The 112,189-nt window shown below is 63.2% G+C and carries 112 protein-coding genes (2 of these 112 running past the window's edge); 65 read left to right on the forward strand and 47 right to left on the reverse strand.

The genetic code is table 11. The features are described from left to right. From JQ629_RS08455 to JQ629_RS08475, 5 genes are all read left to right on the forward strand, one after another. Positions 1-616: the 3' portion of an FAD binding domain-containing protein gene (locus JQ629_RS08455; RefSeq protein WP_212412267.1), read on the forward strand. 254 nt of this gene lie to the left of the window's left edge; the window shows 616 of its 870 coding nt (coding positions 255-870); its start codon lies off the left edge, out of view; it ends in the stop codon at positions 614-616. 5 nt (positions 617-621) lie between these two features. Further along, a complete protein-coding gene (locus tag JQ629_RS08460; protein ID WP_211997762.1) occupies positions 622-1,098 on the forward strand; it encodes a (2Fe-2S)-binding protein in 477 nt (158 codons plus the stop codon). Between the two features lie 17 nt (positions 1,099-1,115). Continuing rightward, the gene (locus tag JQ629_RS08465) at positions 1,116-3,380 is read left to right on the forward strand and encodes a xanthine dehydrogenase family protein molybdopterin-binding subunit (RefSeq protein WP_212412268.1); all 2,265 of its coding nucleotides are present in this window, start codon (positions 1,116-1,118) and stop codon (positions 3,378-3,380) included. A gap of 122 nt (positions 3,381-3,502) precedes the next feature. Beyond that, on the forward strand, positions 3,503-4,027 hold the full coding sequence (locus JQ629_RS08470) for a hypothetical protein (RefSeq protein WP_212412269.1): 525 nt from the start codon (positions 3,503-3,505) through the stop codon (positions 4,025-4,027). A gap of 105 nt (positions 4,028-4,132) precedes the next feature. After that, a complete protein-coding gene (locus tag JQ629_RS08475) occupies positions 4,133-4,918 on the forward strand; it encodes a 2-keto-4-pentenoate hydratase (RefSeq protein WP_212412270.1) in 786 nt (261 codons plus the stop codon). Between the two features lie 132 nt (positions 4,919-5,050). Here JQ629_RS08475 and JQ629_RS08480 read toward each other — a convergent pair whose 3' ends face one another. Continuing rightward, positions 5,051-6,157 (reverse strand): acyltransferase family protein, encoded by a 1,107-nt coding sequence (locus JQ629_RS08480; RefSeq protein WP_212412271.1) that lies wholly within the window; start codon positions 6,155-6,157, stop codon positions 5,051-5,053. A 525-nt stretch (positions 6,158-6,682) separates the two neighbouring features. Between JQ629_RS08480 and JQ629_RS08485 the strand changes: the two genes are divergently transcribed. The 5 genes from JQ629_RS08485 (at position 6,683) to JQ629_RS08505 (ending at position 11,603) form a co-directional block, all read left to right on the forward strand. Then, positions 6,683-7,108 (forward strand): hypothetical protein, encoded by a 426-nt coding sequence (locus JQ629_RS08485; protein WP_212412272.1) that lies wholly within the window; start codon positions 6,683-6,685, stop codon positions 7,106-7,108. 129 nt (positions 7,109-7,237) lie between these two features. Continuing rightward, positions 7,238-7,381 (forward strand): hypothetical protein, encoded by a 144-nt coding sequence (locus tag JQ629_RS08490; RefSeq protein ID WP_212262579.1) that lies wholly within the window; start codon positions 7,238-7,240, stop codon positions 7,379-7,381. Between the two features lie 250 nt (positions 7,382-7,631). Beyond that, the gene (locus JQ629_RS08495; RefSeq protein WP_212412273.1) at positions 7,632-9,047 is read left to right on the forward strand and encodes a UDP-N-acetylmuramate--L-alanine ligase; all 1,416 of its coding nucleotides are present in this window, start codon (positions 7,632-7,634) and stop codon (positions 9,045-9,047) included. Between the two features lie 127 nt (positions 9,048-9,174). Beyond that, positions 9,175-10,776 carry an alkaline phosphatase family protein gene (locus tag JQ629_RS08500; RefSeq protein ID WP_212412274.1) on the forward strand — a complete coding sequence of 534 codons (1,602 nt, stop codon included), beginning with the start codon at positions 9,175-9,177 and terminating at the stop codon, positions 10,774-10,776. An 83-nt stretch (positions 10,777-10,859) separates the two neighbouring features. Next, complete coding sequence (locus JQ629_RS08505; protein ID WP_212412275.1) at positions 10,860-11,603, forward strand: enoyl-CoA hydratase/isomerase family protein; 744 nt, start codon at positions 10,860-10,862, stop codon at positions 11,601-11,603. A 107-nt stretch (positions 11,604-11,710) separates the two neighbouring features. Here the strand turns inward: JQ629_RS08505 and JQ629_RS08510 are convergent, their stop codons facing one another. From JQ629_RS08510 to JQ629_RS08525, 4 genes are all read right to left on the reverse strand, one after another. Continuing rightward, entirely contained in the window at positions 11,711-12,700 is a 990-nt protein-coding gene (locus JQ629_RS08510) for a Bug family tripartite tricarboxylate transporter substrate binding protein (protein WP_212412276.1), read from the reverse strand. A 577-nt stretch (positions 12,701-13,277) separates the two neighbouring features. Then, a complete protein-coding gene (locus tag JQ629_RS08515; RefSeq protein WP_212262565.1) occupies positions 13,278-13,637 on the reverse strand; it encodes a PRC-barrel domain-containing protein in 360 nt (119 codons plus the stop codon). Positions 13,638-13,836: 199 nt separating this feature from the next. After that, positions 13,837-14,214, reverse strand: coding sequence for a VOC family protein (locus JQ629_RS08520; protein WP_192738521.1), 378 nt, complete (start codon positions 14,212-14,214; stop codon positions 13,837-13,839). Between the two features lie 149 nt (positions 14,215-14,363). Beyond that, positions 14,364-14,957 (reverse strand): response regulator, encoded by a 594-nt coding sequence (locus tag JQ629_RS08525; protein WP_212412277.1) that lies wholly within the window; start codon positions 14,955-14,957, stop codon positions 14,364-14,366. A 52-nt stretch (positions 14,958-15,009) separates the two neighbouring features. Between JQ629_RS08525 and JQ629_RS08530 the strand changes: the two genes are divergently transcribed. Together JQ629_RS08530 and JQ629_RS08535 are read left to right on the forward strand one after the other, a co-directional pair. Further along, complete coding sequence (locus JQ629_RS08530; protein WP_212412278.1) at positions 15,010-16,209, forward strand: DJ-1/PfpI family protein; 1,200 nt, start codon at positions 15,010-15,012, stop codon at positions 16,207-16,209. A gap of 82 nt (positions 16,210-16,291) precedes the next feature. Further along, a complete protein-coding gene (locus JQ629_RS08535; protein ID WP_212412279.1) occupies positions 16,292-16,714 on the forward strand; it encodes a hypothetical protein in 423 nt (140 codons plus the stop codon). On the opposite strand, the gene JQ629_RS08540 is transcribed toward JQ629_RS08535, so the two are convergent. The 3 genes from JQ629_RS08540 to JQ629_RS08550 form a co-directional block, all read right to left on the reverse strand. Then, positions 16,711-17,019, reverse strand: coding sequence for a hypothetical protein (locus JQ629_RS08540; protein WP_249134893.1), 309 nt, complete (start codon positions 17,017-17,019; stop codon positions 16,711-16,713). The genes JQ629_RS08535 and JQ629_RS08540 overlap by 4 nt on opposite strands. Positions 17,020-17,137: 118 nt before the next feature. Next, the gene (locus tag JQ629_RS08545; RefSeq protein ID WP_212412280.1) at positions 17,138-17,758 is read right to left on the reverse strand and encodes a hypothetical protein; all 621 of its coding nucleotides are present in this window, start codon (positions 17,756-17,758) and stop codon (positions 17,138-17,140) included. 13 nt (positions 17,759-17,771) lie between these two features. After that, positions 17,772-18,089 carry a hypothetical protein gene (locus JQ629_RS08550; protein WP_212412281.1) on the reverse strand — a complete coding sequence of 106 codons (318 nt, stop codon included), beginning with the start codon at positions 18,087-18,089 and terminating at the stop codon, positions 17,772-17,774. A 267-nt stretch (positions 18,090-18,356) separates the two neighbouring features. On the opposite strand from JQ629_RS08550, the gene JQ629_RS08555 reads away from it, so the two are divergent. Together JQ629_RS08555 and JQ629_RS08560 are read left to right on the forward strand one after the other, a co-directional pair. Further along, positions 18,357-18,812 carry a YidB family protein gene (locus tag JQ629_RS08555; RefSeq protein ID WP_212412282.1) on the forward strand — a complete coding sequence of 152 codons (456 nt, stop codon included), beginning with the start codon at positions 18,357-18,359 and terminating at the stop codon, positions 18,810-18,812. 24 nt (positions 18,813-18,836) lie between these two features. After that, the gene (locus JQ629_RS08560) at positions 18,837-19,097 is read left to right on the forward strand and encodes a GlsB/YeaQ/YmgE family stress response membrane protein (protein ID WP_212412283.1); all 261 of its coding nucleotides are present in this window, start codon (positions 18,837-18,839) and stop codon (positions 19,095-19,097) included. A gap of 945 nt (positions 19,098-20,042) precedes the next feature. Here JQ629_RS08560 and sbmA read toward each other — a convergent pair. Together sbmA and JQ629_RS08570 are read right to left on the reverse strand one after the other, a co-directional pair. Further along, on the reverse strand, positions 20,043-21,263 hold the full coding sequence (gene sbmA / locus JQ629_RS08565) for a peptide antibiotic transporter SbmA (RefSeq protein ID WP_212412284.1): 1,221 nt from the start codon (positions 21,261-21,263) through the stop codon (positions 20,043-20,045). A gap of 161 nt (positions 21,264-21,424) precedes the next feature. Continuing rightward, on the reverse strand, positions 21,425-22,870 hold the full coding sequence (locus JQ629_RS08570; RefSeq protein ID WP_212387595.1) for a helix-turn-helix domain-containing protein: 1,446 nt from the start codon (positions 22,868-22,870) through the stop codon (positions 21,425-21,427). 220 nt (positions 22,871-23,090) lie between these two features. Here JQ629_RS08570 and JQ629_RS08575 point away from each other — a divergent pair, with 220 nt between their 5' ends. From JQ629_RS08575 to JQ629_RS08590, 4 genes are all read left to right on the forward strand, one after another. Then, positions 23,091-24,728 carry an isocitrate lyase gene (locus tag JQ629_RS08575; RefSeq protein ID WP_212412285.1) on the forward strand — a complete coding sequence of 546 codons (1,638 nt, stop codon included), beginning with the start codon at positions 23,091-23,093 and terminating at the stop codon, positions 24,726-24,728. A 23-nt stretch (positions 24,729-24,751) separates the two neighbouring features. Further along, positions 24,752-24,958, forward strand: a complete 207-nt coding sequence (locus tag JQ629_RS08580) for a DUF4170 domain-containing protein (protein ID WP_138834393.1) — start codon at positions 24,752-24,754, stop codon at positions 24,956-24,958. A gap of 214 nt (positions 24,959-25,172) precedes the next feature. After that, positions 25,173-25,724 carry a hypothetical protein gene (locus JQ629_RS08585; RefSeq protein WP_212412286.1) on the forward strand — a complete coding sequence of 184 codons (552 nt, stop codon included), beginning with the start codon at positions 25,173-25,175 and terminating at the stop codon, positions 25,722-25,724. A 22-nt stretch (positions 25,725-25,746) separates the two neighbouring features. After that, positions 25,747-26,472: a glycine-rich domain-containing protein gene (locus JQ629_RS08590; RefSeq protein WP_212412287.1), complete on the forward strand. Its 726-nt coding sequence runs from the start codon at positions 25,747-25,749 to the stop codon at positions 26,470-26,472. 15 nt (positions 26,473-26,487) lie between these two features. Here JQ629_RS08590 and JQ629_RS08595 read toward each other — a convergent pair whose 3' ends face one another. Beyond that, the gene (locus JQ629_RS08595; RefSeq protein ID WP_212412288.1) at positions 26,488-27,375 is read right to left on the reverse strand and encodes a metallophosphoesterase family protein; all 888 of its coding nucleotides are present in this window, start codon (positions 27,373-27,375) and stop codon (positions 26,488-26,490) included. A 103-nt stretch (positions 27,376-27,478) separates the two neighbouring features. Here JQ629_RS08595 and JQ629_RS08600 point away from each other — a divergent pair, with 103 nt between their 5' ends. The 8 genes from JQ629_RS08600 to JQ629_RS08635 all read left to right on the forward strand — a co-directional run bounded on the left by JQ629_RS08600 (position 27,479) and on the right by JQ629_RS08635 (position 38,015). Then, positions 27,479-27,967 (forward strand): NUDIX domain-containing protein, encoded by a 489-nt coding sequence (locus JQ629_RS08600; protein ID WP_349631231.1) that lies wholly within the window; start codon positions 27,479-27,481, stop codon positions 27,965-27,967. 76 nt (positions 27,968-28,043) lie between these two features. After that, positions 28,044-29,234 carry a hypothetical protein gene (locus JQ629_RS08605; RefSeq protein WP_212412289.1) on the forward strand — a complete coding sequence of 397 codons (1,191 nt, stop codon included), beginning with the start codon at positions 28,044-28,046 and terminating at the stop codon, positions 29,232-29,234. Beyond that, positions 29,231-30,166 (forward strand): glycosyltransferase family 2 protein, encoded by a 936-nt coding sequence (locus JQ629_RS08610; RefSeq protein ID WP_212412290.1) that lies wholly within the window; start codon positions 29,231-29,233, stop codon positions 30,164-30,166. The genes JQ629_RS08605 and JQ629_RS08610 overlap by 4 nt, the downstream gene beginning before the upstream one ends. A gap of 68 nt (positions 30,167-30,234) precedes the next feature. Then, complete coding sequence (locus JQ629_RS08615; RefSeq protein WP_212387610.1) at positions 30,235-30,747, forward strand: GNAT family N-acetyltransferase; 513 nt, start codon at positions 30,235-30,237, stop codon at positions 30,745-30,747. A gap of 195 nt (positions 30,748-30,942) precedes the next feature. Beyond that, positions 30,943-31,644 carry a TetR/AcrR family transcriptional regulator gene (locus tag JQ629_RS08620; protein ID WP_212412291.1) on the forward strand — a complete coding sequence of 234 codons (702 nt, stop codon included), beginning with the start codon at positions 30,943-30,945 and terminating at the stop codon, positions 31,642-31,644. 99 nt (positions 31,645-31,743) lie between these two features. Beyond that, positions 31,744-32,958: an ABC transporter substrate-binding protein gene (locus tag JQ629_RS08625; RefSeq protein ID WP_312010942.1), complete on the forward strand. Its 1,215-nt coding sequence runs from the start codon at positions 31,744-31,746 to the stop codon at positions 32,956-32,958. A gap of 82 nt (positions 32,959-33,040) precedes the next feature. Next, entirely contained in the window at positions 33,041-36,385 is a 3,345-nt protein-coding gene (locus tag JQ629_RS08630; protein ID WP_212412292.1) for an acetyl-CoA carboxylase family protein, read from the forward strand. A gap of 70 nt (positions 36,386-36,455) precedes the next feature. Then, entirely contained in the window at positions 36,456-38,015 is a 1,560-nt protein-coding gene (locus JQ629_RS08635; RefSeq protein ID WP_212412293.1) for an AMP-binding protein, read from the forward strand. 82 nt (positions 38,016-38,097) lie between these two features. Here JQ629_RS08635 and JQ629_RS08640 read toward each other — a convergent pair whose 3' ends face one another. Together JQ629_RS08640 and JQ629_RS08645 are read right to left on the reverse strand one after the other, a co-directional pair. After that, complete coding sequence (locus JQ629_RS08640; protein ID WP_212412294.1) at positions 38,098-40,476, reverse strand: TonB-dependent receptor; 2,379 nt, start codon at positions 40,474-40,476, stop codon at positions 38,098-38,100. 107 nt (positions 40,477-40,583) lie between these two features. Beyond that, the gene (locus JQ629_RS08645) at positions 40,584-40,994 is read right to left on the reverse strand and encodes a DUF2946 domain-containing protein (RefSeq protein WP_212412295.1); all 411 of its coding nucleotides are present in this window, start codon (positions 40,992-40,994) and stop codon (positions 40,584-40,586) included. 318 nt (positions 40,995-41,312) lie between these two features. On the opposite strand from JQ629_RS08645, the gene zigA reads away from it, so the two are divergent. Next, positions 41,313-42,521 (forward strand): zinc metallochaperone GTPase ZigA, encoded by a 1,209-nt coding sequence (gene zigA / locus JQ629_RS08650; protein ID WP_212412296.1) that lies wholly within the window; start codon positions 41,313-41,315, stop codon positions 42,519-42,521. 18 nt (positions 42,522-42,539) lie between these two features. On the opposite strand, the gene JQ629_RS08655 is transcribed toward zigA, so the two are convergent. Genes JQ629_RS08655 through JQ629_RS08670 form a run of 4 tightly spaced genes read right to left on the reverse strand, consistent with a single transcriptional unit; the run spans position 42,540 to position 49,363 of the window. Further along, positions 42,540-44,603, reverse strand: a complete 2,064-nt coding sequence (locus JQ629_RS08655) for a hypothetical protein (protein ID WP_212412297.1) — start codon at positions 44,601-44,603, stop codon at positions 42,540-42,542. Positions 44,604-44,607: 4 nt separating this feature from the next. Continuing rightward, positions 44,608-47,418: a DUF4159 domain-containing protein gene (locus JQ629_RS08660; protein WP_212412356.1), complete on the reverse strand. Its 2,811-nt coding sequence runs from the start codon at positions 47,416-47,418 to the stop codon at positions 44,608-44,610. Further along, positions 47,418-48,362: a DUF58 domain-containing protein gene (locus JQ629_RS08665; RefSeq protein WP_212412298.1), complete on the reverse strand. Its 945-nt coding sequence runs from the start codon at positions 48,360-48,362 to the stop codon at positions 47,418-47,420. Before JQ629_RS08665 ends, JQ629_RS08660 begins: the two co-directional genes overlap by 1 nt. Next, on the reverse strand, positions 48,362-49,363 hold the full coding sequence (locus JQ629_RS08670; RefSeq protein ID WP_212412299.1) for an AAA family ATPase: 1,002 nt from the start codon (positions 49,361-49,363) through the stop codon (positions 48,362-48,364). Before JQ629_RS08670 ends, JQ629_RS08665 begins: the two co-directional genes overlap by 1 nt. A 228-nt stretch (positions 49,364-49,591) precedes the next feature. On the opposite strand from JQ629_RS08670, the gene JQ629_RS08675 reads away from it, so the two are divergent. The 5 genes from JQ629_RS08675 to JQ629_RS08695 are packed head-to-tail and all read left to right on the forward strand — an operon-like array spanning position 49,592 to position 53,216. Continuing rightward, positions 49,592-50,221 (forward strand): DUF1285 domain-containing protein, encoded by a 630-nt coding sequence (locus JQ629_RS08675; RefSeq protein WP_212412300.1) that lies wholly within the window; start codon positions 49,592-49,594, stop codon positions 50,219-50,221. 8 nt (positions 50,222-50,229) lie between these two features. Further along, entirely contained in the window at positions 50,230-50,892 is a 663-nt protein-coding gene (locus tag JQ629_RS08680; RefSeq protein ID WP_409363283.1) for a CoA pyrophosphatase, read from the forward strand. After that, positions 50,889-51,167 carry a DUF6111 family protein gene (locus JQ629_RS08685; protein WP_212412301.1) on the forward strand — a complete coding sequence of 93 codons (279 nt, stop codon included), beginning with the start codon at positions 50,889-50,891 and terminating at the stop codon, positions 51,165-51,167. The genes JQ629_RS08680 and JQ629_RS08685 overlap by 4 nt, the downstream gene beginning before the upstream one ends. Then, positions 51,164-52,435 carry a CCA tRNA nucleotidyltransferase gene (locus JQ629_RS08690; protein ID WP_212412302.1) on the forward strand — a complete coding sequence of 424 codons (1,272 nt, stop codon included), beginning with the start codon at positions 51,164-51,166 and terminating at the stop codon, positions 52,433-52,435. The genes JQ629_RS08685 and JQ629_RS08690 overlap by 4 nt, the downstream gene beginning before the upstream one ends. Positions 52,436-52,445: 10 nt before the next feature. After that, positions 52,446-53,216 carry a TSUP family transporter gene (locus JQ629_RS08695; protein ID WP_212412303.1) on the forward strand — a complete coding sequence of 257 codons (771 nt, stop codon included), beginning with the start codon at positions 52,446-52,448 and terminating at the stop codon, positions 53,214-53,216. Positions 53,217-53,299: 83 nt separating this feature from the next. On the opposite strand, the gene JQ629_RS08700 is transcribed toward JQ629_RS08695, so the two are convergent. From JQ629_RS08700 to JQ629_RS08725, 6 genes are all read right to left on the reverse strand, one after another. Further along, positions 53,300-53,575, reverse strand: a complete 276-nt coding sequence (locus JQ629_RS08700; RefSeq protein ID WP_211997797.1) for a YodC family protein — start codon at positions 53,573-53,575, stop codon at positions 53,300-53,302. 111 nt (positions 53,576-53,686) lie between these two features. Continuing rightward, positions 53,687-54,409, reverse strand: a complete 723-nt coding sequence (locus JQ629_RS08705; protein ID WP_212412304.1) for an HAD family hydrolase — start codon at positions 54,407-54,409, stop codon at positions 53,687-53,689. Between the two features lie 19 nt (positions 54,410-54,428). Continuing rightward, the gene (gene hemF, locus JQ629_RS08710; RefSeq protein ID WP_212412305.1) at positions 54,429-55,316 is read right to left on the reverse strand and encodes an oxygen-dependent coproporphyrinogen oxidase; all 888 of its coding nucleotides are present in this window, start codon (positions 55,314-55,316) and stop codon (positions 54,429-54,431) included. A gap of 108 nt (positions 55,317-55,424) precedes the next feature. Further along, complete coding sequence (locus tag JQ629_RS08715) at positions 55,425-55,790, reverse strand: 6-pyruvoyl trahydropterin synthase family protein (protein ID WP_212412306.1); 366 nt, start codon at positions 55,788-55,790, stop codon at positions 55,425-55,427. A gap of 25 nt (positions 55,791-55,815) precedes the next feature. Continuing rightward, complete coding sequence (queE, locus tag JQ629_RS08720) at positions 55,816-56,448, reverse strand: 7-carboxy-7-deazaguanine synthase (RefSeq protein ID WP_212412307.1); 633 nt, start codon at positions 56,446-56,448, stop codon at positions 55,816-55,818. 49 nt (positions 56,449-56,497) lie between these two features. Continuing rightward, the gene (locus tag JQ629_RS08725; RefSeq protein ID WP_212033227.1) at positions 56,498-56,953 is read right to left on the reverse strand and encodes a tRNA (cytidine(34)-2'-O)-methyltransferase; all 456 of its coding nucleotides are present in this window, start codon (positions 56,951-56,953) and stop codon (positions 56,498-56,500) included. A 377-nt stretch (positions 56,954-57,330) separates the two neighbouring features. Here JQ629_RS08725 and petA point away from each other — a divergent pair, with 377 nt between their 5' ends. The 4 genes from petA to JQ629_RS08745 all read left to right on the forward strand — a co-directional run bounded on the left by petA (position 57,331) and on the right by JQ629_RS08745 (position 61,936). Then, positions 57,331-57,861, forward strand: coding sequence for a ubiquinol-cytochrome c reductase iron-sulfur subunit (petA, locus tag JQ629_RS08730; protein WP_192738556.1), 531 nt, complete (start codon positions 57,331-57,333; stop codon positions 57,859-57,861). A gap of 63 nt (positions 57,862-57,924) precedes the next feature. Then, positions 57,925-59,988, forward strand: a complete 2,064-nt coding sequence (locus JQ629_RS08735; RefSeq protein WP_212412308.1) for a cytochrome c1 — start codon at positions 57,925-57,927, stop codon at positions 59,986-59,988. Positions 59,989-60,195: 207 nt separating this feature from the next. Continuing rightward, positions 60,196-60,870, forward strand: a complete 675-nt coding sequence (locus tag JQ629_RS08740) for a dienelactone hydrolase family protein (protein ID WP_212412309.1) — start codon at positions 60,196-60,198, stop codon at positions 60,868-60,870. 169 nt (positions 60,871-61,039) lie between these two features. Continuing rightward, a complete protein-coding gene (locus tag JQ629_RS08745; RefSeq protein WP_212412310.1) occupies positions 61,040-61,936 on the forward strand; it encodes an NAD-dependent epimerase/dehydratase family protein in 897 nt (298 codons plus the stop codon). A gap of 142 nt (positions 61,937-62,078) precedes the next feature. Here the strand turns inward: JQ629_RS08745 and JQ629_RS08750 are convergent, their stop codons facing one another. Beyond that, positions 62,079-63,074 carry a VOC family protein gene (locus JQ629_RS08750; protein ID WP_212387653.1) on the reverse strand — a complete coding sequence of 332 codons (996 nt, stop codon included), beginning with the start codon at positions 63,072-63,074 and terminating at the stop codon, positions 62,079-62,081. A 356-nt stretch (positions 63,075-63,430) separates the two neighbouring features. Between JQ629_RS08750 and JQ629_RS08755 the strand changes: the two genes are divergently transcribed. Together JQ629_RS08755 and JQ629_RS08760 are read left to right on the forward strand one after the other, a co-directional pair. Then, complete coding sequence (locus tag JQ629_RS08755) at positions 63,431-65,593, forward strand: anthranilate synthase component I (RefSeq protein WP_212412311.1); 2,163 nt, start codon at positions 63,431-63,433, stop codon at positions 65,591-65,593. Between the two features lie 110 nt (positions 65,594-65,703). After that, positions 65,704-66,243: an adenine phosphoribosyltransferase gene (locus JQ629_RS08760; RefSeq protein ID WP_212269509.1), complete on the forward strand. Its 540-nt coding sequence runs from the start codon at positions 65,704-65,706 to the stop codon at positions 66,241-66,243. 171 nt (positions 66,244-66,414) lie between these two features. On the opposite strand, the gene JQ629_RS08765 is transcribed toward JQ629_RS08760, so the two are convergent. From JQ629_RS08765 to JQ629_RS08805, 9 genes are all read right to left on the reverse strand, one after another. After that, positions 66,415-66,747, reverse strand: a complete 333-nt coding sequence (locus JQ629_RS08765) for a GIY-YIG nuclease family protein (RefSeq protein ID WP_212412312.1) — start codon at positions 66,745-66,747, stop codon at positions 66,415-66,417. A 93-nt stretch (positions 66,748-66,840) separates the two neighbouring features. After that, positions 66,841-67,509, reverse strand: coding sequence for a P-loop NTPase family protein (locus JQ629_RS08770; RefSeq protein WP_212412313.1), 669 nt, complete (start codon positions 67,507-67,509; stop codon positions 66,841-66,843). 59 nt (positions 67,510-67,568) lie between these two features. Next, positions 67,569-68,327, reverse strand: coding sequence for a P-loop NTPase family protein (locus JQ629_RS08775; RefSeq protein WP_212412314.1), 759 nt, complete (start codon positions 68,325-68,327; stop codon positions 67,569-67,571). Positions 68,328-68,485: 158 nt separating this feature from the next. Next, positions 68,486-69,697: a M48 family metallopeptidase gene (locus JQ629_RS08780; protein ID WP_212412315.1), complete on the reverse strand. Its 1,212-nt coding sequence runs from the start codon at positions 69,695-69,697 to the stop codon at positions 68,486-68,488. Positions 69,698-69,730: 33 nt separating this feature from the next. Beyond that, positions 69,731-70,291, reverse strand: a complete 561-nt coding sequence (locus JQ629_RS08785) for a LemA family protein (protein WP_212412316.1) — start codon at positions 70,289-70,291, stop codon at positions 69,731-69,733. A 212-nt stretch (positions 70,292-70,503) separates the two neighbouring features. After that, positions 70,504-71,508, reverse strand: a complete 1,005-nt coding sequence (locus JQ629_RS08790) for a small ribosomal subunit Rsm22 family protein (protein WP_212412317.1) — start codon at positions 71,506-71,508, stop codon at positions 70,504-70,506. Between the two features lie 125 nt (positions 71,509-71,633). Next, complete coding sequence (locus tag JQ629_RS08795) at positions 71,634-75,098, reverse strand: chromosome segregation SMC family protein (RefSeq protein WP_212412318.1); 3,465 nt, start codon at positions 75,096-75,098, stop codon at positions 71,634-71,636. 287 nt (positions 75,099-75,385) lie between these two features. Continuing rightward, on the reverse strand, positions 75,386-76,042 hold the full coding sequence (locus tag JQ629_RS08800; protein WP_212412319.1) for a DsbA family protein: 657 nt from the start codon (positions 76,040-76,042) through the stop codon (positions 75,386-75,388). A gap of 132 nt (positions 76,043-76,174) precedes the next feature. Continuing rightward, positions 76,175-76,654, reverse strand: coding sequence for a DUF721 domain-containing protein (locus JQ629_RS08805; RefSeq protein WP_192738571.1), 480 nt, complete (start codon positions 76,652-76,654; stop codon positions 76,175-76,177). Between the two features lie 117 nt (positions 76,655-76,771). Between JQ629_RS08805 and JQ629_RS08810 the strand changes: the two genes are divergently transcribed. The 3 genes from JQ629_RS08810 (at position 76,772) to JQ629_RS08820 (ending at position 79,119) form a co-directional block, all read left to right on the forward strand. Beyond that, complete coding sequence (locus tag JQ629_RS08810; protein ID WP_249134913.1) at positions 76,772-77,878, forward strand: A/G-specific adenine glycosylase; 1,107 nt, start codon at positions 76,772-76,774, stop codon at positions 77,876-77,878. Positions 77,879-77,933: 55 nt separating this feature from the next. Then, positions 77,934-78,611, forward strand: a complete 678-nt coding sequence (locus JQ629_RS08815; protein ID WP_212412321.1) for a Rossmann-fold NAD(P)-binding domain-containing protein — start codon at positions 77,934-77,936, stop codon at positions 78,609-78,611. An 88-nt stretch (positions 78,612-78,699) separates the two neighbouring features. After that, complete coding sequence (locus JQ629_RS08820; protein ID WP_212387682.1) at positions 78,700-79,119, forward strand: PaaI family thioesterase; 420 nt, start codon at positions 78,700-78,702, stop codon at positions 79,117-79,119. A gap of 129 nt (positions 79,120-79,248) precedes the next feature. Here JQ629_RS08820 and JQ629_RS08825 read toward each other — a convergent pair whose 3' ends face one another. Together JQ629_RS08825 and JQ629_RS08830 are read right to left on the reverse strand one after the other, a co-directional pair. Continuing rightward, entirely contained in the window at positions 79,249-80,517 is a 1,269-nt protein-coding gene (locus JQ629_RS08825; RefSeq protein ID WP_212412322.1) for a flavin-dependent oxidoreductase, read from the reverse strand. A 90-nt stretch (positions 80,518-80,607) separates the two neighbouring features. After that, the gene (locus tag JQ629_RS08830) at positions 80,608-80,982 is read right to left on the reverse strand and encodes a Cif family virulence factor (protein ID WP_212412323.1); all 375 of its coding nucleotides are present in this window, start codon (positions 80,980-80,982) and stop codon (positions 80,608-80,610) included. Between the two features lie 110 nt (positions 80,983-81,092). On the opposite strand from JQ629_RS08830, the gene JQ629_RS08835 reads away from it, so the two are divergent. The 3 genes from JQ629_RS08835 (at position 81,093) to JQ629_RS08845 (ending at position 83,112) form a co-directional block, all read left to right on the forward strand. Further along, complete coding sequence (locus JQ629_RS08835; RefSeq protein ID WP_212412324.1) at positions 81,093-81,917, forward strand: helix-turn-helix domain-containing protein; 825 nt, start codon at positions 81,093-81,095, stop codon at positions 81,915-81,917. 20 nt (positions 81,918-81,937) lie between these two features. Then, the gene (locus JQ629_RS08840; RefSeq protein ID WP_212412325.1) at positions 81,938-82,414 is read left to right on the forward strand and encodes a nuclear transport factor 2 family protein; all 477 of its coding nucleotides are present in this window, start codon (positions 81,938-81,940) and stop codon (positions 82,412-82,414) included. A 77-nt stretch (positions 82,415-82,491) separates the two neighbouring features. Continuing rightward, positions 82,492-83,112 carry a glutathione S-transferase family protein gene (locus JQ629_RS08845; RefSeq protein ID WP_212412326.1) on the forward strand — a complete coding sequence of 207 codons (621 nt, stop codon included), beginning with the start codon at positions 82,492-82,494 and terminating at the stop codon, positions 83,110-83,112. 136 nt (positions 83,113-83,248) lie between these two features. Here the strand turns inward: JQ629_RS08845 and JQ629_RS08850 are convergent, their stop codons facing one another. Continuing rightward, entirely contained in the window at positions 83,249-84,172 is a 924-nt protein-coding gene (locus JQ629_RS08850; protein WP_212412327.1) for a LysR family transcriptional regulator, read from the reverse strand. Positions 84,173-84,263: 91 nt separating this feature from the next. Here JQ629_RS08850 and JQ629_RS08855 point away from each other — a divergent pair, with 91 nt between their 5' ends. The 3 genes from JQ629_RS08855 to JQ629_RS08865 are packed head-to-tail and all read left to right on the forward strand — an operon-like array spanning position 84,264 to position 85,341. Next, on the forward strand, positions 84,264-84,698 hold the full coding sequence (locus JQ629_RS08855; protein ID WP_212412328.1) for a nuclear transport factor 2 family protein: 435 nt from the start codon (positions 84,264-84,266) through the stop codon (positions 84,696-84,698). Positions 84,699-84,738: 40 nt separating this feature from the next. After that, entirely contained in the window at positions 84,739-84,924 is a 186-nt protein-coding gene (locus JQ629_RS08860; RefSeq protein WP_212412329.1) for a DUF1127 domain-containing protein, read from the forward strand. Positions 84,925-84,939: 15 nt separating this feature from the next. Then, positions 84,940-85,341, forward strand: a complete 402-nt coding sequence (locus JQ629_RS08865; RefSeq protein ID WP_212412330.1) for a RidA family protein — start codon at positions 84,940-84,942, stop codon at positions 85,339-85,341. Between the two features lie 108 nt (positions 85,342-85,449). Here JQ629_RS08865 and JQ629_RS08870 read toward each other — a convergent pair whose 3' ends face one another. From JQ629_RS08870 to JQ629_RS08880, 3 genes are all read right to left on the reverse strand, one after another. Further along, positions 85,450-86,142 (reverse strand): glutathione S-transferase family protein, encoded by a 693-nt coding sequence (locus JQ629_RS08870; protein WP_212412331.1) that lies wholly within the window; start codon positions 86,140-86,142, stop codon positions 85,450-85,452. Between the two features lie 180 nt (positions 86,143-86,322). Beyond that, positions 86,323-86,649, reverse strand: a complete 327-nt coding sequence (locus tag JQ629_RS08875) for a hypothetical protein (RefSeq protein WP_212412332.1) — start codon at positions 86,647-86,649, stop codon at positions 86,323-86,325. A gap of 179 nt (positions 86,650-86,828) precedes the next feature. After that, complete coding sequence (locus JQ629_RS08880; RefSeq protein WP_212269488.1) at positions 86,829-87,962, reverse strand: site-specific DNA-methyltransferase; 1,134 nt, start codon at positions 87,960-87,962, stop codon at positions 86,829-86,831. 378 nt (positions 87,963-88,340) lie between these two features. On the opposite strand from JQ629_RS08880, the gene ypfJ reads away from it, so the two are divergent. Together ypfJ and moaB are read left to right on the forward strand one after the other, a co-directional pair. Continuing rightward, positions 88,341-89,273: a KPN_02809 family neutral zinc metallopeptidase gene (gene ypfJ / locus JQ629_RS08885; protein ID WP_212269487.1), complete on the forward strand. Its 933-nt coding sequence runs from the start codon at positions 88,341-88,343 to the stop codon at positions 89,271-89,273. A 163-nt stretch (positions 89,274-89,436) separates the two neighbouring features. Beyond that, on the forward strand, positions 89,437-90,000 hold the full coding sequence (gene moaB / locus JQ629_RS08890) for a molybdenum cofactor biosynthesis protein B (protein WP_212412333.1): 564 nt from the start codon (positions 89,437-89,439) through the stop codon (positions 89,998-90,000). A gap of 99 nt (positions 90,001-90,099) precedes the next feature. Here the strand turns inward: moaB and JQ629_RS08895 are convergent, their stop codons facing one another. The 3 genes from JQ629_RS08895 to JQ629_RS08905 form a co-directional block, all read right to left on the reverse strand. Further along, positions 90,100-90,252 carry an RSP_7527 family protein gene (locus JQ629_RS08895; protein ID WP_212412334.1) on the reverse strand — a complete coding sequence of 51 codons (153 nt, stop codon included), beginning with the start codon at positions 90,250-90,252 and terminating at the stop codon, positions 90,100-90,102. Then, positions 90,249-91,178 carry a bifunctional helix-turn-helix transcriptional regulator/GNAT family N-acetyltransferase gene (locus JQ629_RS08900; protein WP_212412335.1) on the reverse strand — a complete coding sequence of 310 codons (930 nt, stop codon included), beginning with the start codon at positions 91,176-91,178 and terminating at the stop codon, positions 90,249-90,251. The genes JQ629_RS08895 and JQ629_RS08900 overlap by 4 nt, the downstream gene beginning before the upstream one ends. A 160-nt stretch (positions 91,179-91,338) precedes the next feature. Next, complete coding sequence (locus tag JQ629_RS08905) at positions 91,339-91,911, reverse strand: glycosyltransferase family protein (RefSeq protein ID WP_212412336.1); 573 nt, start codon at positions 91,909-91,911, stop codon at positions 91,339-91,341. Positions 91,912-92,065: 154 nt separating this feature from the next. Between JQ629_RS08905 and JQ629_RS08910 the strand changes: the two genes are divergently transcribed. The 4 genes from JQ629_RS08910 to JQ629_RS08925 all read left to right on the forward strand — a co-directional run bounded on the left by JQ629_RS08910 (position 92,066) and on the right by JQ629_RS08925 (position 96,342). Beyond that, on the forward strand, positions 92,066-93,226 hold the full coding sequence (locus JQ629_RS08910) for a PA0069 family radical SAM protein (RefSeq protein ID WP_212412337.1): 1,161 nt from the start codon (positions 92,066-92,068) through the stop codon (positions 93,224-93,226). A gap of 147 nt (positions 93,227-93,373) precedes the next feature. Continuing rightward, positions 93,374-93,829 (forward strand): VOC family protein, encoded by a 456-nt coding sequence (locus JQ629_RS08915; RefSeq protein ID WP_212412338.1) that lies wholly within the window; start codon positions 93,374-93,376, stop codon positions 93,827-93,829. Positions 93,830-93,917: 88 nt separating this feature from the next. After that, positions 93,918-94,685 (forward strand): ribonuclease HII, encoded by a 768-nt coding sequence (gene rnhB, locus JQ629_RS08920; protein WP_212412339.1) that lies wholly within the window; start codon positions 93,918-93,920, stop codon positions 94,683-94,685. A 148-nt stretch (positions 94,686-94,833) separates the two neighbouring features. Continuing rightward, positions 94,834-96,342 (forward strand): glycosyltransferase family 39 protein, encoded by a 1,509-nt coding sequence (locus JQ629_RS08925; RefSeq protein ID WP_212412340.1) that lies wholly within the window; start codon positions 94,834-94,836, stop codon positions 96,340-96,342. A 120-nt stretch (positions 96,343-96,462) separates the two neighbouring features. Here JQ629_RS08925 and JQ629_RS08930 read toward each other — a convergent pair whose 3' ends face one another. Continuing rightward, positions 96,463-97,290 (reverse strand): uracil-DNA glycosylase, encoded by an 828-nt coding sequence (locus JQ629_RS08930; RefSeq protein ID WP_212412357.1) that lies wholly within the window; start codon positions 97,288-97,290, stop codon positions 96,463-96,465. 236 nt (positions 97,291-97,526) lie between these two features. Here JQ629_RS08930 and JQ629_RS08935 point away from each other — a divergent pair, with 236 nt between their 5' ends. The 3 genes from JQ629_RS08935 to JQ629_RS08945 all read left to right on the forward strand — a co-directional run bounded on the left by JQ629_RS08935 (position 97,527) and on the right by JQ629_RS08945 (position 102,186). Further along, positions 97,527-99,188: an electron transfer flavoprotein-ubiquinone oxidoreductase gene (locus JQ629_RS08935; RefSeq protein WP_212412341.1), complete on the forward strand. Its 1,662-nt coding sequence runs from the start codon at positions 97,527-97,529 to the stop codon at positions 99,186-99,188. 293 nt (positions 99,189-99,481) lie between these two features. Further along, positions 99,482-101,263 carry a tetratricopeptide repeat protein gene (locus tag JQ629_RS08940; protein WP_212412342.1) on the forward strand — a complete coding sequence of 594 codons (1,782 nt, stop codon included), beginning with the start codon at positions 99,482-99,484 and terminating at the stop codon, positions 101,261-101,263. A 38-nt stretch (positions 101,264-101,301) separates the two neighbouring features. After that, positions 101,302-102,186, forward strand: a complete 885-nt coding sequence (locus JQ629_RS08945; RefSeq protein ID WP_212412343.1) for a 4-(cytidine 5'-diphospho)-2-C-methyl-D-erythritol kinase — start codon at positions 101,302-101,304, stop codon at positions 102,184-102,186. Positions 102,187-102,191: 5 nt separating this feature from the next. Here JQ629_RS08945 and JQ629_RS08950 read toward each other — a convergent pair whose 3' ends face one another. Together JQ629_RS08950 and JQ629_RS08955 are read right to left on the reverse strand one after the other, a co-directional pair. Continuing rightward, positions 102,192-102,812 carry a LysE family translocator gene (locus JQ629_RS08950; protein ID WP_212412344.1) on the reverse strand — a complete coding sequence of 207 codons (621 nt, stop codon included), beginning with the start codon at positions 102,810-102,812 and terminating at the stop codon, positions 102,192-102,194. A gap of 148 nt (positions 102,813-102,960) precedes the next feature. Then, the gene (locus tag JQ629_RS08955; protein ID WP_209847770.1) at positions 102,961-103,968 is read right to left on the reverse strand and encodes a polyprenyl synthetase family protein; all 1,008 of its coding nucleotides are present in this window, start codon (positions 103,966-103,968) and stop codon (positions 102,961-102,963) included. Positions 103,969-104,101: 133 nt separating this feature from the next. Between JQ629_RS08955 and JQ629_RS08960 the strand changes: the two genes are divergently transcribed. The 7 genes from JQ629_RS08960 (at position 104,102) to JQ629_RS08990 (ending at position 110,485) form a co-directional block, all read left to right on the forward strand. Next, complete coding sequence (locus JQ629_RS08960; RefSeq protein ID WP_212269476.1) at positions 104,102-104,329, forward strand: putative signal transducing protein; 228 nt, start codon at positions 104,102-104,104, stop codon at positions 104,327-104,329. 37 nt (positions 104,330-104,366) lie between these two features. Further along, positions 104,367-105,146: a tRNA1(Val) (adenine(37)-N6)-methyltransferase gene (locus tag JQ629_RS08965; RefSeq protein WP_349631232.1), complete on the forward strand. Its 780-nt coding sequence runs from the start codon at positions 104,367-104,369 to the stop codon at positions 105,144-105,146. Positions 105,147-105,411: 265 nt separating this feature from the next. Then, positions 105,412-106,323 carry a S49 family peptidase gene (locus tag JQ629_RS08970; RefSeq protein ID WP_212387723.1) on the forward strand — a complete coding sequence of 304 codons (912 nt, stop codon included), beginning with the start codon at positions 105,412-105,414 and terminating at the stop codon, positions 106,321-106,323. 114 nt (positions 106,324-106,437) lie between these two features. Further along, positions 106,438-106,629: a hypothetical protein gene (locus tag JQ629_RS08975; RefSeq protein ID WP_212269514.1), complete on the forward strand. Its 192-nt coding sequence runs from the start codon at positions 106,438-106,440 to the stop codon at positions 106,627-106,629. Between the two features lie 176 nt (positions 106,630-106,805). Continuing rightward, positions 106,806-107,741, forward strand: a complete 936-nt coding sequence (locus tag JQ629_RS08980; protein WP_192735210.1) for a glycine--tRNA ligase subunit alpha — start codon at positions 106,806-106,808, stop codon at positions 107,739-107,741. Further along, positions 107,741-109,879, forward strand: a complete 2,139-nt coding sequence (gene glyS / locus JQ629_RS08985) for a glycine--tRNA ligase subunit beta (RefSeq protein WP_212412345.1) — start codon at positions 107,741-107,743, stop codon at positions 109,877-109,879. The genes JQ629_RS08980 and glyS overlap by 1 nt, the downstream gene beginning before the upstream one ends. Before the next feature lie 3 nt (positions 109,880-109,882). Then, positions 109,883-110,485, forward strand: coding sequence for a class I SAM-dependent methyltransferase (locus JQ629_RS08990; protein ID WP_212412346.1), 603 nt, complete (start codon positions 109,883-109,885; stop codon positions 110,483-110,485). 256 nt (positions 110,486-110,741) lie between these two features. On the opposite strand, the gene JQ629_RS08995 is transcribed toward JQ629_RS08990, so the two are convergent. After that, the gene (locus tag JQ629_RS08995; RefSeq protein WP_212412347.1) at positions 110,742-111,101 is read right to left on the reverse strand and encodes a DUF1236 domain-containing protein; all 360 of its coding nucleotides are present in this window, start codon (positions 111,099-111,101) and stop codon (positions 110,742-110,744) included. A gap of 291 nt (positions 111,102-111,392) precedes the next feature. On the opposite strand from JQ629_RS08995, the gene JQ629_RS09000 reads away from it, so the two are divergent. Continuing rightward, the gene (locus JQ629_RS09000) at positions 111,393-111,548 is read left to right on the forward strand and encodes a DUF3096 domain-containing protein (protein WP_192735205.1); all 156 of its coding nucleotides are present in this window, start codon (positions 111,393-111,395) and stop codon (positions 111,546-111,548) included. On the opposite strand, the gene JQ629_RS37705 is transcribed toward JQ629_RS09000, so the two are convergent. Beyond that, a complete protein-coding gene (locus JQ629_RS37705) occupies positions 111,549-111,899 on the reverse strand; it encodes a hypothetical protein (protein ID WP_349631233.1) in 351 nt (116 codons plus the stop codon). It lies immediately after the preceding gene. Between JQ629_RS37705 and ppdK the strand changes: the two genes are divergently transcribed. Further along, positions 111,892-112,189 carry the 5' end (the start) of a pyruvate, phosphate dikinase gene (ppdK, locus tag JQ629_RS09005; RefSeq protein WP_349631234.1) on the forward strand. Its footprint extends 2,411 nt past the window's final position, so 298 of the gene's 2,709 nt are visible here — the first part of the coding sequence; the start codon lies at positions 111,892-111,894; its stop codon lies beyond the right edge, outside the window. The genes JQ629_RS37705 and ppdK overlap by 8 nt on opposite strands.

Consider the following 112,189-nt stretch of genomic DNA (forward strand, 5'->3'; position numbering starts at 1 on the left):
TTTCGGCAAGGTCTGGCCCGGCGTGCTGGAGGCCGTCAACCTGATCGGCTCCAAACAAGTCCAGGGGCGGGCGTCCGCCGGCGGCAATCTCTGCAACGGCTCGCCGGCCGGCGACAGCGTGCCCGCCATGGTCGCTGCCGGTGCGATCGTCACGGTGCAAGGGCCGGATGGCCGCCGTGAGTTGCCGGTGGAACAGGTGCCGGCGGGTCCCGGCCGCACCAATTTCAAACCCGGCGAAATCCTCGTCAGCTTCACGCTGCCGCCGCGGCCGAAAGGCTCGAGCGACGCGTATCTGCGCATGATCCCGCGCACTGAAATGGACATCGCCGTGGTCGGCCTTGGCGTCAGCCTGACGCTGAAGGACGGCGTCTGCACCGCCGTCCGCGTCGGCCTCGGCGCTGTCGCGCCGACCGTGCTGCTGGTTGAAGCGGCCGCCAAAGCTCTGATCGGCAGCAAGCTCGACGAAGCCGCGCTTAATGCGGCCGCCGCCGCCTGTTCCGCCGCCTGCCGTCCGATCGACGACAAGCGCGGCACGATCGCTTACCGCACCAAAGTGGCCGGTGTGCTGCTCAAGCGCACCACCGCGATTGCCGCCCAACGCGCCAAAGGGAATTAAGCTTCATGGCCAAGGTCCACGTCTCAACCACCATCAACGGCGAACCGTCAGAGTTTCTCTGCGAGCCCAACGACACCATGCTCGATGCGCTGCGCGGGCCGCTCGGGCTCACCGGCTCCAAGGAAGGCTGCGCCTCCGGCGACTGCGGCGCCTGCAGCATCACGGTCGATGACAACCTCATCTGTTCCTGCCTGATGCTCGCGGTCGAATCCGAAGGCCACGAGCTCCGCACCATCGAAGGCATGGCCCAGGGCGAAAAGCTGCATCCGCTGCAGCAGAAGTTTCTGGAAATGGCCGCGCTTCAGTGCGGCATCTGCACCTCGGGCATGCTGGTGGCATCGGACGCGCTGCTGAAGCGGAATCCGAAGCCGAGCGAGGAAGAGGTTCGCTTCTGGCTCGCCGGCAATCTCTGCCGGTGCACCGGTTATGACAAGATCGTTCGCGCTGTCATGGACACCGCGGCCGAAATGCGCGCCCAATAAAAGCCGGAGCCAGCACCATGACCGTCGTTACCAACAACAAGTGGATCGGCCAGCGCACCATTCGTCCAGACGGTATGGACAAGGTGACCGGCCGCGCGCAGTTCGCCGCCGACACCAACATGCCCGGCATGATCTGGGGCAAGGTGTTGCGCAGCCCGCACGCGCATGCGCGCATCAAGTCGATCAACACCGCGAAGGCGGAAGCGCTGCCCGGCGTCAAGGCCGTCGTCACCGCGCGCGACATCGTCGATTTCCCGATCGAGAAGGGCGCCGTCATGCTCGGCATCCAGGACATGCGCTGGATGTGCCGCAACGTGATGGCGCGCGAAAAGGCGCTGTTTCCCGGGCACCCCATTGCAGCCGTTGCCGCTACATCAGAAGCGATTGCAGCCGAAGCCTGCAAGCTGATCGAGGTCGACTACGAAGTGCTGCCTTTCGTGATCGAGATCGAGGACGCGATCAAATCCGACGCGCCGATCCTGCACGAGTTCAACAAGTTCGAGGGCAAGCCCTCCAACATCGCCGGCCGGATCGAGCACAAGAAGGGCGATCTCGCCGAAGGCTTCAAGAAGGCCGACATCGTCATCGAGCGCAGCTTCACGACGCGCCCGGTGCATCAGGGCTATATCGAGCCGCATGCGTGTCTGATCAGCGTCGCGCCCGATGGCAAGACCACGATCTGGAGCTCCAGCCAGGGCCAGTTCATGGTCCGCGCGATGACGGCCCATCTCACCGGCATCCCGCAGAGCGACATCCGCGCCATCCCCGCCGAGATCGGCGGCGGTTTTGGTGGCAAGACCATCGTCTATCTCGAACCGCTGGCGACGCTGCTCGCGAAAAAGTCCGGCCGCCCGGTGAAGATGGTGATGACGCGCGAGGAAGTGATGCGCGCGACCGGGCCCACGTCTGGCTCGAAGAGCACGGTGAAGATCGGCGCCACCAAGGACGGCAAGATCGTCGCCGCGCACGGCACCTTTTATCTGCAGGCAGGCGCCCTCCCGGGCTCGCCGATCCGCGGCGCGGCCGGCTGCAGTTTTACGCCCTACGACATCCCGAACCTGCTGTCGGAAGGCTATGACGTCTGCTCCAACCGCTCGAAAGTGGCGGCCTATCGCGCGCCGGGCGCGCCGATCGGCGCTTACGCGGTGGAATGCGTGCTCGACGAAGTCGCCGAGGCGCTGAAGATGGACCCGCTCGACTTCCGCCTGAAGAATGCCGCCAAGGAAGGAACCAAAGCCGCGCACGGCCCGACCTTCCCGCGCATCGGCTACATCGAGACGGTGGAAGCGGCAAAGGCGTCGGATCACTACAAGGCGCCGCTGGGAAAACTTCAAGGACGCGGCGTCGCATCCGGCTTCTGGTTCAACGCCGGCGGCGAATCCTCCGCGCAGGTCAACATCACCGAGGACGGCAACGTCGTCGTCACCACGGGCCATCCCGATATCGGTGGCTCACGCGCCGGCATTGCCAACATCTGCGCCGAGTTGCTCGGCATCGACTATCGCCGCGTCTCGGTCCTGATCGGCGACACGGCCACCATCGGCTTCTCGAACCTCACCGGCGGCAGCCGCGTGCTGTTCGCCTCCTCGATCGTGGTGACGCAGTCGGCCGAAAAGATCATCCACACCCTGCGCGAGCGCGCGGCCAAGATCTGGGAAATCGATCCTGAAGCCGTGAAGTGGGAAGACGGCGCGGCGCATCCGGTGAGCCCGAATGCCGGCCAATTCCCGCCGCTGACCCTGAAGGATCTCGCGGAGAAGGCGCCCGCGATGGGCGGCCCGATCGGCGCCGGCGTGCAGCTCAACACGCAAGGCGCGGACGGCGGCTTTGGCACGCACATCTGCGACGTCGAGGTCGACGTCGATCTCGGCATCGCGCGCGTGATCCGCTACACCGCCGTGCAGGATGTCGGCCGCGCCATCCACCCCGGCTATGTCGAGGGCCAGCTGCAGGGCGGCGTCGCGCAAGGCATCGGCTGGGCGCTGAATGAGGAATACATCTATACGAAGGAGGGCAAGGTCGATAATCCCGGCTTCCTCGACTATCGCATGCCGGTGTGTTCGGACCTGCCGATGATCGACTGCATCATGGTCGAGGTGCCGAACCCGAAACACCCGCAAGGCGTCAAGGGCGTCGGCGAAGTGCCGCTGGTCCCCGTGATGGCCGCGGTGGCGAATGCGATCTACAACGCGCTCGGCAAACGCTTCTACGCCTTGCCGATGTCGCCGCCGAAGGTGCTGGAAGTGATCGACGCGCCGGAGACACGGCAGGCGGCGGAGTGAATAATTGATTGCGTAGGGTGGGTGGAGCGCAGCGATACCCACCACTTGTCCCGACGAAAGAAAGATGGTGGGTTACGCTTCGCTAACCCACCCTACTTCTTAGCCCGCCATATACACCAATCATGACTGGACAGGCCGCCTCAACCTTCGAAACCCGCCGCCGCGCGCTTGCATTCGTCATCCTGTTGCTCGCGCTTTCGGTATCGAACGGTGCGGACGCCCAGTCCACCGCACCAATTCCACAATCCCGGGATTACCCGGCGGGCGAGCCGTTCCGAGGCCGCGCGGCAAAGGTCGATTTGAAACCACCGGAGAACCGGGAATATCGGACGCGGCTTCGGGAAGCCGCGAGCCAGCCGGCCAATTTCGCCGGCCACTACGTTCTCACCACATGGGGCTGCGGCACCGGCTGCGTGCTCGGCGCCGCGGTGGACCTGAAGTCCGGAAAGGTGATTTTTCTGCCAGGGTCGGTTTGCTGTTGGGCAATAGACGTGCCCCAGAATTTCGAACCGGTCGATTTCCAGTTGCAGAGCCGCCTCATAGCCCTGAACGGGCAGCTCAACGAACAAGGCCCGGCAGGTCCGCATTACTTTGAACTGGCGAACGGTGCATTCAAGGCGGTACCGTCGACGTCAGGCAAACGCTAACATGCGTAGCCCGGATGAGCGGAAGCGACATCCGGGTCTTCTCTGTTTCCCGCATATCGCTCCGCTCATGCGGGCTACGCAAAAAACAAAAAAGGGAGACCAGCCATGGAAGACGTTGCGGCCCGGCGCGCGGCGCAATCGCTACTTGCGGCACACAAGGCCAATTTGCAGTTCACCTCGCTTGCTTCGCCGGACAAGCCCGCCACGATCTCGGACGCCTATGACATCCAGGATCGGTATGTCGCGCTGCTCCGCGGTGAACACGGCGAGGCCGTCGGTTATAAGGTCGGGCTAACGTCCGCAACGATGCAGAAGTTCTGCGGGATCGACCATCCGATCGCCGGTGTGGTGCTCGCAAGCCGCGTGCATCAATCCGGCGCCACCGTGCGCCGCGCGGATTTCGGGCGGCTCGGCCTCGAATTCGAGATCGCGGTTCGCATCAAATCCGACGTGCCGCTCACGGCTGCGCCGGTGACCGCCGAAATGATCGCGCCGCATGTCGGCGGCGTCAGCGCGGCCATCGAACTGGTGGATGACCGCAACGCCGATTACGGCAATCTCGATGTGCTTTCGCTGGTATCGGATAATTCCTGGAACGGCGGCATCGTCCTGTCGGAATTCGCGGCGAAATGGCCCGACCTGGAGCCGGTGATGGGACGTGCCACAAGGGATGACGTTGACATCGGCGAGGGCCATGGCCGCGACATCCTCGGTCATCCCTTCAACTCCGTCGCCTGGCTTGCCACGCAGCTCAATTCGCGGGGGGCGGGACTGAAAGCCGGCCAGGTGGTGATGACCGGCAGCGTCATGAAGACCGTGTTTCCGGATAGCGATGCCAGCTATCGTTTTGTCCTCGATGGGTTCGGCGTCGTCGACGTGCAGGTGCGGTAGCCAGCGTAGCCCGGATGAGCGAAAGCGACATCCGGGTCTTCTCTAACCCCCGCATGTCGCTGCGCTCATGCGGGCTACTTGCGACGGTCGGTCCCGGCAGCGGTAATGTCGTCGCGCGCGACGACCTGCTCGCTACGTCGTCGTGGCGCCAATTGCGGTCTGTGGCACTTGCGCGCCGCCCACTGATGCGGGCTTGGTCGCGGCGTTGCGCTGATGTCCTCCGAGACTGCGGCGATAGCGTTGCAGTGGCCGTTCAACAGCCAGGTAGCTGACCGTAGCCATGGCGATCGAAAAACCGAGGACGATCGGGCCAGTCAGGTACCAGGGAAACAATTCTCTGAAGTAGATGGCTGCCGGATAGTGCCACAGATACATGCCGTAAGAGATGACGCCGATGCCAACCAGCGGCGGTGCGGACAACACCAGACTGACCCTCGATTCTTTTTTCGAGGCCGAGATCAGCAAACCAAACGCGGCGATATGGGCAACATTGGTCATGATCACCAACGACCAGGGCGCGCGCCAAAAGCCGATCGAGAGGCAGACGGTGAGTGCTGCCCACGCGACGACGCCCGCGATATTGGCTGCTCTTTCCGAGATCAGGTCCTTGTGCCGGAGGGCTGTCGCCAGCAGCGCGCCACAAACCAGGCCGTCGATCCGCGTATCAAAGCGATAATACGTCGCGTCCCATCCCAGGGTTTTATATATGTAGATGCGCCATGCGCTGGCGAGCACGTAGAGGCCGAAGAGAACGACCACACGCCCGCGAGGCCCGATGCGCGCCAGCAGCAGAACTGCGAACGGCCAGATCAGATAAAAGTGCTCCTCGACCGAGAGCGACCATGTGTGAATCAGCACTTTCGGATTATGCCAGAAGGCCTGCGAATAGTCGGACAGATAAAATGCCACCAGCGCGGCGTCGCGCACATGCGACATGAGGTCGAGCTGCGGCCAGAGCAGGGGGGCAATCAGCAGATACGCCGCCAGCAACAGAAGCAGGGGCGGGGTGAGACGGAGCAACCGGCGCAGATAGAATCTCCGCAGGTCGATCCGTCCCGTCGCGTCGATTTCGTCCACGAGAAGCCGCGTAATCAGAAAGCCGCTCAGAACGAAAAACAGATCGACGCCAAAATAACCCTGGTCGAGTACAGTAACGTCGCAATGGTCTGCGATGACCAGGAGCACTGCGACCGCCCGCAATCCATCCAATGCTGGATTGTATGGAAACGGCAGTGCCAACAGAGCCCCCTTGCGCGGCGCAGCCGCGACGGTTGTTGTTATTGAACCGCCGCAGCCATGGGTTCTTTCCGGGACCCTGACAGTTCGATATAGGGGAAAATACTGAGGAAAGTTTACGCACTCCTTAATTTCACAACCTAAACTTGTTAACCTCTCAGGTTGGGTCCGTTATGTACTGCGCGCTACAGCGCTATGGCAGGCGGTAAATCCTGCGGTGATGTCGTCACGCGTGACGGTTGTCTTGTCCAGGAAAGGATGCCGCGGCACTTGCGAAAGCTTCTGTTAACTGAAACTCACGTGAACATTTGAAGCGCGCGAAAAGCCATGCGTCGGACCGCGACCGCCGTTCGCGCGCGCATCGGCATGCGCATTCAGTTTGCAAATCAGCTCACGTGTTGGGGCGATTACAATTTTCTCTTCGCGTTTTCTGGATCATTAACTACCGCTCGACGCCTTTGTAGCGGTTCGACGCGCCAACCCTTAGTTGGTGCCGATTGTTAGTTCTCCTCATGCGAGAGTTTCTTCATGCGCAGAGACGGCCAATATGCGGTTTGGTTCAAGACGTCGCGCGGCGAAGGCACCGGCATCGTGCACCTTGCAAATGGCATTATATCGGGCGGCGACAGCTTCTTCACCTATAGCGGCTCCTACCAGGTCGATAACGACCATTTCACCGCGGCGTTGACGACCACGCGGCATGCCGCTGGTCCGCCCACGCTGTTCGGCCTCGACGTGGTTGACGTAGAACTTGCGGGAAGATTCAAGGGCAGGCTGGCGTCGTGCTCGGGAACCGCCAAGCAGGCGCCAGGCCTGCCGTTCGAGGCCACGCTGATCCCGCGCGAAGAACAGTCGCCTGAACCCGATCGAAGCCGAGCAGGAAAATTGCCTGATGGCTTCGATGCCAGGCACCCGGTCCGCAATCGCGTTGTGCGTGGATTATCCAGGGGCTGATCGCCCGAGCAGAATTGGAATTATTTAAGGCGGCTTCCGGGCGCGCGCGGAATTGCGCGCCGCAGAAACGCGCCAATTGCGCATGAGAAGGACATGCCGCAGGGAATTGCACCCAGGGAGGTTTTGCCCATGTCTGAAGTGATCCCGTTCCCACCCAAGCCCCAGCCGAAGTCGATCGCGGACGAAACCGCTGAATTCCTGCAACTGCTGGAGCGGATCAGGTCTTCGTCGGATAAGGTCGAGACAGAGGAATTGCAGACAACAGAGGAATAGGCGGACGGGGCCCTCGTGATATGCGGGGGCCCTTTTTTTGCGTGGCAGCCCCGGGAAGATTGAGCTGCCAGGCCGCGCGAATACGCGTCACGGTCAGCGCTGCGCCGGTTTCATCACCCTCGGCAAGCGGAGCCCCCTTCCCATTGAATCGGAACAGGGCTCCAGATTCTTGATTTGACGCTTTTTCTTGGAGCGAACCGGTATCCACTTCGCTGGAAAACGCTCTAATATCGCCGAATCAGGGGGACAGATGAATTTTTCGAAAGCGCATTTCATTGGCATTGCCGGAAAGGGCATGAGCGCAACCGCGCTGCTGCTCCGGCAGATGGGCGTACAGATCAGCGGCTCCGACGAAGGCTTTTACCCGCCGGTCAGCGACTATCTCAGGAACGAGAAGATCCCGTTTGCCGCGGGATACCGGAAAGAGAACATTCCTGACGATGCCGATGTCATCGTGATCGGCAAGAACGCAAAGCTCCAGCCTGACAGCAATGAAGAAGTTCGCGCGGCGATGGACAGCGGAAAGCTGGTGCGATCGTTTGCGGATTTGCTGCACGACATGACCGTCAATTCCGAGACGATCGTAGCCGCAGGAAGCTACGGCAAATCAACCTGCTCTGCGCTGCTGGCGTGGTGCCTGAAGGTCTCGAACAGGGACCCGAGCTATTTTATCGGTGAGATCACCAATGGGTTCGAGCGCCACGCGCACCGCGGGCAGGGCCCGACGTTCGTTCTCGAAGGCGACGAATACCCGGCCTCGAACTGGGACAACAGATCGAAATTCCTTCGCTACAACGCTAAAAACGTCCTGCTCACCTCGGCGACCCACGACCACATCAACGTCTTTCCGACGCACGCGGATTATCTGGCCCCGTATCAAAGCCTGCTTGGCTCGCTGCCTTCAGACGGACTTCTGGTGGTCTGCAGCAGCGAGCCTCACGCGCGCGCCCTGGCCGGAAGCCTCGCCTGTCCCACGGTTTTTTATGCCTTGGACGACAAGGCGCATTGGCATGCCGCCAACATCGAGCGTGGCGCGGAAACCGGTTTCGACCTGATGCGCGGCAGCGAAAGGATCATTCGGCTCTCGACCCGGATGCTCGGCGATCACAACATCGAAAATATCGTCGGCGTCAGCGCGACGCTGCTGGAGAAGAAGCTGCTGTCGCCCGAGGAGCTGAAGGCCGGCATAAGCACGTTCCTGGGCGTCAAGCGCCGCATGGAATTGCTCTCGCCCGCATCGAAGGTGCCGGTCTACGAAGGTTTTGGATCGTCCTACGAAAAGGCCAGAAGCGCTATTCTCGCCACAAAACTCCATTTCCCCGATCGTCGGCTGATCATCGTGTTCGAGCCGCATACGTTCACCTGGCGAAACCGGGCGGCGATATCAGCCTATGACGACGCATTTGCCGGAGCGTCCAGGATTTTCATCTATCAGCCGGCTTCGCAGGGCGCCGGCACCCATGCCCAATTGACCCAGGATGAAATCGTCGCCCGCGTCAGGGCGGCGAACTACGATGCCGAGGCGATAAGCGACCCGGACGAGGCATTGGCGAGATTGGACGACATGTTGCGGCCGGATGATGTTGTCCTGTTGCTGACGTCAGGCGAGCTTGGCGGGCTGATACGAACCATTCCGCAGCTCGTTGAGGCGAAATATCCGAGCTAAGGCGCCACGGTTTGATGGTGCCAAACGGTTCTTGCCATTCGGCCTGCAAGTCATCGAATTGCAACAGCTTTTGTCTAATCCACGCGCAGCACCAAATCCTGAAAAATGCGCTCAGCGGGGACAATCGATGATGAAGCCTTCCTTCGTGGTTGCAATTGCCGCCGCCATTGCGGCAACCGCGGCCAGCCCGGCAGCGGCCGGCAAAGCGACCCTGAATCTCGTGCTTGTGCTCGACGGCTTGCGGCCCGATTCCATTACCGAGCAGGAAACACCCAATCTTTGGCGGCTGCGCGAGGAGGGCGTGAATTTTCCAAACGGTCACGCGGTATTTCCGACCGTGACCCGTGCCAACGCGGCGGCGATCGGGACCGGCGTCTATCCCGACCGCAACGGCATTTTCGGCAATAGACTCTATGTCCGGCAGGTCGATCCGAACCGGGCATTCAACAATGATAATCACAAGAACCTGCTCCACCTCGATGCCGTCACCGGTGAGCGCATGGTGCTGACCAAGACCTTGGGTGAAATTCTCGCCGAGCGCGGCAAGACCCTTGCCGTCGTCAGTTCGGGCTCGACCGGGAGCGCGCTTTTGGTCAACCCGCGCGCGCCAAAGGGCGTCGGCGTGCTCGTGAATGCCGATTGGGAGCCGGGCGTGCGGGTGGCATTCCCCGACAATGCGAACGAGGCAATCCTGCGCCGCTTTCCGGCCGCGCCGAAAAAGGGCGGTGCCAAGGATCCGTATCTCGATCAGGTCAGCTGGACCGGGCAGGTGCTGCGCGACTACGTGCTGCCCGAGCTCAAGCCCGACGTGATCGTCAACTGGCTCACCGAGCCGGACCACGTCCAGCACGCGGCCGGCGCAGGCTCCACGGAGGCCCGCGCCGCCATCCGTCACGACGACCGCGAGGTCGGCCTCGTGCTCGACCGGTTGCGCGAACTCGGGCTGATCGACAAGACCAATATCATCGTCGTTTCCGACCATGGCTTTGGTCACGGCATCTTCGGCGTCAATGTCGCTGATGAACTGATCAAGGCCGGGCTCAAGCTCGGTCCTGACAGCGATGACGTCGTCCTGGCCAGCAGCGGACAGACCATGTCGCTGCATGTCCGCGATCGAAATCCGGAGCGGATCGGCGCCATTGTTTCCTTCCTGCAGCGGCAGCAATGGGTCGGCGTGCTTTTCACCGCGGGTAAACCCGGCGGCTCGGGCGTGCCGGTGGAGGGGCAGATGCCCGGCACCTTCGCGCTCGAACTGGTTCATCTCGCCAACAGCGAACGCGGTCCCGACATCGTGTTCACCTTTCCCTGGAGTTCGGCCAAGAGCCCCTCGGGCGTGAGCGGATCCGACTACACCGAGGCGGCCACCACGGGGCCGCTCACCGGCACCGCCGGCAACCACGGCAGCATGAGCCCATGGACCGTCCGCAACACGTTCCTGGCCTGGGGCGCCGATTTCAAGCGTGGCGTGACCGTGCGCACGCCCTCGAGCAATGTCGACCTTGCGCCGACCTTGCTGGCACTGATGAATCTCGACAGCGAGGTCGACCTCAGCCGCTTTGATGGACGGCCGCTGCGCGAGGCCTTCACTGGCGGCCCCGACGAGGAGCAGGTGCCGATCCAGGTCAAAACCTATTTCGTCAAAACCGATGACGACAGCTATCGCGCCGCGTTGCAGCTCACTGAACTCGACCGCCAGCGCTACATCGACAAGAGCTGGCGCATGCGCTGAGCGGGCACCGGCGCGCATTCCGGGCGGGTCGCACTGGCGCCCGCCCGATGCTACGCTTCCTGCATCCGGGGAGGAAAACAACCATGCAAAAAGTTCTGGTCGAGAACAATGCCGACGGCACCACGCTGGTCACGATCAACCGGCCGGAGCGCCGCAACGCCATCTGCGCCGAGACGGCGTTGTTGCTGCAGAAAGCCTTTCAGGAATTCGAGCGCTCGCCGACGCAGAAGGCCGCGGTATTGACCGGCGCCGGCAATGAGGCGTTTTCCGGCGGCGCCGACACCGGCAATTTTCCCGAACTGTGGCGCTGCATTCCGACCGTCGGGTTTGAGACGACAAAGCCGATCATATCGGCGGTGGGCGGCTGGTGCGTCGGCGGCGCGCTGGTGCTGTCGATGATGTGTGATCTCACGGTCGCGGCCGAGAACGCCAAATTCTCCTACCCCGAAGCGCGGATGGGATTTACCGGCGGCATGATCGCGGGATTGGCGGCGCGCATCCCGCACAAGATCGCGATGGAGATGATGCTGCTGTGCCGGATCGTCGAGGTGCAGCGCGCCTGGAATATCGGCCTCGTCAACGAGGTGGTGCCGGTCGGGCAGCAGGTCGAGGTCGCGCTGAAGATGGCGCGCGAGATGACCGAGTTCTCGCCGCTGGTGCTGAAAACCCTGAAGCGCTTCGTCACCGAGGGCGTCCTGCCGCACGGACCCTCCGAACAATCCGGCCGCGCCCAGCGCCAGCTTCATGAAGTCAAGGAAAGCGAAGACGCCGTCGAGGCCGCCGCCGCGGTCAAGGAAAAGCGCCGCGCGGTTTATAAGGGAAGGTAGTGTTTCTGTTGCTTCGTAGGGTGGGTTAGGCGAAGCCGTAACCCACCATCTTCGTGGTCACGTCGGCGGTGGGTTTCGCTTCGCTCTACCCACCCTACGGACTGTTCTCAATCCGGCTTCAACCCGCCGGCCTGTACCACCTTGGCCCATTTCTCGGTCTCTTCCGCGATCAACTTGCCGAAATCGGCCGGCGTGCCCGGCAGCGGTTCGCCGCCGATCGCGGCGAGGCGGGCTTTCATGCGGGCGTCGGCGATGGCCGCGTTGATTTCCCTGTTGAGCTTGCCGATGATGTCAGCCGGCGTCCTGGCGGGCGCGCACATGCCATACCATTGGCTGGTCTCGTAGCCCGGCACGAAATCGCCGACCGGCGGCAGCTCCGGCGCCACTTCCGCCCGCGCCGCCGTGGTCACCGCCAGCGCGCGCAGTCTGCCGCTCGCGATGTAATCCGTCGTGCCCGGCGCCGTTGCGAACAGCACCTGCACCTCGCCGCCCAGGAGATCGGTCAGCGCCGGGCCCTGGCCGCGATAGGGCACGTGCACCATGTTGACGCCGGTCATCATCTTGAAAAGCTCGCCCGCCATATGCGGCGCGCTGCCATTGCCCGCGGAGGCCATGTTGACCTTGCCCGGATTGGCCTTGGCATAGGCGATCAATTCAGGGACGGTTTTGACCGGCATCGTTGGATGCAACAGGATGATCATCGGCACGCGGATGATGCCGGCGACCGGGGCGATGTCGCGGATGAAATTGAACTTCAGATTATTGTAGAGCGCGGCGTTGACCGCGTTCGGCACGGTGGCGAGCAGCAGCGTGTAGCCGTCGGGCGCGGCGCCGACCACGGCCTCGGTGCCGATATTGCCGCCGGCGCCGGTGCGGTTTTCGACCACGAAGGATTGCCAGAGCCGCTCGTTGAGCCACTGGCCGATCAGCCGCGCCGTGATGTCGACGCCGCCGCCGGCGGCAAAACCGGCAACGATGCGCACCGGCCGGGACGGGTAATCCTCCGCCACGGCGGAATGTGGAAACGCCGGCGCGGCGAGGCCGGCGGCCGTGAGCTGCAGGAATTGTCGGCGTTGAATTTGACGGTGAATTGTCATGGGCGTGCCCCCCGGGAACGCCAATGCTAGCTCAATTTACAGGGCCGGCCTAATCTTCGCGACCCGAAGTCGTGGACCTTGCGTTTGAGGACTCACGGCTTGAGGACACCAGCGCCGAGGTGGCGAACTTTTCGGCTTCGGCTTCGCGAAGCTCCTTGCGAATTCTTCTCGCATCCCGCAGCGTCCGCTGGATGTTCTTGTCGGCGGACCCGTCGTCAAAGAACAGCATCGTTTCGCAGCTGATGCACTGCCGGGAGTAGCCGCTCTGCAGCCGTCGCGCCTTTTCGCGAAAACACGATTTGCAGCGGTGGCAGCGGATTTGAACCGAATCGTCCATCGTCAGGTCCCTGGGCCGCGGGCCGCCGTTACCCGTCTTGTTTGGAAGGTCGATTACCGGGCAACTGTACCGGAGCTTCCTTAAGAGATCGTCCTCCCATCCAGTGGCCATTTAGCTTTCGGCAATGCGATTCCAGGCCAATCCCTTAAGCTTATGATTAATCGCCCCGAAATTTCGTCTCGCCAAACGAAAAGGCCCGCCTGAGAGCGGGCCTTTGCAGTTCTTGCGCGGCCGCCGTGGCTACATCGCGATGCCGTAATAGTCGTTGACCGTGCGTACGCGCGCAGGGTCGGACCAGTTCCAGGCGTTGTCATTGCCGTATCTCGGCGCGCCTTGCAGCTGCGTCTCGGTAATGCCGGTGCGATAGCCGCCGAGATTGGTGTCGTATTTCAGCGACTGCCAGGGCAGTGGATAATGGTCGTCACCGATCCCGAGAAAGCCGCCAAAGCTCAACACGGCATACGAGACCTTGCCGCTCGTCTTGTCGATCATCACGCGTTCGATCGACCCGATCTTGGTGTCGTCGGCGCCGTACACGGCGGTTCCTTCCACCTTGTCGCTGCCGATCAGGGAACCGGTCTCTCTTGCTTCCGTAACCATGGTTGCTCCTCCATTGTTTGAGAACGAGCAACCGGCGGAATCACGAATTGTTCCTGCGAAGATTCGACGCGCCGCGGTCATGGCAACGCGGCCGAGTGGCAATCGTAGCCCGGATGAGGCAAGCGACATATCCGGGATCTTGGATCTACCCGCATATCGCTCCGCTCATGCGGGCTACATTCGCCTCTCTACATTCGCCTCACGCCACGCGGTGCAGCGCGCAGAGCTTGTTGCCGTCAGGGTCGCGCAGATAGGCGATGTAGAGTTTCACCCCGCTGCCTTCGCGGATGCCGGGCGGATCCTCGCAGGTCTTGCCGCCATGGGCGAGGCCTGCCGCATGAAACGCGTCGGCCTGTTCGGGGGAATTGGCGGTGAAGCCGATGGTGCCGCCATTGGCGTGGCATGCTTCCTTGCCGTCGATCGGCTTCGATACCGAGAAGGTGCCGGTTTTGCTGCGGTAGAAGATGCGGTGGCGGTCGACCCGCCCGGGCGGAATGTCGAGCGTGCCCAGCAAGGCGTCATAAAACACCTTGGCCTTTTCCAGATCGTTGGTCCCGATCATGACGTGCGAAAACATGTTGTCTTTCTCCCCGAAGTTGCGCCGAGCGGCCGGCGACGTTTGCCGTGTTTTTGTGGGGCCGAACGTAACAGCGCAGGCGGGAATAGGGAAGTGATTGACGTCGGGCCCATCGGGCGACGTGAGGTGAGGCTGCGTTCGGCCGTTGCTTACGCGGTTGCCGGGCCGGCATTCAGCAGCTGGGAAACCGCCGTCACGAGTTGCGCCGGCGCGAACGGCTTTTGCAACAGCACGCTGTTGGGCACGCCCCGCGATGACCATTCATCCGCGGCCAAGCCCGTCATGTAGATGACCGGACAATGCGGGTCGACCTCCCTGACCTGTCGCGCCACGTCCCAGCCGCTCATCGTGCCCTTCAGGCTGACATCGGTGACGAGCGCCCGGTAGCTCTTGACCCGGCCCCTGACCAGGGTCAGCGCCTCTTCGCCCGACGACAGAATGTCGGTTGCAAAACCGCCGTCGATCAGCGCGGCTTCGACGACGCCCTGCAACTGGTACTCGTCTTCGACGACGAGAATGAATGGATATTCCGACAACGCTGACCTCTGGCTTGGTCGACCATACTGGGTGCGCGGCGCGCGGGCTCCTGCGCCGTTCAACCAACCGAAGCCCTGTTCAGGCCAGAACGTTGGCAAGATGATGACCTGGCGCGCGAAGGGCACTGGTTCATGAAATCGTGAACGATGATCGCCTTCCAGCGCATGTCCGTTTTTGCGCGATTTACGCCATTTCGGCTCGGTCATGCGCGCAGTAGCTTGCGCGCCAAATCGCAATGGATGTCAGAGCCAAGCAACCATGAACTGGCGACTTGTAAAATGGATCGGCCTGGGCGCCCCGGCACTGTTCGCAATCATCTTTGCGGGCTGGATTTTCACGCTGCCTCCGGCGGCCTCGTTTGCGGCTGCGCCGCAGATCGCGAAAGAGGAGGCTGAGGCCACGATTGCCGCGCTGAAGCCGCCGAAGCGCCAGCGTCCGCTGATCGCGATCATCGGCATCAATGATGCCACCGAGACCACGGACTATCTGATGCCCTATGGCATTTTGCGGCGCGCCGATGTGGCCGATGTGGTGACGCTGGCAACCAATCCGGGGCCGATGTCGCTATTCCCGGTGCTGAAGGTGGAGCCGCAGGCGACCATCGCTGATTTCGACGCGCAGCATCCTGATGGAGCCGACTATGTCATCGTCCCCGCCATGAGCCGTGACGACGATCCGTCCGCGCTGCAATGGATCCGGAGCCAGGCGGCCAAGGGAGCGATCGTTATCGGCGTCTGTGCCGGGGCAAAAGTCGTCGGCGACGCCGGATTGCTCCACGGCAAACGGGCGACGACGCACTGGTATTCGCTGCAGGAGTTGCAGGGCAAGCATCCGTCGATCCGCTATGTCGCGAACCGGCGGCTGGTGGTCGACGGCGCCGTTGCGACGACGACCGGGATCTCAGCGTCGATGCCGATGTCGCTGACCCTGATCGAGGCCATCGCCGGCCGCGCCAAGGCCGAAGCCGTCGGCCGCGACATCGGCCTTGCCGACTGGGACGCGCGTCACGACAGCAACGCCTTTCAGTTCACGCGCCCGTTCGCGCTGACGGCGATGCGCAACGTCATGGCCTTCTGGAATCGCGAGCATCTCGGCATCGAGCTTTCGCCCGGTGTTGACGAAGTGTCGCTGGCCCTCGTCGCGGACGCCTGGTCGCGCACCTACCGCTCACGCGCAGTGATTTTTGCCGCTAGCGCCGGCGCGCTAGCGACCCGCAACGGCATTAGCATTGTGCCCGATGAGGTCGCCGCCACCTGGCCGGCGGAGCGGCGGCTGCCTGATATCGGCGTTTCGCCGCCGGCGAAGGCGCTGGACCAGACGCTTGCCGCAATCGAGGCGCGCTACGGCATGCCGACCGCCGACTTTGTCGCGATGCAGCTGGAATATCCGAGGCATGGTGCGCGCGTTGAGATGGGCAGAGCGGCCGCGCCGTCGTTGGGGCAGAATCGCTTACCTTAGGCCGGGGAGTCGACTCGAATCCGCCGATGGGGCAGTCTGCAAGGCATACTTGCAGCCATTGCGCGCACAAACGGGAGCTTCCATGAGCGCTATCAATCGCATTTCTTACGGACTATCGGCCGTTGCCGCTTGCTTCTTCACCTTCGCCGCGCCCGCCGGCGCACAACAATTGGCGACCAACGGGATCGGCGTCGCGTCTTGCGAAAAGTTGGCCAAGGACATGAAGCCGGAAGAGGGCTTTAACAATGTGACCAACTCCCTGATATTCTATTGGGTGCAGGGTTACATGAGCGCCGCCAACATCGCGTTGCTCGAGGGCGACAGCCAGTATGTCGATCTCTATTTGATGAACGAAAAGAAGATCCTCCCGCTGATCTACGAATTCTGCCAGAAGAACCCGGGCAAGAAGCCGATCAGTGTCATCGATCAACTGATCGAGGATTCCGACAAGGTCGAAGGCAAGTGGAAGAGCGGCACCGTCCCCTGGGCCGCGGACGACGACTAGAGTTCCTCCGCCCTACGAGGGAATGTTGCTTCCGGTTTGCCGATTTGCGCCGCCAGGAGGGGCTGCAGCCGTAGCGCGTTGGCAGCCACATGCTTGCGGTACATGTCGATAACCTCAGCGGAGCTTCCCCCAGCCAACAGAACGGACCCCGCCTGAAACAAGGCATCGACCTTCTCTTGGACCATCAGATGACTTTCGGCCGCCCCTTCGGCCCCGCCCTGGGCTATCTTCCACAATCTCCTGTCGATAACGGTGCCTGCTTCAACGGCAAGCATCATGGCGGAATACCAGGGGAAGAAAAACATGTCCGTTAAAGGCCTATATGTTCGACCGCGAACTGCGTCGATGACTGATCTCTCATCGCTGAGTGTAGATGCTCGGCAAAGAAGCGGCCCGCCGGGGCGGGCCGCCTTGATGCTTTGCTTAGCGAAGTCCGCCGCCGTAGAGCTGCCGCTCCTTGCGGACTTCCTCGGCGCCGTAGGGCTTGCTGGCGGGATCGAACGACTTCCACCCGGTCTTCTGCCAGGCGGCGCTGCGGTCGCGCAGGTTGACGGCAGATTCGTTCAATGCCGCCTCAAAGCGGGAACGATCCGCATCGGCAACGCGTGCTGACACCAGCGTGCCGCCTCGGCGAATGCCCTCGGCGTAGGAGTGAGCATCGGCTTCCGAAACGCCGGCTTGCGTGAGCGCGCCGACGATACCGCCGGTCGCGGCACCTGCGGCCGCGCCAACCGCCGTTGCGGCCAGCCAACCGGCCGCAACAACGGGCCCCAGTCCGGGGATCGCCAGCAAGCCTAGTCCGGCCAGCAGGCCGGCTGCGCCGCCGACGCCGGCACCGATGCCCGCACCCGCGCCGGCACCTTCGGCGCGGTCGTCGGTGCCATCGTGGTCGCGATCCACCTTCTTGTCGGTGTTGAACCAGCCGTCGGAATTATTGGCGACCAGACTGATGTCCGCGTGCGGCACGCCGGCGGTTTCAAGGCGCTGGACGGCTTGCCGAGCGTCAGCGTGATTGTCGTAGAGGCGAGAGATTGTGACGGTCATTTTCTATTGTTCCTTACTTGGCAGTATTGACGTTGCCTTGAAAATCGACGCTCACCGGAGTAGCGGACCCGCTCTTGCTGGCCTTGCCGCGCCACACACCATTGTCGTCCTTCTTGAGTTCGGTGACGTTGGTGTAGCCGGCATCCTCGATTTTCGACTTGGCTTGTCCTTCGGTGAAACTGTTGCGACCCGCGACAGGAGCGTTGGAGTTGTTTTGTCCGGCGCTGTTGACCGCGTTGTTGTTTGGTCCGGACTGCGCCGGCGGATTTTGCGCCGAGGCCGCGGTGGCCGCCAGCAATCCGATACAAACGAAAAGAAGTGAGCGTTTCATAATTTTCTCCAGAGTTTCAGGAGCGGGCCTAATCTCCCGTTATGTCTTTGGTTCCTCGCATCGCGACGTCATGCGTCTTTCGTTCGGCGCCAACAGGCCGGTCAGTATGATCGTTGGCGGGCTTTTGGGGCGGTGAGTGCTGCCGCTGTGCGAAAGGACAAATCCTCTCAGACGACAATCGAAGCCATCTGACGGCTGGCATGGAACCCGGCAGGAACTGGCACGTTACAGGCGCGGTGATTCAGTGATTCAACGAAGGAGACGACCATGTCCCGCGGGATGCCATCGATGACAGCGCTATTGGGCTTGCTCGCTTTGGCGGGCTACCAGAACAGGGACAAGATCGCCGAGATGCTGAAAGGCGCGACCGGCAACGCGCAGCCGGGCGCCGGCAACCAGCAAAATCCTCTGGGCGGCTTGCTCGGTAATCTCGGCGGAGCTCTCGGCGGCGGCGGTGTCGGCGGACTGCTGGGCGGCGGGCTGGGTGAGTTGCTCGAACGCTTCAAGGAGAACGGCCAGGGGGATGCTGCCGAGTCCTGGGTCGGCAAGGGACCGAACAAGGAGCTTCCTGCCCCGCAACTGAAACAGGCCATCGGCGCGGATGTGCTGGCCGCACTCGAACAGCAAACCGGCCTGTCGCAGGAAGAACTGCTGGCAAGGCTGTCGCGAGAACTGCCAAACGCCGTTGATCAATATACGCCCGACGGGCGCCTTCCGAGCTGACGCTCACAAACCGAGGATTTTGATATGGGCATTATCTGGACGATCATTATTGGTTTCGTGGCCGGCGTGATAGCGAAGTTCATCATGCCCGGAGACAACGAGCCCTCGGGGTTCATCCTCACGACGATACTCGGCATCATCGGGGCGTTCGTTGCGACGTTTCTCGGCCAGGCACTCGGCTGGTATCGCCCCGGCGAGGGCGCCGGCCTGATCGGCGCGGTCGTCGGCGCGATCGTGGTCTTGCTCATCTACAGCATGGTTGCAGGTCGTCGACGCGCGGTCTGAGCGGCGCAAAGCGAGCGAGTAGCCCGCATGAGCGATATGCGGGAAAGACGAGACCCGGATATCGCGCTGCTCATCCGGGCTACGGACTCCTTCCGTCATTCCCCGATGCGCAATTGCGCATCTGAGGGCGCGCGTAGCGCGAGCCCGGAATCCATCATGCTGCATGCGCTGTCGCTCAATGGATTCCGGGCTCTCGCTTCGCGAGCCCCGGAATGACGGCGAGGTGCGACAAAACGACCCGACGGGCAAATCAGTTCTGTTTTTCGGAATTTATGTCAAGTCCAAAATTTCCGAAAATCAAAAATATTTCTCTTTCCTTCGACCCAAATCACCGGCACATTCTCACTCATCCCGTCCCACTCAGAGGGGCGTCGGCCGTCGTCACGACGAGGGGCGGGTTGCGGTGGACGCTGAGGTTGCGATTGACGGTCGCGGCTGATGCGTACGGTGAAAGCGTGTGGTCCTGGCGCCCGTAACGGCGTCAAGCCTTTCGGGAGCTAACGCTTCCGAGGGGCGACGGTGGCAACAGAGGCCGTCTCACCGGGGAGAGCGCGTCATAAGTCGTAAAGCCATTGCGCAGGGAATGTCGGATGCTCTCCGCTGCCCTGTATGCTCGTGTGCAGCCTACTTAGCACAATCCGCACACGAGACCGCGGGTGCAGCGCGCATCCGGCATTCCCTGCGCCCTCTGATTTCATGAGGGCGAGAAGTTTCCAGCAAAGCTCGGGCGCATCAAGCCGCGAGATCGCGAAGGCATGTTTGCGATGCCCCATCCACGTCGTCCCGGGCTTGACCTCAGATGCGCAATTGCGCATCGGGGGACCCATACGCCGCGGCCCATCGGTGAAAGCTCTGGCGTTAGCGACCTTCTACAAACAACAACTGCCGCGGCGTATGGGTCCCGGCGTTCGCCGGGACGACGATGAGCGTTTGGCGCAAACTACCTCAAATCCCCGCCGGCTCCTTCACGTGCTCGATCGCGGCCAGCGGCGCGCCGGCGATCATCGCCTCGAAGCCGCGCAGACGCTTATAGACCGAGATCAGATCGACGATCGTGCTCCAGGAGTTGATGAGGTATTGGAACGAGCCTCTCACCTCGCGGAATGCGCTGAGGATCTGGTTCAGCGGACCCAGCGTAAGCTTGCCGGCGATGATCGAAGGCGCGAGCAGGATGTAGGGGAAGACTTGGTCGGTCTGCAGGTAAACGATGCGGCCGACATCGAAGTATACGTAGTTCAGATAGAGTCGGAAATAATTCCGTCTGACGTTGGTGAACAGTTCTTTGAGCGTCGGAGGATCGGCGCGTTCCGCATTGTCTTCGCCGAGCACGAGTTCCTTGCGGTAGGCCGCTTCGACCCGCTGGTTGAAGAACTCAATGCCGGGCAGCTTGATGCCGATCAATGCCAGCAGGCCAGTTCCGAAGATCGACCACACGATTGCGGCGGTCACCAGCGGATAGGGAATCGCCCCGACCAAAGGCAGTTCGGAGATATTGCTGGAGAGTCTGTTCAACACGGGCAGGAAGGCGATCAAGGTCAGTATCGCGCTGATGAAATTGACACCGAGGCCTTCGCTGATCTGCGCAAACCGCATGGTGTCTTCCTGCACGCGCTGGGAGGCGCCTTCGATGGTGCGCAGCCGCGGCCAGTTGGCAACGTAGAAATCGTTCATCGCAGTCCGCCAGCGGAAGATGTAGTGCTTGACGAAGAAGCGGGTCAGCACGCCGACGATGACTGCGACCAGCGCGATGCCGGCGAAAGTCGCCAGGTGACCGAAGAATTCTTCAAATGTCACGACCCTCGTTCTCGCAAGCGCTGCCTGGATCATGTCGTAGAACGGCCCATACCAGGCATTGATAGCGACGCTGACCAGGACCTGGAAATAGGTAGCAAACAGGATCAGGGCGGATCCCGGAATCGACCACCATGTCCAGGGATGCGGCGCGAACCACATCCAGAATGCGGTGAAGATGCCGACGAACACCGCGAAATAAAGGTCGAACCACAGCGAGCGCGCCGACCAGAAGTTCGCAACGCCAACGACCCCCGGTCCCGGAGACCCGTAGAGTTCGCTGGCGAAACTGTACCACAGCGTCATTGCCAGCGCGGCCCACAGGATCGCGGAGATAAAGAACAGCTTCGGGCGGGGGAAGAATGAAACGAACATTCGGTTATCTCTCAGGTCAGAGGATTTGTGGCTCTGGGGGCCCCGTCATTCCGGGGCGATGCGAAGCATCGAACCCGGAATCTCGAGATTCCGGGTCTGGTGCTAGCGCACCATCCCGGAATGACAGCCCCAAATTTCACGCACTCAGAAACTTTCAACACTCACAACTCTCTCGCATTGCTGAACGCAAACGACGACACGCGCCGCGTGTTCTCATCCAGGATCAGCGTGCGCGTGATCGGCGGCTCGGCGCGCTGGCTGCAGTTTTCGCGCTCGCAGAGCCGGCAGTTGACCCCGATCGGCGTACCCTCGGTTTTCTCCAGGTCCATGCCGGCGGCATAAACCAGTTTTGCGGCATGGCGGATTTCGCACCCCAAACCGATCGCAAAGCGCGGCTGCGGCTGCGGGTGCGGCGCCACCGGCCGGCGCACCATCTGCGCGATCGAGAAGTAACGGGTGCCATCTGGCAATTCGATGACCTGCTTGAGCAGCCGGTCCGGCGTGTCGAAGGTCGAATGCACGTTCCACAGCGGGCAGGTGCCGCCGAACTTCGAGAACGGAAACGTGCCGGAGGAAAACCGCTTGGAAACATTGCCGGCATTGTCGACGCGCAGCAGGAAGAACGGCACACCGCGCGCGTTCGGCCGCTGCAGCGTGGTCAGGCGATGGCAGACCTGCTCGAAACCGGCATTGAAGCGCTGCGCCAGCACGTGAACGTCGTAGTTCAGCGCCTCGGCCGCGGAATGAAACGCCTGATAGGGCATCATGGTGGCGGCGGCGAAATAATTCGCCAGCGTAATCCGGTAGAGCCTTCGCGGCGTGTCGTCGAGCGGGCCGGCGCGGTTGACGATGGTATCGATGCTGGCGCTGCATTCGGCCAGCCCGATCTGCAGCGCGAGCTGGAAGGCCCGGCCGGGGCCGTCGACCAGTTCGGAGACCAGCAGCTGCCGGCGATGGCGGTCGAACCGCCGCAGCGTCTCGCGCATCACGTCGACAGGCATGATGCGGGTCACGATCGAATGCTTTTCGCGCAATCGCGCGGCGAGGGCCGCAAACAATTCCTCGGACGGCACGCCCAGTTCGTCGCGCAGGCTTTCCGCGGCCTGTTCGAGTTCAGGGAAGTAATTGCGGTTGGCCTCGATCAGGTCGCGCACCCGTTCGATCGGATTGGCCTCGAATCGGGTTCCCTCGTCCCGGTCGGCCATTTGCGCCGCCACCAGCGTTTCGCCGCGGCGGGCCTCGGTATAGGCGGCGTACAGCCGTTGCAGGGAATGAGTCACACCGGGGCACAATTCAGCGAGATCGCGCAGTTCCTGTTTTGGCAGGTCGATTTGCCGGAACAGCGGATCGGAAAATATCTCGTTCAGTTCGGCGAAAAAACGATCCTCGTCGGCGGTCGCCAGATCGCGCAAATCAAGGTCATAGGTCTCCGCCAGCCGGAGCAGCAGCTGCGCGGTCACCGGGCGCTGGTTGCGCTCTATCAGGTTGATATAGCTCGGAGAAATCTCCAGGCCCTCGGCCATCTGGGTCTGCGACAGGCCGAGCTGCTGGCGGATCCGGCGAAACCGCGGACCGACAAACAGCTTCTTTCCGGACTCGCTCGCCATGTCAGCCTTTCTGACGGATTTTGTGACAAAATTAACAAAATGACATCTGTGACAAGTATAGATGTTACATGACATCACCATTCAAAATCAAGCTATCTATACGAAATCGGGATTTTGGCGTTTAGCTCACGGTACGTTTTGCAATGCACTGTCATGAATGTCGATTACGGCAAAGAGTGATGAATGCCGCAAATTAGTCGTCACCGAAAGGATTAAGCAAATGAACTATCAGCCACGTGGCATCGACCAGGCGATCAAGGGACCCGCTTCCTACGCGAGCGAGCTTGGCGCTGCCAAGGCGCTGCTCGAGACCCAGCCGACCTGGAACGGTGTCACCGCCGAAGCCGTGGCGCGCATGCGTCTGCAGAACCGCTTCAGGACCGGCCTGGACATCGCCCGGTACACCGCGGCGCTGATGCGCAGCGATATGGCTGCCTATGACGCCGATCCGACCAAGTACACCCAGTCGCTGGGTTGCTGGCATGGCTTCATCGCGCAGCAGAAGCTGATCTCGGTGAAGAAGCATTTCGGCGGCAAGACCGATCGCCGCTATCTCTATCTCTCCGGCTGGATGATCGCCGCGCTGCGCTCCGAGTTCGGACCGCTTCCCGACCAGTCGATGCACGAAAAGACTTCGGTGCCGGCGCTGATCGAAGAGCTCTACACCTTCCTTCGTCAGGCGGACTCCCGTGAGCTCAATGATATCTTCCGCGCCATCGACGCCGCCCGCAAGGCAGGCGACAAGGCGAAGGAAAAGGAACTGATCGAAAAGGTCGACAACTTCCAGACCCATGTCGTGCCTGTGATCGCGGACATCGACGCCGGTTTCGGCAATGCGGAGGCGACCTACCTGCTCGCAAAGAAGATGATTGAGGCAGGTGCGTGCGCGCTGCAGATCGAAAATCAGGTCTCGGACGAAAAGCAGTGCGGCCACCAGGACGGCAAGGTGACTGTGCCGCACGAGGTGTTCCTGGCGAAAATTCGTGCCTGCCGCCATGCCTTCCTCGAGCTCGGCGTCGAAGACGGCATCGTCGTGACCCGCACCGACTCGCTGGGTGCCGGTCTCACGCAGCAGATCGCCGTCAGCCACAAGCCTGGCGACATCGGCGATCAGTACAACAGCTTCCTGGATTGCGAGGAAATCACGGCCGACAATGCCCGGAACGGCGATGTCATCATCAACCGCAACGGCAAGATGATGCGTCCGAAGCGGCTTGCCAGCAACCTCTATCAGTTCCGTGCCGGCACGGGCGAAGATCGCTGCGTGCTCGACAGCATCACCTCGCTGCAGAACGGCGCCGACCTGTTGTGGATCGAGACCGAGAAGCCGCATATCGAGCAGATCGCCAAGATGGTCGACCGCATTCGCGAAGTCGTTCCGAACGCGAAGCTGGCCTACAACAACTCGCCGTCGTTCAACTGGACGCTCAACTTCCGTTGGCAGGTCTACGACGCGATGAAGGAAGCCGGCAAGGATGTCAGCAAGTACAACCGCGCCGAACTGATGAAGCCGGAATACGACGATACGCCGCTGGGCATTGAAGCCGACGAGCGCATCCGCACCTTCCAGGCCGATTCAGCCAAGCGCGCCGGCATCTTCCATCATCTGATCACGTTGCCGACCTATCACACGGCAGCTCTGTCGACTGACAATCTCGCGAGGGAGTATTTCGGCGAGCAGGGCATGCTGGGCTATGTGAAGAATGTTCAGCGCCAGGAGATCCGTCAGGGTATCGCCTGCGCCAAGCATCAGAACATGGCCGGCTCCGATATCGGTGACGAGCACAAGGAATATTTCGCCGGGGAAGCCGCTCTGAAGGCGGGCGGCGCCCACAACACGATGAACCAGTTCGGCTAACGGTAACAAGCAGGAGACTAGTCATGACGAAGAGCAATTTCTGGGTGATTGGCGGCGAGTTCGGCTCGATGAACTTCCACAAGCTCGTGGAAGGCTCGGCCCAGGTACAGGGACCTTTCAAGACCCGCAAAGAGGCAGAGGATGCCTGGCGCACGGTCTCGGAAGAGAACCGTCACAAGGCCGGCGTGCGCTTTTCGATCGTCGAAGAGCCCTCCCGCGTCTCGGCCTGAGCGGCTGCTGCCGATAGACTAGAAGAAACGTCCAAGGAAAACGTAGCTGGGACGGCCCCATCCGGATCTCCGGGTGGGGCCGTCGGCCGTTTTCAACCGAAACAAGGCTTTTCAACCAAAACCTAAGTCATTGGGAACAAACGAGCTTTGCGCAAAACATGGTTACTGCTAGGTTAACCCCCGCCAACCCTTCAGGACAAAGGCGGGCCGCAAGATGTCAGACGTTCAGAGTACCGCCATCACCGAACCGCAACCGACGCGGCTGCGCGACGCGCTGCGCAAGGCGCGGATCGAGGCCGCCGACCGCACCGGCGTCGTGGTCGAACTGCGCGATGCCGAAGTCGCGCGGCTCGAGATTATGAACGAGGCGCTCGATCCCTTGTTCGCGCAGGTCCCCGAAAAGGTCGATCTGTTCGACCGCGGCGTCAGCCAGGGCGAGACCCCGCGGCTGTGGATCGACGTGGTCGCGCATATCCTGATGGGACGCGACAAGCGCATCTACCGCTTCGTGCAGGACACCCGCTTCGGCCGCATCGTGCTCGCCGAATCCCACGACGTGCCCGTCATCGTCGATGCCGTCACCGACTATGTCGCGCGCCGCATGATCGAGCGCGAGCATGCGATGGTGGCGACCCCGATGGTCGAGCCACCAGCCGAAGAGCCGCCGAAGCGCCGTGGTGGCCTCGGGATGTTCGTGTTCGGCTTCCTGCTCGGCGCCGCCGCCCTGTTCGGCGTCGCGCTGTTCGCGAGCCTGCGAAACCTCTAGCGCGGAGCCTGAAGGGGACCTCGTGCCAGCCATCATCATCGGCAACGCCATCGTGGCGGTGATCGTCCTGGTCATCGCCGCGAGCCTGTACGGCAAATGGCTGACGTTGAGGCGTGCCGAATATATCCGCACCTTCCGCTGGCCGCGCGGGCTGCTGCAGCGGCTGGAGCAGCATCACCCGGGCTTCCAGCGCAAGGACAGCGCGTTGGTCTCGCGGGGCCTGCGGCAGTTTTTCCTCGCCTATCTCATGAGCGGCAAGCGCTACGTCTCGATGCCCTCGCAAGTCGCGGACGATCTGTGGCACGAGTTTATCCTCTACACGCGCGAGTATGATGCGTTTTGCCGCCGCGCGTTCGGCGGTTTCCTGCATCACACCCCGGCGGTGGTGCTGAGCGAGCATCGCAAGAGCAACGAGGGCCTGCGGCGGGTCTGGTGGTACTGCTGCAAGTACGAGAGTATCGATCCTGTCAGGCCGAGCCGGCTGCCGCTGTTATTTGCGCTCGACAGCAAGTTCAAGATCCCCAACGGCTTTGTCTATCATCCCGACTGCGAGGAGTTGCGCAAGAACGGCAGCGGCACCGCATACTGCGGTGGTGATTTCGCGGACTCGTCGGTCGATGGCTCGTCGTCCGGCTTCGGCGATGGCGACGGCGGCCACGGTAGCGGCGATGCCGGGGGTAGCGATGGGGGTGGTGGCGGAGACGGCGGCGGCGGCGGCGGTTGCGGCGGTGGTGGTGGTGGGGACTAGTCCTGCTTGAACCGGTTACGACAACCTGACTTGCGCCAACTGCCGGATGACCTTGTCATCGCCAAAGCCGCGCACGGTCTGCACGCAGCGCCAGTGGTCGCCGTCGCGCTCGATGGAAAACAGATTATAGGCCGCAGCGGGATAGTGCCGGTGCGCCAGCGCCGATGCCGAAGGCACGCCGATCGCGGGAATCTGGCGGTCAGTGCCTTCGATCCACATGGTCGAATGGATGTGGTCGTGCCCGTGCAGCACCAGTTCCACGCCATGGCGCTTCAAGAGCGCGCGCAACTGCCGCGAATCCGTCAGCCGCTTGATGCGGGAATCCGAATGCAGGGGGTGATGGACCAGCAGCACCCGGAATGCCTGTTCGGACGACAATTGCGCCAGAATTTTATCCAACTCGTCGAGTTGGGCCCGCCCGAGCCTGCCGGTCGCCATCAGCGGCAGCGTCGGCACTGCCGAGGATACGCCGATCAGCGCCAGCGGGCCGCGCCGGCGCACGAACGGAAACGTCGCGCTGTTGGGGCCGGCATCGCCGCGCAGATAGTCGCCGAACGTTCCGGCGAAACGATGCCTGGTGGCGCGCACATAGGCGTCGTGATTGCCGGGAATCACCGTGACTTCCTGCGGCGCGCCGACGCTTTCAAGCCAGGCCTGCGCCGGCGAGAACTCGGCTTCCAGCGCGAGATTGACCAGATCGCCGGTGACCGCGATATGGTCAGGCTGCTGGACCTGCATGTCGGCGACCAATGCGTCGAGCACCTCGCGGCGGTGGTATTTGTGGCGGTTGCGGGTCCAGTTGAGATAGCCGAGCGCGCGCTTGCCCGCGAGATCGCGCAGCCGAGCCGCCGGCAGCGGCGGCAGGTGCGGATCGGACAAATGCGCCAGCGTGAATGCGGCCATCAACAACCTCGTCAGGAATCCTTGCCAGAATCCCTGCAATGTATTGGCAAGCCGGCGGTATCTGCGCAAGGATCAAACATCATGTCCGCCATTTGAGGTATTTGTGACCGCTCCGCAGAATCTTCGCAAACGCTTCGAGCCGCAGCTGCGGCGGGTAATGCATCTCTATTGGCGGATCGCCCGCGGCATGACGCTCGGGGTCCGCGGCGTCGTGCTCGACGGCAGCAACAGGGTGTTTCTGGTCAAACACAGCTATATCTCCGGCTGGCATCTGCCGGGCGGCGGGGTCGAGGTCGGCGAGACGTTCCTCGAAGCATTGCGGCGCGAACTCATGGAGGAGGGGCGGATCGAACTCACCGACGAGCCGGCGTTGCATGGTCTGTTTTTCAACGTCCACGTATCGCCCCGCGACCATGTCGCGGTCTATGTCGTCAGGCAATTCCGGCAGGACCGCTTGCCGGAGCCCAACCGCGAAATCGTGGAATGCGGGTTTTACGATGCGGCTGCGCTGCCGGCGGACACCACCCGAGGTACGCGCCTTCGGATCGCCGAGGTGTTGGATTTCAAGGCACGGACCGCGACCTGGCGCTGATTTTTGCGCACGCGCTCGGTTGCGTGCCGCCATCACAGCCCCTAGAAGCGGAGCAGTCGAGGCGGGGCCGGACAGGATGAAACTGATTAAACTTCTCTGCGGCTTCGCCTTCCTGGTGGTGCTGGCGAGCAACATCTGGACCATCTCGCGCTGGAGCGAAAGCCGCGGGGTCTATGACGACATCTGCTATTTGCGGCAGGCGCATCTGTTCAAGCTGTTCGGCCTGGACGGGCTCAATACCGACATCAAGCGCGAGGACGACCAATATCTCGCTAGCAAGCTGAAGGCGATCGGCTATCCCGAGTGGAACGTGGCGACGCGGGCTCCCTGCCACGTCTGGATGGAGAAGACGAAAAAAACCGTCATTCAATATCCGCCGGGGACCGGGTTTGCGCTGGCGCTGTTCCCCGAAGGCTTCCAGGTTATCCCGCTCTATGTTCTGGCGTCGATCGTGGTAACCGGTTTCGCACTGCTCGCGTTGAGCTGCGCATCAACGTGGTATTCGCTCGCATTGGCGGCCGTCTTCGGGGATGTCGCGATCTACCTGATGATCAATCCGACCAAGGCGAGCTATTCGATAGCGCCGACCATGATGGTCTGCGCGCTCGCGGGCTGGCTCACCGCGAAGCTGTTGAAGGATGGATCGCGGCATCGGCTTGTGCTGCTCGCGCTGGTGGGGCTGCTGATCGGCCTGTCCGTGAATTTGCGCCTGCCGAACCTGTTCCTGTCGGCGGGCTATTGCCTGTATCTCGCCGGCGCATTCCTGCTGGCGCGAAACAGGGAGACGTTCCTGCAAGGGGCGGCATTCGGCGCAGCCTTGCTGATCGGGATGGCGCCGACGCTGGTCGCGAATGCGATCAATGCGGGCAGCCCCTTCACGACGACCTATGGCGGACAGGACGTCACGCCGCCGGAGCTGGATGCAAGCGTCCTCTGGCAGTATTTCAGGGACGTGCAGTTCACCTTGCTGGCGATCGCCGCCGTCTGGACCGCCTGGCTGTGGCGCTACAATCAGGGGGGCGCGAGGCAGGCCGCCATTTTGCTCGCCGTCAATCTGGTGGTGAACGCGATTTTCTTCATGACGCATCCGATCTTCACGCCCTATTACATCATGCCGATCGACATGCTCACGCTGTGGACGCTGCTGTTCGCAACGCTCAATCTGCGCGGCGAGGCCGCCGCCGAGCCGGGCTTTCCTCAACTGGAAAAAGCCCTGAAGCGGCATCGGCGATCCATGGTCAGGCCTGATTCGGCAGGTCCGCGATGACGACACCGGCGTTGCGGGTTGCGGTTCTGGTGCCGTGCTTCAACGAGGAGGCGGCCGTCGCGACCGTGGTCGCCGATTTTCGCAGAGTACTGCCGGCGGCCGAAATCTTCGTCTATGACAACAATTCAAGAGATCGCACCGTCGAACTCGCGCGGGCGGCCGGCGCAGAGGTGCGCAGCGAACGCCGTCAGGGCAAGGGGCATGTCATCCGGCGGATGTTTGCCGATATCGACGCCGACATCTACGTGCTGGTCGACGGCGACGCGACCTACGACGCCCCCAGCGCCCCACGCATGATCGAGGCCCTGGTCAACGAACACCTCGACATGGTGGTTGGCTTTCGCGTCGATCAATCGGCCGCCGCCTACCGGCCCGGTCACCGCACCGGCAACTGGATGCTGACCGGATTCCTTTCGATGGTGTTCGGTCAGGCGTTCAAGGATATCCTCTCCGGCTACCGCGTGTTCTCGCGCCGCTTCGTCAAATCGTTTCCGGTGTTGTCGGACGGCTTCGAGATCGAAACCGAGCTCAGCGTGCATGCGCTCGAACTGGCGCTGCCGGTGGCCGAAATCGAGACACCCTATTTCGCCCGGCCCGAGGGGTCGTTCAGCAAGCTGAACACCTGGCGCGACGGTTTCCGCATCCTCGGCACCATCCTGAAACTCTATCGCTCGGAAAAGCCGCTGCGGTTCTTCACCGCAATCGGCGTGTTGCTGATGGTGATTTCCGTCGTCCTCGCGATCCCCGTCATCATCACCTATCTCGAGCAAGGTCTCGTTCCGCGACTACCGACCGCGGTATTGTCGATGGGGCTGATGATTATGGCGGTGCTGTCGGTTTCGTCGGGGCTGGTGCTGGATACGGTGACGCGCGGCCGCCGCGAGATGAAACTGCTGGCCTATTTGTCGCAACCGGCGATCAACAAGAAATGAGGCAAAGCGGGCTTTAGCGCTGGCGGCAATGGACCGCGCCGCTGCCAGATGCTATTCCGCGCCTTACCATGAGCGAACTTTCCGTCACCATATTGCCCGAAACGCCAAAGGACGCGCAGGCGATCGAGCGCCTGCTCGAACGCACCTTTGGCCCCGGCCGCTTCGTGCTGAGTGCCTACCGGCTGCGCGAGCACGTCGATCATCTGCTCGATCTGTCGTTCACGGCACGGATCGGTACGCTGATGGTCGGGTCGGTGCGCCAGTTGCCGGTTTGCATCGGCGATACCCCCGCCTTGATGCTCGGGCCGTTGACGGTCGAGCCGCCATTTCGAAGCCGCGGCGTCGGACGCATGCTGCTCGATCGCGCGCTTGCGGATGCCAAGGCAAAGGGCCATCGCCTGGTTATTCTGGTCGGCGACGAGGCCTATTACAGCCGTGTCGGTTTCAAGGCCGTGCCGAAGGGGCAGGCGACGATGCCCGGCCCGGTCGATTACAGCCGCCTCCTGGTCGCCGAACTCGTCGACGGCGCCTTCGATGGCGTCTCCGGTGCCATTCGCCCGGACTGGAGCAAGGCGCGCTGATCTCGCCCTGCTCCAGCGGGATGTCCAGACTGGAGCCGCGCATCCCAACGTCCAAACCCGTTCGGCGCCAATTCCGACCGGAGGGCTCATAGTCATCCTGCGCGCTTGAGCACCCAGAAGCGAGGCGCGGGATCGATTCTCATACCTCCGCAAGTCACTATCGCATTGTCGAAGCAAAAGCGTTATGGGTCGAGCATGCCGAGACCACTCCGAACGCGCGCCAAGTCCAAGCCTTCTGTCACGGCAGGCAAACGACCGACTGCCGAGAGCAGGCCCGGGGCCAAGAAGATCATCCTGGAATACAAGAAGGAACTGATTCTCGACGCTGCCTGTGAATTGTTCTATTCAAAAGGATACGGTCCCACCAAGATCGACGACATCGCGGCAGCACTCTCGGTGACCAAGCCGTTTATCTACTATTATTTTCCGAGCAAGCTCGACATTCTTGCCGAGGTTTGCAGTCGCACGACTGACTTTGCGCGCGCGCTTGCGGAAGAGGCCCTTCGAAAACCGGACTCGCCGACTACCCGCATGCAATGGTTCATGCGCGCATTTGCCCTCCGAGTTATCGACGAGCGCAAATATATCGCGGTCATGTTTCGTGAAGCCGGGCATCTCCCGACCAAGGTTCAAGCAGAGTTCCGTGATAGGCGCCGGCGCTTTCACGTGGTGTTGAGTGCGTTGCTCGAAGAGGGGCGACGAACTGGTGAATTCCACTTCATCGACGCGGGTATAACGGGTCAGAGCCTTACTGGACTGGGTACCTGGCTGTTCAACTGGTATTCGTCCGAAGGTCCGAAGCCGGCTGAGGAAGTGACCAAGGCGATTGTCGACCTTGCGATGGCGATGCTGGGGGCAACTGACCCTCGCCCACGCGGCCTGCACGAAACTCCCTGAGAAACCGCCTCGGCGGCCTTGCCAGCTGCAACTACTCGAGTTATACCCGTGGGTATAAAAACAATAAATTGGGTATATAGCTGGGAGCGGGAGGAGCAATTGCGTGTACTAAGATCCCTGAGCATCGGTCTCTGGATGGCGCTCGTGCCTTTGGCCGCGGATGCGCAAGAGAAGCCGATACGCATCGGTGTCCTTGAAGATTTGTCCGGTGTTTTTGCTGATGTCACGGGGCCGGGTACGGTGGCGGCCGCGCAAATGGCGGCCAACGATTTCGGACCGGTGTTGGGACGAAAGGTAGAAATTCTTTCAGCGGACCATCAGAACAAAGCCGACGTTGCCTCGACGATTGTGAGGCGATGGCTCGACCTTGATGACGTCGAGATGATTACCGGACTAGGCAATACGGCGGTCGCACTTGCAGCCCGCGGCGTCGCCAGTTCGAAGGGCAAGATCGACATCGTGACAAGCGGCGGGTCGAGCGAGCTCACCGGCAAGGCTTGCACACCAACATCGTTTCATTGGGTCTACGATACCTACGCATTGGCGAAAACCGTCGGTGGAGCGACCGTCAAGTCGGGAGCCGATACGTTGTTCTTCGTTGTTGCCGATTATGCCTTCGGTGCGGCGCTGGCGCGGGACGGCACTCGGTTCGCAGAAGCCGTCGGCGGCAAAATCCTCGGCAGTGTGCGGGTGCCGCTAAACAGTTCGGACTTCGGCTCCTTCATCCTCCAGGCCCAGGCGTCCCGTGCAAAGGCGGTCATGCTGGCGATCGCAGGGCAGGATCTCGTCAATTTCATCAAGCAGGCCGGCGAATTTCAAGTTGCGCAGGGTGGCCAACATCTTGCGGCCTTTGTCTCCTTCGCCACCGACATACATGCGCTTGGTCTGAAGACAACCCAGGGGCTGCTGCTATCGGAAGCTTTCTATTGGGATATGGACGATGCGACCCGCGAATTCGGGAAGCGCTTTTTTGTTACCCGCAAGGCGATGCCAAACAGCATGCAGGCAGGTGCCTACAGTGCGGTGTGGCACTATCTCACGGCGGTAAAGGCGGCTGGAACGACTGATTCCCAGAAAGTCGCGGCCAAGATGCGCGAGACTCCCATCAACGACTTTATGACGAAAAATGGCCGCATCCGCGAGGATGGTCGCGTTCTCCGGGACTTCTACCTGTTTGAGGTCAAGAAGCCGGAAGAGTCCACCGGGGCGTGGGATCTCATGAAGAAGGTTCAGAGTTTGAGCGGCGATGAAGCTTTTCGTCCGCTTTCGGAAAGCGAATGTCCGAGCGTGAAAGAAGCGCAAGCAAAGAAATGAAGCTCGCGATTGATGAAGGATGCAGAGTGTCGGAACTCTGCATCGCGACGTCGATCGCTGTTTCCGGCGGTAAGGCGGACGAATGACGATTTCGGCACTTTTGATAGCCAATCGCGGCGAGATCGCCGTTCGTATCGCGCGCGCTGCGGCAGATCTCGGCATCCGGACCGTCTGGGCCTATTGCGACGCCGACGAGAAATCGTCTCGCCGGCGCTTTTCGGACGACGTTGTTCGGCTCGAAGGCAGAGGAGCGCGTGCGTATCTTGACCAGGATGGGCTCGTTGCGGCGGCCCTGCAATCGGGTTGCGACGCGGTTCATCCGGGGTACGGCTTCCTGAGCGAGAGCGCCGATTTCGCCCGGGCCTGTCAGCGCAACGGCCTGGTTTTTGTGGGTCCCGATCCGGCCACGCTGGAGGAACTGGGGGACAAGGCGCGGGCCCGCGCGCTGGCCAGGTCGCTCGATGTGCCGCTGGTGGCGGGGACGTTCGCCGCAACAAGCCTCGCTGAAGTCATCGATTTCGTGCGCGCGCTGCCTGAGGGGCAGAGCGCCATGATCAAGGCGATCGCCGGGGGCGGTGGCCGCGGGATGAGGGTCGTCGGAAGAGATGACGACGTCGCCGCCGCGTTCAATCAGTGCCAGACCGAAGCATCGAAGGCCTTTGAAAACGGCGACCTCTATGTCGAGCGGGTGGTTCGCCCTGCCAGACATATCGAAGTGCAGATCGTCGGAGACGGCACGGATGTCGCTCATGTCTTCGAACGTGAATGCAGCCTGCAACGGCGCAATCAAAAGCTGATCGAGATCGCGCCGAGCCCGACGCTCGATACCGCGCTTCGCGGGAGGATTACCGCGGCTGCGATTCGCCTCGCGGCACATTTTCCCTACCGTGGTCTCGGGACGTTCGAATTCCTGGTGGATGCGAATGCCGCGCCGGGCGAGGCCGGATTCTTCTTCATGGAGGCCAATCCGCGTCTGCAAGTCGAACATACCGTGACTGAAGCGATCACAGGCATCGACCTCGTTCAGGCCCAGTTGCAGATTGCGGCAGGGAAGACGCTGCGGGAACTCGGATTGCGTCAACAGGACATCTCCCCTCCGCGAGGATTTGCCGTTGAGGTGCGCGTCAATGCCGAAGAGATGGACGAGAGCGGAGACGTTCGTCCAGCGGCCGGAACGATCGTGCAGTTCGAACCGCCCACCGGTCCGGGGGTTCGCGTCGATACCGCCGTACATTCGGGTTATCGAATCAGCAGCCTGTTTGATTCTCTCATCGCCAAGATCATCGTCCACGCGCCGACGCCGGATTATTCCGCCGTCATCTCGCGCTGCCGACGCGTACTCGGCGAATTCACGATCGGTGGCGTAACGACAAATCTGCCGTTTCTGCGCGCGCTGCTTGCGACGGACGCGGTCGCGCAAAACCAGGTCGATACGCGTTACGTTGAAGAGCATTTGCGCGAGATTCTCGTCGCCGTTTCGTGCGAGCGCGCGTTGATGGCGAAGGAAGACGGGCGGATTGGCCACGCGCAGGGCGAAGCCGGACTGCAGGATGTGCCCGTTCTTCTCCCGGAGGACGGCTTGTCGATTGCGACGCCCATTCAGGGCACGGTTTCGGCCTTGCATGTCGCCCTGGGCGATCTGGTGCGGCCGGGTCACCACGTCGCCGTGGTCGAGGCCATGAAAATGGAGCATCTCGTCGCTTCGGCCGTCGGCGGCCGCGTGCGCGCAATCACCGCCGAGGTCGGCGTAACGGTCTCGGCCGGCGCGCCGCTCCTCTATCTCGATCCTGTCGAATTCGACGATGTCGTGGGGAAGGCAGAAAGCGCTTCGGTTGATCTCGATGCCATTCGTCCGGATCTTGCGACCGTGATCGAACGCCATGCTGCGGGTCTCGATGCCGCGCGCCCCGCAGCGGTCGCACGGCGTCGTCGCCGCGGCCAGCGCACCGCGCGCGAAAACGTCGACGACCTCTGCGATCCCGGCAGCTTCGTTGAATATGGTGCGCTCGCCGTGGCCGCCCAGCGGCAGCGGCGAACCATGGATCAGTTGATCGAACTCAGCCCGGCGGACGGTCTGGTCGCGGGTCTGGGCACCGTGAATGCCGCGTCGTTTGGCGAGACCCGAGCACGCTGCCTGGTGATGTCCTATGACTTTACTGTGTTCGCCGGCACGCAAGGCTGGATGAACCACAAGAAGAAGGATCGGTTGTTCGAGCTTGCGGGAAGGTGGAAAATTCCGATTGTGGTCTTCGGCGAAGGTGGCGGAGGTCGTCCGGGAGAGACCGACGGCTTGTCCGCGCATGGTCTCGACACACCAAGCTTCGCAAGATTTGCAAGATTGAGCGGGACAGTGCCGCTGGTGGGAATTGTCTCCGGGCGCTGCTTTGCGGGCAACGCCGCGCTGGTGGGCTGCTGCGACGTGATTATTGCCACCAAGGATGCCAATCTCGGCATGGGTGGACCTGCGATGATCGAGGGCGGCGGCCTGGGTGTCTATAAGCCGGAAGAGATCGGGGGAACCGCGGTCCAGAGCCGAAACGGCGGCATCGATCTGATAGCCGAGACCGAGGTGGAAGCAGTCGCGCTCGCAAAGCGCTACCTGTCTTACACGCAAGGAGATCTCGCGGAGTGGAGCTGCCCCGATCAACGCCACCTCCGTCATCTCATCCCCGAAAATCGCAGGCGCACCTATGACATTCGAGCGGGCATCGAGGTGCTGGCCGACGTGGAATCCGTCCTCGAACTCGGCCGCGGTTTTGGCCAGGGAATTGTAACCGCTCTGATACGGATCGAAGGCCGTGCGCTTGGGGTGATGGCGAACAATGCCACGCATCTGGGTGGCGCCATCGATGTCGAGGCGGCTCAAAAAGCAACCCGTTTCATGGATCTGTGCAATTCGATCGGCCTGCCACTGCTCACGCTGTGCGACACACCGGGCTTCATGGTCGGTCCTGAGACCGAAGAGCAAGGTCAGGTTCGCGCCTCCTGCGCCATGTATCTCGCCGCCGCACGGCTTCGCGTTCCGGTTTTGACCATCATTCTGCGCAAGGCTTATGGTCTTGGGGCGCAAGCCATGGCCGCCGGCTGTTTCCATGCGCCGGTCTTGAACGCTTCATGGCCGACGGGTGAATTTGGCGGAATGGGACCGGAAGGCTCGGTCCGCCTCGGCTATCGCAAGGAGCTTGAAGCCATTGCCGATCCCAAACAACGGCAAAGCTTTTTCGAGGAGAAACTCGCGCAGTTCCATGAGCATGGCAAAGCCGTCAACATGGCTTCCACGTTGGAAATCGATGCTGTTATCGATCCTTCCGAAACGCGTCTGTGGATCATGCGCGGTCTGAAAACGATCGATTTTCGGGGCCGGTCCAGGCCAGGCCCGGTCGAAACGGGTGATTATCTAGATGGAGGAGGCTTCCATGCAGCATGACAATGTGCGGTATGATCCACGCATGCCTTCGAGGGAGGCGTGCGTCCTTCCGTACATGCTTGAGGATCGCGTGCGGAATACCCCGGACGGGGTATTTGTCGTGTTTGAGGATGAAGAGGCGTGGTCGTATCAACGCACCCAGGAGATCGCCAGGCGGATCGGCAATGGCCTGAGAAACATCGGCGTCAAGCGCGAAGACAAGGTCGTCATCTGGCTTCCCAACAACAAGCTTTGCCTTGGAAGCTGGTTTGCCACCAGCTATGTCGGCGCGGTCTATGTTGCCATCAATACGGGCTACAAAGGCGCGTTGCTCGAGCATGTGATCGATAATTCCGACGCCGAAATCATGATCTGCCATCCCGACCTTGCAGATCGTCTGCTAGACATTTCCCGCCGTGGCCGTCTGAAGACCGTCGTGACCGCAGCAGAGAAGATCGCAAGCGATGGCGCGCGGTTTCGAGAGGCCGGGATCGATCTGCTGCCGTACGAAGTCCTGACGCAGGCGGAAGCCGCTGCCGATTTGCCGGTCTCCGGATTGGAACCGTGGAGCTGGCAGGCGATCTGCTACACGTCGGGCACAACCGGACCCTCCAAGGCGGTCATGTCGTCTTTTTTGCAGCTTTGCGTGATGGGGCGCGAATGCATGGAGGGCCTTGGTGCCGACGACCGCTACATCATCAACCTGCCGTTCTTCCACGTCGGTGGAACCCTGTTCGCCTATGGCGCGCTTGCACGCGGCTCGTCGATCGCGTTTCTGTCGCTATTCCAAACCGATACGTTTCTCCAAACATGCAAGAAACTCAAAGCCACGGCGTGTGTTCTGGTCGGCGCCATGGCCGGTTTTTTGATGGGGAAGCCACCGGCTGCGGCGGACCGCGATCATACGCTGCGCCGCGTCATGTTGCTTCCAATGGGCGACGACTCGCAAGCTTTTGCGGAGCGGTTTGGAGTCGACGTGTATACCGTTTTCAACATGAGTGAGATCTCCACTGCTATCCGGTCGGAACTCAATCCGACCTTGCGCGGGACTTGCGGCAGGCTGCGCAGCGGCGTCGAGGCTCGGATTGTCGACGAAAATGACTGCGAGGTCCCGGTCGGCCAGGTTGGAGAACTCGTGCTGCGCACCGATTGCCCGTGGACGATGTTCAGTGGCTACTACAAGATGCCCGAGGCCACCGCGAAAGCCTGGCGCAATGGCTGGTTTCATACCGGAGACGCATTTCGCGTCGATGCCGACGGCAACTACTTTTTTGTCGATCGCGTCAAGGATGCCATTCGCCGCCGCGGCGAGAACATTTCGTCCTTCGAGGTCGAGTGCGAAGTTGCATCATTTCCTTCGGTGCTCGAGGTCGCGGCAGTCGGTGTACCGAACGAGGTGAGCGAGGAAGACGTTCTCGTGGTCGTTGTGCCGAAGCCGGGAACGACGATCGATCCGGAGGTCCTGGTCTCGTTCATGGAGCAACGCGCCTCACATTTCATGGTGCCGCGTTATGTGCGGGTTGTCGATGCGCTGCCCAAGACACCGACGGCCAAGGTCGAAAAACACACGCTCCGGCGCGAAGGAGTGACGCCCGACACGTGGGATCGCGAGGCCGCAGGCGTTCGTATCAAGCGCAGCATTCTTGCGTGAGGGGCCGGTTGTTCGTTCTCGGGTTGGGCGCAGCCCGGATTTCACATCCTGAGCTGCTTCGCTTCCCGTTTCGGCGGCCAGACTAAAACTTCAAATTCGCAAACGCCCGCACCCCGATGCCCGGCATCAGGACTTCGTCCTTGGAGTAGGACACCGAGTTGCGGATGTTTTCGTTCAACAGGTTGTTGCCGACCAGGCCAACCGTCATTTCCCGCGCGCCGAACCAGGACGCATCGAGCTTGGTCCTGTAACTGACCTCGGCCTTCAACAGATTATATCCCGCCGTCGGCGTCTCGCCGATCACGGCGATATCGTTCTGCGCGAAGGCGTGCAGCAGATTGACCCGCATCAACCAATTGGCGTCGCGATAGAACAGGCCGCCGCCGAGCCGCTGCGGCGGAATACGCGGTACGTTGGTCCCGTCCTCGAAGGTCGCGCGGACAATATCGTATTGTCCCTCGATTCCGAACAGCCCGTTCCAGACCGGCAGCACATCGTACTGAAACTGGAATTCGCCGCCGCGGAAGGTGGCGTCGCGCTGGGAGTAGATCGCCTGGTTGAGTTCGAGGCCCGGGCCCGCCTGGCACACACCGTCTTCGCACGTGTTGCCGGTCAGCCGCCGATAGATGAAGCCGTTGAACTTGGTGTAATAGCCGGTGATTTCAAATCGCAGGGGGCCTGTTGCCCGTCGCAGACCGACTTCGACGGATTTCGCGGTCTCGATACCCAGATTGGGATTGCCGATATCGAATGTGACGGTCGCATCGTGACCGCCGCGTGAAAACAGCTCGGCGGGTTTGGGGGCGCGCTCGACATATTGGCCGGTGATGCTCGCAACCAGATTCCATGGAAGATTCTGGATCAGGCCGATACTCCCGCTCTTCGGGGCGAAGTTGAGGTTGCGCGGCGTGGCGGGGCCAATGGCACCGGGATCGACGTTGAGGTCGAACTCATCGGGAATGAAAGCCGGCGTCGTTCCAGTCAGGTTGGCGTGCTCGATACGCCCGGCAATCTGCGCCTTTGTCGCATCGCTGAATTTCAGCTCGTTGAAGATGTATCCGGCGACCTTGGTGTTCTTGTTGGGATCCCACAAGCCGTTCACTGGACTGCCGATATCATCCGGGCTCGGTGCTGTGAGTTCCTGATGCGACGCCTGGATGCCGACAGCCGTGGTGAGGGCGGCGAAGCGGACGTTGAACGGTGCCAACTGTACCTCGACGCGGCCTTCCTGCTCCTTGTTGGTGAAGGTCTGGCGCACGCCCAGCGTCGTCAGGTCGGCGGGGTCGGCGAGGCCGATCTCATTGTGCTTATAGTCGGTGGCGCCCGCCCAGAAACGCACCGCATCGATTGCCGCCGCGTCCGGCCGGTATTCGCCCTTGGTCGTGAATTTGGTTTGACGCGCGTCGATCCGCGTCTGGTGATCGGCGCCGTCGATGCCAGGTATGCGATAGAGCGTGTCGTTCTGCGTGACGGCCGCGCCGATGAAGCCGCCATGGAAGAAATACGAACCGCCGATCGATGCGCCGGTGGCCTGCGCCGAGGAATTCGGCTGGCGTCCATCGACCGGCCGGGTCTGGTCGAAAAGATAGGGATAGCTCGGAATGCTGTAATCGCCCGACTTTCGTCCGTAGGCGTCAGCATGAATGGCGAAATTGCCGCCGCCGGCGTCGAGCAGAATGCCGCCTTCGACGCCGCGATCGACCGAATTGACCGCGGTGCGGGTCTCGACGTTCAGGCACCCCGGCGATGCGGCATTGGCGAGCGGGGCCTTCACCGGAAGCCCATAGGTCTGAAACGGGGGTGCCGCGCAGGTGGGCAAGGCGTCCGGAATGCGGTTGTTGGTGGCGCTGACAACGCCGCCGATCGCCGTGGACCCGTAACGCAGGGTTGCCGGACCGCGGATGACCTCGATCTGATTGGTCGAAAGCGGATCGATCGGCACGAAGTGATCTTCGCCGAGGTCCGACGCGCCGTTGCTGCCGATGCCGTTCTCGACGATGCCGACGCGATTGACGTCGAGGCCCCTGATGATCGGCCGGCTGGACGCTCCGGGTGCAAAGCTCGAGCCGGTGATCCCTGGCTTGGAGAACAAGAGATCGCCGAGCGTGCCACCGCCCTGCCGGCGGATTTCCTCGTTGGGCATGACGGTGACGGTTGCGAACTGGTCGGTCACGACAGGCAGCACGCCCTGTTGAGGCGCGGCGGCGACGGGGACCGGTTGCGGCTCGTTATCGCGTTCGCGATTGCGGCCGGGCACGCCGCGGGCGACGCGCGCCGGCTTTCGCGCCGGGGTCACGTTTCTCCGCACGATCGGGCTTGGCGCCGTCACGGTGATTTCCGGCAGTTGTGTCGAGGAGGATGGCGAAGCCGCGTCCTGGGCCATCGCGCCGTTGCCGACCGCACAAAGGAATAGCCAGCTTGCGCCACCGATGTGGAACGCTCGTCTTTTAGTGAATGTCATTTGTCCCGATCCTGATTCCGTCAAGCGACGGATCGATTCGATTATCCCTTGGCGGATCGGCCACGTGTCACGCGGCGATCCCCTTCGGGCGCATCAGTCAATCGATGTCAGGAGGCGGGAGGGGCGCGGGACTGGAACGGCGAGCGGACCGAATTCAGATGCGCAAATTCGGCGTCGGTCGTCAGGTACAGAAGTTCGATGGCCTGCGGCAGCAGCAACAGCGGCGGTGCCGAGAATACGAGGTTGTTGGCCAGCGAAATGACGGCGCAGATCGCGCAGGCCTCAGCCGGATGATCGGTGTCGTGACTGGACGGTGGCTGCGTCTGGGCGGCTTGGCCTGCCGCCTCCGGTACGGCGGGGATCTGCGCATGATCGAGATCCACCTGCGTCAGGCTGGACGCGATCGCAGGCGCGGCCGCAACCGGGTGGTAGTGCCCGAACGACAGCGCAAACTGGATCGCGAGCGCGAGCAGCGCCAGCCGCGAGCCGTGTTTGACGTTATTCCGGAACCACTTCACGACGATGGAGGCCTTGTCCCCTGGAGCGGCCAGGGTGTCCCGTCCAATGTAATATTATAACATCAGCGGTGGTCTGCGGGGTCAACCGTGCTCGGTCCAAGTGCCGACGCAATTCGGGGAGTGTGTGTGATTTACGCAACGGTATGCGGGTCGAGCTGATCATCGTCGATTGGGCGGACCTTGGCGTCCCTCAATTTTCCCGGTTGACAGCCGAACCGCGTTCAGATTGTTATGTTATAACATTACATTGATGCGGATCGTCCATGCCTCGCCGTCCTCGTTTGGGATTCCGTGAACTGAACAGGCTCTTTGACCTCGATGCGAAAACTCCCCGTCACCGTCTTGTCCGGCTTCCTCGGGTCTGGAAAGACAACTTTGCTAAACCACGTGCTGAACAACCGTCGCGGCCTGAAAGTGGCGGTGATTGTGAACGACATGAGCGAGGTCAACATCGACGCCGACCTGGTCCGCGATGGCGGTGCGAACCTGTCGCGGACGGATGAAAAGCTGGTCGAAATGACCAACGGGTGCATTTGCTGTACCCTGCGCGACGATCTCTTGAAGGAAATTCGCGGGCTCGCCGAAAGCGATCGGTTCGACTACCTCCTGATCGAATCGACCGGCATTTCCGAACCGCTTCCAGTTGCGGCGACGTTCGATTTCCGGACCGAGGAGGGCGACAGTCTTTCCGACGTGGCAATACTCGACACCATGGTAACCGTGGTCGATGCCGTAAACTTGCTGCGGGACTATTCCTCGACCGACTTCATCAGGGATCGCGGTGAATCGCTCGGCGCTGATGACAAGCGAACGATGGTGGATCTGCTGGTCGAGCAGATCGAATTCGCTGACGTGGTGGTGCTCAACAAGATCGGCGATGCTTCCAGTGACCAGTTGGAGGCCGCCCGCAAAATCATTCGCGCGCTGAATCCCGCCGCCGACATCGTGGAGACCGATTTCTCCAACGCGCCGTTCGAGCGCATTCTCAATACCGGTCGTTTTGATTTTGAGCGGGCGCAGCAGCATCCGCTGTGGTTCAAGGAACTATACGGCTTCGCCAACCATACGCCGGAGACAGAACAATACGGCGTCGGCAGCTTTGTCTATCGGGCGCGTCGACCGTTCGATCCCGTGAAATTCCATCAATTTCTGAGGGAAAGCTGGGCCGGAGTCATCCGCGCCAAGGGGCATTTCTGGATCGCGACGCGTCCGCAATGGCTGGGTGAATTGAGTCAGGCTGGCGCGATTGTCCGAACGGAAGGTCTGGGCTTTTGGTGGGCCAATGTCCCTGCCGACCGCTGGCCGGATGATCCGTTCTGGCGGCAATCGCTCAAGAAGAACTGGAACGAATTGTACGGCGATCGCCGGCAGGAGATCGTGTTCATCGGCACCGCCATGGACGAGGACGCCATCACGGCGCGCCTCGACGCTTGTCTTGTTCCGGGAAAGTCCGGCATGCACATCGAGGAATGGGCTAGCCTGCCCGATCCGTTCCCCGGATGGCGGCGCGCCGATGAGGCCGCCTAGCCATTCGGCGCGTTGCTTCTAGCGCCCCTCGCGGACCCAGGTGGCGGCGAAGGCGCCGAGCAGCAGCAGCAGGCCGATCAGGCCCGCGAACATCGGCAGCACGCCGACGCCCTTGACGACGCTGGCGTCGCGCATCTTCACGCCCATCCAGCCGTCGCCGCGGAAGATGCTGGTGGAGCGCACCGGCACGATGCGGGGCAGGTCGATGCTTGACCCGTCGACCACGCGTCGCGCGTCGCCGCCGGTCGCTTGCGCCAGCGGCTTGAGCATTTCAACCGTCGAAGTGACTTCGGAAAATTCCCTCGGGTTGGTCGGCCCGACATTGATCAGCGCCTTCAGCGTGCCGTCGGTCGCCTGCCACAGGCCGAGTTCGCTCGCCGGTATGGTCGAACGCCAGGTGCCGGGATCGCTCGCGCTCAGCGTCAATTCGCGCGTGGCGCCGCTCGGCGATGTCACCGTTACGGGTGCGACGTTGTCGGCCATGGTCTGCCGCAACACCACGAGATCCTTGCCCTGGATCTGCAGGCGCAGTGCCTCTTCATCCAGATCAGGCTGCTTCATCAGCCAATGCGACATCCGCCGCAACAGATCGAGATGCGGGCCGCCGCCTTCATAGCCGCGCGCCCACAGCCAGATATGGTCAGACAGCAGCAGCGCGACGCGGCCCTCGCCGAAGCGCGACAGCAGCAGCAGCGGCTTGCCGTCGGCGCCGGTCATGACCGGCGGCGTGATGGCGTTGCGCGTCTCCACGGTGCGGAAGAACCGGCTCCAGCGCGGCGGTTCGTTGGCGGAGCCTTCGAGGCCGCGCGTGACCGGATGACGCTTACCGATGTCGCTCAGACGCGCATAAAACGGCTTCTCGGAGACGCCGACGGGTTCGGCCGGCAGCACCGAATCCAAAGGCGTGCGCCAGATGCTGCTGGTCGAGGCGTAGTCCGGCCCTGCGGACACCAGCACTGCGCCGCCGGCCCGCACGTAGCGCGCCATATTCTCGAAATAGGGAATCGGCAGCACGCCCTGGCGGGCGTAGCGGTCGAAGATGATCAGCTGGAATTCGTTGATCTTCTGCTGGAACAGTTCGCGGGTCGGGAATGCGATCAGCGACAGCTCGTTGATCGGCGTACCGTCCTGCTTCTCCGGCGGGCGCAGAATGGTGAAGTGCACGAGGTCGACGCTGGCGTCGGACTTCAAAAGGTTGCGCCAGGTGCGTTCGCCGGAATGCGGCTCGCCCGATACCAGCAGCACCCGCAGTTTGTCGCGCACGCCGTCGATCGCGACCACGGCGCGGTTGTTGACCAGCGTCAGCTCGTTTTCCAGCGGCGAGGCCTCGATCTCGACGATATTGGGCCCGGCATGCTTGATGTCGATCTCGACATTGGCGGTCTGGCCGCTCTGCAACGTGCGTTCGTTGATTACCTCGCCGTCGCGGCGGACCACGATCCTGGCGCGCTGGCCGGTGACGCCCTGGTCGTCCAGCCGGTAGGTGATGGTCTGGGGCTGGCCGACGATGCCAAATCTTGGCGCAGCAGAAATCGCGACGCGGCGGTCGCGCTCGTCCTTGCGGCCGGTGACCAGCGCATGCACCGGCGCCTGGAAGCCCAACGCCGCGGCGTTGGCGGGAATGTCGTGGACGCGGCCGTCGGTGATCAGGAAGGCGCCGGCGACGCGGTCGACGGGAACATCCGCCAGCGCCGACGACAACGCGCCGAACAGCTTGGTACCGTCGGTCTCGCCATCGGCCTGTCCGGCATCGACGACACGCACTTCCAGTCCCTTGACCTTCTTGAGGCTGTCGACCAGGGCCTCCTGCGCCTTCGCCGTCTCCTCATTGCGGGTGCCGAAATTCTGGCTCGGGCTCTTGTCGATGACCACGGCGGCGACCGACGACAACGGCTCGCGGTCTTCGCGCGTGAAAGAAGGGTTGGCGAGCGCGAGCAAGATCAGCGCCAGCGCGGTGACGCGCACCGCAGCGCCCCGCGCACGGCCGATCAGCAGCAGCACAGAGATCGCGACGATCGCGGCCAGCGCGATCCACAGCACGAGGGTGGGGACGAGGGGGGTGAACGCGATGCCGTACTGCATGCCGCTATTGCCCCAACCGTTCTATGAGGGCGGGCGCGTGCACCTGGTCGGCCTTGTAGTTGCCGGTCAGCGTGTACATCACGATGTTGACGCCGGCGCGGAAGGCGAATTCGCGCTGCCGCGGCTCGCTCGGCGTCAGCGGCAGCATCGGCTGGCCGTCGGGACGGATCGCCCAGGCGCCTGCAAGATCGTTCGAGGTGATGATGATCGGCGAGACGCCATCGCCGCCGCGCGCGGGCCGCGATGCGGCTTCGTCGTCATCCTCTCGCGGCAGGGTTTCGACCCAGGTCTGGCCCGAGTTGAACCGGCCCGGAAAATCCCGCAGCAGATAAAACGTCTTGGTCAGCACGTGCTCGCGCGGCACCGGCTCGAGCTCGGGCACGTCGAGCGAGGAGAGGATCTCGCGCAAGGTGCGCATGCCCGGCGTCTGCGATGCGCCGTTCTCGCCCGGCGGCGCCTCGATGGCGTCGCGGGTGTCGAACACGACCGTGCCGCCCTGCTTCATATAGGCGTCGATGCGGTTGATGGCGTCCTGTGGTGGTTTCGGCGCGCCCGGTACCACCGGCCAGTAGATCAGCGGGAAGAACGCCAGCTCGTCGCGCGCGGGATCGATGCCGACGGGGTCGCCGGCTTCCAGCGCTGTGCGCTGGGCGAGAAACAGCGTTAGTCCCGACATGCCTGACTTGACGATGGAGTCGACGTCGGCATTGCCGGTGACGACATAAGCGAGGCGCGTCTGCGAGACCGACTTGATCGCAAAATCGTCATTGTCGGCGGCGCGCAGCGGGGCGGGCGCGATCGACGTTGCGGCGAGGATCATCGCCAATACCAATGCTGCGGGTGCGGCACGCCGCCGCCACAGCGCAGCAAGGCCCGCGCCGAGCATGGCGACCACGATCGCATCGATCAGGAACAGCGCCAGCGATGACGACAGCAGGATGCCTCTGAGATCGCGCGGTTCGGCGTTGGTGTAGCTGGCGCGCCGGGCGCGCAGCGACGTCGTGTCGAGTGCTGCGATACGGTCGGCTGAGGCCAGCGTGTTGACGGCGATCGGACCTTCGGCCGCGCCATAGAAGCCGGGCGGATGATCTGCGGTGGCGCGGTCGCGGTAATCGGCCGGCATCGGCTTGGCGGTGGAGGGCGGCGGGCCGAATGCGCCAAAGCCATCGAGCGTGCGCAGCGGCGCCACGGTTTCGACATTGGTCGCTTCGCCGGCGACGCCCGCGCCCGGCTTTTGCGTGTAGCCGGACGTGTCGACCAGCCGCCGCAGCATCTCGACGAAGCTGCCGGACATCGGCAGGTCCGACCAGCGCGAGTCGGCGCCGACATGGAACAGGCTGAGGATGCCCTTGCCGCGATGCTCGCCGGTCACGAGCGGCGTGCCGTCTTCCAGCGAGGCCCAGCTCTTGGTCGCCAGCACGGCGTCGGGCTCGGCCAGAACCTGGCGGTTGACGGTGACGTCCTTCGGTACCTGCAAGCCCGCGAACGGGCCGTCGGCGGCGAACGAGGCCATATGCTGCGGCTTTTCCCAGGTCAGGCTGCCGCCAAGGCTGCGGCCGCCGCGGCGCAGTTTGACCGGCACCAGATCGTCATCGGCCTGAGCGAGGCGGGGACCTGCGAAACGCACCAGCACGCCGCCCTGGTCGATCCAGGCGTTGAGGCGTTCGCGGATTTCCGGCGACAGCGTGCCGACATCGGCCAGCACGATCATCGGCAGCCGTTGATCGAGAAACTGTCCGATCACCTGCTGCGGCGCGCCGCGGTCGCCCAGCCGCACGTCGGCGAACGGCGACAGCGCGCGGGTGAGATAGAAGGTCGAGGCGAGCAGCGGCTGCGCGGTGTCGCTGGTGGCGCCCGTGACGACGCCGATCGCGCGTCGTCGCCATCGCTTGTCGAGCAGCTGCACGGCGCCGGCGGATCGCTCGCCGGCAATTTCCAGCCGCGAGATGTCGTTGCGCAACTCGACCGGCAGTTCGAACGCGGCTTCGGCTTCGCGGTCCTGCGGGCCGAACGCGTAACGGGCTTCACCGATCGGCGAACCCTTGGCGTCGATCGCTCGCACCACGCCGGCGGCAATGCCGCTGTTGGTGCGCAATACTTTCACCGTCATCTTCGCCGCGGCGTTTTCGGCGGCGACCAGCGCCAGGGCCGGCGATGCGCCGCCTTCATAGATCGTCAGCGTGCGGTCGCCGACCGTCTTGGCCAGCGCTTCCAAGAATTCGGAGCCGCGTCCGGTATCGACGCCGTCGGATAGCCAGGCGAGTTCGGCGTCGCCGGTGGTCTTGAGGAAGCGGTCGAGTGCGGCGAGCGTTTCGACGCGATCGATCGAATAGGGCTTTGGCGCCAACTGGCGCAGTGCGACGCGGGCCGTGCCGCCCGGCATCAGCGTGACGTCGCGCGCCGGTTCGGACAATGGTACCAGCGCGACGCCGCGGCGGTCGTTGTCGGCATTGGCGATCAACTCGTCGGCGGCCTTGATCCGCGTTTCCCAGCTCGAGGCCGCGCTCCAGCCGTCATCGAGCAGTATCACCAGCGGCGCCCTGCTGCCGCCGGCGGCGGTCTGCGGATTCCAGATCGGACCTGCGGCGGCGAGGATCACCAGGGCCGCGGCGGTCAGGCGCAACAGCGTCAGCCACCACGGCGTCCGCGACGGGGTTTCTTCCTTGGGCTTGATGTCGAACAGCAGCCGCGTCGGCGGAAACTCGATCCGCCTCGGACGCGGCGGCATCACGCGTAGCAGCCACCACAGCACTGGAAGAGACAACAGGCCCAGCAGCAGCAGCGGTTGTGCAAAGGAGAGCGGCAGGCCCGCGATCATGCGCTTCGCCCCGCTTTGACGGTCGAGGAGCGCACCGCGCCCTTGCTCACCATCATGCCCGAGTGCAGGAACAACAATAGCTCGGCCGCGGAGCGGCTGGTGGTATGGGTCGAAAACAGCCAGTCGAGCTTGTTGGTCTCGCCCCGGATCGCGTCGCGATGCAGGGCGACGCGCGCGAGATAGTCGCTGGCCCAGCTCTCGGCACGGCCGGCGGTGATGACGCCGCCGCTTTCCGGTTCGACGAACTCGACGCGTCCGGAATAGGGAAAGGTTTCTTCGGCGGGATCGACGATCTGGATCAGCGTGCCATGCGCGCCGGAGGCCGACAGGCCCGCGAGCATGGTGTGGATTTCGCTCATCGGGGACCAGAAATCCGACAGCACCACGATCTCGGCCAGCGCCGACGGGATGAACGACGGCGGCAGGCTCGCGCGCGCGGCATCGTCATGCAGCATCGCCTGCGCCATCTTGTCGATGACGCTGCGGCTGGCGGTCGGGTTCATCAGGCCGGGGATGCCGACGCGTTCGCCGCCCGCGACCAGCAGTTCGGCCAGCGCGAAGGTCACGATCAGGCCGCGCTCCAGCTTGCTGTCGCGCGCCTGCTTCGAGGCAAAGGCCATCGACGGCGAGCGGTCGGGCCACACCCATACGGTGTGCGCGGCCTCCCATTCCTGCTCGCGGACATAGAGATGATCGTCACGCGCCGAGCGGCGCCAGTCGACGTTCTGCGACGGCTCACCCGAAACGAAGCGGCGGTATTGCCAGAAGCTTTCGCCGGAGCCGGCGCGGCGGCGGCCGTGCAGGCCGTGAATGACGTTGGCGGCGATGCGGCGGGCTTCAAGCACGAGACGCGGCAGCGATGCGGCGAGCGTACGGCTTTCGCCATCGGCACGTCGGATTGCTGTGATCTCCCCGTTGGCGTGCTTGGTCTCTGCGGCCATCAACCAATCCGCGTCTTCAATTGCCTGATCACGTCGGGAATGGTGCGGCCTTCCGCGCGCGCCGAGAACGTCAGCGCCATGCGGTGTTTAAGCACCGGTTCGGCAAGGTCGAGCACATCGTCGATCGAGGGCGCGAGACGGCCGTCGAGCAGCGCGCGGGCGCGGACCGCCAGCATCAGCGACTGGCTGGCGCGCGGACCGGGGCCCCAGGCGATCAGCTTCTCGCTCTCGCCATCCGGATTGGGACGCGCGGCCCGCACCAGCGAAAGAATCGCCTCGACCACGCTGTCGCCGACCGGCAGGCGGCGCACCAGCCGCTGGGCGGTGATCAGGATCTCCGCGTTCATGGAGGCCTTGGCGAGCGTCTCATCCGCGCCGGTCGTCTCGAACAGGATGCGGCGCTCGGCGTCGCGGTCGGGATAGTCGACGTCGATTTCCATCAGGAAGCGGTCGAGCTGGGCTTCCGGCAGCGGATAGGTGCCTTCCTGTTCCAGCGGGTTCTGGGTCGCGAGCACATGGAACGGCTTGGGCAGATCGTGCCGCGCGCCTGCAACGGTGATGTGCTGTTCCTGCATGGCTTGCAGCAGGGCCGACTGGGTGCGCGGGCTGGCACGGTTGATTTCGTCGGCCATCAGAAGCTGCGCGAATACCGGGCCCGAGATGAAGCGGAACGAGCGTTTGCCGGAGTTGCTCTCGTCCAGCACTTCGGCGCCGAGAATGTCCGACGGCATCAGGTCGGGCGTGAACTGGATGCGCTTGGCATCGAGACCAAGGGTGATGCCGAGGGTTTCGACCAGCTTGGTCTTGGCGAGGCCCGGGACGCCGATCAGGAGCGCATGACCGCCGGACAGGATCGTCACCAGGGTGTTTTCGATCACCCGTTCCTGGCCGAAAATGACGGTGGAGATGGCTTCTTTCGCGGCCTTGATCTGGCCGGCGACTTGTTCGGCCGAACGGACGATTCCGTCCTCGAGCTTTTCGACACCATCTGCGCCAGGCATATCCATCTCCTTCACCGCTTCATGACCCCGCCGAATGCGTCGTCATGCCACGAACCTCATGCTAAACCTGCGCAAAGGCCATGTATTCGCTGAATTAAACTATCCCCACATTATCGGTATATGGGGGTATGAACGGCATCACGATATGGCGAGAATATTGTTCCCGCTCACGTCTCTCGGACGTGCACCAATCGTGCCAGATTGAGCCGCAGAGCTTTAAGGCAAACAATGGCGAAGCAAGGGCAAACCACCGAACCAGGCCGTGAAAACACCGGTCTCGAAGGTCTGACCGCCGCAGCGACCGATGCGGCAAAGGCCAGCCCCGCCGAACGCGGTCTGCCGCCGGTGCATCTGTGGAATCCGCCGTTTTGCGGCGATCTCGACATGCGAATCGCCGGCGACGGCACGTGGTTCTACATGGGCACGCCAATCGGGCGGCCGGCGCTGGTCCGACTGTTTTCGACCATCCTGAAGCGCGAGGACGGCAAGCACTTTCTCGTGACCCCGGTCGAGAAGGTCGGCATCCGTGTCGACGATGCGCCGTTCCTGGCGGTCGAAATGCAGAATGAGCAAAGCGAGGGCGGTGGCCGCCTGCTGCGCTTCCGCACCAATGTGGACGATTGGGTGCCTTGCGACGGCGGGCACCGGTTGCGGTTCGAGATGGCTGCCGATGGCGGGCTCACGCCCTATCTTCACGTGCGCAGCGATCTCTGGGCCAAGGTCACCCGCGCGCTCTATTACGATCTGGTTGACATGGGGGAAGAGCGGGTGGTCGATGGACAGCCAATGTTCGGAATCGAATCCGGCGGCGAATTCTTCGCGATGGCCGATGCGAAGCAGGTGAGGGACGCGCTTTGAACGAGCCGATGCTGAAGAAGTTGGAACCGGCAGCGGTCAGCTCGGCGGAATTCTTCGCGCGGACCAAGGCGCGGCTGAACTTCGACGTCCCGCCCGGCCTGATCGATCCGAATATCATTCCCAGAACCGGCGACGAGGGCAATGATCGGATGCTCGAGATCATCGCCCAGGAACAGCCGGTGCGGCCGGCGGCGGTGCTGATCCCGGTGGTCGATCATCCGGAGCCGACGGTGCTGCTGACGCAGCGCTCGGAGCATCTGAGCAGCCATGCCGGCCAGATTTCGTTTCCCGGCGGCAAGATCGATGCAACCGATGCTTCGCCGATGGACGCTGCCTTGCGCGAGGCCGACGAGGAAGTCGGGCTGAAGCGCGACTTCATCGAGCCGATCGGCTATCTCGATCTCTATGGCACCGCGTTCGGCTTTCGCATCCTGCCGACGGTGGCGCGGGTGAAGCCGGGTTTCAAACTTGACATCAACGAGGGCGAGGTCGTCGACGCCTTCGAGGTGCCGCTGGCGTTCCTGATGAATCCGGAGAACCACCAGATCCACTCCAAGGAATTCCGCGGCATGGAGCGTTCCTATTACGCGATGCCGTTCGCCGAGCGTTACATATGGGGCGCGACGGCCGGCATCCTGCGGGTGTTGTACGAGCGGATTTATCTCGCATGATCCGTCCGGTATTGACCGAACTTGCAATTTTCCTGATCCCGTTCGTGGCCTATGCGCTGTTCCTGCTTGCAACCCGTTCCGGCGTGCTGGCGAAATCTTCCTGGCCGGCGCATCTCGTCGCCAAGCTCGTGCTGGGGTCGCTGCTGCTCGTGATCGTCAGTTTCGTCCTGCTCGCGCATTTCAGAGGCGCACCGCCGGATTCGACCTACGTTCCCGCCCACATCGAGAACGGCAAGTTCGTTCCGGGTACCGATAGACCCGGAGCCGGAAAATGAGCGAGGTGCGCGTGCTCGCCGATACGCCCTGGCTCAAATCAGGTCCGGCTGCCCGCGTGCTCGCTCTGCTCAACGGTAATAACGAGGAAGCCCGCGTGGTCGGCGGCGCCGTCCGCAATGCGCTTCTGAACATCCCGCCCGGCGATATCGACATCGCCACCACGGCGCTGCCTGATGAAGTGGCGCGTCGCGCCAAAGCGGCGGGCATCAAATGCGTGCCGACCGGCATCGAGCATGGCACCGTGACGCTGGTGGTCGACGCCGAGCCGTTCGAGGTCACGACCTTGCGCGAGGATACCGAGACCTTTGGCCGCAAGGCCAAGGTCGCGTTCGGCCGCGACTGGGTTCGCGATGCGGAGCGGCGCGACTTCACCATCAACGGCCTGTCCGTCGATGGCGACGGCGTCGTGCACGATCATGTCGGCGGGCTCGCCGATATCGCAGCCCGCCGCGTGCGCTTCATCGGCGACGCCGGTCAGCGCATCGCCGAGGATTATTTACGTATCCTGCGGTTCTTCCGCATGAACGCCGTCTATGGCGTTGGCGAGCCCGACCGCGTCGGCTATCTCGCCTGCATTGGCGGCCGTGCGGGACTGGCCAGTCTCTCCGCCGAACGCGTGCGGATGGAAATGTTGAAGATCATGGTCGCGGAGGGCGCGCTGGTTGCCGTCACCGCGATGGGGGATGCCGGTCTGCTGCAAGCGATCTTCGGCGGCGTCACCTACACGGGACCCATGGCTGCGATGATATCGGCGGAACACATGCTGGGGCTGACGCCGAGCCCGGTTCGCAGGCTCGGCGCGCTCTCGGTGGCGGTAACCGAGGACGCCAAACGTGTCGCGGCGCGGCTGCGTCTGACCAACGCCGAGGCTAAGGCGCTCGACTCCATGGGTCACCGCTGGTGGCGGCTTGCCGACATGGACGAGGCGAGGGCGCGGCGGCGGCTCTACCGGCTAGGCGAGGAACAATATCGCGACCGGCTGCTGCTGGCCTGGGCGCGCTCAGGGGGGAGCCAGGACTTCGCTGACAATCGCGCCGCCTATTGGCGTGAATTTGCCACCCTGCCGCAGCGCTGGAGCGCGCCGAAATTCCCGCTAAAGGCTGCCGATTTCATCGCGCGCGGCATTGCCGAGGGCCCGGCGCTCGGCCACGTGCTGACGCTGGCGGAGGACGCCTGGCTGGCGGCGGATTTTCCGCTCGATCAACCCGCGCTATCGGCCATTGCTGACCAGACCGTCGCCCGCTTTACCCGCGACCACCGGCTGTGAATCTGCACCCGTGAATATTCTCGCAGGCTTTGCCGACATCTCGATCGTCCAGCTGTTGCTGGTCGCCGGCGTGGCGCTGTTTGCTTCCGTGGTCGGCGGCCTTGCCGGCTACGGCACCGGCGCGCTGATGCCGCTGGTGCTGGTGCCGTTGATCGGCGCCGAGCCTGTCGTGCCGATCATCGCGATCTCCTCGATCTTCACCAATATCAGCCGCTTCGTCGCCTATGTCCGCTATGCCGACCGCCGCCGCGCGCTGATCGTGATATCGGCCGCGGCGCTGACCACGGCGCTCGGGGCTTACGGCTATACGCGGCTGTCCGGTTCCGGCGCGGCGCTGGTGATCGGCAGCATGCTGATTCTGAGCGTGCCGCTGCGCCGTTTTGCCAAACGCCGCGATATCAGGATCAGCGACGCCGGACTTGGCGCCAGCGCGGTCGGGTATGGGGTGGTGGTCGGAGGCACCTCGGGCTCGGGCGTGATCCTGCTGTCGCTGTTGATGGCGGTCGGCCTCGAAGGCGCAGCCGTAATCGCCACCGACGCCGTGATCTCGGTTGCGACCTCAATCATCAAGATTTCGGTGTTTGGCCTCGCCGGCGCCGTCACCGCGCAGGTGCTCGCGTTTGCAATCCTGATCGGGGCTATCTCGATCCCCGGCGCTTTCCTCGCCAAAGCCTTTGTCGAGCGCATGCCGGTGCATATCCACACCGCGATCCTCGATGCTGCCGTCATCACCGGCGGCGTGGTAATGATCTCGACCGCCGCGCGATCTTTCTTCGGCTAGCTCTCTTCGATTCGAAGGTCGGTGGAATGCCCGGGAAAACGATACCGCCGGGTATCCCGACCCGGCGGTGTCGCAAGGAGTTATTACGCTACCTTCTTGCTCTTTTTCTTCTTGTGGTCGTCGTCCTCATCTTCGTCGTCTTCGCTCTCGTCTTCATCCTGATCGTCTTCGTCCTGATCGTCGTCTTCCGTATCATCGATTTCGGCAGGCTCGAGGACCGCCTTGGGAAGCGTTTCGCGAAACAGATCGCCCTCGCCGCCCATCCACAGGCACTCGACCGTGTCGTCGTTGACCTCGGCCACCGTCAGCGGATGACCGCCGGATTTCAGAATAACAACGTCGCCTGGCTTCAATTCCATGATCTTCCCTCCGCGCTGATTGACGCGACGAACAGGCTATCGATCTGTCATGACAGACGGATCACGACCGGCCGTTTTCGCGGTGGAGATTTGAGCGGTGGAACCGAAGCCCTAAGGCAGCAACTCGGTCAGTGAGCGGATGATGCGGTCGGGCTTGATCGTCGAATCCGCGGGCAGGCCGTCGCCGTGTACGTCGATCCAGATCGCGTAGATGCCGAGGCGCTGCGGCGCCACGACTTCCCATTCCAGATTGTCGCCGATCATCCAGGTCTCGGGCGCGGTGACGCCGAGGGCCTCCATCGCGTGCAGATAGGCGCGCTCTTCCGGCTTGCCGAAGCCGTGCTCGCCCTCGATCTGGATGTGATCGAATCTGTGCGACAGCGCGAAACGTTCGACCTTGGCGCGCTGCGGACCGGCGGCGCCGTTGGTCACCAGTGCCAGCTTCACCCCGTGCGCCTTCAGCGCGTCGATCGCGTCATGCGCCCCGGGGAAGACGAACATCTCCTCCTCGCGGTAGGCATGGAACCGGTTAGCGAGCCGCGCGGCCAGATCCGGCGACAGCGGCGCGTGGCCGGCGGCGGCCAGCGCTGCAAATCCGTTGCCGACCACCACGTGCCGGGCCTCCGCGAGCTTCAGCCGCCATTCGGCAGCGGCCGCGGCCCAGAAATTCCGGCCGGACTCCACGATCGCCGCGGCGACCTGTTGCGATGTGATGGCGCCCAGCTCATCGGCAAATTCCGCCGCGACATTGTTCCAGGCGATCTCGGGGCGGCCATAGGCCGACAGGATGGTGTCGTCCATGTCGATCAGCATGGCGCGGGGTAGTTGTGTCATCTTGTTCGAGGCCATTTGGTCAGGGCCATTTCACTTCAGGGGGCATCGACGACAGGATTGAATCGACATTGCCGCCGGTCTTCAGGCCAAAGGTGGTGCCGCGGTCGTAGAGCAGGTTGAATTCGACGTAACGCCCGCGGCGCACCAGTTGCTCCTCGCGATCGGCCGGCGTCCAGGAGGTGCCGAAATTCTTACCTACCAGCTCGGGATAGATTTTCAGGAAGGCGCGGCCGACGTCCTGGGTGAAGGCGAGGTCGGCATCCCAGTCGCCGGAATCGTGGTGATCATAGAAAATGCCACCGATGCCGCGGGCTTCCTTGCGATGCGGCAGGTAGAAATATTCGTCGCACCATTTCTTGTATCGGTCGTAATCGGCAACGCCGTTCGGCCCGGTGCAGGCCTCTTTCATCGCCGCGTGAAAGGCGATTGTGTCGGCGTCTTCCTGGCTGCGGCGCCGGTCGAGCACCGGCGTCAGGTCGGCGCCGCCGCCGAACCACGCCTTCGTCGTCACCACGAAGCGGGTGTTCATATGCACGGCGGGAACGTGTGGGTTGCGCATATGCGCGATGACAGAGATGCCGGATGCCCAGAACCTGGGGTCATCGGTGGCGCCCGGAATCTGCGAGCGGAATTCGGGGCTGAATTCGCCATGAACCGTCGAGCAATGCACGCCGACCTTCTCGAACAGCCGTCCGTACATCATCGACATCACGCCGCCGCCACCGGGTTTGCCGGTATGATCGGCACGGTCCCACGGCGTGCGCTCGAAGCGCCCCGCGCTGCCGGGATAGAGCGAGGCGGGCGCATCGTCTTCGAGCCGCTCGAAGGCCGCGCAGATGTCGTTGCGCAGCGCCTCGAACCAGCCCCGCGCCCGCGCCTTGCGATCCTCGATGACGGTTACTTCCATCCAGAATTCCTAACGATTGTCCTCCGTCATTGCGAGCGAAGCGAAGCAATCCATCGTGCAGAAAAGAAAGTGTGGATTGCTTCGTCGCTTCGCTCCTCGCAAAGACGGTTATTTTTGCGGGCCGTAATAGGTGCAGCTCTCGTTGCAGCTGTCGCGGTGGACACTGACGCGGGTGATCTTTCCGGCGTGCTGGACCCGTTCCCAGATGAAGCGGGACAGGTTTTCCAGCGTCGGCGGGCCAAGCGCCTCGACCTTGTTGAGGAGCTTGTGGTCGAGCGTCTTCTGGACCTCCGCCATGCTGCGTTCGAGCAGGCCGAGATCGAGCACCATCCCCGTGGCGGGATCGGGCGTGCCGCGCATGCTGACTTCGGCGCGAAACGAGTGGCCGTGAATCTCTTCGCTATCAGCGCCAAAGGTCGTTCCCGGCAGCGAATGCGCGGCCTCGAAGCGAAACGATTTTGTCAGTTCCCACATTGCGAAAGCTCAAATCCTATCTGTACTACCTGATACCGAGTGTCTTGTGTGTCTGCAGGCTGAGTCGCCATTGCGGGTGCTGCAGACAATAATCGATCGCGCGCGCGGTATTTGCCGTTACGTCGGGTCCATCCATCGGCTGCAGCGAGAAGCGCTCGAAGGCGAGACCTTCGAATTGCTCGGGGGCTGCACCCGCTTGCGGATAGACCAGCTTCAACTCATGGCCCCGGCGCACCACGAGGTCGGAGCCGGCTTTCGGGCTGACGCAGACCCAGTCCATGCCCTCGGGCGGCTCGATGGTGCCGTTGGTTTCGATGCCGATCTCGAAGCCGCGCGCATGCAGCGCGTCGATGAACGGCGTGTCCACCTGCAGCAGCGGCTCGCCGCCGGTCAGCACGACGTAGCGGTTGGCGCTCGCGCCGGTCCATTGCGTGGCGATGGTATCGGCGAGCTCATCGGCCGAGGCGTAGCGGCCGCCCAGCGTGCCGTCGGTGCCGACGAAATCGGTGTCGCAGAATTTGCACGTGGCGGAGCCACGGTCCTGTTCCCGGCCCGTCCAGAGGTTGCAGCCGGCGAAACGGCAAAACACGGCCGCTCGGCCGGCATGCGCGCCTTCGCCCTGGAGGGTCAGAAAGATCTCTTTGACCGCGTAACTCACCATCTCTCCATCAGGTCTCGATCAAGCCTTCTCAATCAAGTCTTCTCAATCAAGTCTTGGAACCGGTTTGCCGCAGCGCCTCGCCCAGTGCCATGGCGGCCGCCATCGCGACGTTGAGCGAACGCAGGCCCGGCTTGATCGGGATCACCAGCCGCGCATCGGCGACGCTGGCGACCTCGTCGGGGACCCCCGCGGATTCCCGCCCGAACAGCAGAACGTCGTCCCGCTGGTAGCTGTAATCCAGATAGGAACCGGCCCCCTTGGTCGTAAGCAGGACCAGCCGGAAACCCCCGTCGTTACGCCATTGCTCGAATTTTGACCATGAGTCGTGGCGTGTAATAGCGACATGGTCGAGATAGTCCATGCCGGAGCGGCGGAAATGCCGGTCGGAGACCGGAAAGCCCGCCGGCTCGATAATGTGGGCCGCGACATCCAGGCACGCGCACAGGCGCAGAATCGTTCCGGTGTTCTGGGGGATGTCGGGCTGGAATAGCGCAATCTGCATGATGTTGGCGGCTGGAGCCTCCGCTTCGATGGAATCGAAACGGGACTCCAGATTCCCTATTCTGACGCGTTTTCTTGACGCGAACCGGGTCCACTTCGCTGGAAAACGCTACGATGAAGCCCTCATGAAATGACTGAAAAATCACAGCTCGGCGCGGATTTAGTGCATTGCACGCTTGCGAGCCGATAGCGGGCTTGCGCTCTTACGGCAAGGGTGCCAATAGAACGATTCTGGATTGCTTGTTCCGCCGGATTTGGCGGGGAAAAGTGGTCTTTCTGCCGCCGCGGGGGCCGCGGGCGCCGGCAGCCTCTTCTGGGTGCGTTTTCAGCGTTTCCGGGGCGGTTCCGCTGGCTGCAGATGAGAAAGGGCTTGGAATCGTGACGACAGCGTCTTCGGCGGACCATCCGACACGCCGTGATTTTCTTTTTGTTGCAACGGGAGCCGTCGCCGCCGTAGGTGCCGCGGCCGCAGTTTGGCCGCTCGTTGCCCAGATGAACCCGGACGCCGCGACGATTGCGGCCGGTGCGCCGATCGAGGTCGATCTGACGCCGATCGCCGAGGGACAGGACATCAAGGTGTTCTGGCGCGGCAAGCCGATTTACATCAGCCATCGCACCAAGAAGCAGATCGAAGAGGCGCAAAAGGTGTCGCTGTCGAGCCTGCCCGATCCGCAGCCCGACTCGGCGCGCGTCAAGGCGGGCCACGACCAGTGGCTGGTCGTGATCGGCATCTGCACCCATCTCGGCTGCATCCCGATCGCCCATGAGGGCAGTTACGACGGCTTCTTCTGCCCCTGCCACGGTTCGGTGTACGACACCTCGGGCCGCATCCGCTCGGGACCGGCGCCCAGCAACCTGCCGGTGCCGCCCTACACGTTCGTTTCCGACACCAAAATCCAGATCGGCTAAGGCCCGGACGCCCGTCCGGGACCTCAATCCGTCGCGTCGTTTTACTTCCTCAGGATCGCATCAATGAGCGGACCATCCGATTTCCAGCCGACCAATCCCGCCTTGAAGTGGATCGAACGGCGTCTCCCGATCATGGGCCTCGTCCATTCCTCGTTCGTGGCCTATCCGACGCCGCGTAACCTGAACTATTGGTGGACCTTCGGTGCCATCCTCTCAATGATGCTGGGCCTGCAGATCCTGACCGGCGTGATCCTGGCGATGCATTACACGCCGCATGCTGACATGGCCTTCAAGTCGATCGAACTGATCGTCCGCGATGTCAATTACGGCTGGCTGCTGCGCAACATGCACGCCTGCGGCGCCTCGATGTTCTTCTTCGCCGTCTACATCCACATGTTCCGCGGCCTTTATTACGGGTCGTACAAGGAGCCGCGCGAAATCCTCTGGATCCTCGGCGTCATCATCTACCTCTTGATGATGGCGACCGGCTTCATGGGCTACGTGCTGCCGTGGGGCCAGATGAGCTTCTGGGGCGCCACCGTCATCACCAATCTGTTCTCCGCCGTACCGTATTTCGGCGAGAGCATCGTGACGCTGCTGTGGGGTGGCTATGCCGTCGGCAACCCGACGCTGAACCGCTTCTTCTCGCTGCACTATCTCTTGCCGTTCGTGATCGCCGGCGTGGTCGTGCTGCACATCTGGGCGCTGCACGTTGCGGGCCAGAACAATCCGGCCGGCGTCGAGGCGAAGACCGAAAAGGACACCGTGCCTTTCACGCCCTACGCGACCATCAAGGATGCGTTCGGCGTCTCCTGCTTCATGCTGTTCTTCGCATGGTTCATCTTCTACATGCCGAACTATCTCGGCGACGCCGACAACTACATTCCCGCCAATCCCGGCGTGACACCCGCGCACATCGTGCCGGAATGGTACTATCTGCCGTTCTACGCGATCCTGCGCTCGATCCCGAACAAGCTCGCCGGCGTGGTGGCGATGTTCGGCGCGATCATCATCCTGGCGTTCCTGCCCTGGCTCGATAACGCGCGGACCCGCTCCTCGAAATATCGTCCGCTGGCGAAGCAGTTTTTCTGGATCTTCGTCGTGGTCTGCCTCGGGCTCGGCTATCTCGGCTCGCAGCCGCCGGAAGGCATCTACGTGATCGCCGGCCGTATCCTGACCTTCTTGTATTTCGCCTATTTCCTGATCCTGCTGCCGCTCTTGAGCCGGATCGAGACGCCGCGGCCGGTGCCGAATTCCATCGCCGACGACGTGCTGGCCAAGCACGGCGGCAAGGTGGCCTCAGTGGTGGTCGCGCTCGTCGTCGCCGGCGGTCTCCTGGTCGGCGGTACGCAGAACGCACGCGCCGAAGACCATGGTGTCGCCCCGCCCGGAAACAAGTGGTCGTTCTCGGGCCCGATGGGCAAGTTCGATCGTGGCGCGCTGCAGCGCGGCCTGAAGGTCTACAAGGAAGTCTGTGCGTCCTGCCACGGCCTGTCCTATGTCGCCTTCCGTAACCTCGCCGAAGCCGGCGGTCCCGGTTATTCGGTGGCGCAGGCGGCAGCGTTTGCGTCCGATTACAAGGTCAAGGACGGTCCGGACGACAAGGGTGAGATGTTCGAGCGGGCGGGCCGGCCGGCTGACTATTTCCCGTCGCCGTTCCCGAACGAGAACGCGGCGCGGGCCGCCAATGGCGGCGCATTTCCGCCGGACCTGTCGCTGATCACCAAGGCGCGCTCCTACAAGCGCGGCTTCCCGATGTTCCTGGTCGACTTCTTCACCCAGTACCAGGAGCAGGGCCCGGATTACGTTTCGGCCGTGCTGCAGGGCTATGAAGACAAGGCGCCGGCCGGCTTTTCGCTCCCGGAAGGTTCCTACTACAACAAGTATTTCCCCGGTCACGCCATCAAGATGCCGAAGCCGCTCAGTGACGGCCAGGTGACGTATGACGACGGTGCGCCGGCCACCGTCGCGCAGTACTCCAAGGACGTCACCACCTTCCTGATGTGGACCGCGGAACCGCACATGGAGGCGCGCAAGCGGCTCGGTCTGCAGGTGTTCGTGTTCCTGATACTGCTCACGGGCTTGCTCTACTTCACCAAGAAGAAGGTCTGGACCAACGCGCACTAAGCGCTGGCTTCATCGCATTTCGGAAAAGCCCCTGCGGGGGCTTTTTTTGTGTTCGTCATTGCGAGCGCAGCGAAGCAATCCATGCCGCCGCATAACGGATAGGTGGATTGCTTCGCTGCGCTCGCAATGACGGCTAATGGATTGCGCGCTGGCCTGAGAGCGGACAAAATGGCCGCCAATCGCTCCCCAAAAAATACGGAGGACCTCATGGGAACCAGCATCACTTTCAAGCGTCCCGACGGCAAGGACGCGGCCGGCTATCTCGCCAATGCCGCGCGCGGCAATGCGCCGGGCGTGGTCGTGATCCAGGAATGGTGGGGGCTGCAGGACCAGATCAAGGGCATGTGCGACCGCTTCGCCGTGGCCGGCTTCGACGCGCTGGCGCCGGATCTCTACAAGGGCACGGTGGTGCCGTATCACGACACCGACGCCGCCGGCAAAGAGATGAACTCGCTGGATTTCATGGATGCGACGACGCAGACGGTGCGCGGTGCCGCGCAATATCTCGCCAAGAACGGCGCCAAGGTCGGCCTGACCGGCTTTTGTCTCGGCGGCGCTGTCACCATCATCGGCGCCACCAGGATTCCGGAGCTCACGGCCGGTGTCGTGTTCTACGGCATCCCGCCGGAGCAGGCGGCAAAACCGGCGGATGTGAAAATTCCGCTGCAGGGCCATTTCGCCAACAACGACGACTGGTGCACGCCGGCGCTGGTCGATGGTTTCGAAAAGGCGATGAAGGAAGCGGGAAAGTCGCTGGAGCTGTTCCGCTATGACGCCGAGCACGGCTTCGGCAATGAACAGCGCCTGTCGGTGCACGACCGGCAGTGCGCGGAGCTCGCCTGGGGCCGCGCGACGGAGTTTTTCAGGAAGCATCTGGGGTGAGATCAAGCGCCTCCTCGTCATTGCCTGCGACAAACGCAGGCGTTTGCGCAAGGGAGCGTCGCGACGAAGCAATCCATCTTGCGTCCCTAACACTGGATTGCTTCGCGGAGCCTGTCATCGGGCGCGCATCCGCGCGACCCGTCGGCTCGCAATGACGGTGGAGTTGTAAATGAAAGTCTTCTGCACAGGCGCGTCCGGTTATATCGGCGGATCGGTGGCCGCTCATCTCGCGGCCGCCGGACATCAGGTCACCGGCCTGGTTCGTTCCCCGGAAAAGGCCGACGCGGTGCGGGCCCGCGGCATCCAGCCGTTATCGGGAACGCTGGATGATGCGGAAATCCTCGCGCAGGCGGCGCGCGCCGCCGACGTCGTCATCAATGCGGCGAGCGCCGATCACACCGGCGCGGTGGATGCCCTGCTCGGCGCGCTGGCCGGAAGCGGCAAGCCTTTCATCCACACATCGGGGTCGAGCATCATCGGCACGCAATCCAAGGGCCAGCGCTCTGATGCGGTGTTCGATGAAGACACGCCGTTTACGCCATCGCCTGCGCGTGCGGCGCGGGTCGCGCTGAACGAATTGATCCTCTCCTATCGCGACAAGGGCTGCCGTCCCGTCATCGTTTGCCCGAGCCTGATCTACGGCATCGGCCATGGGGCGGGGCGCGACAGCGTGCAGGTACCTTTCCTGATAAAGCTCGCGAAAAAACGCGGCAACGCGGCCCATGCCGGTCCCGGCGAGAACATCTGGTCGAACGTTCATATCGACGATCTCGTGACGCTCTATGCGCTTGCGATCGAGAAGTCGCCGGCCGGTGCGTTCTACTTCGCCGAGAACGGCGAGGATTCGATGCGCGAGGTTTGCGAAGCCATCAACCGCATGCTGGGTTTTGCTGGACCGCCATCGGCGATGTCGATGGAAGAGGCGGCCGCCGAATGGGGCGAGGGCACGGCTGAAAACACGATGGCTTCGAACAGCCGCGTGCGTGCGGTGCGGGCACGGCAGCTCGGCTGGAAGCCGCAGGCGCGGAGCCTGATCGAAGAGATCGAAGAGGGGTGTTATCGGTAGCAACGAAGTCGTCGTCCCGGCGAAGGCCGGGACCCATAGCCACCAGCGATAATTGTTTTGTTCGCTGGTCGTTAACTTCCTTTTTCAACAACAAGGGCCGCGTCGTATGGGTCCCGGCGTTCGCCGGGACGACATGCCGGTCCTATTGCTTCACCCCATCCCACCACGCACACGTGCCCGACATCAGCTGGTAATTGCCTTCCATCACCTGCACCGGCGCGCGCAGGCCTTCGGTGGCGGCTTGCATCCGCATCTGGCGCGCGGTCTCGCGGTCTTTTGGCGGCAGCCAGACGCGCTCGTGTCCCCACAGGCTCGGGCCGTGATGCATTTCGACCGGCTGCCATGTCGCGGGATCGATCTCGCGGCCGCCCCAGCCGCATTCGATCATGAAGGACGACGGTGTCTTGGCGTAGAATGAGGTCATGAAATCGTTGGTGTGGCGGCCGAGCGTGACGCCGATTCGGTCCGGCTGCATCATTGCGATGTCGTAGGATTGCCCGACATCGTCGAGCGAGAACAATTCCACCATCAGATGATGCATGCCGTTCTTGCCGGTCTCGATCAGCGCCAGGCTGTGATGCCGCGCGTTGACGTGGAAGAAATAGGCGCGGAACGGCTTTTCGATGTAGTCGGAAAGCCCGAAGCCGAGCACGTCGACATAGAATGCCATCATCGGATCGATGTGCTCGACGGTCAGTACGGCATGTCCGAGGCCGAGCGGACCGGTGCGAAAGCCCGAGATCGAGCGGCCCGGACTGAACGGCGTCTCGTCGATCTCGGCGCCGTAAAACGCCTCGAGCCGGTTGCCGCCGGGATCGCGAAACGAGATCAGGCCGCGCACGCGCCGGGCATCGGCCAGCGTCTTTGGCTCGGCCGTGACATTGACGCCGGCTTGTTCGAGCCGGGCTGCAAGCTGGTCCAGCGCCGCCGCGTCGGCGACTTCCCAGCCGAAGAAGCGCGCGCCTTCGCCCATCGCGCGGTCGATCACGATGCGCTGCTTGCGGTCGTCCATCCGGAAGGCGAGCAGCGAGTTGCCGCGCTCGACCGCCTGCAGGCCGACCAGGGAGGTCCCGAACTGGCGCCAGTCCTCCAGCGCATCTGATCCGAAGCCCGCGTATCCCAGACCCAGCAATGCCATCCCTTGCCTCCGTCTGCTTGTTGTTTTCGGGCGTTGTTGCCGCCGCCGCTTGGGCCGGATGCTACGCGGATTTTGCCCGTTTCAAACCCCAAAAGATGGCCGGGCGGGGCAGGCACGGGCAGGCCAGGGCGCCAGGGCCTCCCTTGACATCGCTCGCGGCGGATGGTGATTAAGCGCCATGAGCACCGCCGTCCGCCCATCCCGTCTTTGGTGGCGCACCTCTTAAAGAGGTGGCCGGTGCGATTTCATTTTAACAATCGTCGAAGGTCGCCATCGCAGTGCGACCGGCGGTTGGTTTATTTGCCCTTCGTTTGTCCTGTGTGGCGTTCCCTCACCAAGTTTCGTAAGAGGATCACATGAACAGGACCGTCTTCTCCCTGCCCGAGCACAGCGAATACCGGACCGCCAGCGGTCTTGCAATCTCGCGCACCGTCGAGCAATTTTCCGGCGACGCCAAGCGGCTCGATGACCTGATCGACCTGCTCGACCGCCGCCGTGGCGTGGTGCTGTCTTCGGGCACCACGGTGCCGGGCCGCTACGAGAGCTTTGACCTCGGTTTTTCCGATCCGCCGCTGGTGCTGGAAACCGAGGGTGCGAATTTCGCGCTCAACGCGCTGAACGGGCGCGGCGAGGTGCTGATCGCCTTTCTCGGCGACGTCCTGCGCGAGCCCTGTGTTGTCATCACCGAGCAGAGCGCGTCGCGTCTCGCCGGCCATATCATCCGGGGCCCCGCGCCTGTCGACGAAGACCAGCGCACCCGACGCGCCAGCGTGATGTCGCTGGTCCGCGGTCTGGTCGCAAGCTTCACCGCCAATGACGATCCGCTGCTCGGCCTGTTCGGCGCCTTCGCCTATGACCTCGTGTTCCAGATCGAGGACCTCGTGCAGAAGCGCACGCGCGAGGCCGACCAGCGCGACATCGTGCTGTATGTGCCGGATCGCCTGCTCGCCTATGACCGCGCCACCGGCCGCGGCGTGGTGCTGAGTTACGATTTCAGCTGGAACGGCAGATCCACCGCCGGCCTTTCGCGCGACACCGCCGAGAGCGTCTACGCCAAGACGCCGCGGCAGGGTTTTGCCGATCATGCGCCCGGCGAATACCAGGCGACGGTGGAGACCGCACGCGCCGCATTCGCGCGCGGTGATCTGTTCGAGGCGGTGCCGGGGCAATTATTCGCCGAGCCGTGCGAGCGTTCGCCGGCCGAAGTGTTCCAGCGGCTCTGCCGCATCAACCCGTCGCCCTATGGCGCGCTGATGAATCTCGGCGAGGGCGAGTTTCTCGTCGCCGCCTCGCCGGAAATGTTCGTGCGCTCCGACGGACGGCGGGTCGAGACCTGCCCGATCTCGGGCACGATCGCGCGCGGTGTCGACGCGATCGGCGATGCCGAGCAAATCCGGCAATTGCTGAATTCGGAAAAAGACGAATTCGAACTCAACATGTGCACCGACGTCGACCGCAACGACAAGGCGCGCGTCTGCGTGCCCGGCACTATCAAGGTGCTGGCGCGGCGCCAGATCGAGACCTACTCAAAGCTGTTCCACACCGTCGACCATGTCGAAGGCATTCTTCGCCCCGGCTTCGACTCGCTCGATGCGTTCATGACCCACGCCTGGGCCGTGACGGTGACCGGTGCACCGAAATTATGGGCGATGCAGTTCGTCGAGGACAATGAGCGCTCGTCCCGGCGCTGGTATGCCGGCGCGATCGGTGCTGTGAATTTCGACGGCAGCATCAACACCGGGCTTACCATCCGCACCATCCGGATGAAGGACGGGCTCGCCGAAGTGCGCGTCGGCGCGACCTGTCTGTTCGATTCAGATCCCGCCGCCGAAGACCGGGAATGCCAGGTCAAGGCGGCCGCCCTGTTCCAGGCGCTGCGCGGCGATCCGCCGAAGCCGCTGTCGGCGTTCGCGCCGGATGCCACCGGTTCGGGCAAGAAGGTGCTTTTGATCGATCACGACGACAGTTTTGTGCACATGCTGGCGGATTATTTCCGGCAGGTCGGCGCGTCCGTGACCGTGGTCCGGCACGTTCATGCGCAGCAGATGCTGAACCAGAAGAACTGGGATCTGCTGGTGCTGTCGCCGGGTCCGGGCCGGCCCGAGGATTTCGGGATCTCGAAAACCATTGGAACGGCGCTGGAGAAGAAGCTGCCGATCTTCGGCGTCTGCCTCGGCGTGCAGGCAATTGGCGAATATTTCGGCGGCCAGCTCGGGCAACTCGGTCAGCCCGCGCACGGCCGGCCGTCGCGGGTCCAGGTGCGGGGCGGGCGGTTGATGCAGAACCTGCCCAATGAAATCGTGATCGGCCGCTATCACTCGCTCTATGTCGAGCGCGACAGCGTGCCCGACGTGTTGCAGGTCACCGCAACCACCGAAGACGGGGTTGCGATGGCGATCGAACACAAGACCTTGCCGGTCGGCGGTGTGCAGTTTCACCCGGAATCGCTGATGTCGCTCGGCGGCGAGGTGGGCTTACGTATTGTCGAGAACGCGTTCCGGCTGCATGTTGCGAATTGAACGGGGACGTCATTGCGAGGAGCACTTGCGACGAAGCAATCCATACTTGCTTTGCCGCACCATGGATTGCTTCGCTTCGCTCGCAATGACGAAGAGGAAAAGAGACACCGATGACGTTTGAACATGATCTGAAAGCCACCGTCCGCACCATTCCGGATTACCCGAAGAAGGGCATCCTGTTCCGCGATATCACCACGCTGCTCGCTGATGCGCGCGCGTTCCGCCGCTCGGTCGATGAACTGGTGCAGCCCTGGGCCGGCAGCAAGGTCGACAAGGTCGCCGGTATCGAGGCGAGGGGCTTCATCCTCGGCGGCGCGGTCGCGCATCAGGTCTCCGCCGGCTTCGTGCCGATCCGCAAGAAAGGCAAGCTGCCGCACACCACCGTGCGGATCGCCTATTCGCTGGAATACGGCCTCGATGAAATGGAAATGCATGCCGACGCCGTGCAGCCCGGCGAACGCGTCATCCTGGTCGACGATCTCATCGCCACCGGCGGCACCGCGGAAGGTGCGGTGAAACTGCTGCGCCAGATCGGCGCCCACGTGGTCGCGGCCTGCTTCGTCATCGACCTGCCTGATCTGGGCGGCGCCGACAAGCTGCGGGCGATGGATGTGCCGGTACGAACGCTGATGGCGTTCGAAGGGCATTGAGTTTTTTCGTTTGAAACTCTGTCCATGTCGTCCCGGCGAAGGCTCAGATGCGCAATGGCGCATCGGGCGACCCATAGCCACCGTCGGCAATTGTTAGAAGAGGGCGTCAGCCATCCTGCCTTGATCGCGAGAGCAACGCGGTATGGGGCCCGGCCTTCGCCGGGACGACGGCTAAACCGCCTCGGCGCCGAGTTGCGTGCGCCAGTGCTTCAGGCGCTCCTTCAACAGCGCGTCCCTGATGTAGGACGTCTCTTCCTCTTCCAGCCGCTCGCATTCCTCGAAGGTCAGATTTTCGGGCCCATGCGTAGTCCATGCCGCCTGCAGGCTGCGGCAGGTGTGGCTGCCCTGGCGCAGCGAGAACCAGATCCGGTTCTGGATCTTTTCGAGGTCAGGCGCCTGACCGACCCATTGCTCGGCCGAGGCCTTGCTGCGGATCACGAAAATCCCCGCGATGCTCTTCCGCTCCTTGTAGGCGGCGATGGCGGCTTTTCTGTCTGATGTCACCGGAGGCCTCGCGCGGAGATTTGCTGTCGGGGAGGCGGTACCAGTCCGACGGGCCTGCGTCAATATTATCCGGGTAATATTGTTTGGTCGGCTTCACGACCGCTGCAGAATCAGGCTGAGTTCCAGCTCGCGGAAGCTGGTGTAGTTCCTGCGGATCCATTGATGCAGTTCGGTCGAGGAATCCTTCTCCTGGCGCAGATAGCCCGTGAAGGAGAAGGTCAGCCGGTCGATATAGGTCTTCAGGAACACCGGCAGCGCCGAAATCCGCAGCACGCGTCCCCGTTCCATCGCGGCGGGCAATTCGCCGCGTACGACGTGCTCATTGTCGATCGCGATCAGGGCATTCGCAGGAATTTGCTGTTTCAGCATGTTGTAGGCCGTGGCCGAGGCGCGGTCGGTATCGGCCACGAACAGGATCACCGGCGCGACGCCGCGGCGCACGGCTTCCTTCATGAAGCCGATCTCATCGGTCATCTTGAAGAACTCGTCGAAGGCATGGAAACCGAGGTCGATGACCTTGGCGACGCTGTCATTGACGATCAGGCGGTCCATCAGCTGCATCTTGCCGAAGGTGTCGATGACGTCGGCCGTCTCGGTGGTGCGCGGCAGATATTCCAGCAGCGAGGGTTCCTTCAGATTGATGTCGAAGGAGATCACCGTGCCGTTCTTCAACAGCAGGAATTCGCTGAGCAGCCGCGCGATCAGCGTCTTGCCGACCAGCGGGCGGGGCGAGCAGATGATGTAGACGGACGTGGGGCTCATCACGCGCTATATCAGGCGATTTTTCCGCCTAATCCAGCCCCATCGCGCACCTGGCGCGATTATTTTTCGCCGCTGCGGGTGCTCGATTTGCCGCTGCCGCCGCCGACCAGGTCGGTCAGCTTGATGCGGTCGAACTCGCTCCAGACATTGGCGAGCCAGTGCCGGACATAGCCGCGGAGCACGAACGAATAGTTCGCGGCCTCGTCGTTGGTGCCCTTGTTGGCGACGAATTTGAGGAACGGCACCGAGGAGACCTCGACCTGCTCATAGGCCATTTCGTTGAGCTTGGGGATCGTGAGCTCGGTGGCATCCTTGATGCGGTGGAAATAGGAATTGTAGGTCGCCTGGTCCCACTGGAAGAACTGGGTGTCGTTGATGAAGTTCTTCACCAGGTAGTATTTGGCGCCCTGCATGAAATTGGCGGTCTCGGCGATTTCGTCCAGCGAGGCGATCGAGGGGCCCAGGATGTGGAACACCGCAAAGGTGATCTGGCCGGCCTTGGCGGCATCGAGAAAGCCGATGTCGCGGAGCGAGGCCAGCGCCGGCGACAGCAGTCCGGCGCGGACGTCGATCACGGTCACCGAGGTCCCGGCATTGAGCGTGTCGAAGATCTTCATCTGGTCCGCGGTCGTCGTCATGTCGACGATCTGGGTGATGTCGGGGTGGAAGCGCATCAGCGTGCCGCGCGGCGACTCGGTGTCGAACGCCCGGGTCGGGACGTTGTTGGCACTGAAATAATCCAGGAGCGTTCGCGACACGGTCGTCTTGCCGACCCCGCCCTTGTCCGCGCCCACCACAATCACGACTGGCTTTGCCATGGAATTTCCTACTACGCGCCCCCGATCGCGGGAGCGATCGGCAGGTCCCCATATACCTGTTTGGGCGCGAACATGGCAGAAACAAGGGAGAATTCAATTCCTTGAGCCCGCACCGGCGTTATTCGTAGGTAATTCGTTAATGTCGCCGTACCGAGGGCTCAGCTGTGCCGGCCCCAGGGTCCCCAGCGAGGACCCTGTCGTGCGCCCTGCCGCTGACCTTGCGGCAGGCCCGCGGGCGCTGCGGCATCGCTCCACGGACCGTGGGTGACCGGGGGCGGCAGCTGGTCCGCCGACTGCGGTTCCGCCTGATCCTCCGGCTCGTCGTCGGCCTCGTCAGGCAGGGCCAGCGGGCCCGGATCGCGGCCGCCGGCATATTGCACCAGCGCCTTGACCCGCGAATCCACCGACGGATGGGTCGCGAACAGATCGGCAAATCCCTCGCGGGGATTGTCGAAGCACAGTTCCATCACAGCCGAGGTGGCGCCGGGAAGCTCGCCGCGATTCTCGATCTTGCGCAGTGCCGTGATCATGGCGTCCGGGTTCTTGGTCAGTTCGACCGAGCCGGCGTCGGCCAGCAATTCGCGCGACCGCGACAGCGCCAGTTTGACCACCTGCGACAGCAACCAGGCCAGCAGGATCAGCGCGACCGCGATGATGACGACGATGATCGCACCGCCGCCGGAGCTCTTGTTGTCGCTGTCCGAGGACGAAGAGGACGACGAACGCGAGGACGAGGATGACCACGATCCGCCGGACGAATTCCACGACAGGTTGGTGAACATCCGAAAGAACAGTTCGCCGAAGAAGCCGACCACGCCGGCGATGATGACCGCGATCACCATCAGCTGCACGTCGCCGTTGCGGATATGGGTCAGCTCATGGCCCAGCACCGCCTCGATCTCCTGATCGTTCAGCGACCTCAGCAGCCCTGTGGTGACGGTGATGGCGTATTGCCGGCGGTTGAGGCCGCTCGCGAACGCGTTCAGCGCCGGGCTGTCCATCACTTTCAGCTTCGGCATCGGAAGGCCGCGCGAGATGCAGAGGTTTTCCAGGAGATTATACAGCCGCGGCTGCTGCTTTCGCGTCACGTCCTCGCCGCCGGTGACGGCGTCGATCATGTTCTGGTGGAAAAAATACGCGATCACGATCCAGAGCGCGGCGATGCCTGTCGCATAGGGAAAGGCCGTGACCAGATCGCGCCCTGCGGCCCGCAAATAATAATCGACCGAGCGGTCGCTGCGGATCACGACTTCCGCGAGCAGCGCGCCGGCATAGACCAGCACGTAGATCAGCAGGAACAGGCCGGCGAGCAGCAGCATCGAACGAAACTTGTTCGATGCAATATGCGTGTAGAGCCCGTACGCGGCCATGATGTGTTGCTTCTCGCTGGGACGTCGCGGCCGTTAGAACTTCACGGTCGGTACGACCTCGACTTCGGTGCGGCTGGCGCCGAGGTCGAAGAATTCCTTCTTGGTGAAGCCGAACATGCCGGCGAACAGCGCGGCGGGCAGCTGCTGGATGCCGGTGTTGTATTCCTGAACCGCGTTGTTGAAGAAGCGGCGGCTCGAGGCGATCTTGTTTTCGAGGTCGGAGAGTTCGCCGGCGAGCTGCTGGAAATTGGTGTTGGCCTTGAGGTCCGGATAGGCCTCCGACAGCGCGATCAGGCGGCCGAGCGCACCGCTCAGCTGGTTCTCGGCGGCGCCGATCTGCGCCGGCCCTTGCGCGGACATCGCGGAGTTGCGGGCCTTGATGACGTCGTCGAGCGTGCCGCGCTCGTGGCTGGCGTAGCCCTTCACGGTCTCGACCAGGTTCGGGATCAGGTCGTGGCGCTGCTTGAGCTGGACGTCGATGTCGGCAAAGGCCTGGCTGACACGCTGGCTCAGCGCGACCAGGCGGTTATACGCGCCGATGGCGAACAGCACGAGAATGACAATGACGCCGATAACGATCCAGCTCGTCGACATGGCAGACAACTCCTGATGTGGCGAAGAAAGTGTGGAACCTAGACGAAAACCGGGGCGTGCGGCAGCCCGCCGCGACGTGGGGTTTCGTTTAGTCGAAACCAGGGCGGGATAAGTTCACTCTTTCGTCGCCCCGGCGAAGGCCGGGGCCCATACGCCGCGGCCTTTCGTTGGCCACTCTGGCCAATACCTTTCTCTACGATTAGCGCCGGTGGTTATGGGTCCCGGCCTTCGCCGGGACGACCCGTTTGCTCCGCCAGCGCATCCCCCCAGCGCCAGCGCCGGGCCAGGGCGTAATCCGCCTTGGCGCGGCGGGGCGTCCGGTTGAGGACCAGGCCGGCCGGGGTGCAAAGCTTGGCCGTGACTTCGACCTTGGAGACGGCCGGCTGCGACAACACCCGGGCCGGGCGAGCCGCTAACGGCGCGCGTGTCAACGCCACATAGGCGAATCTTTCGTCCTCGTAGGGCAGCTCGGCGCCCTTGATCTGCTTGTGTGCGCGCGAGCGCTGCAGGCGCTGGGTGAAATGACACCAGTCCGGTGCTTGAAGCGGGCATGTTCCGTCGTGCGGGCAGGGGGCCGCGACATGCGCGCCGGCCGCGATCAAGCGCTCGCGCAGCGCGATGATCCGCGCATAGCCGGCCGGTGTGCCGGGCTCGACCACCAGCAGCGTATCGCGGGTCTTTTCCCACATCAGCGCGGCGAGTGCGCTTTGTTCGGCGGCACTGAGTTCGCCGATCACGTAGCTGGCGACGACGAGGTCGGCGGCGTCAGCCTTGATCAGGGCGTTGCGGGCTTCGCCCCGCTCGTAATGGAGTTCGCGCAGGCGAAAACTCTCGCTGACCAGATCGAGCGCCAGTTTGCGCAACGCGTCGTTGGCGTCGAGCAGGGTAAAGCCTCGCAGCGAGGAAAATGCTTCCGCCGCCGCCCAGCTCGCCGTGCCCGGCCCGGCGCCGATGTCGAGCAGGGATTTTGGCGCAAAATCGGGGCGGATTTCACCGAGCGCATTCAGGCTGGCGGTCACCGCGGCATAGGTCGCCGGCATCCGCGCCAGCGCATAGGCCAGTGCATCGGTCTCGGATCGGATCGTGCCGGAGCCGCCGCCATCGCGGTAATTTTTCGAGATCAACGCCGAGCGTTCCGCCGCGTCGCTCCGCGAAAAACCGCGCAGCTTGGCGTCAAGCGCGGCTTTCAGTTCGGCGGGGAGGTCGGGTGAGGTCATCGCCTGCCGTCATCCTCACGTCATTCCGGGATGGTCCGAAGGACCAGACCTCAGGTGCGCAATTGCGCACCGGGGAATCTCGAGATTCCGGGTTCGCTTCGCGCCCCGGAATGACGACCTTGGTCCTACGCCACGTGCTGGTCGAGGATCTTCACGGCATCGTCGAGGCCGACCGAGACCAGTTGCGACACCCCGCGTTCGGCCATGGTGACGCCGAACAGCCGGTTCATCCGCGCCATCGTGATCGGATTATGCGTGATGATGATGAAGCGGGTTTCGGTCGAGGACGTCATTTCATGCAAGAGGTTGCAGAACCGTTCGACGTTGTGGTCGTCGAGCGGCGCGTCGACTTCGTCCAGCACGCAGATCGGCGAAGGATTGGTGAGGAACACCGCAAAGATCAGCGCCAGCGCGGTCAGCGCCTGCTCGCCGCCCGACAGCAGTGAGAGCGTCTGCGGCTTCTTGCCGGGCGGTTTGGCGATGATTTCGAGGCCGGCTTCCAGCGGATCTTCGCTCTCGATCAGGTGCAATGCGGCTTCGCCGCCGCCGAACAATTCGGTGAACAGCCGTTTGAAGTGCTCGTTGACGGTTTCGAACGAGGTCAAGAGCCGCTCGCGCGCCTCCTTGTTGAGGCTTTGGATGCCCTGGCGCAGCCGCTTGATGGCTTCGACGAGGTCGTCGCGTTCGGTGGTCAATGCCGTGTGCTGGGTCTCGACTTCACGCAGCTCTTCCTCGGCGCGGAGATTGACCGCGCCAAGCCGCTCGCGGTCGCGGCGCAGCTTTTCGAGGTTTTCCTCGATCTCGGCGAGCGGCGGCAATTCCGCGCCCGGCTCGAGTTCGGCCAGAGCAGCCACGGCATGCGGTTCGACTTCGAGCATGTCGTGGATTTCGCGCTCGATGTCGGAGAGGCGGCGCCTGGTGCCGTCCATGCGTTCCTCGGCGCGGGCGCACGCCTCGCGGGCGCTGGAGAGCGCTTCCAGCGAAACCTTTGCCTCGCGGTCGGTCTCCGCCATCACGCTCTCGGCCGCAGCCAGCGCATCCGCTGCGACGCGGCGCGCGCTTTCGGCGGACTCGATCTCGCTGATCAGCGCGCGGCGCTTCTGGGCGAACAGCGCCGGCGCGTCTTCGAGCCCGGCACGCTCTGCGGTCACTTCGGTGACGCGGGCTTCGATGGTGGAAACCTGCGAGGCCGCGCTTTGCTTGCGGTTCTGCCATTCGGTGCGCTCGGCGAGGATCGCCTGCACACGGCGGTCGGCCAGTTCAGCCTCGCGCGCCAGCGCCTGCGCTTCGGCACGCACTTGCGCTGCGAAGCGGCGATGGCCCTCGATGTCGGTGCGAACGGTGGCGAGCCTGGTTTCGGTCTCGAGGCTCGGCGGCAGCTCGGCCAGCACCGCATTGGCGTTCTCATGCGCGGCCTCGACCTCGGCACGGTCGGCGGCAATGCGCGTATGGGCTTCTGTCAGCGTCGCTTTGCGTGCGGCGTGGCGGTTGATCTCGCGCTCGGTCGCGGCATGGCGTTCGCGTGCGGCATCGGCCTCGCGCTGCGCGGCACGCCAGGCGTCGCGGGCGGCGGACTCGGCGCCCGATGCCGCCTTCAATTCGCTCTCGGCGTCTTCCAGCGCCTGCCGCTTGGCGCCGGCCTCGGCGCGGGCCTGCTCCAGCTCGTTTTCGATATCGACCAGACGGGCGCGTTCGGCGAGACGCCGTGCGGCGCCGGTCGGGGCGTGGGCGGCGGCGACAAAGCCGTCCCAGCGCCAGACGTCGCCTTCCAGCGACACCAGTCGCTGGCCGGTCTTCAGCTGCGACACCAGTTCCGCGCCGCGCTCCTTGGCGACGACGCCGATCTGCGCCAGACGCCGCGCCAGCTCGGAGGGCGCTTCGACATGGGCGGCAAGCGCTTCGACGCCCGCGGGCAACGCCGGATCGTCGAAGGTGGCACCCGGATTGCTCCAGCGCATCGGCGCGGACGGATCGATCGGCGCATCGAGGTCATCGCCGAGCACGGCGCCGAGCGCCTTTTCGTACCCCTTGGTGACGGTGACGCCATCGATGATCGGCGGCCACAGGTTCTTGGTCTCGCCATTGACCAGCTTCGAGATCGTGCGCGCTTCGGTCTCCAGCCGTTGCACGCGCTTGTCGGCTTCCGCCAGCGGCGCACGTGACGCTTCCAGCCGTGCACGCGCGGCGACATGGCCGGCCTCGTTGGCCTGCGCCGCGGCTTCCGATGCGGCGAGCGTTTCCTGCGCGGTTTCCATGGCGCCGGCAAGCGCGTCGATGTCGCCGAGATTGCCGGTTTCCTGCGCGAGCTTGGTTTCCTCAGCCTGGACGTTGGCGATTTCCTGGTCGAGCCGGGCCAGGCGGTCGCGATGGGTGCGCACGCCGGCCTCTAACTGGTTGCGCTTGGCGGTGAGGTCGGCCAGCACCGTCGTCAATTCCGAGAACATGCGCTCGGCGGCGGCCAGCGTCGCTTCCGCTTCGGAGACGCGTTCATCGACGCCGCTGCGCTTCTCGACGCGCGACTTGATCTCTTCCTTGATTTCCGAATCTTCGGTGTCGAGCCGCTGCAACGCGACTTCGGCGTCCGAGGTCTGCTGCTGTTCGCGTGCGATGTCGGCGGTGAACTGGGTCAGGCGACGGTCGAGTTCGGCGACACGCTCTTTCGCGCGCTCTTCCTCGCGGTCGAGCAGTTCGCGCGCATTGGTGAGGCGTTGCAGTCCGGCCGCGGCGCGGGCTTCGCCCTCGCGCAGCGCCGGCAGTTCGGAGGCGCGGATCGCCTGGATACGGGCCGCTTCGGCCTGTTCACGGGTACGTTCCGCCATCTCGCGAACGTTGAGGTCGTGGGTGCGCGCGGCTTCCGCCACGTCGGTATTGGCCTCTAACCAGCGCAGATGGAACAGCGTGGCTTCGGCCTTGCGCACCTTGGCGGCGACTTCGCGGAACCGGATCGCCTGCCGCGCCTGCTTCTTCAGCCCGTCGACCTGGCCGGAGAGCTGGCCGATCACGTCTTCAACGCGGGTGAGGTTGGTTTCAGCCGCCCGCAGCCGCAATTCGGCTTCATGGCGGCGGGCGTGCAGCCCGGCGACGCCGGCGGCGTCTTCCAGCACGCGGCGGCGCTGTTCGGGTTTGGCCTGAATGATTTCGCCGATCTTGCCCTGGTGAACCAGCGCCGGCGAACGCGCGCCGGTGGCGGCATCGGCAAACAGGATCTGCACGTCACGGGCGCGCACGTCGCGGCCGTTGATGCGATAGACCGAGCCGGCTTCGCGTTCGATCCGGCGGGAGATTTCCAGGATCTCACGGTCGTTCATTGCCGCCGGCGCCGAGCGATCGGCATTGTCGATCGTCATCACCACTTCGGCGTGGTTGCGCGCCGGACGGTTGCCGGAACCGGCAAAGATCACCGCGTCCATGTCGGCGGCGCGCAGCGATTTGTGCGAGGTCTCGCCCATCGCCCAGCGCAGTGCCTCGACCAGATTGGATTTGCCGCAGCCGTTTGGCCCGACGACACCGGTCAGGCCCGGCTCGATCATGAAGTCAGTGGGTTCAACGAACGACTTGAAACCATGAAGGCGGAGGCGCGTGAGTTTCATGAACACGATTCTCTGTTGGCCGGGCGCGAATCTCCCTGCCGTGACAATACCATAGAAGGCAATGTCGGTGTGTGGACGAGTCGCGCGTTGCGGCTCTTATGGCCTGCGACAATGGCGAGGCCGGGGCCGAAGGGCAACGGGCGCAAAGGGCTTTTCCCAAGCCTTTTGTCGAGGTTTTTGCAGGGCTTACAGGCCCGTACGAATCCGGTGGGCGAATCAGGTTTTCAACAGGGATTTGTTCGCTTCGCGCGCCGGCCGATCAGGCCCGCTCCCTCAAAATGAGCCGATCAGCTCTTGAGCATCGAATTGATGCGCTTGCTGAACTCCTCGAAGCTCTGCTCGCCCTTGATCATCTCGCCATTGATGAAGAAGGTCGGCGTCGACTGCACCTTCAGCACCTCGGCGGCGTATTTCTGGTCGGCCGCGATCTTGTCGAGCAGCTTCTGGTCCTTGAGGCAATCTTCCACCGCCGCTTGCGTGAGGCCGGCCTGCTTGCCGATCCGGGTCAGCGTTTCGGTGGTGTTCTTCAGCACCCAGTCGTTCTGCTGCTTGAAGAGGAGGTCGACGACCGCGAAATATTTCGGCGCGTCGTCCTTGGCGATGCAGCGCGCCAGCATCGAACCGGCGGCGGCCTTGATGTCGAGCGGGAATTCGCGGAACACGAAACGGATCTTGCCGGTGTCGATGAATTCCGCCTTGATCTTGGGGAACACCTGCTCCGTGAACGCTGCGCAATGCGAGCAGCTCATCGAGGCGTATTCGGTGATGGTGACCGAGGCATTCGCCGGGCCGAGCGCCATGTCCGGCAGTGACTGCGGCTTGGCGACGTCCGCGGCGCCCTGTGCCAGCGCGTCATTGATCAGCCGCAGCGGCGAGAAGCCGGCGAGGGCGGCAAGCCCGGTCAGCGAAAGGGCGGCGGTGAAGGCGCGGCGCGTGATGATCAAGGTCAGCTCCCGATTGGCGCGTTCACGCCCGAAGAAGTACGAAAAACGAGCCCAAGTCTTAGAAAGCTTTGGCTAGCTTGAAACGATAATTGTGGCAATGGCAGGTTGCCGCGGGCCGGGCGCGCGGCAGGCTCAATTTCGCTTGATCGAGGCACCCAGCCGCGCCAGCGCGTCGCGCAATTCGTCATCCTCGACCGAGGACAGGGTTTTGGCGATCTCGGCGACCGCCTTCGGGTCCGGCGCGCGGGACGGTTTTGGCCGGTCCCGGCGCGACAGCGGTGCCTGCCGCAGCGCCAGCCGTCCGACCGCGCTCCAGCCGAAGAAGCGGTTGACCCGCTCCAGGATCACGTCGGAGGAATGCTGGATTTCCAGCGCCATCGGACCTTCCACCCGCAGCACCAGGGTGGCCGGTTCCTGCGGCTGGCCCTCGACCGGCCGCGGCCATTGCATCTTCAGTGGCTCGGAATGGGCCGCGATCTCGCGGCCCGCAATCTCAGCCCAGCGCGTCACCAGCTCGCGCGCGGCAAACCCCTGCTTGGCATAGGCGTCGGAAAACACGTCGCCGAGCAGGACGGAAAGCGGTTTTGCGGAGATCGGGCCGGGTTTTGCCATGGGGGCTTATAGCACGGAGCGGCTTGCGACAGGAACCGGGCAAAGAAAGACGTGGATGCTCGCGACAAGCACGGGCATGACGTGGAGAGAATGTCATCCCGCTATTACAGTGCCTTCATGAATCCTGCCGTGGCCACCAAACCCCGACGACGAGGAAGTGCGACGCCGGGCCGCCCCGCGCTGCTGCTCGATTGGTACGACCGGCATCGCCGCGTGCTGCCGTGGCGGCCGCCGGCCGGGGAGCGCGCGGATCCCTACCGGGTCTGGCTGTCCGAAATCATGCTGCAGCAGACCGGCGTCAAAACCGTCGGGCCGTACTTCCTGAAGTTTGTGACCCGCTGGCCCGATGTCGCGGCGCTTGGCCGGGCCTCGCTCGACGACGTGCTGCGGATGTGGGCCGGGCTCGGCTACTATTCGCGGGCGCGCAATCTGCACGCCTGCGCGGTCGCGGTGTTGCGCGACCATGGCGGCGTGTTTCCGGATACCGAGGAGGGTCTGCGCGCGCTGCCGGGGATTGGACCGTACACGGCAGCGGCGATCTCGGCGATCGCGTTCGACCGGCGCACCATGCCGGTCGACGGCAATATCGAGCGCGTCGTGTCGCGGCTGTTTGCGGTCGAGGAACCGTTGCCGCAGGCCAAGCCGTTGATCCGGCAATTGGCGGCGACCTTGCTAGGACCCGGCGACCAAAAGTCTCGCGCCGGCGATAGCGCGCAGGCACTAATGGATCTCGGCTCCTCGATCTGCACGCCGAAGAAGCCGGCCTGCGTGCTGTGTCCGCTGAATGATGATTGCCTGGCACTCGCGCGCGGCGACCAGGAGATTTTTCCGCGCAAGGCGCCGAAGAAATCCGGCACGCTGCGCCGAGGCGCGGCCTTCATCGTCACCCGCGGCGATGAATTGCTGGTTCGCACCCGTGCGGAAAAGGGCCTGCTTGGCGGCATGACCGAAGTGCCGGGCTCGGACTGGCTCGCCGGCCAGGACGACAAGGCGGCCTTGGCGCAGGCGCCCGCGCTCAAGGGCATCGCAAAATGGCATCGCAAGGTGGGCGTGGTGACGCATGTCTTCACGCATTTTCCGCTTGAGCTGGTGATCTACACGGCGAAGGTGGCCGCGCGGACGCGAGCACCGGACGGAATGCGCTGGGTCCCGATCGCGACGCTCGCGGGTGAGGCGCTGCCCAATGTCATGCGCAAGGCGATCGCGCACGGGCTAAATCTCTAGCAAGCCATCGCCAAATCCGGCTGTGGATGGAGCGCCAAACAGTAAAAGGCCTAAAATGGTATTTCGTGTCTTGATCATCGGTGGCACGGGGCAGGTGGGAGCTGCGGTGGTGCGCGCGCTGGCTGCAGAGCCGTCCTGCGCTGAAGTCGTGATGGTCAATCGCAGGGCGATTTCCCTGAGCGCTGATCCCCGTGTGCGGCAGGTGATCCTGGATACGGCAGCTGCTCAGTTTTCGGCAGAAGTGACCAAGCTTGCGCAGAGCATGGTTGCGCAAGGCGATCCTGTCTATGGGGCATCCTGTGTTGGTGTCGGCAAAGGCAGCTTGAAGTGGAGTGAGGAGGAATTAAAGGCGCTCGAAATTGGCGTGGTGGGTGGCTTTGCCCGCGGTTGTCAGGCCGGAGGTATCACACGGTTTTCACTGCTCTCGGCAGTGGGAAGCACCTCGAAAAGCAGGATTCGCTATGTGCGGGTCATGGGGTTGAAAGAAGAGACGGTTCGAGGGATAGGCTTCCAACGCCTCGCGATTTTTCGCCCCGGAATTATCGCGGGCAATGCTCACACGCCGCGCTATGTGGCCTGGCTGGGGCGTCTGATTCCGGGACCTTTTGGCACGATTGAGCAGGACGATATCGGGCGCGCCTTTGTCGCTGAGTTCATCAGCAGTTCGGCCCCAAACGGGGTTGCGTATCTCGAAAATGGAGCGATGAGACAGAGGTCTCGTGCGCTTAAGTAGTCCACTATTTACTTGGGAGGCGGTTCTGGTCTGCTGACACCACGCTGTCAGCAGGCCTCCGCTACAACGCTGCGATCAGGAGGATCTCATGATCGCAACCGCGCTCGACAATTTCACGGCCCCACCATGCGCCAAGCTGCTCGGCTGGCATTTGCTCGACGCACGTCCCAAAGAGGGATGGATCCGGATCGGCTTCGATGGCCGAAAGGACTTTTGCAACCCGGCTGGCTTCGTGCAGGGCGGCATTCTCTCCGCCATGCTCGACGACACCATGGGTCCGGCGGTGCTCGTCATGTCTGAGGGCAGGCTCTACACCGCGACCATCACAATAACCGTAAATTTTCTGGCGCCAGCCAGGCCGGGCAAGCTGATCGGCGAAGCGACCGTCACTCAGCTCGGCAAGACCGTCGCCTTCGTCGAGGGCAGGTTGATGGCCGAGGATGGCACGTTGCTCGCCACCGCCAGCACCAGCGCGCGGCTGGTTGAGATGGCGAAGGCGATCGGGTAGTACGGATGCAGCTCCGTCATTGCGAGGAGCGTCAGCGACGAAGCAATCCATTTATCCGCTTTGCCACGTGATGGATTGCTTCGCTTCGCTCGCAATGACGTGTGGAAATCAGCCAGCTCTCGAAATCAACTATCGCGCAGGCAACTGCACGATCGGCGGCTTGGCGTTGAGGCCTTCGACCTGGAAACCGGCGACTCGCTTGTAGTTCGCCGCGATGTCTTCGAGCTCCTGCAGCGACAGCACGTCGGTGACGACCTCATAGCCGTCGGGGGCGCGTTCCTCGACCATCTGCATCACCTGTTCCGGCCCGTTGCGCCGGTTCAGCATCACAAGATCTGACGTCGCGGGCCGGCGCTCGGCCTCGTAGGCGACAAGCGCGGCGTTGGTCGGGCCGTGCGCCAGGATCTCGCGGGTGATCACGCGGGCATCCAAAATCGCCTGCGAGGCGCCGTTGGAGCCGATCGGGTACATCGGATGCGCGGCGTCGCCCATCAGCGTCGTCAGGCCGAACGTCCATTGCGGGATCGGATCGCGGTCGACCAGCGGGTATTCGTAGGCATGCGGGCAATCGCGGATCAGGCCGGGTACGTCGAGCCAGTCGAATTTCCAGTCCTTGAACCAGGGCAGGAATTCGTCGAGGTTTGCGGTTCGGTTATAGTCCTCGCGGCGCCACTGATAGGTCGGCGGCATGTGCCGCTCGGCCACCCAGTTGATGCTAGATTTGCCTGAGGCGTCCGGCTGCTTCGAAATCGGATAGCAGACGAATTTCAGGATCTCGTGGCCGGCCATGATCATGGTGCGGCCGGACAGGAAGGCGTCCGACGTGGTGATGCCGCGCCACAGGATCCGGCCGTTCCAGATCGGCGGGCCTTCCTGCGGATAAAGTTTTTCGCGGATCGCCGAATGAATGCCGTCGGCGGCGATCAGCAGCACGCCGTCATGGTGGCCGGCAGCCTTCCCGGTCGCCTTGTCGATGAATTCGGCGCGCACGCCGCCATCCGTCTCGGTCCAGCCGGTGAGATGATGGCTGGTGAGGATGTTTTCCTTTCCGAGCCGTTCGGTCGCCGCATCGAGCAGGATCTGCTGCAGCGTGCCGCGGTGGATCGAGAATTGCGGCCATTTGTAGCCGGCTTCGACGCCGCGCGGCTCGCTCCAGATCGGTTTGCCGTGCTTGGAAAAATACGCCAGTTCCTTGGTGCGGACGGCGGCCGCGTCGAGTTGGTCGTGCAGGCCGAGCTCGATCAGCTCGCGCACCGCATGCGGCAACACGTTGATACCGACGCCGAGCGGCCGAAGCTCCGGCACGCTTTCAAAGACGCGTGCGGGAACGCCGATCTGGTGCAGGCTGAGCGCCAGCGTCAGCCCGCCAATGCCACCGCCGGCGATGAGTACGGTCATGTCTACGCCCCTGTTACCTCAGGGGCGTCATGACATGAGGGGCAGCAGGGGGCAACTGCGAAAACCCGGCCGTTATCCCGTCCCTAACGCTTACGGCAGTGCGGGCGGCGCGCCGAAAAAGCCGACGTTCTTGACCACCCGGCCATCGGGGCCGACCTCGCCAAAATCGATCGAGATGTCGCCGCAGCTGCCGTCCTCGCGCACCAGGCGCCAGAGGACGCGGAACACGTTGTGGTGCACATCGATGCCGCTCATGAACTCCAGCCGCGCGCCCGGCCGCGACGCCTGCATCGCGGCGATGTGGCGGGCGAGTTCGTCCCGTCCCGTCAGCGAGACCCTGGGATCGAGATAGACGCCGCCGTCGCTCCAGCATTGCTCAAGCAGCGCCTGCCGTGCGGCAGCCTCCGGTTCGTTCCATGCCGCCAAGTACTGCGTCACGACTTCCTTGATTGCGTTGCCGTCCATGATGCTCTCCGCACGATCAAAGGCATGGTCGAGTCTTTCAGGGAATTGTCGGCTTGTCACTTACATCGGAGGTAATTGCCGTTCTGACCTGATGGTCTAGATTGCCTCACATGAGCGCGCCGACACACAACTCCCACGATGCCGCGGCCGGGCACTTCAGCAGCCTGCTGAAGCATTGGCGCAGCGTGCGCAGGCTAACCCAGATCGAACTGGCTAGCGATGCCAACGTGTCGGCGCGGCATCTGTGCTTTCTGGAAACCGGCCGGTCGCAGCCGAGCCGCGAGATGGTGCAACTGCTCGGCAGCGCGCTCGATCTGCCGCTCGAGGAGCGCAATGCCTTGCACGTCGCGGCGGGCTTCGTGCCGCCCTATGGCGACAAGGGGCTCGCGGCCGATAATCTGCAGCCGGTGCAGCAGGCGCTGGATTTCATGCTGCGGCAGCAGGAGCCGTATCCGGGCATCGTGGTCGACGGGCGCTGGGACGTTCGGATGCGCAACCAGGGGTCCGCGCGCCTGCTCAAGCCGTTTCGTGATTCCTACCGGATGGAAGCCGGCGTTGCCGACAACGCCATGCACGTCGTTTTCCATCCAAAAGGCCTGCGGCAGTTCATCGTGAACTGGGAGGAGTTCGCCGGCCAGATGATCCAGATCCTGCACCGTGACGTCGCACAGGGCAGCCGTGCGGCCGCGCGCCTGTTCGACGAGATCATGGCCTATCCCGGGCTGCCGGCCGAATGGCGGCTTCCGCGCCATTCGCAGGCCAGTTCGCCCGTCATGATCATGCAACTCGCCAAAGGTGATTTCCGGCTCGCGTTCTTTTCCACCTTTACGACGCTCGCAATGCCGACGGACGCGGCGCTGCAGCAGATCAAGATCGAATGCTTTTTCCCGGCGGATGACGCCACCGCCGAGATGGCGCGCACGATGGCGCTCTAATAAAACCAGAGGAGCTGACGATGCAACTCGCGACACGCAAGGATCAATCCGCCGAGACGATGGACGAATTGCGCGCGCTGAACGCCCGCTTCATCCATAATTTCATCACCAACGACGTGGCCTCGCACGACGCCATCCTGCACCCCGCCTTCATCAGCATCTGGCCGACCGGACAGCGCTGGGATCGCGCGACCTATCTGAAATACTGGGCGACCGCCTTCGATCCGAAACTGATCCCGTACTGGGATGTCCGCGACGAACTCATCACCGTCATCGGCGATGTCGCGCTGGTGCGCTCCACCAACAAGGCTACCCGTCGCCGTGACGGTAACGAAGTGACCGGGATGACCATGTACACCGACACCTACCTGTTCGAGAACGGCGCGTGGAAGTGCATCCAGGCCCAGATCCAGGCGGTGGCGCCCGAGTTTTATCCCGCCGACGACACTGTCGTCAGCGTCTATATCGACGGCAAGTTGCAGCCCCGCGCGGCGTGAGTGCCACTTAGGGTTCGCCTGGGATAGACGGCGCAGCAATGCGCCGCTAACCTGAGGCATCACCCGTGAGGATCAACATGCTCAAGCTCTATTTTGCCCCCGGCACCTGCGCGCTCGCCACCCACATCGCGCTGGCGGAAGCCGGCGCCGACTACGCCGCCGAGCGGATCGACTTCAAGACCAACCAGCAGCAAAGCCCGGAATATCTGGCGATCAATCCGAAGGGCCGCGTGCCGGCGCTGGTCACCGATCGCGGCGTCCTGACCGAGAACGTGGCGATGCTGGCCTACATCGCGCAGAGCTTTCCAAAGGCGAAGCTGGCGCCGCTCGACGATCCCTTTGCGTTCGCGCAGGTCCAGGCCATCAACAGCTATCTGTCTTCGACGGTGCATGTGGCGCATTCCCATAAGGGACGCGGCTATCGTTGGGCAACGGAGGAGTCCTCGTTTGCCGATATGAAAAAGACGCTGCCGAAAAGCATGGGCGCGGTGTTTGGCCTGCTCGAGCAGAAGATGCTCCAGGGCCCATGGATGATGGGCGAGACCTACACGATCTGCGACCCCTATCTGTTCACGCTGACGGGATGGCTGGAAGGCGACGGCGTCGACATCGCGACGCTGCCGAAGGTCGCCGACCATTTCAAGCGCATGAAGGACCGGCCCGCCGTGCAGAAGGCACTGGAAGAAGAGAAGGTGTGAGCAAAAATTTGCGTCGTCCCGGCCTTCGCCGGGACCCATACGCCGTGTCCTATCGTTAGCGCATTCTGGCAGTTGTTTTCCTCAATTAACGCCGCGGCGTATGGGTCCCGGCCTTCGCCGGGACGACGAGTGAGAGCTACGCCGCCTTCCGCTTCTCCCGCTCCATCTCCCGCCCAATACCCAGCATGATGTTGCGTAGCCAGATCGAGCCGGGATCCATCTGGGCGCGGGTCGGGTAGAACATGAACTGCTCGTCGATCCCGGGATCGAACGGCGGCGCGATGGTTACGAGCGACAATTGCTTCGACAACGCGCCGATCAGGCGGCGCGGCACGAAGGCGACCAGATCGGTGCGCGCCGTGACGTGCAGCGCCTCGATATAGCCGGGCACGACCAGCGCGATCTTCCGTTCGATGCCCTTGGGCCGCAGCCAGATGTCGATCGGATCCTCGCTCTGGCCGCGGATGATAACCGCGACATGCCGCGCGCTCAGGAAACCGTCGCGCTTTTTCAGTTTGGCGGCGGCGGGATGGCCGCGCCGCACTGCCAGCGCATCGCTGTCGGTATAGAGACGCTGGCGATGGAAGCCGCGAAAGGCGTCGCCGATGCTGATCACGAGATCGATGGTGCGGGCGAATTCCGCGGTGAAGATCGCAGGTCCCCGCCACGGCACCACGTCGATCCGGACGTTCGGCGCTTGCCTCGTGATTTTCTCCATCAGCGGCGGCATCAGGAGCTCGACCGCGAGATCCGGCATCATCAGGCGAAAATGCCGCTCGCTCCGCGCTGCATCGAAATCATCTGATATGAACAGGGAGCGCACCTGGTCGAGCGCCTGAGCCAGTGGGCCGCGCAACGCCAGCGCGCGCGGCGTCAACTCCATGCGGGCGCCGCTCCGCACCAGCAAGGGATCGCCGATCAGGTCGCGCAGCCGCTGCAGCGCGTGGCTGGTGGCCGGTTGCGACAGCCCGATCCGCATTGCTGCCCGGCTGACATTGCTTTCCCTTAGCAGGGCGTCGAGCGCGACCAGCAGGTTGAGGTCAAGCGAATTCAAATTCATGAGACGAATATATATCATATTCTCTATCGATTGGAAGAATGTGGTTCTGCGCGCGATGATCTGAAACATCAGATCACAGGAGAAGCCGCCTATGAGCGCCGCCGACAACAAGAAATTGATGGAGACAATTTTCGCCGGCGTTGCCGCCGGCGATGGGACTTCGTTCGCCGATGCCCTGGCCGACGACGTCACCATGACTGTCACGGGCCAGTACTCGTGGTCGCAGACCTTTCACGGCAAGGAATCCGTGCTCCGTGACCTCCACGGCTATGTCTCTTCCCTGTTGAAGCATCGCCGCACCGTTCCGTTCCGGATCATCGCCGACGATGAATGGGTCGCGGTGGAAGCGCGGGGCGACATGGTTACCCACGCCGGTGAGCGCTACGACAATCATTATTGCCTGATCTACCGGATCGAGAACGGCAAGATTCGCGAAATCCGCGAATACAATGATTCAAGCTTGTGCGAGCGGGTTTTGGGCCCGTTTCCCAAGGAAAACTTGAAGGCGCAGAAGGTTGCGGGCTGAAGCGTTGAGCAGCGTTTGCGCTGGCAAGCAGCGCCAGCAGGTGCGAACACGCCCCCGTTCGACGCGCGCGGGCATCGCGGCTATCATCGCTCTCGTCCGGGTCTGGCGGGAGCGCCGCCGTTCCCGGCGTCAACTCTCTGTCATGAGCGCGCGCGAATTAGAGGATATCGGACTCTGCCGGCCCGAGCTGGGCTGCGAGATCGGCAAGCCGTTCTGGCGGAAATAATAAAGGGAGATCGATATGAGCAAGGAAATCTTCAGCCCGCCGACGCTGCCGCCGCCGACGGGCTATTCGCACATCGCCAAGGTCAACAAGGGCACGCTGGTCTATGTGGCGGGTCAGGTTTCGGCCGACGCATCCGGCAAGATGGTCGGCGAAGGCAATTTCGAGGCGCAGGTCGAGCAGGTGTTCAAGAACCTCAAACTCGCGCTGGAGGCGGCCGGCGCCACCATGGCCGACATCGTCAAGCTGAACACCTATCTGGTCGCCGAGGTCAGCCAGGACGACCTGCCGAAAATGCGGGCGATACGCGACCGCTACCTGAACAAGGAAAAGCCGCCGGCAAGCACGCTCGTGGTCGTCAGCCGCCTGGCGCGGCCGGGCTGGCTGATCGAAATCGAGGTGGTGGCGGCGATCGATTAGCAATGAGTTCGTAGGGTGGGCAAAGCGCAAGCGTGCCCACCAATGCTTGCTCGATAAGGAAGGTGGGCACGGCGCAAGAGCGCCTTTGCCCACCCTACGATGCCCTGATCAGGCCGCCTTGGTAGAGAGGTGCTTGAACATGTTGCCGCGCGCCTCGTCGTCCATCTCGGCCTTGAAGGTGAACTTGTCTTTCAGCGCGATCGCCTTGGCTGCCGCGGGACGCGCCGATATCTCGTCGACCAGTCGCTTGACGTTGGCGTATTTCGCGGCGGCTTCGTCACTCATCACAAAGGCGGCCATCCGCGCCCAGCCCCACAGCGCCATGTCGGCAATGGTGTAGGTGTCGCCGACCATATACTTCTTGCCGGCAAGGTGATCGTTCAGCACGGCGTAGTGGCGCTGCGCCTCGAACTGGTAGCGGTTATGGGCATAGTCGTGGTTCTGGTCCTTCGGCGCAAAGTGCTTGAAGTGCACCGCCTGACCCGAATAGGGCCCGATACCGGTCGCGACGAACATCAGCCATGAGAGCAGCTGCGCGCGGTTCTGCGGCGTGTTTGATGGCAGGAATTTGCCGGTCTTCTCGGCGAGGTAGAGCAGGATGGCGTTGCTGTCGAACACGAGCACACCGTCGTCGTCGATCGCCGGCACCTTGGCGTTGGGATTGATCTTCAAAAATTCCGGCTTGAACTGATCGCCCTTGCGCGTGTCGACCGCGACCGGCTCGAATGGCTGACCCAATTCCTCAAGGAAGAGCGCGACCTTGGTCGGGTTGGGCGAGCCGTTGAAATAGAATTTGAGCATTTTTGGAAAACTCCCTTTGCTTCTTGCCTGCCAGCACTGTGAACCGGGCGCGGGTGATCCTACCGCAACGCGGCATGTCCTTGCTCAAATTTTTGGAAGCAGTGCAACCGACGAGTTCGTGAGGCAGGGCGCGGCGCGGCAAAGATGCCCACCGCGCCGCTCAGCTTAGGTAGAAGCCGATCAGCCGAGGTAGAAAAAGCCCAGCAGCCCGACAACGATCAATCCGGCACCCGCCAGGTCGATGATGGTGGCGAAGCGAATGGCCGAGTGCAAGTTCGACGCCTGAATCATCCGCTCCGACCGGCGCGCATAGCCGTGGACGATGATCTGCTGGTTGAAATCGCTGTTCGCTTCCAGCCGCTCGGTCAGGCCGACGCAGATCAGGAGCACGCCGAGGATGACGAAGCCGGGAAAGCCCAGCAGGGTGAATAGCAGCATGGGGGGCACGCCGATCAGAAAGATCGGCAGCAGTGGCAACACCAGTAATGAATCGGATTGGGAGCGCATCGGACGGCTCGCTGCGGCCGAAAATGACGGCCTGTATGGGTGTAAGGAAGTAACTAATATAGCTACGGATCAAGGCGAAACGAGGTGCGGCAGACTGCGAAAATCACAGAGCTGCCATCTCGCAGGCTGCGACGCCGTGGCCAGGTTGAAGGCAGGATGAAAAAAGCCGCAGCGGCGGATCAGCCCGCTGCCATTCCGGAGCGGATCTCGGCGCGCAGCTCGTCGATCAGCTTGAGGCCTTTCTTGGTCTCGACGTGCCAGAAGGTCCAGCCGTTGCAGGCGCCGGAGCCTTGGGCCACCGCGCCGATGCGGTGGATCGAGCCGACCTTGTCGCCGAGCATGATGGCGCCGTCGGCGCGGACCAGGGCGCCGTGGCGCTTCTTGGAATCGACCAGTTTGGTACCGGGCGAGATCATGCCGCGCTCGATCAGTTCGGAGAACGCCACACGGGGTGCGTCGCGGGCGGTCATGAAGGGCGCCAGCGTCGCCTCGGGCAGCGGTTCGATGGCCGCGATGCGGGCTTCGGCCGCGCTCGCATAGGTCTTGTCGCGCTCGAAGCCGATGTAGCGGCGGCCGAGACGTTTTGCCACGGCGCCGGTGGTGCCGGTGCCGTTGAAGGGATCGATCACGAGATCGCCGGGCTTTGACGACGACAGCAGCACGCGCGCCAAAAGGCCCTCGGGCTTCTGGGTCGGATGCACTTTCTTGCCGTCTTCGCCCTTGAGGCGCTCGTCGCCGGTGCAAAGCGGAATCAGCCAGTCGGAACGCGCCTGCACGTCCTCGTTGGCGGCCTTCAGGGCTTCATAGTTGAAGGTATAGCCTTTTGCTTTCTCGTCGCGCGCCGCCCAGATCATGGTCTCGTGCGCATTTGTGAAGCGGCGGCCGCGGAAATTCGGCATCGGATTGGTCTTGCGCCAGACGATGTCGTTGAGGACCCAGAAGCCGAGGTCCTGCATGATCGAGCCGACGCGGAAAATGTTGTGGTAGGAGCCGATCACCCACAGCGTCGCCGACGGTTTCATGATGCGGCGGCAGGCCAGCAGCCAGGCGCGGGTGAAATCGTCATAGGCGGCAAAGGATGAAAACTTGTCCCAGTCGTTGTTGACGGCATCGACATGGGATTCGTCGGGGCGCTTGAGATCGCCCTTGAGCTGCAGATTGTACGGCGGATCTGCGAACACCAGATCGACGGAGCCTGCCGGAAGCTTCGACATCTCGGCGACGCAATCGCCTACGACGATACGAACACTCTCTTCGGACTCAAATTTAGTGCGGGGCGCCCTTGCAGACGCCCCGCGACGCGACTCTACCATGACTCAATTACTCTGACTCAGGCGACGCTGTCGGCGACGCGGGACTAAACAACCGACTGGCGTTACATTGACCGGGCAAAGTAAAAATCGACTTAATCAGTATTGCTGCTCGGACAGATTTGCCGGGGCTGATTAGCGTTTAAGCGCACTAAAGCGATTTGCAGCGAGGCCTGTCCCGCACTTGATGCGGGATGGATGCCGGTTCGCGTCAGGAAAACGCGTCAAATCAAGAATCTGGCGCCCGTTCCGATTCAATCGGAATGGAAACGGCGCTAGGCAATAATTGCCGGGCGGGTTATTGATTAATGGAATGGAAATTTTACGTCTGTGCCGCGTTGGGTATCCAAGGGCAATCCGCCGGGATGAGGAATTTGCGCCATGCGTTACGATGACTTCCGCCGCAGCGACTCTATCGACGACCGTCGCGATGACAGCGGTGGTGGTGGTGGCGGCTTCGGCATTCCGATGGGCGGCGGTGGCGGGCTCGGCATCGGCACCATCATCGTGCTCGGCCTGCTCGGCTATGCCTTCGGCATCGACCCGCGCATCCTGATCGGCGGCGCGGAAATTCTCACCGGCGGCAGCCAACAGGCGCCGACCTACCAGACCGAGCGCAAGTCGGGCCCGGCCACCACAGGCGCGCCCAAGGACGAGATGGGCAGCATGATCGCCGGCGTGCTCGGCGAGATCGACGATCGCTGGAACGAGATCTTCCAGGCCAGCGGGCAAACCTACAAGGGACCGCGCATCGTGCTGTTCCGCAACGCCACCAATGGCGGGCGCTGCGGCATGGCGCAGTCGGCGATGGGGCCGTTCTACTGCCCGCCGGACAAGCAGATCTTCCTCGACACCCAGTTCTTCCGCGACGTCGAGACGAAGTTTCGCGGCTGTTCGGGCAGCTCCTGCAAATTCACCACCGCCTATATCATCGCGCATGAGGCCGGCCATCACATCCAGAACCTGCTCGGCATTCTGCCGCGCGTGCAGCGGATGCAGGAGCAGGCCGGCAGCAAGGCGGAAGCCAACGCGCTGCAGGTCAAGGTCGAGTTGCAGGCGGATTGCCTGTCCGGCGTCTGGGTCAACCGCGAGGAAAAGAAACGTCCGGGCTTCGTCGAACCCGGCGATATCGAAGCCGCGCTGACTACGGCCACCGCGATCGGCGATGACACGCTACAGCGCAAGGCGACGGGCAGGGTGGTGCCTGATTCATTCACCCACGGCTCCGCCGCACAGCGCAAGCAATGGTTCATGACCGGCTACAAGCAGGGCACTGTGCAGTCCTGCAATACGTTTGCCGCGGGGGCGATGTAGAACGCGGTAGCTCGACAAGGATTGGCGTCATGGCCGGGCATAGGCGAGTGAAGCGACGCCGTCCTTCAGACGGCTATGCCCGGCCATCCACGTCTTTGCTTTTTGAGAGACTTTAAGACGTGGATGCCCGGCACAAGGCCGGGCATGACGAGAAGAAGAAATCATGTACTCCATCGACGAAACCAAACAATTCGTACCGCTCAACATTGCCGTGCTGACGATCTCGGACACGCGCGCGCTTGCCGATGACAAGTCGGGGGCGACGCTGGCGGAGCGGCTGGTCGCCGCCGGCCATCATCTCGCGGCGCGCGAAATCATCGTCGACGACGTCGATGCGATCCGCGTCATCATCCGAAGATGGATCGCCGATCCTGGTGTCGATGCCATCATCACGACAGGCGGCACCGGTTTTACCGGCCGCGACGTCACGCCGGAGGCGGTCGAGCCGCTGTTCGAGAAGCGGATGGACGGTTTCTCCACCGCCTTCCACATGCTGAGCTACGCCAAGATCGGCGCCTCGACGGTGCAGAGCCGCGCCACCGCCGGGGTCGCGGGCGCGACCTTCATCTTCTGCCTGCCGGGCTCGCCCGGCGCCTGCCGCGACGGCTGGGACGGGATCCTCGCCGCCCAGCTCGATTACCGCACGCGTCCCTGCAATTTCGTCGAGATCATGCCGCGGCTCGACGAACATCTGCGCCGCCCAAAGGCCAAGGGCGCGTCGGTCTGAACCTCTCTATCCGTCATTCCGGGGCGATGCGTAGCATCGAACCCGGAATCTCGAGATTCCGGGTTCGCGCTTCGCGCGCCCCGGAATGACGAATCCCTGTCACCGCCGCCCGATCGCCTTGGTCAGCAAAGCCCGCAATCCGCGCCACATGTCGCGCCACGCGTCTTCGCGCAGCTGATGCGCTCTCTTGATGTAGAAATCGAGCAGGTCCGGCGTGACGCGCCGCGGCGTGTCGCGACGCCCCGGCTTCACAGCTCGCGTTCCCAGGTCTCGCCAACAAGGCTTTGACCAAAACTTCGATGCGGCTCGGTCGCGACCAGCACAAAGCCGGCGTCCTGATAGATCTTGCGGGCGGCGACCAGGATGCTCTGGGTCCACAATGTCATCCTGCGATAGCCGGTCGCCCGCGCGAAGGCGACGCATTCGGCGACCAGCTGCTGGCCCAATCGCTGGCCGCGTCCGGCCGGATCGACCAGCAGCAGGCGCAGCTTGGCGACATCGTCGCTATGCTTGACCACAAAGACCGAGCCGACCTGGACGCCATCAAGTTCGGCAATCCAGCAGCGCTCGCGCGAGGCGTCGAACGAGGTCAGGAATTTCGCCGCGATCTCCGCCACCAGCGCTTCGAACGAGGAGTCAAAGCCATATTCGCTGGCGTAGAAGGCGCCGTGGCTCTGCACCACCCAGCCCATGTCGCCGGGGCGGTGGGTGCGCAGGATCGCCGGCGCCGCCGCCGCGCCTGATACGCCGAGCAGCCGCTCGATCTCGGCCATCGCGCCGACGAGCCTCGCGCTGCCGCCGCGCGGCAACGCGGCCAGCATCGCACCGATGTCGTCCTGCATGCTGCGCTCGAGTTTGCCGAAGGTCTGGCGTCCCTTGGGCGTCAGGGCGAGCCGGAATTGGCGCCGGTCCGCGGGCAGCGGCTTGCGGGTGAGCAATCCATTCTCATCGAAGTTTTGCACGATCCGGCTGAGATAGCCGGCATCGAGCCCGAGTTCGGCGCCGATCTCCTTGGCCGAGAGGTCTTCGCGATAGGCGAGCTCGTACAGCACCCGCGCCTCGCTGAGCGAGAACGGGCTCTTCATGAGTTGCTGGTCGAGCACGCCGAGCTTGCGGGTGTAGAAGCGGTTGAAGGCGCGGACCGCCGCGACTGCTTCATCGGAATTATTCTGGGACATGGCGCACCTCAATATTTGCCAATGTCATATAATTATTTGACTTTGGCAAGTATATTCACATGCGAACCGAGCCCGTGCTACTTTGCATGGGGTTGTTTTCGCGATTTTGTGTCTGAGCCCGCGGTGTCGAAGACGAGCGTGAACGCGCTGGCGGAGGCGCCTAGGCTACCACCATGATCCGGCTGCGCAGCATGGTGCGGGAGCGCCGGCCGAGCTGCCGCAGCAGCCGGGCTTCGGAACGGCGGACGTCCGGCCGGTAGCCGCCGAGCCGGTCGTAATGATCGTGCGCAATGAGAAGACCCTGTTCCGCCGAGGGCCCCGTAACCAAGCGGGCGATGAATTTGAGGCCATCGCGGAAACTGGCGTCGGAATAAGGCGAGCGGGAATAGCGGAAGATCCCGGCGCGGGGCCGGCCGCTGGCCGCTACGCCCTGGATGAATTGCGCGGTCTCTTCGATCCAGCCCGAGTCGAGCACGGCGCCGGCATGCAGGAACATCAGCCAGGGCGAGCGCGCTTGCCGGGCACCGGCGGCGAGCGCCGCGGCACGGCTGCCTTCAAACGCCATGAAGCGGCAGCCCGCTACGTCGGCCACGCGCTCGATCACGCCGTTCGCGGTGCGGTCCACCAGCACCACTTCGCGGATCAAACCGGCGGCGGCTCCCGGCACCAGCGCCGCCAGGGTAGCGACGGCGGGCTGTTCGACGCCTTCGGTCGGGATGATCACGCTCAGCATGAGGCTTCGTTGGCTCAAACGGTGAAAAACGCCGCTTGTTATCACCTTGTCACATTCAAAACATCCGTTGCCGTGCAGATTTTTGCGGCAGCCATGCTGTGGATTTTTCAAATGATGTTCTTGATTTGTTCTCAGTGCGTGTTACGTTCCCTGCATGAGCCGAGCATCCTCTCATGCCCTCAAGCACCCGCCGGTCACGGCGCCCTCCGAACCGGCGGGTGCTAATCCTTTTCCTGAGCTAGCGGTCGCGATCGAGCGCGAGCGGCGGCGTGGCCGCGGCGCCCAGTCCAACGACAGCGGCCGCTTCGAGGCCGAATCCCGCGTCGTCTTCGACGATGGCTGGCAGAGCCTCGAAGACCTGCCGCCGTTCAAGACCACGGTCGGGCTCGACACCTCGCGCAAGGTCATCACCCGCAACGACTCGCCCGATATCGGCTTCGACCGCTCGATCAACCCCTATCGCGGCTGCGAGCATGGCTGCGTCTATTGCTTCGCGCGGCCGACCCACGCCTATCTCGGGCTGTCGCCCGGACTTGATTTTGAAACCCAGCTGCTCGCCAAGCCCGATGCGCCGGAGTTGCTGGAAAAGGAACTGGCGGCATCGGGCTACGAGCCGCGCATGATCGCGATCGGCACCAATACGGATCCCTATCAACCCATTGAGCGCAAATACAAGATCATGCGCGGCATTCTCGAAGTGCTGGAACGTGCCGGCCATCCGGTTGGCATCGTCACCAAATCGGCGCTGGTGACGCGCGACATCGACATCCTCCAGCGGATGGCAAAACGCAATCTGGTCAAGGTCGCGCTGTCCGTGACGACGCTGGACCCGAAACTCGCGCGCACCATGGAGCCGCGAGCCTCGACGCCGCCGAAGCGGCTGGAGGCGATACGGCAACTGGCGGAGGCCGGCATTCCGGCAACCGTGATGGTCGCGCCCGTGATTCCCGCGCTGAACGATTCCGAGATCGAGCGCATCCTCGATGCCGCGGCGCATGCCGGCGCGAAAGAGGCGAGTTATGTGCTGCTAAGGCTGCCGCTGGAAGTGCGTGATCTGTTCCGCGAATGGCTGATGGCCAATTATCCCGACCGTTATCGCCACGTCTTCACCTTGATCCGCGACATGCGCGGGGGCCGCGACTACGACTCGCAATGGGGAACCCGGATGAAGGGAACCGGGCCGATGGCCTGGATGATCGGACGCCGCTTCGAAATCGCCTGCGAGAAGCTTGGACTGAACAAGCGGCGCCTGAAACTGACCACCGACCATTTCGTCAAGCCGAAGCGAAACGGTCAGCAGTTGAGTTTGTTTTGAATACGACGGGATTCTCTCTGCCGTCATTGCGAGCGTAGCGAAGCAATCCATGCCGCCCCGCAAAGAAAGAATGGATTGCTTCGTCGCGTTGCTTCCTTGCGCAAACGCTCCGCGTTTGTCGCAGGCAATGACGAATGTGGAGGCAGCATGAGCAAGAAAATGACAGCCCCCATCCCGCGACTGACCGTCATCACCCTCGGCGTCAGCAACATGCGCGCCAGCATCGCCTTTTATGAAGCGCTGGGTTTTGCGCGAAGAATTCGCTCGACCGGCGAGGCGGTCGCCTTCTTCGACACCGGCGGCCCCGTGATCGGGCTGTTTCCGTGGGATCAGCTGGCACAGGACGCGACGCTGCCGGACAATCCGCGGCCCAAGACCTTCCGCGGCGTGACGCTGGCGTGGAATTGCGCCTCACGCGAGGAAGTCGACACCGTGCTGGATTTCGCGATCACCAGGGGCGCCTCGCTGCTCAAGGCCGCGCATGAGACGGCTTATGGCGGCTACTCCGGATATTTCGCCGATCCCGATAATCATCCCTGGGAAGTCGTGGTCGCCCCCGGCATCGCGGTCGGCGAGGACCGGCGGGTTCATTTGGCGGATTAGGGTCAGTGCCGATCTGTCGTGACTGAATAACGGGAATTGCACCCGGTTCCCGGTTGCGCGCTGGCGCGTGCTTGCCCACCATCCCGGCATGATTCGGGAAAAATCATCCAGGAAACCAGCGGCCAGGCCGGTCGCCAAATCGGCAAAACTGCCGAAAGGCGTGATCGCGGTGGCACCGCCGAGCTTTCGCCGTGAGCGCGCGCTGATCAAGCGCGGCGTCTGGCCGATCGCCGGTTGCGACGAGGCCGGGCGGGGTCCCCTGGCCGGCCCGGTGGTGGCCGCCGCCGTGATTCTTGATCCCAAACGAATTCCCAAAGGCATCGACGATTCGAAGCGGCTGACGGCGGAGCGCCGTGAGGAACTGTTCGAAGAGATTTGCGCGACCTCGTCGTTCGCGGTCGCGTTCGCCTCGCCGGCGCGTATAGATCGCGACAATATCCTGCGCGCCTCGCTGTGGGCGCTGACGCGCGCCGTGCGAGGCTTACCGGAAATCCCCAAACATGTGTTCGTCGACGGCCGCGACCGGATCGAGGCGCCGTGCGACTGCGACGCCGTGATCGGCGGCGATGGCATCGTGATGTCGATCGCGGCCGCCTCGATCATCGCCAAGGTGACGCGCGACCGCCTGATGTGTGCGCTGGCGCTGGATTGCCCAGGCTACGGGTTCGAGACCCACAAGGGCTACGCCGTGCCGGAACATCGCGAGGCGCTCGACCGGTTAGGTCCCAGCGTCCACCACCGCCGTTTCTTCGCGCCCGTCATCGCCGCGCGCGAAAAACATCAGCCCGGCACCGTTGAGCCCGATCTGTTCACGGTCGAAACGCAAATCAGCGCTGAGGTTGTGACGACCGCCTAAGGCCCTTTGCCTTGACGCGTTTTCTTGACGCGAGCCGGTATCCACCTCGCTTGAAAACGCGATGGTTGCCTCGGCGGCTGGTGGGCTCTATCAAACGTGCTCGGACAGGGCCGGCTCTCGGGATCGGCGCCCGCATCTCGGACGTTTCATGCGTTTCACCTCCCTGGTTGTCGAACTGATCCGCGCCCGGCCGCGGCTGGTGGTCTGGCTCGTGGTGCTGCTGCAGGCGGCAATGTGGCTGATCCTGCCGATGCTGCTCTATCGCAGCCCACCCGGCGATATCGCCACGGTTCTGGCATTCGGCAGGGAATATCAGGTCGGAACCTATTTCGGCCCGCCGCTGGCGTTCTGGCTTGCCGACATCGCCTTCCGCGCGGCCGGCAATCATGTGTTCGGGGTCTATCTGCTCGCGCAGATCTGCGCGGTCGTCACTTTCTGGGGCTTCTATCAGCTCGCGCGCGCCATCGTCGGCGGTCAGCAGGCGGTGCTCGCGGTGCTCTTGAGCATGACGGTGGTGGCCTTCAGCTCGCCCGGCGTCGAATTCGGCCCGCTGGTGCTGGCGCGGCCGCTGTGGGCGCTGTTGCTGCTGCATTCCTGGCGATTGATCGGCCAGAACCGGCGCACCGCCTGGTTCGCCTGGTCGATCGAAGCGGGCCTGTTGCTCCTGACGACGTCGGCCGCGCTCGGGCTGTTGCTGCTGATCGCCGGATTTGCCGTCGCCACCGCGCGTGGGCGGCGCACCTTGATGTCGCTCGATCCGCTGTATGCGCTGCTGGTGATCGTGGTACTGGTGCTGCCCTACCTGATCTGGGTCGTTCGCGCCGACGTGCTGGCGATGCCCCCCTTGCCGGGTATCGATGATCTCTCGGGCAGGGCGATGCACTGGGGCGGGCTGCTCGGCGGCCTGGCGCTGGCGACGGCCGGCATCGTGCTGCTGGTGATCCTCAACTCCGGCGCGTTTGTCCGCAAGGCCGAGGAAGCGCCGATCATCTACCGGCCGCAGATCGATCCCCTGGCGCGCCAGTTCGTCTATACGTTCGCCATCGGCCCGGCGCTGTTTGGCAGCCTGATTGCCGGCGTGTTCAATCTCGAGCGCGTTACCGGCGGCGCCGGCGTTGCCTTGCTGATGTCGGGGCTGGCCGTGATCGTGGCGACCGGCGATCTCGTGTATCTGCGGCGCCAGCGGCTGCTCCGCACGGTCTGGGCCGCGGCAGTCGCAGCCCCGGCTTTCGTGGCCATCGCGGCCACGCTGTTCCTGCCCTGGACCAGCGGCGCCGAAGTGCCGACCTCGCTGCCGGCGCGGACGATCGCGCATTTCTTCGGCGACAGTTTTGAGCGGCGCACCAACCAGCGGCTGCGCGCGGTGGCCGGCGATCCGCAGCTCGCGAGCTTCGTCGCGATGGATAAAGGCCGGCCGCATCTGTTGCTCGACGCCACGCCGGAACGCACGCCGTGGCTTTCGCTCGCGAAGTTCAATGAGACCGGCGGCGTCGTGGTCTGGCGCGCCTCCGACACCTCGGGCGCGCCGCCTCCCGAGATCGCGTTGCGCTTTCCCGGCTTGGTGCCGGAAGTGCCGCGCGCGTTCGAATGGATGGTGAATGGAAGGCAGCCGCTGCTGCGCGTCGGCTGGGCCATCGTGCGGCCGAAAGCGCCGTAGACGATAGTGTCATTCCGGGGCGATGCGAAGCATCGAACCCGGAATCTCGAGATTCCCCGATGCGCAATTGCGCATCTGTGGTCTGGTCCTTCGGACCATCCCGGAATGACAATTCAATTGTCAGGATGAGGAAACCTTCTCCAATTCCTTCGCGATCGCGCGCAGATCCTGCCACGACATCCGCTTGTACGACGGTGAGCGCAGCAGATAGGCCGGGTGGAACGTCGCCATGGCGCGGATGGAGCGCGTGCCGGTGTCGTAATCGAACCATTTGCCGCGGGTCTTCATGATGCCCTCGCGGGTCGACAGCAGCGTCTGCGTCGAGGGATTGCCGAGCGTCACCAGCACGTCCGGATTGACCAGTTCGATCTGCCGCTGAATGAACGGCAGGCAGATTTGCGTTTCCTGCGGCGTCGGCGTGCGGTTGCCGGGCGGCCGCCATGGGATCACGTTGGCAATATAAGCTTTGCTGCGGTCGAGCCCGATCGCCGCGATCATGCGGTCGAGCAATTTGCCGGAACGGCCGACGAACGGCAGCCCCTCGATATCCTCGTCGCGTCCGGGGGCTTCGCCGACGAACATGATGCGCGCTTTCGGATTGCCGTCGCAGAACACCAGCCGTGTTGCGGTGTGCTTGAGCGCGCAGCCGTCGAAATTCTCCAGAAGCGCGCGCAGCGCCTCCAGTGACGGCGCGGTTCGCGCCGCTTCCCGCGCCGAGGCGATCGCGGCTTCCGGCGCTGGCGCTATTTCGCTGCGCGAAACTGCCGGCGCCGCCGCCGGCATTTCCCGCACCAGTCTTTGCGGCGCGGTTTGGCGCGGCGCGGCGATGGTAGCGCTGTCGGGCTCGGCAAGCCGGTCGACCGGCTCATCGGCCAACGCGCAATCGACCCCGGCCTCGAGATAAAAGGCCAGCAATTGCTGAACGGTAGGGGAGGGTTCGGGCGCGATGGACATCGTTCCAATCTATATAGCGTTTTCGAGCGAAGTGGGTACCGGTTTGCGTAAAGAAAACGCGTCAAAACAAAGACTAGAGCCCGGTTCTGATCCAATCAGAACCGAACAGGCTCTAGGATGTATTCGGTGGCAGCGAAATGCCTGAGATTTCATTTCGATGGTTGTTCTCGGCGCAAAAATCGGAAACAAACGAACCTTAGAGCCGTTCTCAATTGGGCTGAGACCAGAACATGAGCACCGAAGAACTTCCGCCGCGTGAGTCCATGGAATTTGACGTCGTGATCGTCGGCGCCGGGCCGTCCGGCCTCGCGGCTGCGATCCGTCTCAAGCAACTCAACGCCGATCTCAACATCGTGGTGGTGGAGAAGGGCTCCGAAGTCGGCGCGCACATTCTGTCGGGTGCGGTGATCGATCCGGTTTCGCTCGACAAACTGATTCCGGACTGGCGCGAGGATGCCGATTGCCCGCTGAAGACGCAGGTCAAGGACGATCGCTTCTACTGGATGACGGGCGGCGGCGCGATCCGGCTGCCGGGTTTCGCGATGCCGAAGCTGATGGACAACCATCATTGCTATATCGGCTCGCTCGGTGATGTCTGCCGCTGGCTGGCGCCGAAAGCCGAAGCGCTCGGCGTGGAGATCTATCCGGGCTTTGCCGCTACCGAAGTGCTCTACGACGAACAAGGCGCGGTGCGCGGCATTGCGACCGGCGACATGGGCATCGCCAGGGACGGCAGCCACAAGGATTCGTTCACCCGCGGTATGGAACTGCTCGGCAAGTACACGCTGTTCGCCGAAGGCGCGCGCGGCAGCCTCTCCAAGCAATTGATCGCGAAGTTCTCGCTCGACGCCAACAGCGAGCCGCCGAAATTCGGCATCGGGCTGAAGGAAGTCTGGGAGATCGATCCCGCAAAACACCAGAAGGGCCTGATCCAGCATTCGTTCGGCTGGCCGCTGAACAACAAGACCGGCGGCGGCTCGTTCCTCTATCATTACGACGACAACAAGGTGGCGGTCGGCTTCGTTGTGCATCTCAATTACGACGACCCCTATCTGTCGCCGTTCGATGAGTTCCAGCGTTTCAAGACCCATCCGTCGATCCGCACGGTGTTCGAAGGCGGCAAGCGGCTGGCCTATGGCGCGCGCGCGATCACCGAAGGCGGCTACCAGTCGGTGCCGCGGCTGAGCTTCCCGGGCGGCGCGCTGATCGGTTGCGCGGCGGGTTTTGTGAATGTGCCGCGCATCAAGGGCGTGCACAACGCGATGGGCAGCGGCATGCTCGCCGCCGAACACCTCGTGGCCGCGCTCGCCGCCGGCCGCACCAATGATGAACTGGCCGAATACGAGAATGCGTGGCGCGGTTCGCAGGTCGGCAAGGACCTCTACCCGATCCGCAACGTCAAACCCCTGTGGTCCAAGTTCGGCACCCTGATCGGCGTACCGCTCGGCGGCCTCGACATGTGGACCAACACGCTGTTCGGCTTCTCATTGTTCGGAACCCTGTCGCACGCCAAGCCGGATCGCAAGACGCTGGATCCTGCCAAGGCGCACACGCCGATCGCGCCGGTGAAGCCGGACGGCAAACTGACCTTCGACAAGCTGTCGTCGGTATTCCTGTCCAACACCAACCATGAGGAAGACCAGCCGGTCCACCTCAAGGTCGCCGACATGAACCTGCAGAAGAGCTCCGAGCACGACGTCTTTGCCGGTCCGTCCAACCGCTATTGCCCGGCCGGCGTCTACGAATGGGTCGAGGAGGCCTCCGGTCCGCGCTTCCAGATCAACGCTCAGAACTGCGTCCACTGCAAAACCTGCGACGTCAAAGACCCGAACGGCAATATCACCTGGGTTCCGCCCGAAGGTGGCGGCGGGCCCAATTACCAGGGGATGTGACCACGATTACGTGAGTTTAATGGCGGAGGGCCGCAGGTGCCCGGGTAACCCCGGCACCGGCCACGATACCGCCACAGTACAAGCGTCTTCCGGGGTGCTGGGCAAAACGGGTGGGATTGGCGGCGGACGGGGAGATCTTGGGGACCCTGCTGCCGATCGATTCGCCACCCCGTATCCTTGCGGTTGAACGCCAAAAGCGGCATTGTCGCTGGGCCTTGATGCCGCCGCGTATGTCCGCATTCGAGAGCGATTGAAAGATCCCTGCCATAAATCCTGGAGCTAGGCGAACCGTGATGCTTTCCACTCGTTTCAATCGCTGGACCATCGCCGCTGTCACCGTCGCCGCGCTTGCCGCGCCCGGTGCGCTGCTGGCGCAGACGCCCGAGCATACCGGCGACAATTCGGCGCAGTTTCCGAGCAAGAGCGATCTGAAATCGCTGACCACGTCCGGCAGCTATCTGGCCGCGCGTCATGCCAGCGTCGAACGCGACGCCAGCTCGGCCGCGGCGTTCTACCGTTCGGCGCTGCGTACCGATCCCAAGAACAACGAGCTGCTCGACCGCGCCTTCATCTCCTCGCTCGCGGATGGCGACATCGACGAGGCCGTCAAGCTCGCCGACCGCATTCTGACGCAGGACAAATCCAATCGCGTGGCCCGGCTGGTCGTCGGCGTCCGCGACCTGAAGCAGAAGAAATACGCAACCGCGCAGATCAACATCAATCAGTCGATCCGCGGACCGATCACCGATCTGGTCGCGACGCTGTTGTCGGGCTGGGCCAGCTTCGGGGCGGGCGATTCCAAGGCGGCGGTCGCCAATATCGACAAGCTGACCGGACCGGAGTGGTATCCGATCTTCAAGGATCTGCACACCGGCATGATCCTGGAACTGGCGAACAAGGAAAAGGACGCCGGCGCCCGCTTCGAGCGCGCCTACAAGCTCGACGATTCCATGCTGCGCGTGTCCGACGCCTATGGGCGCTGGCTGTCGCGCAACAAGGACTCGGCGGCGGCAATCGGCATCTACGAGGCGTTCGACAAGAAGCTGCCGCGGCATCCCCTGGTACAGGAGGCGCTGCGCGAGACGCGGGCCGGCAAGAAGATGCCGCCGCTGATCGAATCGGCGCAGGCAGGTGCGGCCGAGGCGCTGTACGGCATCGGTGCCACGCTGACCCGCCGCGGCGGCGAGGATCTGGCGCTGGTCTATCTGCAGCTCTCGCTTTATCTGCAGCCCAACCATCCGCTGGCGCTGCTCTCGCTGGCCGATCTCTATGAGTCGGTGAAGAAGCCGCCGATGGCGATCAAGGTCTATGAGCGGATGCCGGCGAGTTCGCCGCTGAAGCGCAACGCGCAGATTCAGCTCGCCACCAATCTCGACGCCGCCGATCGCAGCGAGCAGGCGATCAAGATCCTCAAGGACGTCACCGCCGAAGACCCCAAGGACATCGAAGCCATCATGGCGCTCGGCAATATCGAGCGCGGCCGCAAGAAGTTCGCCGATTGCGCGACGACCTATTCCAGGGCGATCGATGTGATGCCCGGCGTGACCGACAAGAACACCTGGGTCACCTATTACTATCGCGGCATTTGCCAGGAGCGCTCCAAGCAGTGGAGCAAGGCCGAGGCCGACATGCGCAAGGCGCTCGAGCTGCAGCCCGAACAGCCGCATGTGCTGAACTATCTCGGCTATTCCTGGATCGATCAGGGCATCAATCTCGACGAAGGCATGAAGATGATCCGGCGCGCCGTCGATCAGCGTCCCGACGACGGCTATATCGTGGACTCGCTGGGCTGGGCGTTCTACCGCATCGGCAATTTCGAGGACGCGGTGAAGAACCTCGAGCGCGCCATCGATCTGAAGCCCGAAGATCCGACCATCAATGACCACCTCGGTGACGCCTATTGGCGCGTCGGCCGCACGCTGGAAGCCAAGTTCCAGTGGGCCCACGCCCGCGACCTGAAGCCCGAGGCGGAAGAGCTGCCGAAGATCGAGGCCAAGATCGCCAACGGTCTGCCCGAGGACACGTCGTCTGCGGCTTCGGCCGACAAGAAAAAAGAAGACGGCAGGGGTGGCTAGAAGCGGCTGATCGAAGGCATTGGGGGGCTTGTTCGGCAATGCCGGCGTTGATTGATGAGGGGCGTGCCAAGGTCAACCTGACCTTGAGGGTGGTTGGCCGCCGCACCGACGGTTTTCATGATTTGGAAAGCGTGGTGGCGTTTGCCGACTGCGCTGATCGGCTGACGCTGACGCCCGGTTCCGAGCTGACATTGCAAATGTCCGGACCGCTGGCGCAGGCCTGCGGCGAGACATCGGACAATCTGGTGCTGAAGGCGACGCGCCTGCTGGCCGAGCGCGTGCCGGGCCTGAAGGCCGGCAGTTTCACGCTCGACAAGGTGCTGCCCGTCGCGGCGGGCATCGGCGGTGGTTCGGCGGATGCGGCTGCCGCGCTTCGGCTGCTGGCAAAATTGAATGGGCTGCCGCTCGATGACGAGCGGCTACGCGAGGTAGCACTTGCGACCGGCGCCGACGTGCCGGTCTGCCTTGCCTCGCGAGCCTGCGACATGACCGGGGTCGGCGATACCCTGACGCCGCTCAGCCTGCCGATCATGCCGTGCGTGATGATCAACCCCTGCGTTCCCGTTCCGACCAAGGATGTATTCAAGGCACTCGGCCTACGTAGCGGCGAATTGCTGGTCGGCGTCACCGACGTTTTCCGGGGCATCGACTGGCCGGAAGCCGGCGCCTCGGTCGAAGACTGGGTCGAAGTCCTGGCGGCCAGCGCCAACGATCTGGAAGCCCCGGCGATGCGCATTCAGCCGGTCATCGGTGAAGTGATCGCCGCGCTCAACGCCACCAATGGCGCGTGGCTGGCGCGGATGTCGGGCTCGGGCGCGACCTGTTTTGCGATCTATGAAAACACCGCCGAAGCCGGCCGCGCCGCGGAGAAGATCCGGCGCGAGCACCCCGGCTGGTGGGTGCACGCGGGAACGCTGAGCTAGCGGTACTAATTCGCGGGCCGCCGCACCAGCGCCAACGACACGCCGAGCCCGGCGATGAACAGCCCCGAGCCCTGCCGCAGGCGTTGAACGAGAAATGGCCGCCGCACCAGGCCCGCGCGCGCGGTCGCGGCCATCATCACCACGACGACATCAGCGAGCGTGTTCAGCAATACCGAGATCAGGCCGAGCGCGATGAACTGCAGCGCGGGATGACCGCCGGCGGGGTCGATGAACTGCGGAATGAACGCCAGAAAGAACGCCGCGGTCTTCGGGTTCAGGGCTTCGACCAGCACGCCCTCGCGAAACGCCTGTCGTGCGGTGGCCGGGCTGATCGCCTCCACCATCGCCTGCCGGCCCTCGCGAAACGTCCGGACACCAAGCCAGACCAGATAGAGCGCGCCGGCAAGTTTGAGCACCGTGAAAAGTTCGGCGCTGGCCAGGATGATCGCGGACACCCCCAGCGCGCCCGCGATCACATGCACGAGCCCGCCAAGCGCTGTCCCCAATGTCGAGGCGATGCCGGTCTTCCGGCCGCCTGACAGTGTTCGTGCGGCGACATAGAAGATCCCGGGACCAGGCACGAAGGCGATGATCAGCGCAGCGGCGAGAAACAGCCAAAAATTCATTCAATCTTTCCTACTCGCCACACATTCCGCCGTCATCCTGAGGTGCGCGCTCTTGCGCGCCTCGAAGGATGAGCCGCGGGCACCGTGCCCTGTCATCCTTCGAGGCTCGCCAAGGGGCTCGCACCTCAGGATGACGCCGACATCTACTTTAATGCGACCTGGCCAGGCAGAACGCCACGACCTGCTCGAGGGCGGTCTTCATCGGCGAAGCCGGAAACAGCGCCAGCGCATCGACGGCCATCGCGCCGTAATGATGGGCGCGGCTGATCGTATCTTCCAGCGCGCGATGCTTGGTCATCAACCCGATGGCGTGATCGAGATCATTGGCGCCGATCTCGCCGCGCTCCAGCGCCTTGACCCAGAACGCGCGTTCAGAGGCGTTGCCGCGGCGGAACGCCAGCACCACCGGCAGCGTGATCTTGCCCTCGCGGAAGTCGTCGCCGACGTTCTTGCCGAGTTTTGCCGATTTGCCGCCGTAGTCCAGCACGTCGTCCACCAGCTGGAACGCGATGCCGAGATTCATGCCGACGGAGCGGCACGCGGTCTGCTCGGCCTTCGGCCGGTTGGCGATCACGGGGCCGACCTCGCAGGCAGCCGCGAACAATTCCGCCGTCTTGCCGCGGATCACAGCGAGGTATTCGTCCTCGGTGGTCGCGGTGTTCTTCGCCGCGGCGAGCTGCATCACCTCGCCCTCGGCGATGGTGGCGGCCGCCGAAGACAGGATGTCGAGCGCCCGCAACGAGCCGACCTCGACCATCATGCGGAAGGCCTGGCCGAGCAGGAAGTCGCCGACCAGCACGCTCGCTTCGTTGCCCCACAGCATCCGCGCGGATAATTTGCCGCGCCGTAATTCGCTCTCGTCGACCACGTCGTCATGGAGCAGCGTCGCGGTATGCATGAACTCGACCGAGGCGGCGAGCTTGATATGGCCGTCGCCGGAATAGCCGGTGAGGCCGGCCATCGCCAGCGTCAGCATCGGGCGCAGCCGCTTGCCGCCCGAGGAGATCAAATGGTTGGCGACCTCGGGAATCATGGTGACTTCGGAACCGGTCCGCGACAGGATCGTGGCGTTGACCCGCTCCATGTCGGCGGCGACGAGCCCGACCAGCTCATCGATCGAAGCGTTTGGGCTTTCGAAGGGTACAATAACCGCCACGCGGGTCTCCAAATCTGGCCAATTCGCACTATCCTTATCTACAATAGAAAGTGCAGGCTGAAGCGGCAAGGGCACGAAGCGGTTGACAGGTACCGGCCGGCCTCGGACCGAGCCAGCCTAAGGAGGGCGCAAATTGCGGGAATTGGTTCGGACCAACGATATTGTGCTGGTTTCCGCGGTCGGCGCGCTGCTCGACGGCGCCAATATCCATCATCTGGTGCTGGACCAAAACATGAGCATCATCGAGGGATCGCTCGGAGTCCTGCCACGCCGCATCCTGGTCCATGACGACGACAACCGCGAGGCGCGCCAGCTTCTGACCGATGCCGGGCTTGCCCACGAATTGCGGGCGGATGAGTAAGGCATAGCGTTTTCGAGCGAAGTGGGAACCGGTTCGCGTGAAGAAAACGCGTCAAGACAATAATCTGGATGTCACCGAGGACGCGTTCCTCGGCGGGAGCTTGCGCCTGCGGCAACTGAAATCGGGGCACCGCGCCGGTCACGATGCAATGCTGCTGGCGGCGGCGACGCCTGCACGTTCAGGCAATCGTGTGGCCGATCTTGGCGCCGGTGTTGGTGCGGCAGGGCTGGCGGTGGCCAGGCGCGTCGGAGATATCGATCTCGTGCTGGTCGAGATCGATGCCGGCCTCGCAAGCCTGGCGCGCGCCAATGCCGAGGCGAACGCGCTTGCCGCCGAGGTCATCGTGCTCGATGTCGAGGCGGCCGCCGACGCCTACGCCGCGGTCAATCTGCAGCCCGACAGCGTCGACGTCGTGTTGATGAATCCGCCGTTCAACGATTCTGTGCGGCATCGAGTCTCGCCGGACCGCGCGCGCGGGATCGCGCATGTCGCGACATCCACCACGCTTTCGAACTGGATTCACGCAACCCGCCGCATCCTCAAATCCAGGGGCATGCTGACGCTGATCTGGCGCGCCGACGGGATTGCCGAGGTGCTGGCGGCGCTCGATCACGGTTTTGGCGGTCTGGAAATTTTGCCCATTCACGGCGATGTGAAGGCGCCTGCGAATCGAATCCTGGTTCGCGCCACCAAGGGCGGTCGCGCGCCGACTCGAATTCATGCCGGACTGATGCTCAATGATGAGCGAGGGGTGCCCGATAAAGCGGTGCAGGAGATTTTGGCGGGGAGGGGGATATTGCCGTTGGCCACCCCCTAGGGGTGGCCGAGGAACTCATGTCTCGAGACGAAGCGGAAAAGCCTATTGCGGAAGGGTTTCCGACTGCCGTTTCGGAGCGTTGGTGAAGCGAACCGCGGTCAGGATGGTGCCGATCAACAATATCAGCAGGTAGATTTTCATGTCACTCTCCGCTGCGCCATTGCAGCCGTAACGGCCACGTTGCAAAAGGCCTTCCAGCCCAAATTCGTTCCAGCCCTTCCAATGACAGTGGCGTGATAAAAAATGGTTAATTCGAGGTAACGGCATGAGTGAACAAATAAGTGATCGTGTGGGATTGCCGGGCCTTATCGAGCGGCTGAAGGGATTGGTCCCGGCCAAATTCCGGCGCGGGGCCGCGGTGGTGCCGGTGGTGCGGTTGTCCGGCGTGATCGGGGCGGTGACGCCGCTGCGGCCGGGCATGTCGCTCGCCGGTGTCGCCAAGACGCTCGAACGCGCCTTCGGTACCAAGAATGCCAAGGCGGTTGCGCTCGTGATCAATTCGCCCGGCGGCTCGCCGGTGCAATCGCGCCAGATCTATTTGCGGATCAGGCAACTCGCCGCCGAAAAGAATTTGCCGGTGCTGGTGTTCGTCGAGGACGTCGCCGCATCCGGCGGCTACATGATCGCCTGTGCCGGCGATGAAATTTTCTGCGATCCGTCCTCGATCCTCGGTTCGATCGGCGTGGTCGGCGGCACTTTCGGCTTCCAGGAGCTGATCAAGAAAATCGGTGTCGAGCGGCGGCTCTATACGGCGGGCGTCCACAAGGCGACGCTCGATCCGTTCCTCCCCGAAAACCCCGATGACGTGGCGCGCATCAAGGCGCTCCAGCGCGAGATCCACGCCATCTTCATTGCGTTGGTCAAGCAGAGCCGCGGCAGCCGCCTCAAGGGCGCCGACGACACGCTGTTCACCGGCGAATATTGGGCCGGCGAAACCTCGGTGTCGCTGGGCCTTGCGGACGCGGTCGGCGATCTGCGTTCGACGCTGCGGACCCGCTACGGCGACAAGGTGCTGACCCCCGTGATCGCGCCCGCCAGCGGGATGCTGTCCGGCCTGCTCGGGCGGCGGTCGCCGGGGGCGGGCTCCATGGGCGCGCTCGACGGTTTTGGAGGCCTGCCGGATGAGCTGATCTCCGCGCTCGAAACCAGGGCAATTTGGGCCAAATTCGGGTTCTAGAGCCCGCGAGAGGCGCGCCATTTAGTCCTAAAGGCGGGAATTGCGGCGCAGCCCGGCTTGCGCGAGAATGCAGCTATTGGGGGCGTGACCGACGTGAACGACAAGGATCGACCGATGCCACCGTTGATCGCATTCGCAGGGGCCCTGGGTGGGCTCGCCGTGGTCCGCTGGGCTTACAAGACCGCCGTCCGGATCAACCGGGAGCTGGAAGAGGCGCGGCTGGCCCGCGTCGCGGAATCTGCTCAAACCAGCGAGATTCCGACCCTGCGCCGGGACCCCGTCACCGGGGCCTATCGGCCGGGTTAACTCACCCCGTCATTCCGGGGCGCGAAGCGAACCCGGAATCTCGAGATTCCGGGTTCGATGCTTTGCATCGCCCCGGAATGACGGCTTGAAGCTACCCCCACATCGCCTTGATTCCCCTCGCCACCGCCGATACGGTCCCGCGCGCCCAAAACCCCCTCGCGAGACCGATTCTGCCGATGGACGAATTGCCTGCCCATATGCGCCCGGAACGTTCGTTCCAGGGCTTCATTCTCGCTCTGCAGCGGTTCTGGGCCGAACAGGGCTGCGTGATCCTGCAGCCCTACGACATGGAAATGGGCGCGGGCACCTTTCATCCGGCGACGACCTTGCGCGCGCTCGGGCCGAAACCGTGGCGGGCCGCCTATGTGCAGCCCTCGCGCCGGCCCAAGGATGGCCGCTATGGCAAAAATCCCAACCGGATGCAGCATTATTACCAGTATCAGGTGATCATGAAGCCATCGCCGCCGAACCTTCAGGAATTGTACCTGAAGTCGCTCGCCGCGATCGGCCTCGATTCCAGCCTGCACGACATCCGCTTTGTCGAGGACGATTGGGAAAGCCCGACGCTCGGCGCCTGGGGTCTCGGGTGGGAATGCTGGTGCGACGGCATGGAAGTCAGCCAGTTCACCTATTTCCAGCAAGTCGCGGGCGTCGAATGCGCGCCGGTCGCCGGCGAGCTCACCTACGGAATGGAGCGGCTCGCCTGCTACCTGCAGGGCGTCGACCACGTCATGGATCTCAACTTCAACGGCCGCGAGGGCGCCGACAAGGTGACCTATGGCGACGTGTTCCTGCAGGCCGAGCAGGAATATTCCCTGCACAATTTCGAGCACTCCGATTCCGAAATGCTGTTCAAACAGTTCGTGATGGCCGAAGAAGCCTGCAAGAAGTATCTCGCGGCTGGATGGAAGAGTGGCAGCAACCAGAAAGAACATCTGATGGCGCTGCCGGCCTATGACCAGTGCATCAAGGCGAGCCACGTCTTCAATTTGCTCGATGCCCGCGGCGTGATCTCGGTGACCGAACGGCAAAGCTACATCGGGCGCGTGCGCGACCTTGCAAAAGCCTGCGGCGACGCCTGGGTCCACACCGAAGCGGGCAGGGCATCCTGATGCCTGATCTTTTGCTCGAATTGTTTTCCGAAGAAATTCCCGCGCGCATGCAGGCGAAGGCGGCCGACGATCTGCGCCGCATGGTCACCGACAAGCTGGTTGCCGAGGGGCTGGTCTATGAGGGCGCCAAGGCGTTCGTGACGCCGCGGCGGCTGGCGCTGACGGTGCACGGGATTCCGGCGCGGCAATCCGACCTGAAGACCGAACGCAAGGGTCCGAAAATCGGCGCGCCCGATGCGGCCGTGCAGGGCTTTTTGAAAGCGACTGGCCTCAAGTCGCTGGATGAGGCAACAATCCAGCGCGACCCGAAGGGCGATTTCTATGTCGCGCTGATCGAGAAGCCCGGCCGGGCGACGCTCGACGTGCTCGCCGATATTCTTCCGGTCATCGTGCGCACCTTCCCGTGGCCGAAATCGATGCGCTGGGGCGAGCGCTCCGCCAAATCAGGCGCGCTGACCTGGGTGCGGCCGCTGCATTCGATCATCGCGACCTTCGGTCCGGAGACCGAAGAGCCCGAAATCGTAAAATTCTCGATCGACGGCATCGAGGCCGGCCAGACCACTCATGGTCACCGCTTCCTGGCGCCATCGGCGATCTCCGTGCGCCGCTTCGAGGATTACGAGGCCAAGCTGAAGGCCGCCAAGGTCGTGCTCGACCCGCAGGCGCGCAAGGACATCATTCTGGCCGACGCCAAGCAGTTGGCGTTCGCGCAGGGCTTTGAGCTGGTGGAAGACCAGGTGCTGCTCGACGAGGTGTCAGGCCTCGTCGAATGGCCGGTCGTGCTGATGGGATCGTTCGACCAGGAATTTCTGTCGATCCCCGGCGAGGTGATCCGCGCCACCATCCGCAAAAACCAGAAATGCTTTGTGGTCAGCGATCTCAAGGATTCTGATAAGAATCCTGACAAAACCGGAAAGCTGACCAACAAGTTCATCCTCACCGCCAACATCGAGGCGACGGACGGCGGCAAGGCCATCATCGCCGGCAACGAGCGCGTGATCCGCGCGCGGCTGAGCGACGCGAAATTTTTCTATGAGACCGATCTGCGGACGAAGCTAGAAGAGCGCCTGCCGAAGTTCGAAAACATCGTGTTTCACGAGAAGCTGGGCACGCAGGCGGCACGCATTCGGAGAATCGAGGGGCTGGTTGCAGAAATTGCGCCGCTGGTTGGCGCCGATGTTGAAAAGGCAAAGCGTGCCGCGCATTTGGCGAAGGCGGATTTGCTGACCGAGGTGGTCGGCGAATTTCCTGAGCTCCAGGGCTTGATGGGCAAATACTACGCGCTGGCGCAGGGCGAGGATGCCTCCGTCGCTGCCGCGAGTGAAGAGCATTACAAGCCGCAGGGGCCTGCGGATCGCGTGCCGACCGATCGCGTGAGCGTCGCCGTTGCACTGGCTGACAAGATCGATACGCTGGTTGGTTTCTGGGCGATCGACGAGAAGCCGACGGGAAGCAAGGATCCGTATGCGCTGCGAAGAGCGGCGTTGGGGGTGATCCGGCTCATCGTGGAGAACACGATCAGGCTTCCAATCCTGAAAGCTGCAAAATCGGCTATTCTCGGTCTCCCCGAAAAGGGTGCCAAGTATCCGGCCGCCGATGCGCAAAAACTTCCGGCCGATCTCCTCTCCTTCTTCGCCGACCGCCTGAAAGTCCAGCTCCGCGACCAGGGCGCGCGACACGATCTCGTCGATGCCGTGTTCGCGCTCGGCGGCCAGGACGATCTGCTCATGGTCGTCCGCCGCGTCGAGGCGCTCGGAAAATTCCTCGACACCGATGACGGCAAGAACCTGCTCGCAGGCACAAAACGCGCCAGCAACATCCTCTCGATCGAAGAGAAAAAGGACAAGCGCAGCTTCGACGGCGCGGCGGATACGACGCTCTACAGGCTCGACGAAGAGAAAGCGCTGGCCAAGGCGATCGATCAGGTGAAGAGCGAAGCGGGCGCCGCGGTGGCCAAGGAAGATTTCGCCGCCGCGATGAGCGCCATGGCGAAGCTGCGCCCGGCGGTCGATGCGTTCTTTGACAAGGTCAAGGTCAACGACGATGAACCAAATGTGCGCGAGAACAGACTGAAGCTCTTGAACGAAATCCGCGCGGCGACGCGCGCGGTGGCGGACTTTTCGAAGATCGAGGGCTGAAACGTGGATCAGAAGACGCTGGCCGCTTACGATTCGGATGCGGCGGCGTTCGCCAAGGACTGGCACGAGCAGCCGGCGCCCGTTGATTTGCACGAAGTCGTCGAGCGCTTCTTCGTGCGCGGCGGCAATTCAGCCGATATCGGCTGCGGCTGCGGCCGCGAGGTGGCCTGGCTAAACGCCAACGGCTTTTCCGCCACCGGTTTCGACGCCTCGGAAGGCCTGCTGACGGAGGCGCGGCAGCGGTATCCCGGTTTTAAGTTCGCGCATGCCGAATTGCCCGACTTGAAGGGCATCGGCACCTACGACAACGTGCTGTGCGAGACCGTGATCATGCATCTGGAGCGCGCGCAGATCGCCGTTGCGGTCCGCCGGCTGCTCAACGCCGTCAAGCCCAGTGGCATTCTCTATCTGAGCTGGCGGATCACCGACAATGCCGACCTGCGCGATTCGCAGGGGCGGCTTTACTGTGCGTTCGATACCGCGCTGGTGCTGGCGGAACTGAAAGCGACCGCGCTGCTCCTCGACGAAGAGGTCGTCAGCGCCTCCTCGGGCAAGAAGATTCACCGCCTCGTCGCCAAGAAGCAGGGTCTGGAGATCAGGGAATAAACGCAGGTCGAGGTGGCCGCGCTCGTACTATCTCCCGTCATCCTGAGGTGCGCGCTCTTGCGCGCCTCGAAGGATGAGCAGGGCCCGTGGCCCATCCTTCGAGGCTCGCTGCGCTCGCACCTCAGGATGACGGGTGCGCTGATTGGCAAAACGAAAAGCCCCGCCCAGGGGGAAGCCGGGCGGGGCTTTCTTGTCCGGTCGTATCTCGCGCACATCCGCTTGCGCGGCGCCCGGACTATCGTTCAGGCCGGCGGGATTAGTCGACCACCTGAACGATGCGACGCGAACGCGGTTCGACCAGGACCGTCTGGCCGTTCACCACGGTGTAGCGATAGGGCGTCGCCGCATAGGTCTGCGGGACGTCGTAATAGGTGATGCCGGCCTCCGGCAGCACGCCGCCAACGGTTACGCGCTCCGGAATGGTGAAAGTCGGCACGCGCTCACGCACGACATATTCCCGGAACGCCGGGCGTTGATCGACGGTGATGCCCTCATGCTCGCCGACGACCACGCTGCCGCCGCCAACGACACCCACGGTGCCGCTCTGCGCCTGTGCTGCGAGCGGGGCAGCCATCACGCCGGCGACAACTGCGATGGCAAGTAGTCTGTTCTGCATAGTGTACTCCCTCGTGCGCGCTATTGGTTTGACGCGTTTTCTTGACGCGAACCGGCGTCCACTTCGCTTGAAAACGCTATGACGCCGGCTAGCCAGCGTACAATGCGAGCCAATTCATCGCGCGCGGCATAGTTCCGGAAAAATGGCTGCCTTAAACGCGGCAATTTCGGGCAATTTTTGCGAACGCCGGAACCCGTTGAGGCGACAGGCGTCTCCTATTCCGGAACCGCGCCAGCGGTTAAGTTGCCGCCCTCGATTCGAGCTTCCCCTCATCATCAGGAGAAATTTCAAATGACCATCACCGCCGCGCATATTTCCCCGATCGTCGCCCTGATTGCGGGAGTCCTGATCCTGATCATGCCGCGGTTCCTGAATTTCATCGTCGCGATCTACCTGATCATCGTCGGTCTGGCCGGGCTCGGCGTGTTCAAGATGCTGCGCTTCTAGTCAGGCAAGCGGGGTTTCGCGGCTTGCGCGGAACCCCTCAAAGTGGTGTAAGGCGCGCATCTTCTCCTCTCTTTTCGGATTGTCATCTGCCATGGCCAAAGCGGTTGCGAAGTCCAAGAAAAACCTTGTGAAAATCGTAGCGAAATCAAAGTCATCGGCGCCAGGCAAAGCCGCGCCGGCGGCCTCGGCGCGCAAGACGCTAACGAAGGCTCCGGTTGCGAAGGCAGTTGCGAAGCCCGCTCCCAAGGCGGTTACGAAGCCGATTGCCAAGCCAGTTGCCAAGACCGCTGACAAGGCAGCTGCGAAGGCTCCGAACAAGCCTGCCAGCAAGACGGCGAAGAAGGTGAGCAAGCCGGCCGTCGAAGCGGTAAAATCCGGCAAGTGGGTTTACACGTTTGGCGACGGCAAGGCCGAGGGCAAAGCGGGCTTGCGCGATCTGCTCGGCGGCAAGGGCGCCAATCTCGCCGAAATGGCCAATCTCGGCCTGCCGGTGCCTCCGGGCTTCACGATTCCGACCTCGGTCTGCACTTACTTCTACGCCCACGACAAATCCTATCCGGCTGCGCTGAAGGCGCAGGTCGAGAAGGCGCTTGAGCATGTCGGCAAACTCGCCGGCAAGTCGTTCGGCGATTCCCGGAATC

Origin of the sequence: Bradyrhizobium sp. AUGA SZCCT0222 (assembly GCF_018130205.1) — a bacterium.
In the GTDB taxonomy this organism is placed as follows: domain Bacteria; phylum Pseudomonadota; class Alphaproteobacteria; order Rhizobiales; family Xanthobacteraceae; genus Bradyrhizobium.

Bases quoted from the DNA above. Each gene is read 5' to 3' on its own strand.
- JQ629_RS08640 (WP_212412294.1), bottom strand. From the start codon at position 40,476: ATGACATTCACTAAAAGACGAGCGTTCCACATCGGTGGCGCAAGCTGG.
- JQ629_RS08585 (WP_212412286.1), top strand. From the start codon at position 25,173: ATGTCAGACGTTCAGAGTACCGCCATCACCGAACCGCAACCGACGCGG.
- JQ629_RS08715 (WP_212412306.1), bottom strand. From the start codon at position 55,790: ATGTGGGAACTGACAAAATCGTTTCGCTTCGAGGCCGCGCATTCGCTG.
- JQ629_RS08705 (WP_212412304.1), bottom strand. From the start codon at position 54,409: ATGACACAACTACCCCGCGCCATGCTGATCGACATGGACGACACCATC.
- JQ629_RS08775 (WP_212412314.1), bottom strand. From the start codon at position 68,327: ATGGCAAAGCCAGTCGTGATTGTGGTGGGCGCGGACAAGGGCGGGGTC.
- JQ629_RS08970 (WP_212387723.1), top strand. From the start codon at position 105,412: ATGAGTGAACAAATAAGTGATCGTGTGGGATTGCCGGGCCTTATCGAG.
- ypfJ (WP_212269487.1), top strand. From the start codon at position 88,341: ATGCGTTACGATGACTTCCGCCGCAGCGACTCTATCGACGACCGTCGC.
- JQ629_RS08460 (WP_211997762.1), top strand. From the start codon at position 622: ATGGCCAAGGTCCACGTCTCAACCACCATCAACGGCGAACCGTCAGAG.
- JQ629_RS08735 (WP_212412308.1), top strand. From the start codon at position 57,925: ATGAGCGGACCATCCGATTTCCAGCCGACCAATCCCGCCTTGAAGTGG.
- JQ629_RS08675 (WP_212412300.1), top strand. From the start codon at position 49,592: ATGGCGAAGCAAGGGCAAACCACCGAACCAGGCCGTGAAAACACCGGT.
- JQ629_RS08815 (WP_212412321.1), top strand. From the start codon at position 77,934: ATGGTATTTCGTGTCTTGATCATCGGTGGCACGGGGCAGGTGGGAGCT.
- JQ629_RS08845 (WP_212412326.1), top strand. From the start codon at position 82,492: ATGCTCAAGCTCTATTTTGCCCCCGGCACCTGCGCGCTCGCCACCCAC.
- JQ629_RS08690 (WP_212412302.1), top strand. From the start codon at position 51,164: ATGAGCGAGGTGCGCGTGCTCGCCGATACGCCCTGGCTCAAATCAGGT.
- JQ629_RS08915 (WP_212412338.1), top strand. From the start codon at position 93,374: ATGAGCAAGAAAATGACAGCCCCCATCCCGCGACTGACCGTCATCACC.
- JQ629_RS08485 (WP_212412272.1), top strand. From the start codon at position 6,683: ATGCGCAGAGACGGCCAATATGCGGTTTGGTTCAAGACGTCGCGCGGC.
- JQ629_RS08950 (WP_212412344.1), bottom strand. From the start codon at position 102,812: ATGAATTTTTGGCTGTTTCTCGCCGCTGCGCTGATCATCGCCTTCGTG.
- JQ629_RS08940 (WP_212412342.1), top strand. From the start codon at position 99,482: ATGCTTTCCACTCGTTTCAATCGCTGGACCATCGCCGCTGTCACCGTC.
- JQ629_RS08840 (WP_212412325.1), top strand. From the start codon at position 81,938: ATGCAACTCGCGACACGCAAGGATCAATCCGCCGAGACGATGGACGAA.
- JQ629_RS08520 (WP_192738521.1), bottom strand. From the start codon at position 14,214: ATGTTTTCGCACGTCATGATCGGGACCAACGATCTGGAAAAGGCCAAG.
- JQ629_RS08580 (WP_138834393.1), top strand. From the start codon at position 24,752: ATGACGAAGAGCAATTTCTGGGTGATTGGCGGCGAGTTCGGCTCGATG.
- JQ629_RS08655 (WP_212412297.1), bottom strand. From the start codon at position 44,603: ATGCAGTACGGCATCGCGTTCACCCCCCTCGTCCCCACCCTCGTGCTG.
- JQ629_RS08665 (WP_212412298.1), bottom strand. From the start codon at position 48,362: ATGGCCGCAGAGACCAAGCACGCCAACGGGGAGATCACAGCAATCCGA.
- JQ629_RS08495 (WP_212412273.1), top strand. From the start codon at position 7,632: ATGAATTTTTCGAAAGCGCATTTCATTGGCATTGCCGGAAAGGGCATG.
- JQ629_RS08880 (WP_212269488.1), bottom strand. From the start codon at position 87,962: ATGGTAGAGTCGCGTCGCGGGGCGTCTGCAAGGGCGCCCCGCACTAAA.
- moaB (WP_212412333.1), top strand. From the start codon at position 89,437: ATGTACTCCATCGACGAAACCAAACAATTCGTACCGCTCAACATTGCC.
- JQ629_RS08620 (WP_212412291.1), top strand. From the start codon at position 30,943: ATGCCGAGACCACTCCGAACGCGCGCCAAGTCCAAGCCTTCTGTCACG.
- JQ629_RS08545 (WP_212412280.1), bottom strand. From the start codon at position 17,758: ATGACCGTCACAATCTCTCGCCTCTACGACAATCACGCTGACGCTCGG.
- JQ629_RS08755 (WP_212412311.1), top strand. From the start codon at position 63,431: ATGAACAGGACCGTCTTCTCCCTGCCCGAGCACAGCGAATACCGGACC.
- hemF (WP_212412305.1), bottom strand. From the start codon at position 55,316: ATGGAAGTAACCGTCATCGAGGATCGCAAGGCGCGGGCGCGGGGCTGG.
- JQ629_RS08535 (WP_212412279.1), top strand. From the start codon at position 16,292: ATGAGCGCTATCAATCGCATTTCTTACGGACTATCGGCCGTTGCCGCT.
- JQ629_RS08975 (WP_212269514.1), top strand. From the start codon at position 106,438: ATGCCACCGTTGATCGCATTCGCAGGGGCCCTGGGTGGGCTCGCCGTG.
- JQ629_RS08555 (WP_212412282.1), top strand. From the start codon at position 18,357: ATGTCCCGCGGGATGCCATCGATGACAGCGCTATTGGGCTTGCTCGCT.
- JQ629_RS08910 (WP_212412337.1), top strand. From the start codon at position 92,066: ATGAGCCGAGCATCCTCTCATGCCCTCAAGCACCCGCCGGTCACGGCG.
- JQ629_RS08785 (WP_212412316.1), bottom strand. From the start codon at position 70,291: ATGTCGACGAGCTGGATCGTTATCGGCGTCATTGTCATTCTCGTGCTG.
- JQ629_RS08610 (WP_212412290.1), top strand. From the start codon at position 29,231: ATGACGACACCGGCGTTGCGGGTTGCGGTTCTGGTGCCGTGCTTCAAC.
- rnhB (WP_212412339.1), top strand. From the start codon at position 93,918: ATGATTCGGGAAAAATCATCCAGGAAACCAGCGGCCAGGCCGGTCGCC.
- JQ629_RS08980 (WP_192735210.1), top strand. From the start codon at position 106,806: ATGGACGAATTGCCTGCCCATATGCGCCCGGAACGTTCGTTCCAGGGC.
- JQ629_RS08830 (WP_212412323.1), bottom strand. From the start codon at position 80,982: ATGGACGGCAACGCAATCAAGGAAGTCGTGACGCAGTACTTGGCGGCA.
- sbmA (WP_212412284.1), bottom strand. From the start codon at position 21,263: ATGTTCGTTTCATTCTTCCCCCGCCCGAAGCTGTTCTTTATCTCCGCG.
- JQ629_RS08935 (WP_212412341.1), top strand. From the start codon at position 97,527: ATGAGCACCGAAGAACTTCCGCCGCGTGAGTCCATGGAATTTGACGTC.
- JQ629_RS08685 (WP_212412301.1), top strand. From the start codon at position 50,889: ATGATCCGTCCGGTATTGACCGAACTTGCAATTTTCCTGATCCCGTTC.
- JQ629_RS08575 (WP_212412285.1), top strand. From the start codon at position 23,091: ATGAACTATCAGCCACGTGGCATCGACCAGGCGATCAAGGGACCCGCT.
- JQ629_RS08560 (WP_212412283.1), top strand. From the start codon at position 18,837: ATGGGCATTATCTGGACGATCATTATTGGTTTCGTGGCCGGCGTGATA.
- JQ629_RS08850 (WP_212412327.1), bottom strand. From the start codon at position 84,172: ATGAATTTGAATTCGCTTGACCTCAACCTGCTGGTCGCGCTCGACGCC.
- JQ629_RS08505 (WP_212412275.1), top strand. From the start codon at position 10,860: ATGCAAAAAGTTCTGGTCGAGAACAATGCCGACGGCACCACGCTGGTC.
- JQ629_RS08500 (WP_212412274.1), top strand. From the start codon at position 9,175: ATGATGAAGCCTTCCTTCGTGGTTGCAATTGCCGCCGCCATTGCGGCA.
- JQ629_RS08760 (WP_212269509.1), top strand. From the start codon at position 65,704: ATGACGTTTGAACATGATCTGAAAGCCACCGTCCGCACCATTCCGGAT.
- JQ629_RS08835 (WP_212412324.1), top strand. From the start codon at position 81,093: ATGAGCGCGCCGACACACAACTCCCACGATGCCGCGGCCGGGCACTTC.
- JQ629_RS08615 (WP_212387610.1), top strand. From the start codon at position 30,235: ATGAGCGAACTTTCCGTCACCATATTGCCCGAAACGCCAAAGGACGCG.
- JQ629_RS08790 (WP_212412317.1), bottom strand. From the start codon at position 71,508: ATGACCTCACCCGACCTCCCCGCCGAACTGAAAGCCGCGCTTGACGCC.
- JQ629_RS08745 (WP_212412310.1), top strand. From the start codon at position 61,040: ATGAAAGTCTTCTGCACAGGCGCGTCCGGTTATATCGGCGGATCGGTG.
- JQ629_RS08750 (WP_212387653.1), bottom strand. From the start codon at position 63,074: ATGGCATTGCTGGGTCTGGGATACGCGGGCTTCGGATCAGATGCGCTG.
- JQ629_RS08810 (WP_249134913.1), top strand. From the start codon at position 76,772: ATGAATCCTGCCGTGGCCACCAAACCCCGACGACGAGGAAGTGCGACG.
- JQ629_RS08530 (WP_212412278.1), top strand. From the start codon at position 15,010: ATGAACTGGCGACTTGTAAAATGGATCGGCCTGGGCGCCCCGGCACTG.
- JQ629_RS08550 (WP_212412281.1), bottom strand. From the start codon at position 18,089: ATGAAACGCTCACTTCTTTTCGTTTGTATCGGATTGCTGGCGGCCACC.
- glyS (WP_212412345.1), top strand. From the start codon at position 107,741: ATGCCTGATCTTTTGCTCGAATTGTTTTCCGAAGAAATTCCCGCGCGC.
- JQ629_RS08510 (WP_212412276.1), bottom strand. From the start codon at position 12,700: ATGACAATTCACCGTCAAATTCAACGCCGACAATTCCTGCAGCTCACG.
- JQ629_RS08900 (WP_212412335.1), bottom strand. From the start codon at position 91,178: ATGTCCCAGAATAATTCCGATGAAGCAGTCGCGGCGGTCCGCGCCTTC.
- JQ629_RS08470 (WP_212412269.1), top strand. From the start codon at position 3,503: ATGACTGGACAGGCCGCCTCAACCTTCGAAACCCGCCGCCGCGCGCTT.
- JQ629_RS08995 (WP_212412347.1), bottom strand. From the start codon at position 111,101: ATGCAGAACAGACTACTTGCCATCGCAGTTGTCGCCGGCGTGATGGCT.
- JQ629_RS08525 (WP_212412277.1), bottom strand. From the start codon at position 14,957: ATGACCGAGCCGAAATGGCGTAAATCGCGCAAAAACGGACATGCGCTG.
- JQ629_RS08680 (WP_409363283.1), top strand. From the start codon at position 50,230: ATGCTGAAGAAGTTGGAACCGGCAGCGGTCAGCTCGGCGGAATTCTTC.
- JQ629_RS08820 (WP_212387682.1), top strand. From the start codon at position 78,700: ATGATCGCAACCGCGCTCGACAATTTCACGGCCCCACCATGCGCCAAG.
- JQ629_RS08725 (WP_212033227.1), bottom strand. From the start codon at position 56,953: ATGCAGATTGCGCTATTCCAGCCCGACATCCCCCAGAACACCGGAACG.
- JQ629_RS08605 (WP_212412289.1), top strand. From the start codon at position 28,044: ATGAAACTGATTAAACTTCTCTGCGGCTTCGCCTTCCTGGTGGTGCTG.
- JQ629_RS08770 (WP_212412313.1), bottom strand. From the start codon at position 67,509: ATGAGCCCCACGTCCGTCTACATCATCTGCTCGCCCCGCCCGCTGGTC.
- JQ629_RS08925 (WP_212412340.1), top strand. From the start codon at position 94,834: ATGCGTTTCACCTCCCTGGTTGTCGAACTGATCCGCGCCCGGCCGCGG.
- zigA (WP_212412296.1), top strand. From the start codon at position 41,313: ATGCGAAAACTCCCCGTCACCGTCTTGTCCGGCTTCCTCGGGTCTGGA.
- JQ629_RS08780 (WP_212412315.1), bottom strand. From the start codon at position 69,697: ATGGCCGCGTACGGGCTCTACACGCATATTGCATCGAACAAGTTTCGT.
- JQ629_RS08490 (WP_212262579.1), top strand. From the start codon at position 7,238: ATGTCTGAAGTGATCCCGTTCCCACCCAAGCCCCAGCCGAAGTCGATC.
- JQ629_RS08465 (WP_212412268.1), top strand. From the start codon at position 1,116: ATGACCGTCGTTACCAACAACAAGTGGATCGGCCAGCGCACCATTCGT.
- JQ629_RS08945 (WP_212412343.1), top strand. From the start codon at position 101,302: ATGCCGGCGTTGATTGATGAGGGGCGTGCCAAGGTCAACCTGACCTTG.
- JQ629_RS08865 (WP_212412330.1), top strand. From the start codon at position 84,940: ATGAGCAAGGAAATCTTCAGCCCGCCGACGCTGCCGCCGCCGACGGGC.
- JQ629_RS09000 (WP_192735205.1), top strand. From the start codon at position 111,393: ATGACCATCACCGCCGCGCATATTTCCCCGATCGTCGCCCTGATTGCG.
- JQ629_RS08630 (WP_212412292.1), top strand. From the start codon at position 33,041: ATGACGATTTCGGCACTTTTGATAGCCAATCGCGGCGAGATCGCCGTT.
- JQ629_RS08855 (WP_212412328.1), top strand. From the start codon at position 84,264: ATGAGCGCCGCCGACAACAAGAAATTGATGGAGACAATTTTCGCCGGC.
- JQ629_RS08475 (WP_212412270.1), top strand. From the start codon at position 4,133: ATGGAAGACGTTGCGGCCCGGCGCGCGGCGCAATCGCTACTTGCGGCA.
- JQ629_RS08905 (WP_212412336.1), bottom strand. From the start codon at position 91,911: ATGCTGAGCGTGATCATCCCGACCGAAGGCGTCGAACAGCCCGCCGTC.
- JQ629_RS08870 (WP_212412331.1), bottom strand. From the start codon at position 86,142: ATGCTCAAATTCTATTTCAACGGCTCGCCCAACCCGACCAAGGTCGCG.
- JQ629_RS08540 (WP_249134893.1), bottom strand. From the start codon at position 17,019: ATGTTTTTCTTCCCCTGGTATTCCGCCATGATGCTTGCCGTTGAAGCA.
- JQ629_RS08805 (WP_192738571.1), bottom strand. From the start codon at position 76,654: ATGGCAAAACCCGGCCCGATCTCCGCAAAACCGCTTTCCGTCCTGCTC.
- JQ629_RS08875 (WP_212412332.1), bottom strand. From the start codon at position 86,649: ATGCGCTCCCAATCCGATTCATTACTGGTGTTGCCACTGCTGCCGATC.
- JQ629_RS08700 (WP_211997797.1), bottom strand. From the start codon at position 53,575: ATGGAATTGAAGCCAGGCGACGTTGTTATTCTGAAATCCGGCGGTCAT.
- JQ629_RS08795 (WP_212412318.1), bottom strand. From the start codon at position 75,098: ATGAAACTCACGCGCCTCCGCCTTCATGGTTTCAAGTCGTTCGTTGAA.
- JQ629_RS08740 (WP_212412309.1), top strand. From the start codon at position 60,196: ATGGGAACCAGCATCACTTTCAAGCGTCCCGACGGCAAGGACGCGGCC.
- JQ629_RS08670 (WP_212412299.1), bottom strand. From the start codon at position 49,363: ATGCCTGGCGCAGATGGTGTCGAAAAGCTCGAGGACGGAATCGTCCGT.
- JQ629_RS08825 (WP_212412322.1), bottom strand. From the start codon at position 80,517: ATGACCGTACTCATCGCCGGCGGTGGCATTGGCGGGCTGACGCTGGCG.
- JQ629_RS08515 (WP_212262565.1), bottom strand. From the start codon at position 13,637: ATGGTTACGGAAGCAAGAGAGACCGGTTCCCTGATCGGCAGCGACAAG.
- JQ629_RS08570 (WP_212387595.1), bottom strand. From the start codon at position 22,870: ATGGCGAGCGAGTCCGGAAAGAAGCTGTTTGTCGGTCCGCGGTTTCGC.
- JQ629_RS08595 (WP_212412288.1), bottom strand. From the start codon at position 27,375: ATGGCCGCATTCACGCTGGCGCATTTGTCCGATCCGCACCTGCCGCCG.